The sequence below is a fragment of the Agrobacterium sp. SORGH_AS 787 genome (genome assembly GCF_030819035.1).
GTDB lineage: Bacteria > Pseudomonadota > Alphaproteobacteria > Rhizobiales > Rhizobiaceae > Agrobacterium > Agrobacterium larrymoorei_B.
In genome coordinates this window covers 1-114409 of sequence record NZ_JAUTBG010000002.1, presented here as the reverse complement: position 1 = coordinate 114409, position 114409 = coordinate 1, and the positions used below count along the sequence as shown (strand labels likewise).

General features: G+C 58.6%; 106 protein-coding genes and 2 pseudogenes (1 of these 108 cut by a window edge). 49 read left to right on the top strand and 59 right to left on the bottom strand.

Going from position 1 to position 114409, the window contains the following annotated elements:
• From QE435_RS09930 to QE435_RS09915, 4 genes are all read right to left on the bottom strand, one after another.
• Positions 1-763, bottom strand: the beginning of a protein-coding gene (locus tag QE435_RS09930) for a methyl-accepting chemotaxis protein (protein WP_349041243.1). The gene continues 1208 nt to the left of window position 1, outside the view; only the first 763 of its 1971 coding nucleotides appear in the window; it begins with the start codon at positions 761-763; the stop codon falls past the left edge of the window.
• Between the two features lie 336 nt (positions 764-1099).
• The gene (gene guaD, locus QE435_RS09925; protein WP_349041242.1) at positions 1100-2404 is read right to left on the bottom strand and encodes a guanine deaminase; all 1305 of its coding nucleotides are present in this window, start codon (positions 2402-2404) and stop codon (positions 1100-1102) included.
• Positions 2401-3648 carry a urate hydroxylase PuuD gene (gene puuD / locus QE435_RS09920; RefSeq protein ID WP_306933849.1) on the bottom strand — a complete coding sequence of 416 codons (1248 nt, stop codon included), beginning with the start codon at positions 3646-3648 and terminating at the stop codon, positions 2401-2403. Before puuD ends, guaD begins: the two co-directional genes overlap by 4 nt.
• A 112-nt stretch (positions 3649-3760) precedes the next feature.
• Positions 3761-4654 carry a LysR substrate-binding domain-containing protein gene (locus QE435_RS09915; RefSeq protein ID WP_349041241.1) on the bottom strand — a complete coding sequence of 298 codons (894 nt, stop codon included), beginning with the start codon at positions 4652-4654 and terminating at the stop codon, positions 3761-3763.
• 104 nt (positions 4655-4758) lie between these two features.
• Here QE435_RS09915 and QE435_RS09910 point away from each other — a divergent pair, with 104 nt between their 5' ends.
• Positions 4759-4950 (top strand): hypothetical protein, encoded by a 192-nt coding sequence (locus QE435_RS09910; protein WP_349041240.1) that lies wholly within the window; start codon positions 4759-4761, stop codon positions 4948-4950.
• 163 nt (positions 4951-5113) lie between these two features.
• Here the strand turns inward: QE435_RS09910 and QE435_RS09905 are convergent, their stop codons facing one another.
• Genes QE435_RS09905 through QE435_RS09880 form a run of 6 tightly spaced genes read right to left on the bottom strand, consistent with a single transcriptional unit; the run spans position 5114 to position 11224 of the window.
• Complete coding sequence (locus QE435_RS09905) at positions 5114-5407, bottom strand: addiction module antidote protein (RefSeq protein ID WP_309771515.1); 294 nt, start codon at positions 5405-5407, stop codon at positions 5114-5116.
• A gap of 3 nt (positions 5408-5410) precedes the next feature.
• Positions 5411-5698: a type II toxin-antitoxin system RelE/ParE family toxin gene (locus tag QE435_RS09900; protein ID WP_349041239.1), complete on the bottom strand. Its 288-nt coding sequence runs from the start codon at positions 5696-5698 to the stop codon at positions 5411-5413.
• A gap of 41 nt (positions 5699-5739) precedes the next feature.
• Positions 5740-6564: a xanthine dehydrogenase accessory protein XdhC gene (xdhC, locus tag QE435_RS09895; RefSeq protein WP_349041238.1), complete on the bottom strand. Its 825-nt coding sequence runs from the start codon at positions 6562-6564 to the stop codon at positions 5740-5742.
• A gap of 10 nt (positions 6565-6574) precedes the next feature.
• Positions 6575-8914: a xanthine dehydrogenase molybdopterin binding subunit gene (gene xdhB, locus QE435_RS09890; RefSeq protein ID WP_349041237.1), complete on the bottom strand. Its 2340-nt coding sequence runs from the start codon at positions 8912-8914 to the stop codon at positions 6575-6577.
• 3 nt (positions 8915-8917) lie between these two features.
• Entirely contained in the window at positions 8918-10387 is a 1470-nt protein-coding gene (gene xdhA, locus QE435_RS09885; protein WP_349041236.1) for a xanthine dehydrogenase small subunit, read from the bottom strand.
• A gap of 60 nt (positions 10388-10447) precedes the next feature.
• Complete coding sequence (locus QE435_RS09880; RefSeq protein ID WP_349041235.1) at positions 10448-11224, bottom strand: 3-hydroxybutyrate dehydrogenase; 777 nt, start codon at positions 11222-11224, stop codon at positions 10448-10450.
• 156 nt (positions 11225-11380) lie between these two features.
• Between QE435_RS09880 and glpK the strand changes: the two genes are divergently transcribed.
• The 4 genes from glpK (at position 11381) to sbmA (ending at position 16590) form a co-directional block, all read left to right on the top strand.
• Entirely contained in the window at positions 11381-12874 is a 1494-nt protein-coding gene (gene glpK, locus QE435_RS09875; RefSeq protein WP_349041234.1) for a glycerol kinase GlpK, read from the top strand.
• 387 nt (positions 12875-13261) lie between these two features.
• Entirely contained in the window at positions 13262-14323 is a 1062-nt protein-coding gene (locus tag QE435_RS09870) for an LLM class flavin-dependent oxidoreductase (RefSeq protein WP_349041233.1), read from the top strand.
• A gap of 55 nt (positions 14324-14378) precedes the next feature.
• Positions 14379-15131: a type I methionyl aminopeptidase gene (gene map / locus QE435_RS09865; RefSeq protein ID WP_306933835.1), complete on the top strand. Its 753-nt coding sequence runs from the start codon at positions 14379-14381 to the stop codon at positions 15129-15131.
• A gap of 184 nt (positions 15132-15315) precedes the next feature.
• Positions 15316-16590 carry a peptide antibiotic transporter SbmA gene (gene sbmA, locus QE435_RS09860; protein WP_349041232.1) on the top strand — a complete coding sequence of 425 codons (1275 nt, stop codon included), beginning with the start codon at positions 15316-15318 and terminating at the stop codon, positions 16588-16590.
• Positions 16591-16711: 121 nt separating this feature from the next.
• Here sbmA and QE435_RS09855 read toward each other — a convergent pair whose 3' ends face one another.
• Positions 16712-17704, bottom strand: a complete 993-nt coding sequence (locus tag QE435_RS09855; RefSeq protein WP_349041231.1) for a polysaccharide deacetylase family protein — start codon at positions 17702-17704, stop codon at positions 16712-16714.
• 140 nt (positions 17705-17844) lie between these two features.
• Between QE435_RS09855 and QE435_RS09850 the strand changes: the two genes are divergently transcribed.
• From QE435_RS09850 to QE435_RS09835, 4 genes are all read left to right on the top strand, one after another.
• Positions 17845-18429 carry an NnrU family protein gene (locus QE435_RS09850; protein ID WP_349041230.1) on the top strand — a complete coding sequence of 195 codons (585 nt, stop codon included), beginning with the start codon at positions 17845-17847 and terminating at the stop codon, positions 18427-18429.
• Positions 18430-18586: 157 nt separating this feature from the next.
• Entirely contained in the window at positions 18587-19258 is a 672-nt protein-coding gene (locus tag QE435_RS09845; RefSeq protein ID WP_306933828.1) for a tetratricopeptide repeat protein, read from the top strand.
• Between the two features lie 128 nt (positions 19259-19386).
• The gene (gene der, locus QE435_RS09840; protein WP_309771506.1) at positions 19387-20811 is read left to right on the top strand and encodes a ribosome biogenesis GTPase Der; all 1425 of its coding nucleotides are present in this window, start codon (positions 19387-19389) and stop codon (positions 20809-20811) included.
• A 176-nt stretch (positions 20812-20987) separates the two neighbouring features.
• Positions 20988-21596: a DUF2026 family protein gene (locus tag QE435_RS09835; protein WP_349041229.1), complete on the top strand. Its 609-nt coding sequence runs from the start codon at positions 20988-20990 to the stop codon at positions 21594-21596.
• Positions 21597-21864: 268 nt separating this feature from the next.
• On the opposite strand, the gene QE435_RS09830 is transcribed toward QE435_RS09835, so the two are convergent.
• Both QE435_RS09830 and QE435_RS09825 read right to left on the bottom strand, forming a co-directional pair.
• Positions 21865-22914 carry a bifunctional monoglucosyl/glucuronosyl diacylglycerol synthase gene (locus QE435_RS09830; RefSeq protein ID WP_349041228.1) on the bottom strand — a complete coding sequence of 350 codons (1050 nt, stop codon included), beginning with the start codon at positions 22912-22914 and terminating at the stop codon, positions 21865-21867.
• A gap of 234 nt (positions 22915-23148) precedes the next feature.
• Positions 23149-24066, bottom strand: coding sequence for a sugar kinase (locus QE435_RS09825; protein WP_349041227.1), 918 nt, complete (start codon positions 24064-24066; stop codon positions 23149-23151).
• Between the two features lie 180 nt (positions 24067-24246).
• Here QE435_RS09825 and QE435_RS09820 point away from each other — a divergent pair, with 180 nt between their 5' ends.
• A complete protein-coding gene (locus QE435_RS09820; protein WP_349042833.1) occupies positions 24247-25908 on the top strand; it encodes an alpha-glucosidase family protein in 1662 nt (553 codons plus the stop codon).
• A 24-nt stretch (positions 25909-25932) separates the two neighbouring features.
• On the opposite strand, the gene QE435_RS09815 is transcribed toward QE435_RS09820, so the two are convergent.
• The 3 genes from QE435_RS09815 to QE435_RS09805 all read right to left on the bottom strand — a co-directional run bounded on the left by QE435_RS09815 (position 25933) and on the right by QE435_RS09805 (position 30006).
• On the bottom strand, positions 25933-26886 hold the full coding sequence (locus tag QE435_RS09815) for an HD-GYP domain-containing protein (RefSeq protein ID WP_349041226.1): 954 nt from the start codon (positions 26884-26886) through the stop codon (positions 25933-25935).
• A 140-nt stretch (positions 26887-27026) separates the two neighbouring features.
• Positions 27027-28736 carry an adenine deaminase gene (ade, locus tag QE435_RS09810; RefSeq protein WP_349041225.1) on the bottom strand — a complete coding sequence of 570 codons (1710 nt, stop codon included), beginning with the start codon at positions 28734-28736 and terminating at the stop codon, positions 27027-27029.
• Positions 28737-28899: 163 nt separating this feature from the next.
• Positions 28900-30006 (bottom strand): ABC transporter substrate-binding protein, encoded by a 1107-nt coding sequence (locus QE435_RS09805; RefSeq protein WP_306933815.1) that lies wholly within the window; start codon positions 30004-30006, stop codon positions 28900-28902.
• A 306-nt stretch (positions 30007-30312) separates the two neighbouring features.
• On the opposite strand from QE435_RS09805, the gene QE435_RS09800 reads away from it, so the two are divergent.
• Entirely contained in the window at positions 30313-31482 is a 1170-nt protein-coding gene (locus QE435_RS09800) for a DUF3095 domain-containing protein (RefSeq protein WP_349042832.1), read from the top strand.
• A 151-nt stretch (positions 31483-31633) separates the two neighbouring features.
• Here QE435_RS09800 and QE435_RS09795 read toward each other — a convergent pair whose 3' ends face one another.
• The 4 genes from QE435_RS09795 to QE435_RS09780 all read right to left on the bottom strand — a co-directional run bounded on the left by QE435_RS09795 (position 31634) and on the right by QE435_RS09780 (position 35508).
• Positions 31634-31951 carry a metalloregulator ArsR/SmtB family transcription factor gene (locus QE435_RS09795; protein ID WP_116492093.1) on the bottom strand — a complete coding sequence of 106 codons (318 nt, stop codon included), beginning with the start codon at positions 31949-31951 and terminating at the stop codon, positions 31634-31636.
• 608 nt (positions 31952-32559) lie between these two features.
• Entirely contained in the window at positions 32560-33606 is a 1047-nt protein-coding gene (gene choV, locus QE435_RS09790) for a choline ABC transporter ATP-binding protein (protein ID WP_349041224.1), read from the bottom strand.
• Complete coding sequence (gene choW / locus QE435_RS09785) at positions 33603-34490, bottom strand: choline ABC transporter permease subunit (protein ID WP_349042831.1); 888 nt, start codon at positions 34488-34490, stop codon at positions 33603-33605. Before choW ends, choV begins: the two co-directional genes overlap by 4 nt.
• A gap of 58 nt (positions 34491-34548) precedes the next feature.
• A complete protein-coding gene (locus QE435_RS09780) occupies positions 34549-35508 on the bottom strand; it encodes a choline ABC transporter substrate-binding protein (protein ID WP_349041223.1) in 960 nt (319 codons plus the stop codon).
• A gap of 313 nt (positions 35509-35821) precedes the next feature.
• Between QE435_RS09780 and QE435_RS09775 the strand changes: the two genes are divergently transcribed.
• From QE435_RS09775 to QE435_RS09755, 5 genes are all read left to right on the top strand, one after another.
• Complete coding sequence (locus QE435_RS09775) at positions 35822-36403, top strand: thymidine kinase (protein ID WP_349041222.1); 582 nt, start codon at positions 35822-35824, stop codon at positions 36401-36403.
• Between the two features lie 110 nt (positions 36404-36513).
• Positions 36514-36963 carry a pseudoazurin gene (locus QE435_RS09770; RefSeq protein ID WP_349041221.1) on the top strand — a complete coding sequence of 150 codons (450 nt, stop codon included), beginning with the start codon at positions 36514-36516 and terminating at the stop codon, positions 36961-36963.
• A 200-nt stretch (positions 36964-37163) separates the two neighbouring features.
• Complete coding sequence (locus QE435_RS09765) at positions 37164-37928, top strand: hypothetical protein (RefSeq protein WP_349041220.1); 765 nt, start codon at positions 37164-37166, stop codon at positions 37926-37928.
• On the top strand, positions 37918-38187 hold the full coding sequence (locus QE435_RS09760) for a hypothetical protein (RefSeq protein WP_349041219.1): 270 nt from the start codon (positions 37918-37920) through the stop codon (positions 38185-38187). Before QE435_RS09765 ends, QE435_RS09760 begins: the two co-directional genes overlap by 11 nt.
• Before the next feature lie 106 nt (positions 38188-38293).
• The gene (locus tag QE435_RS09755) at positions 38294-39505 is read left to right on the top strand and encodes a DUF2333 family protein (RefSeq protein ID WP_306933799.1); all 1212 of its coding nucleotides are present in this window, start codon (positions 38294-38296) and stop codon (positions 39503-39505) included.
• Between the two features lie 251 nt (positions 39506-39756).
• On the opposite strand, the gene QE435_RS09750 is transcribed toward QE435_RS09755, so the two are convergent.
• Both QE435_RS09750 and QE435_RS09745 read right to left on the bottom strand, forming a co-directional pair.
• Entirely contained in the window at positions 39757-40473 is a 717-nt protein-coding gene (locus QE435_RS09750; RefSeq protein ID WP_306933798.1) for a LuxR family transcriptional regulator, read from the bottom strand.
• 230 nt (positions 40474-40703) lie between these two features.
• Positions 40704-41225, bottom strand: coding sequence for a TIGR00645 family protein (locus QE435_RS09745; RefSeq protein ID WP_349041218.1), 522 nt, complete (start codon positions 41223-41225; stop codon positions 40704-40706).
• 363 nt (positions 41226-41588) lie between these two features.
• Here QE435_RS09745 and QE435_RS09740 point away from each other — a divergent pair, with 363 nt between their 5' ends.
• A complete protein-coding gene (locus tag QE435_RS09740) occupies positions 41589-43820 on the top strand; it encodes a TonB-dependent hemoglobin/transferrin/lactoferrin family receptor (protein ID WP_349041217.1) in 2232 nt (743 codons plus the stop codon).
• A gap of 50 nt (positions 43821-43870) precedes the next feature.
• Here the strand turns inward: QE435_RS09740 and QE435_RS09735 are convergent, their stop codons facing one another.
• Positions 43871-44794, bottom strand: a complete 924-nt coding sequence (locus tag QE435_RS09735) for an extensin family protein (protein WP_349041216.1) — start codon at positions 44792-44794, stop codon at positions 43871-43873.
• A 296-nt stretch (positions 44795-45090) separates the two neighbouring features.
• On the opposite strand from QE435_RS09735, the gene QE435_RS09730 reads away from it, so the two are divergent.
• The 7 genes from QE435_RS09730 to queF all read left to right on the top strand — a co-directional run bounded on the left by QE435_RS09730 (position 45091) and on the right by queF (position 51528).
• Positions 45091-47280, top strand: coding sequence for an anthranilate synthase (locus tag QE435_RS09730; RefSeq protein ID WP_349041215.1), 2190 nt, complete (start codon positions 45091-45093; stop codon positions 47278-47280).
• A gap of 76 nt (positions 47281-47356) precedes the next feature.
• Positions 47357-48076, top strand: coding sequence for a TIGR02117 family protein (locus tag QE435_RS09725; RefSeq protein WP_349041214.1), 720 nt, complete (start codon positions 47357-47359; stop codon positions 48074-48076).
• A 255-nt stretch (positions 48077-48331) separates the two neighbouring features.
• Complete coding sequence (locus QE435_RS09720) at positions 48332-49000, top strand: LysE family translocator (RefSeq protein WP_349041213.1); 669 nt, start codon at positions 48332-48334, stop codon at positions 48998-49000.
• A gap of 105 nt (positions 49001-49105) precedes the next feature.
• Positions 49106-49549, top strand: coding sequence for a pyridoxamine 5'-phosphate oxidase family protein (locus QE435_RS09715; RefSeq protein WP_349041212.1), 444 nt, complete (start codon positions 49106-49108; stop codon positions 49547-49549).
• 71 nt (positions 49550-49620) lie between these two features.
• Complete coding sequence (locus QE435_RS09710; RefSeq protein ID WP_349041211.1) at positions 49621-50016, top strand: glyoxalase superfamily protein; 396 nt, start codon at positions 49621-49623, stop codon at positions 50014-50016.
• A gap of 126 nt (positions 50017-50142) precedes the next feature.
• On the top strand, positions 50143-51045 hold the full coding sequence (locus QE435_RS09705) for a cation diffusion facilitator family transporter (protein ID WP_349041210.1): 903 nt from the start codon (positions 50143-50145) through the stop codon (positions 51043-51045).
• Between the two features lie 18 nt (positions 51046-51063).
• On the top strand, positions 51064-51528 hold the full coding sequence (queF, locus tag QE435_RS09700; RefSeq protein WP_062426350.1) for a preQ(1) synthase: 465 nt from the start codon (positions 51064-51066) through the stop codon (positions 51526-51528).
• Between the two features lie 155 nt (positions 51529-51683).
• On the opposite strand, the gene QE435_RS09695 is transcribed toward queF, so the two are convergent.
• Together QE435_RS09695 and QE435_RS09690 are read right to left on the bottom strand one after the other, a co-directional pair.
• Positions 51684-52475, bottom strand: a complete 792-nt coding sequence (locus QE435_RS09695) for a DUF2076 domain-containing protein (protein ID WP_349041209.1) — start codon at positions 52473-52475, stop codon at positions 51684-51686.
• Positions 52476-52576: 101 nt separating this feature from the next.
• Positions 52577-53167 (bottom strand): HupE/UreJ family protein, encoded by a 591-nt coding sequence (locus QE435_RS09690; protein ID WP_349041208.1) that lies wholly within the window; start codon positions 53165-53167, stop codon positions 52577-52579.
• Positions 53168-53401: 234 nt separating this feature from the next.
• Between QE435_RS09690 and QE435_RS09685 the strand changes: the two genes are divergently transcribed.
• From QE435_RS09685 to leuA, 3 genes are all read left to right on the top strand, one after another.
• Positions 53402-53983 (top strand): ATP-dependent Clp protease proteolytic subunit, encoded by a 582-nt coding sequence (locus QE435_RS09685; protein WP_306933775.1) that lies wholly within the window; start codon positions 53402-53404, stop codon positions 53981-53983.
• Positions 53984-54289: 306 nt separating this feature from the next.
• Positions 54290-55480 carry a benzoate/H(+) symporter BenE family transporter gene (locus tag QE435_RS09680; RefSeq protein WP_349041207.1) on the top strand — a complete coding sequence of 397 codons (1191 nt, stop codon included), beginning with the start codon at positions 54290-54292 and terminating at the stop codon, positions 55478-55480.
• Positions 55481-56038: 558 nt separating this feature from the next.
• On the top strand, positions 56039-57748 hold the full coding sequence (gene leuA / locus QE435_RS09675; protein ID WP_309771479.1) for a 2-isopropylmalate synthase: 1710 nt from the start codon (positions 56039-56041) through the stop codon (positions 57746-57748).
• A 41-nt stretch (positions 57749-57789) separates the two neighbouring features.
• Here the strand turns inward: leuA and QE435_RS09670 are convergent, their stop codons facing one another.
• Positions 57790-58755, bottom strand: a complete 966-nt coding sequence (locus QE435_RS09670; protein ID WP_349042830.1) for a metallophosphoesterase — start codon at positions 58753-58755, stop codon at positions 57790-57792.
• Between the two features lie 208 nt (positions 58756-58963).
• Here QE435_RS09670 and QE435_RS09665 point away from each other — a divergent pair, with 208 nt between their 5' ends.
• Entirely contained in the window at positions 58964-59362 is a 399-nt protein-coding gene (locus tag QE435_RS09665; protein ID WP_349041206.1) for an NUDIX domain-containing protein, read from the top strand.
• On the opposite strand, the gene QE435_RS09660 is transcribed toward QE435_RS09665, so the two are convergent.
• A complete protein-coding gene (locus QE435_RS09660; protein ID WP_349041205.1) occupies positions 59353-60357 on the bottom strand; it encodes a glutathione S-transferase family protein in 1005 nt (334 codons plus the stop codon). The two genes, QE435_RS09665 and QE435_RS09660, sit on opposite strands and share 10 nt — an antisense overlap.
• 290 nt (positions 60358-60647) lie before the next feature.
• Between QE435_RS09660 and QE435_RS09655 the strand changes: the two genes are divergently transcribed.
• Entirely contained in the window at positions 60648-61214 is a 567-nt protein-coding gene (locus QE435_RS09655) for an N-acetyltransferase (protein WP_349041204.1), read from the top strand.
• A gap of 91 nt (positions 61215-61305) precedes the next feature.
• Positions 61306-62619, top strand: a complete 1314-nt coding sequence (locus QE435_RS09650; protein ID WP_349041203.1) for an MFS transporter — start codon at positions 61306-61308, stop codon at positions 62617-62619.
• 44 nt (positions 62620-62663) lie between these two features.
• On the opposite strand, the gene QE435_RS09645 is transcribed toward QE435_RS09650, so the two are convergent.
• Genes QE435_RS09645 through QE435_RS09625 form a run of 5 tightly spaced genes read right to left on the bottom strand, consistent with a single transcriptional unit; the run spans position 62664 to position 69954 of the window.
• Positions 62664-63086: a GNAT family N-acetyltransferase gene (locus tag QE435_RS09645; protein WP_349041202.1), complete on the bottom strand. Its 423-nt coding sequence runs from the start codon at positions 63084-63086 to the stop codon at positions 62664-62666.
• A gap of 1 nt (position 63087) precedes the next feature.
• The gene (locus tag QE435_RS09640; protein ID WP_349041201.1) at positions 63088-65169 is read right to left on the bottom strand and encodes a hypothetical protein; all 2082 of its coding nucleotides are present in this window, start codon (positions 65167-65169) and stop codon (positions 63088-63090) included.
• A gap of 3 nt (positions 65170-65172) precedes the next feature.
• A complete protein-coding gene (locus QE435_RS09635; RefSeq protein ID WP_349041200.1) occupies positions 65173-67980 on the bottom strand; it encodes a DUF4159 domain-containing protein in 2808 nt (935 codons plus the stop codon).
• Positions 67977-68897, bottom strand: a complete 921-nt coding sequence (locus tag QE435_RS09630) for a DUF58 domain-containing protein (protein WP_306933755.1) — start codon at positions 68895-68897, stop codon at positions 67977-67979. Before QE435_RS09630 ends, QE435_RS09635 begins: the two co-directional genes overlap by 4 nt.
• 46 nt (positions 68898-68943) lie before the next feature.
• On the bottom strand, positions 68944-69954 hold the full coding sequence (locus QE435_RS09625) for a MoxR family ATPase (protein ID WP_349041199.1): 1011 nt from the start codon (positions 69952-69954) through the stop codon (positions 68944-68946).
• A gap of 281 nt (positions 69955-70235) precedes the next feature.
• Between QE435_RS09625 and QE435_RS09620 the strand changes: the two genes are divergently transcribed.
• The 3 genes and pseudogenes from QE435_RS09620 (at position 70236) to QE435_RS09610 (ending at position 72763) form a co-directional block, all read left to right on the top strand.
• Entirely contained in the window at positions 70236-70859 is a 624-nt protein-coding gene (locus QE435_RS09620) for a DUF1285 domain-containing protein (protein WP_349041198.1), read from the top strand.
• Positions 70856-71504: pseudogene (locus QE435_RS09615) on the top strand (CoA pyrophosphatase). Before QE435_RS09620 ends, QE435_RS09615 begins: the two are co-directional and overlap by 4 nt.
• On the top strand, positions 71501-72763 hold the full coding sequence (locus tag QE435_RS09610) for a CCA tRNA nucleotidyltransferase (RefSeq protein WP_349041197.1): 1263 nt from the start codon (positions 71501-71503) through the stop codon (positions 72761-72763). Before QE435_RS09615 ends, QE435_RS09610 begins: the two are co-directional and overlap by 4 nt.
• A 150-nt stretch (positions 72764-72913) precedes the next feature.
• Here QE435_RS09610 and QE435_RS09605 read toward each other — a convergent pair whose 3' ends face one another.
• From QE435_RS09605 to hemF, 3 genes are all read right to left on the bottom strand, one after another.
• Positions 72914-73102: a DUF1059 domain-containing protein gene (locus QE435_RS09605; RefSeq protein WP_306933746.1), complete on the bottom strand. Its 189-nt coding sequence runs from the start codon at positions 73100-73102 to the stop codon at positions 72914-72916.
• Positions 73103-73241: 139 nt separating this feature from the next.
• The gene (locus tag QE435_RS09600) at positions 73242-73508 is read right to left on the bottom strand and encodes a hypothetical protein (RefSeq protein ID WP_349041196.1); all 267 of its coding nucleotides are present in this window, start codon (positions 73506-73508) and stop codon (positions 73242-73244) included.
• A gap of 131 nt (positions 73509-73639) precedes the next feature.
• Positions 73640-74551 carry an oxygen-dependent coproporphyrinogen oxidase gene (gene hemF / locus QE435_RS09595; protein WP_349041195.1) on the bottom strand — a complete coding sequence of 304 codons (912 nt, stop codon included), beginning with the start codon at positions 74549-74551 and terminating at the stop codon, positions 73640-73642.
• A gap of 123 nt (positions 74552-74674) precedes the next feature.
• On the opposite strand from hemF, the gene QE435_RS09590 reads away from it, so the two are divergent.
• Positions 74675-74950: a hypothetical protein gene (locus QE435_RS09590; RefSeq protein ID WP_306933740.1), complete on the top strand. Its 276-nt coding sequence runs from the start codon at positions 74675-74677 to the stop codon at positions 74948-74950.
• A 172-nt stretch (positions 74951-75122) separates the two neighbouring features.
• Here the strand turns inward: QE435_RS09590 and QE435_RS09585 are convergent, their stop codons facing one another.
• Both QE435_RS09585 and QE435_RS09580 read right to left on the bottom strand, forming a co-directional pair.
• Positions 75123-76775, bottom strand: coding sequence for a Na/Pi cotransporter family protein (locus tag QE435_RS09585; RefSeq protein ID WP_349041194.1), 1653 nt, complete (start codon positions 76773-76775; stop codon positions 75123-75125).
• Positions 76776-76964: 189 nt separating this feature from the next.
• Positions 76965-77426, bottom strand: coding sequence for a tRNA (cytidine(34)-2'-O)-methyltransferase (locus tag QE435_RS09580; RefSeq protein ID WP_349041193.1), 462 nt, complete (start codon positions 77424-77426; stop codon positions 76965-76967).
• 414 nt (positions 77427-77840) lie between these two features.
• Here QE435_RS09580 and QE435_RS09575 point away from each other — a divergent pair, with 414 nt between their 5' ends.
• Together QE435_RS09575 and QE435_RS09570 are read left to right on the top strand one after the other, a co-directional pair.
• Positions 77841-79697 (top strand): ABC transporter ATP-binding protein, encoded by a 1857-nt coding sequence (locus QE435_RS09575; RefSeq protein ID WP_306933734.1) that lies wholly within the window; start codon positions 77841-77843, stop codon positions 79695-79697.
• A gap of 434 nt (positions 79698-80131) precedes the next feature.
• Positions 80132-82012, top strand: a complete 1881-nt coding sequence (locus tag QE435_RS09570) for an ABC transporter ATP-binding protein (RefSeq protein ID WP_349041192.1) — start codon at positions 80132-80134, stop codon at positions 82010-82012.
• A 41-nt stretch (positions 82013-82053) separates the two neighbouring features.
• Here the strand turns inward: QE435_RS09570 and QE435_RS09565 are convergent, their stop codons facing one another.
• Positions 82054-82989 (bottom strand): endonuclease/exonuclease/phosphatase family protein, encoded by a 936-nt coding sequence (locus tag QE435_RS09565; RefSeq protein WP_349041191.1) that lies wholly within the window; start codon positions 82987-82989, stop codon positions 82054-82056.
• A gap of 312 nt (positions 82990-83301) precedes the next feature.
• Between QE435_RS09565 and petA the strand changes: the two genes are divergently transcribed.
• From petA to QE435_RS09540, 5 genes are all read left to right on the top strand, one after another.
• Positions 83302-83880: a ubiquinol-cytochrome c reductase iron-sulfur subunit gene (gene petA / locus QE435_RS09560; protein WP_306933726.1), complete on the top strand. Its 579-nt coding sequence runs from the start codon at positions 83302-83304 to the stop codon at positions 83878-83880.
• Between the two features lie 13 nt (positions 83881-83893).
• Positions 83894-85177, top strand: a complete 1284-nt coding sequence (locus tag QE435_RS09555) for a cytochrome b N-terminal domain-containing protein (RefSeq protein ID WP_349041190.1) — start codon at positions 83894-83896, stop codon at positions 85175-85177.
• Between the two features lie 21 nt (positions 85178-85198).
• Positions 85199-86107, top strand: a complete 909-nt coding sequence (locus QE435_RS09550) for a cytochrome c1 (RefSeq protein WP_349042829.1) — start codon at positions 85199-85201, stop codon at positions 86105-86107.
• 74 nt (positions 86108-86181) lie between these two features.
• Positions 86182-86574: a GFA family protein gene (locus tag QE435_RS09545; RefSeq protein WP_349041189.1), complete on the top strand. Its 393-nt coding sequence runs from the start codon at positions 86182-86184 to the stop codon at positions 86572-86574.
• Between the two features lie 85 nt (positions 86575-86659).
• Complete coding sequence (locus tag QE435_RS09540; protein ID WP_349041188.1) at positions 86660-87202, top strand: adenine phosphoribosyltransferase; 543 nt, start codon at positions 86660-86662, stop codon at positions 87200-87202.
• A gap of 86 nt (positions 87203-87288) precedes the next feature.
• On the opposite strand, the gene QE435_RS09535 is transcribed toward QE435_RS09540, so the two are convergent.
• The 9 genes from QE435_RS09535 to QE435_RS09495 all read right to left on the bottom strand — a co-directional run bounded on the left by QE435_RS09535 (position 87289) and on the right by QE435_RS09495 (position 96050).
• Positions 87289-87756 (bottom strand): MaoC family dehydratase, encoded by a 468-nt coding sequence (locus QE435_RS09535; RefSeq protein WP_349041187.1) that lies wholly within the window; start codon positions 87754-87756, stop codon positions 87289-87291.
• Positions 87756-88208, bottom strand: a complete 453-nt coding sequence (locus QE435_RS09530; protein ID WP_349041186.1) for a MaoC family dehydratase — start codon at positions 88206-88208, stop codon at positions 87756-87758. Before QE435_RS09530 ends, QE435_RS09535 begins: the two co-directional genes overlap by 1 nt.
• 351 nt (positions 88209-88559) lie before the next feature.
• Positions 88560-89663: a redox-regulated ATPase YchF gene (ychF, locus tag QE435_RS09525; protein ID WP_349041185.1), complete on the bottom strand. Its 1104-nt coding sequence runs from the start codon at positions 89661-89663 to the stop codon at positions 88560-88562.
• A 112-nt stretch (positions 89664-89775) separates the two neighbouring features.
• Complete coding sequence (locus QE435_RS09520; protein WP_349041184.1) at positions 89776-90402, bottom strand: exopolysaccharide biosynthesis protein; 627 nt, start codon at positions 90400-90402, stop codon at positions 89776-89778.
• A 124-nt stretch (positions 90403-90526) separates the two neighbouring features.
• Positions 90527-91081 carry a YcxB family protein gene (locus QE435_RS09515; protein WP_349041183.1) on the bottom strand — a complete coding sequence of 185 codons (555 nt, stop codon included), beginning with the start codon at positions 91079-91081 and terminating at the stop codon, positions 90527-90529.
• 35 nt (positions 91082-91116) lie between these two features.
• Positions 91117-91833, bottom strand: a complete 717-nt coding sequence (gene pth / locus QE435_RS09510) for an aminoacyl-tRNA hydrolase (protein WP_349041182.1) — start codon at positions 91831-91833, stop codon at positions 91117-91119.
• An 86-nt stretch (positions 91834-91919) separates the two neighbouring features.
• Positions 91920-92648 (bottom strand): transporter substrate-binding domain-containing protein, encoded by a 729-nt coding sequence (locus tag QE435_RS09505; RefSeq protein ID WP_349041181.1) that lies wholly within the window; start codon positions 92646-92648, stop codon positions 91920-91922.
• A gap of 21 nt (positions 92649-92669) precedes the next feature.
• Positions 92670-95066 (bottom strand): EAL domain-containing protein, encoded by a 2397-nt coding sequence (locus QE435_RS09500; protein ID WP_349041180.1) that lies wholly within the window; start codon positions 95064-95066, stop codon positions 92670-92672.
• Between the two features lie 354 nt (positions 95067-95420).
• Positions 95421-96050, bottom strand: coding sequence for a 50S ribosomal protein L25/general stress protein Ctc (locus QE435_RS09495; protein WP_349041179.1), 630 nt, complete (start codon positions 96048-96050; stop codon positions 95421-95423).
• A gap of 282 nt (positions 96051-96332) precedes the next feature.
• On the opposite strand from QE435_RS09495, the gene QE435_RS09490 reads away from it, so the two are divergent.
• The 4 genes from QE435_RS09490 to QE435_RS09475 all read left to right on the top strand — a co-directional run bounded on the left by QE435_RS09490 (position 96333) and on the right by QE435_RS09475 (position 101559).
• Positions 96333-97292: a helix-turn-helix domain-containing protein gene (locus tag QE435_RS09490; protein ID WP_306933704.1), complete on the top strand. Its 960-nt coding sequence runs from the start codon at positions 96333-96335 to the stop codon at positions 97290-97292.
• Positions 97293-97452: 160 nt separating this feature from the next.
• On the top strand, positions 97453-98970 hold the full coding sequence (locus QE435_RS09485) for an aldehyde dehydrogenase family protein (protein WP_349041178.1): 1518 nt from the start codon (positions 97453-97455) through the stop codon (positions 98968-98970).
• A 206-nt stretch (positions 98971-99176) separates the two neighbouring features.
• Entirely contained in the window at positions 99177-100691 is a 1515-nt protein-coding gene (locus QE435_RS09480) for a glycosyltransferase family 39 protein (RefSeq protein ID WP_349041177.1), read from the top strand.
• Complete coding sequence (locus QE435_RS09475) at positions 100681-101559, top strand: phosphatase PAP2 family protein (protein ID WP_349041176.1); 879 nt, start codon at positions 100681-100683, stop codon at positions 101557-101559. Before QE435_RS09480 ends, QE435_RS09475 begins: the two co-directional genes overlap by 11 nt.
• 7 nt (positions 101560-101566) lie before the next feature.
• Here the strand turns inward: QE435_RS09475 and QE435_RS09470 are convergent, their stop codons facing one another.
• The 8 genes and pseudogenes from QE435_RS09470 to lgt all read right to left on the bottom strand — a co-directional run bounded on the left by QE435_RS09470 (position 101567) and on the right by lgt (position 108318).
• A complete protein-coding gene (locus QE435_RS09470) occupies positions 101567-101875 on the bottom strand; it encodes a type II toxin-antitoxin system RelE/ParE family toxin (RefSeq protein ID WP_349041175.1) in 309 nt (102 codons plus the stop codon).
• Positions 101876-102154: a type II toxin-antitoxin system ParD family antitoxin gene (locus QE435_RS09465; RefSeq protein WP_306933696.1), complete on the bottom strand. Its 279-nt coding sequence runs from the start codon at positions 102152-102154 to the stop codon at positions 101876-101878. It lies immediately after the preceding gene.
• A 99-nt stretch (positions 102155-102253) separates the two neighbouring features.
• Positions 102254-103186, bottom strand: coding sequence for a ribose-phosphate pyrophosphokinase (locus tag QE435_RS09460; protein ID WP_306933695.1), 933 nt, complete (start codon positions 103184-103186; stop codon positions 102254-102256).
• Positions 103187-103455: 269 nt separating this feature from the next.
• A complete protein-coding gene (locus QE435_RS09455) occupies positions 103456-104163 on the bottom strand; it encodes a hypothetical protein (RefSeq protein WP_349041174.1) in 708 nt (235 codons plus the stop codon).
• Between the two features lie 83 nt (positions 104164-104246).
• Positions 104247-105399 (bottom strand): annotated as a pseudogene (locus QE435_RS09450) (Xaa-Pro peptidase family protein).
• 1 nt (position 105400) lies between these two features.
• A complete protein-coding gene (pgeF, locus tag QE435_RS09445) occupies positions 105401-106195 on the bottom strand; it encodes a peptidoglycan editing factor PgeF (protein WP_349041173.1) in 795 nt (264 codons plus the stop codon).
• 195 nt (positions 106196-106390) lie between these two features.
• Positions 106391-107491: a class I SAM-dependent methyltransferase gene (locus tag QE435_RS09440; RefSeq protein ID WP_349041172.1), complete on the bottom strand. Its 1101-nt coding sequence runs from the start codon at positions 107489-107491 to the stop codon at positions 106391-106393.
• A 5-nt stretch (positions 107492-107496) separates the two neighbouring features.
• Positions 107497-108318 carry a prolipoprotein diacylglyceryl transferase gene (lgt, locus tag QE435_RS09435; RefSeq protein WP_349042828.1) on the bottom strand — a complete coding sequence of 274 codons (822 nt, stop codon included), beginning with the start codon at positions 108316-108318 and terminating at the stop codon, positions 107497-107499.
• 298 nt (positions 108319-108616) lie between these two features.
• Here lgt and QE435_RS09430 point away from each other — a divergent pair, with 298 nt between their 5' ends.
• The 4 genes from QE435_RS09430 (at position 108617) to QE435_RS09415 (ending at position 111023) form a co-directional block, all read left to right on the top strand.
• Positions 108617-108880 carry an accessory factor UbiK family protein gene (locus QE435_RS09430; RefSeq protein WP_062426406.1) on the top strand — a complete coding sequence of 88 codons (264 nt, stop codon included), beginning with the start codon at positions 108617-108619 and terminating at the stop codon, positions 108878-108880.
• 461 nt (positions 108881-109341) lie between these two features.
• A complete protein-coding gene (locus tag QE435_RS09425) occupies positions 109342-109842 on the top strand; it encodes a YbjN domain-containing protein (RefSeq protein WP_306933683.1) in 501 nt (166 codons plus the stop codon).
• 5 nt (positions 109843-109847) lie between these two features.
• Positions 109848-110666, top strand: coding sequence for a pyrroline-5-carboxylate reductase (proC, locus tag QE435_RS09420; protein ID WP_349041171.1), 819 nt, complete (start codon positions 109848-109850; stop codon positions 110664-110666).
• Between the two features lie 15 nt (positions 110667-110681).
• Positions 110682-111023, top strand: a complete 342-nt coding sequence (locus tag QE435_RS09415; RefSeq protein ID WP_349041170.1) for a tRNA-binding protein — start codon at positions 110682-110684, stop codon at positions 111021-111023.
• Between the two features lie 33 nt (positions 111024-111056).
• On the opposite strand, the gene QE435_RS09410 is transcribed toward QE435_RS09415, so the two are convergent.
• The 4 genes from QE435_RS09410 to QE435_RS09395 all read right to left on the bottom strand — a co-directional run.
• Positions 111057-112436, bottom strand: coding sequence for an ATP-binding protein (locus tag QE435_RS09410; protein ID WP_349041169.1), 1380 nt, complete (start codon positions 112434-112436; stop codon positions 111057-111059).
• Between the two features lie 50 nt (positions 112437-112486).
• A complete protein-coding gene (locus QE435_RS09405; RefSeq protein WP_306933674.1) occupies positions 112487-113197 on the bottom strand; it encodes a response regulator transcription factor in 711 nt (236 codons plus the stop codon).
• Between the two features lie 2 nt (positions 113198-113199).
• On the bottom strand, positions 113200-113697 hold the full coding sequence (locus QE435_RS09400) for a MarR family transcriptional regulator (protein WP_309771437.1): 498 nt from the start codon (positions 113695-113697) through the stop codon (positions 113200-113202).
• 214 nt (positions 113698-113911) lie between these two features.
• On the bottom strand, positions 113912-114409 hold a 498-nt coding region (locus tag QE435_RS09395; protein WP_349041168.1), incomplete at its 5' end, for a DUF1236 domain-containing protein.

Here is a 114409-nt window from a genome sequence, read left to right as displayed (position 1 = left end):
CAGAGACGGCTTTCGCCATTTGACCGACTTCGTCGCGGCGATCCTGGCCCTCCACGGCAGCCTGCGTTTCGCCATCAGCCAGCGAAATCATGCGCTCGCGCAGGTTGGCAATCGGTGCGGTAATGCCTTTGGCGGCGACGACGAGCGATGCGATGATGCCGATGGCGAAAGCCAGTCCGGAAAGGGTGAGAGACCAGAAAATGGTGGCGTCCGTCTGAGCACTGAGAGCGTCGCTCTTGGTCGCGACCTCATTCATTTCCGAATCCAGAAACTTCGTGGCGTCTGCCGAAAGAGGGACGAGCAACCCATCCGCCTTGCTCAATTGGGCCTGCGCCAGATCGTTCTTCCCATCTTCGCCAAGCCTGACGGCTTCATCTGTGAAGGCGAGCATCTCTCTTGCGCGATCGCTGAAGGAATTCAGCGCAGCCCGCTCCGAGGGCAGATTATCGCTGGCAAGCTGAAGCCATTTGAAGAGCCGCGCCTTGTTTTCCCCATAGAGATCAAGGGCGGTTTGCAGACGTGGATCGGGAGCGTCATAAACCATGGTTTGATAAGCCGCATAAGCAACTGCGCTGAGGTTACGGTTTGCGCGCGCCATTGCGATTGCTCCGGCATTATCGTTCTTCACGAATTCGGAGTAAGACGCATCTGCGCTATTGTAACTCCAGGCCATGAACACGGTCGCGCTCAGTCCGACAGCACAAAGAGGCAGGACAAGAGCCAGTATTTTGGTGCGAATGCTGGCATTCTTCAGAAATGACATAGATATTCCGTTTCGGTCAAAAATGCCTTTACAACGCAGGGGCAGCACTTTTGGAACCGGAAACCGGTGCCACTGCAGGGATTTAGGCGGAGCGACTTTACACATGACAAAGGGCACATGCCGTCATGGCAACCATTACTTGTCTGCCGTTAGGTAAGACTATTATAGTTTAAATATAATTAAGTATTGTAACACTTGAGTAATATTGTTTTCAAAATATAAGTAATATTGAATATTGATTGCTCAAGGATGGAGTCAAAGGTTCCCAGCAGCGTGGGCGCTCGCGCTTCGCAGAAGCACGGACCTGAAGCGCATTTGGAGGATTGCAATCCGGTTTCAGGCAGTCTTCGCTGCTGAACCCGCCACATAGGTTTCTACAACGGTCCTGTCGTCACCCATCGTCAGCATCAGGAACAGTTCTTCCGTCAACGATGTGACCACTTCCATCTTCAGCGCCATGGCGGGTGTGGATGAGGCGTTGAGGACGGTGATGTCTGCATCGGTTCCGGCATCGAGCGTGCCGATTCGATCCACCATGGACAAGGCTTCGGCGTTGCCGCGCGTCATCAGATACCAGCTCTCCAGCGGGTTCAGCCGCTCTCCGAGCAATTGCTGGATCTTGTAGGCCTCATCCATCGTGCGCAGCATGGAGTAGCTGGAGCCGCCGCCGATATCGGTCGCAACTGCAATGCGCACCGGCTTCTCACGCCGTTGCAGCTTCTTCATCGGGAAAAGACCGGAGCCGATAAAGAGGTTGGAGGTCGGGCAGTGGACGGCGACTGCACCCGTCTCCGACAGCACGTCTGCCTCTCGATCGGACAGATGAATGGCATGGCCGAGTAGCGTCTTCTTTCCCATCAGACCGTAACGCACATAAATGTCCGTATAGTCGATCGCTTCAGGGTATAGCTCGCACGTATACTTGATCTCGTCGAGATTTTCCGAGAGATGCGTTTGGATGAAGAGATCTGGAAACTCCTGCGCGAGTGCCTGCGCGGCTTCCATCTGCTTCGGTGTCGACGTGATGGCAAAGCGGGGCGTGATGGCCACGTGGTTGCGGCCCTTGCCATGCCAGTCGGCGATGACCTGACGCGTCTCGTCATAGCCGAGCTCCGGCGTGTCCAGGAGCCCTTGCGGTGCATTGCGGTCCATCATCACCTTGCCGCCGACCATCAGCATGTTGCGCTTCAAGGCTTCGGCAAAGAAGGCATCGGCGGAGGTCTTGTGGACCGAGCAATAGGCGACTGCGGTGGTGGTGCCGTGGCGGATCAGCTCATCGTAGAAATGCGTGGCGATGCGCTGAGCATGGGCGCTTTCGACGAAGCGGCATTCTTCCGGGAACGTATAGGTGTTCAGCCATTCCAACAGGTTGGCGGCATAGGAGCCGATAACCTGCATCTGCGGAAAATGCAGGTGCATGTCGATGAGGCCCGGCACGAGGAGGTGAGGGCGGTGATCCTTTTCCGCGACATCTTCCGGTGCTTGGGCGCGAATATCAGCATATTCACCGACCGCTGCGATCTTCCCATTCGAGACCAGCAATCCACCATCTTCGATATAGAGATAGCTCGCGGTATCGTCGATGGAGAGGGGTGCGCGCTTGAAGCTCAAGAGGCGTCCGCGCAGCAGCAGCATTGTCATTCCGTCTTTCCTTCGGAAACGGCGCTTTCATACCAGGCGGTCAGCACCTTGCGTTCCTGTGGCGTAATCGCCGTGATGTTGCCGGGCGGCATCGCATGAGAGCGGCCTGCCTGTAAATAGATTTCCCGCGCATGGGCCGCGATTTGTGCATCGGTCTCAAGCTTCACCGCTTTCGGCGTGAAGGGAACGCCCTCCCAAACAGGCTCGGCGGCATGGCACATGGAACAGCGGCCCTGCACCACGTCACGAGCGCTGGCGAAATGCGCGTCTGTCAGAAAGATCTGCTGGGCAGGCGATAGCTTTGCAGCAGCGGCTTCTTGCTCGCCCGTCAGCACTTTCGGCACAGTTGAGAGCCACATGATGACGATGAAGATGATGGCCGTGACGAGCCACGTCCATGTGGGTTTACCCTTGCGGGCATGGGTGGTGTTGAACCAGTGGCGGATGGTGACGCCCATGAGGAAGACGAGCGCTGCGATGACCCAGTTGAACTTGGTGGCAAATGCCAATGGGTAATGGTTCGACAGCATGAAGAAGATGACGGGCAGCGTCAGATAGTTGTTGTGAAGCGAGCGCTGCTTGGCGATGCGGCCATATTTCGGGTCTGGGGTGCGACCGGCGATCAGGTCGGCCACGACGATCTTCTGGTTGGGGATGATGATGAAGAAGACGTTGGCCGACATGATGGTGGCGGTAAAAGCACCAAGATGCAGGAAGGCGGCGCGGCCGGTAAAGACCTGCGTATAGCCCCAGGCCATGGCGACCAGCGCCACGTAGAGCACGACCATCAGGCCCCAGGTATTGTTGCCAAGCGGAGATTTGCAGAGGAAATCGTAAAACAGCCAGCCGACGGCAAGCGAAGCGAGTGACAGGCCGATTGCCTGCAACTGCGTTAGCTCCAGCACCGAATGATCGATGAGGAAGAGGTCGGCACCGCCATAATAGACGATACAGAGCATGGCAAAGCCGGACAGCCAGGTGGCGTAGCTTTCCCATTTGAACCAAGTGAGATGTTCCGGCATCTGCGCGGGCGCGACCAGATATTTCTGGATGTGATAGAAGCCGCCACCATGGACCTGCCACTCCTCGCCATAGGCGCCGGGTGGCATGTTCGGGCGTTTGACCAGCCCGAGATCGAGCGCGATGAAGTAGAAGGAAGAGCCGATCCAGGCAATGGCGGTGATCACGTGCAGCCAGCGGACGGCAAAGGCCATCCATTCCCACGCAATGGCGTATTCGTACATTCTATTCCCCTGTCTTTGTATCGCACAATGCGAAAAATCGCTGTGCGATGGAAGAGGCAATGCGGTGTTTTACGCAGGAATGTCGCGCCGTTTAGGCAAGTCGTCCCGTTCTTCAAACGGCGTCTGCGAATTCCGACAGGATCCAATCCCTGAAGATCTTGATCTTCGGCACATTGCGACGGCTTTCCGGATAGACCAGCCAGTAATCATGCCCGTCATTGCACACGAGGTCGAAGGGCTGAATCAGTCGTCCCGCGGCGATGTCCTCAGTAAAATGGGCGGGGTTGACGATGGCGACGCCATGCCCTGCCATGGCGGATGCGGCTTCGAGATACTGAAAGCCAAAGCTGCTGCCGGTGCGGCTATCGAGGTTTGTTTCCGGCACGCCGGCTTCGCGGAACCAATGCTTCCACCACCGGTCCTGTGGGCTGATGATGGTGAGCTTCAACAGATCGGCGGGTTCTTTCAGGCCGCCGATCTTTTCAGCCAAGAGCGGGCTGAGCAGAGGGGCAAAATCCAGGCGCATGATGCGGTGGCCGATGAGGCCCGGCCACTCTCCCTTGCCCCAGCGAATGCCTAGGTCGATGTTTTCGCGCAGGAGATCGACGATCTCGTTGCTGAGCGCGAGGTGAACGGCTGTCTTTGGATTGGCCTCCTGAAAACTGCCGAGCCGCCGCGCGAGCCATTGCTGAGCAAAGGTCGGCGTGGCGGAGATGGTCAGCACGTCGGAGACGCTTTTACGAGTATCGGCAACGGCTGTTTCCAGCATGGTCAGAGCTTCGGAGGTCTGCCGCGCCAGCTTCTCCGCCGCCGAAGTGAGCGTGACTTGCCGCGGGCGGCGCACGAAGAGCGTGGCGCCAACATAGTCCTCCAAGAGCTTGATCTGGTAGCTCACGGCTGTCTGCGTCATGCCAAGCTCGTCGCCCGCCTTGGTGAAGCTCAAATGCCGCGCCGCGCTTTCGAACACGCGCAGCGCGTTTAATGGGACGTTTCTCGACATCTTCATGGATAAGCTCTCTTCATCTATACCCTCTGACGTTTCATTGGCTATCAGCCATAAAATCAAGCAAATTCTCCTCACAGCATCAAAACATCTGAGGAGACACAGCAATGGGTGCCATGGCGTTAAACGCCTGGCTGCGCATATTCGCGTGGCTATGGAACACAGATTGGTTCGGCGAAGGATATAAGCCGTCGGACACGCTTCACGACGAAGAGTTGAGCGACCATCTGAAGCGGGATCTCGGCTTCATCGAGGGGGCGGAACCGGATTGGGCCGGAGACCGTGCAGCAAAGCGATGAATTGCGTGAAGCACTTCGGACGTCACCAAGGCCGCTATGATGATCATCCAAAGCGTGTCGCGACTTTTCAGATTCGCTCAGACGCTTTAGGCCCTCGCTTATCGCATGTCGTTATCGCAAAACCGCTCAACACTTTTCATTGGGCCATGCGTTAGCTCGATGCTCACGCAGCCTCTTCGTTGGAGGTCACGGAGAGGCGCAGGCCAAGCGCCTTCATCACACCTATGAGGGTGGAAAGTTTGGGGTCGCCCTTCTCGCTCAGCGACTTATAGAGGGCTTCGCGGGTAATCCCCGCTTCTTTGGCGATCTGGCTCATTCCCTTGGCTCTGGCGATATTGCCTAGAGCGACCGCGATGATTTTTGGATCGCCATCTTCAAACGAGGCCTCAAGGTAAGCAATGATCGCTTCGTCGCTATTCAGATAATCAACGGGATCCCAAGCACTGATTTCCGTCATATCTCAAAGGTCCTTAGCCATGATCAAGGCGCGTTCGATATCCCGCCGTTGAGAGCCCTTATCGCCGCCGCTAAGAAGAAGAACAATCTCATTCCCCTTTCGCGTGAAGTAGACCCGATAACCAGGGCCGTAGTCGATACGCAATTCACCGATACCATCGAAGAACTTCACGTCACCCAATAGACCAAGAGAAAGGCGATCGATCCGCACCTGGATCCGTGCTTGTGCTCTCTCGTCCCTTAGAGATGTGAACCAGCCCGAAAACGTATCTGTTTTAAGGATTTTGATCATAATGCTGGAAGACTAGGGTGTCAAGAATTGTAATCTTTAGATTACAATTCTGTTTTTGATGTGGTTCTGAAAGCTGAATATCGCTGGATCGCCTCCAGCACTTCGGACGTCACCAAGGCCGCTATGATCGCGGGGCGCTTGTCTTTGACCAGCGTTCCGCCGATGGGCAGCACCAGATTGTCAAGCGCGCCGACATGCCCCTCGCGGGCGAACCAGCTGGCGAAGGTGGCGCGCTTCGTCTTCGATCCGATCATGCCGACATAGGCGAGGTCGTCTCTTGCTAACGCTTCCTTGGCGATCAGGAAATCCAGCGCGTGATCATGGGTGACGATGATTGCCGCGCCGCCTGCGGGGATGTCCTTGACCATCGCTTCCGGCATGGCTGTCAGATGCGTCGAGACGTTGCCGGGAAGACCCGTCAACTCTTCGCGGCGGGTCTCGATAACCGAGATGGACATTGGCAGAAGCGACAGGCTGTTTGCCAGCGCCTTGCCGACATGGCCAGCGCCGAAGATGAAGACGGCGGGTTGCTGATCCTCCGCGTCTCGCAAGCGTTTGGTCAGCGCATCCGCGACCGCGTCAGTCACCCTGGTAAAGCGCAACAATGTGCGCCCACCGCAGCATTGGCCGATTTCCGGGCCGAGCGGAATGTCCAGAACGTCGATCTCCGTCTTGCCGTCCAGCATGGCGCGGGCATGATCGATCGCCATATATTCGAACTGTCCGCCGCCGATCGTCTCCCAGATGTGGGTGGGCGATACGAGCATGAAGGTGCCCGCCTCGCGTGGGGACGAGCCCTTGACCGCTTCGATCTCCACGAGGATGGCGGGTGCCTCAACCAGGAAGGCGGTCAGTGTTTGGCTCACGCCTCTCGCCTCACACCTTCTTCAACCGCTCCACCGCCATCAGCACGCGCTCCGGTGTTGCCGGGGCGTCGAGACGTGGGCAGACCTTGTAATCGGCAACCGAAGCAACGGCCATGGAGAGCGCTTCCAGCACCGAATTGGCGAGCATGAATGGTGGTTCGCCGACGGCCTTGGAGCGGCCGATGGTGGGCTCGGCGTTTTCGGACCATTCCGCCAGCTTGACGTTGAAGATCTTCGGACGGTCGGAGGCGAGCGGGATCTTGTAGGTGGAGGGCGCGTGGGTGCGCAGCCGTCCTTTGCCATCCCACCAGAGCTCTTCCGTCGTCAGCCAGCCCATGCCCTGGACGAATCCGCCTTCGATCTGGCCGATATCGATGGCCGGGTTCAGGGACTTGCCGACATCGTGGAGAATATCGGTGCGCTCCATCATATATTCGCCAGTCAGCGTATCGATGGTGACTTCGGAACAGGATGCGCCATAGGCATAGTAATAGAAGGGCGTACCGCGTCCGGCGGCGCGGTCCCAATGGATTTTTGGCGTCTTGTAGAATCCGGCGGCAGAGAGCTGCACGCGGGCGAAATAGGCCTGACGGACAAGATCATTGAAGGCGATTTCTTCTGCGCCGATGCGAATGCGGTTTGGCAGGAAGGCGATATCCTGTTCCGTGACATTCCACTTCTCAGCGGCGAATTTGATCAGCCGTTCCTTGATCTGGCGGGCCGCATCGAGAGCTGCCATGCCGTTGAGATCTGTGCCGGAGGAGGCGGCAGTCGCCGAAGTATTCGGCACCTTGCCCGTCGTGGTGGCGGTGATCTTCACCCGGCTGATATCCACCTGGAACGTATCGGCAATGACCTGCGCGACCTTGGTGTAAAGGCCCTGGCCCATTTCCGTGCCGCCATGGTTCAGGTGGATGGAGCCGTCATTATAGACATGCACCAGCGCACCCGCCTGGTTGAAGGCGGTCATGGTGAAGGAGATGCCGAATTTCACCGGCGTCAGAGCGATGCCCTTGCGAAGGATCGGGCTGGCGCGATTGAACGCGACGATCGCCTCACGGCGGGTGCGGTAGTCGCTGGAGGTCTCCAGTTCCTCCACCACGCGGGCGATGATGTTGTCTTCCACTTCCTGATGATAGGGCGTGGTGGTGCGGCCGGAGCCGGTCTCGCCATAGAAGTTCAGCTTGCGGATATCGAGCGGGTCCTTGCCGACCGCATAGGCGATTTCCTCGATGAAGCGCTCAGCGCCCAGCATGCCCTGCGGGCCGCCGAAGCCACGGAAGGCGGTGTTGGACACCGTGTGGGTTTTGAGCGGCTTGGAGGCAAGCTTGACGTGCGGGTAGAAATAGCTCGAATCCGCATGAAACAGCGCTCGGTCCGTGACGGGGCCGGAGAGGTCGGAGGAGAAGCCGCAACGGGCGGCGTAGGTCGCATCGACTGCGTGAATGCGACCCTCCTCATCGAAGCCCAGTTCGTAATCGACGCGGAAATCGTGACGCTTGCCGGTGGCGACCATATCTTCGTCGCGGTCCGGGCGGATTTTCACGGCACGCTTCAGCTTCTTGGCTGCGATGGCGCAAAGTGCTGCAAACTGATTGCCCTGCGTTTCCTTGCCGCCGAAGCCGCCGCCCATGCGGCGCACCTGTACGGTAACGGCATTGGAAGGCACCTGCAAAATGTGGCTGACGATGTGCTGAATTTCGCTGGGATGCTGCGTGGAACTCCACACCGTCACTTCGTCATCCTCGCCGGGCACTGCCATGGCGATATGGCCTTCGAGATAGAAGTGTTCCTGTCCACCGATCCGCATCGTGCCGGTCAGGCGACGCGGCGCGACATCCATCTCGACTTCCGCATCACCTCGTTGCAACACCATGCCGGGGGTGACGAGCGGTTCGCCATTTTCGAGCGAGGCGTCGATATCGGTAAAGTGCGGCAGATCCTTGTAGGTGATCTTCGCCTTGCGCGCCGCATGGCGGGCGATCTCGCGGGTCTCGGCAAAGACGGCGAAGATCGGCTGGCCGTGGAATTGCACCAGTGTTTCCGCAAGCAAGGGCTCGTCATGGCGCCCACCGGAGGAGACATCGTTTTCGCCCGGCACGTCCTTGCCGGTCATCACCCAGACGACGCCGGGGGTGGCTTCGACCTCGGAGAGGTCCATGGACAGGATCTCGGCGTGCGCGCGGTCCGAGAGACCGAGCGCGCCATGGATCAGTCCTGCCGGTTCTGGAATGTCGTCAATATATTCGGCACTTCCGGTGACATGCTTATGGGCCGAATCATGGCGAAGCGATCCGTGCATCTTGCCATCGACGTCGTTCTTGGCGCGTTCGAATGTGGTGGTGTCCATGTGTCAGACCTCCTCAAGCGCGAAGCGCTTGATTTCCTGCGGCGTGCCCGATGTCTCCAGGAAGAAACGGGTCAGCAGGTTCTTTGCCGTTAGTTGCCGATACTGTGCGGTGGCGCGCCAGTCGGTCAGCGGCTGGAAATCCGCGTCGATCGTGTCACGCGCGGCATCGATGGTGTCTTGCGTCCAGGGCTTGCCCTTGAGTGCCTCTTCCAGAGCTTTCGCCCGCTTCGGCGTGCCGGCCATGCCGCCAAAGGCGATGCGGATATCCTGCACCGTGCCATCCTCGCCAAGGGTCAGATGATAGGCGGCACAGAGTGCCGAGATATCCTCGTCACGCCGCTTGGAAATCTTGTAGATGGCGAAATGGCTGTCGGTCGCGGGGAGCGGTACGTCGATCTTCTCGACGAATTCGCCGGGAAGCCGGTCCTGCTTGCCATATTCGATGAAGAAGGTTTCGAGCGGGATCGAGCGACTGCCGGAGGTGGAGCGCAGCGTGAGCGTCGCACCGAGCGCGATGAGCGGCGGCGGCGTATCGCCGATCGGCGAGCCATTGGCGATGTTGCCGCCAATCGTTCCCATGTTGCGCACCTGCTGGCCGCCGAGGCGATCGATCAGCCGTCCGAAAGCCGGGATGTGATCTGCAAGTGTGTTGAAGGCCTGCGCATAGGTCACGCCAGCGCCGATCGACATCGTACCGTCGGCAATGGAGATCGATTGCAGTTCGCTGAGGTGATTGATGAAGATGACGGTCTTGAGCTCGCGCATCTGCTTGGTGACCCAGAGGCCCACATCGGTCGAACCGGCCACGATGGTTGCCTTCGGTTCTGCGGCATAGGCAGTCGCAAGCTCGGTGAGGTTGCCCGGAATGATGGTGCGATGGCCGTCCTTGGTGACGGTGATCGTGTCATTCTGCTGAATGCCCCAGAGGTGCGACATGATGGTGGCGCGGTCGCTTTCGATCGGGTCGAAAAGCGTGCTCGGCCGGGCAGCGGTCACGCTTTCGGCGGCCTTGACGATGGGCTCATAGCCGGTGCACCGACAGAGATTGCCTTGCAGCGCCTTTTCGATGTCTGCGCGGGAGGGCTTGTCGCTGGACAGCCAGAGGCCGTAAAGCGACATGACGAAGCCCGGCGTGCAGAAGCCGCATTGCGACCCATGGAAATCGACCATGGCCTGCTGAACCGGGTGAAGCGTGCCATCCTTGCTGGCCAGATGCTCGACCGTGACGATATGGGTGCCATGCAGCGAGCCGAGGAAACGGATGCAGGCATTGACGCTTTCGTAACGCAACGATCCTTCAAGAAGGCGGCCAACCAGCACGGTGCAGGCGCCGCAATCGCCTTCGGCGCAGCCTTCCTTTGTCCCTGTCAGTCGTTTGCGCAGCCTTAGATAATCGAGCAGTGTTTCCGTCGGCGCGAAGTCCGACAGAGTGATCGTCTCATTATTCAGGATGAAGCTGATTGCGTCTTTCATGCACTGCCTTCGTCTTTGTTCAGGTTTCGGGTTCGGCCCGAATGAATTGTGGTGTTCGATCTACTGCGCGGTCCAGCCGCCGTCGATGGAAATATGCGTGCCGGTGATCTGCTTGGCCGCATCGCTCGCCAGAAACAGCGCCGTTGCCGCCACATCTTCTGCGGCCACGAACTCCTTGGTAGCCTGCAGGCGCAAGAGCACGTCGTTCTTCACCGCCTCTTCGCTGATGCCGCGTGACTTCGCCGTATCCGGTATCTGTTTTTCCACCAGCGAGGTCAGCACATAGCCTGGGCAGATGGCATTCACGGTGATGCCGGTTTCGGCCAGTTCCAGGGCCGCGGATTTCGTCAGGCCCATGATACCATGTTTTGCTGCCACATAGGCAGATTTGAATGGAGAGGCGACAAGTCCGTGGGCCGACGCGATGTTGATGATGCGGCCCTTGCCGGCTGTCTTCATCAGCGGGATGGCGGCGCGCATGGTGTGAAAGGCGCTTGTCAGGTTGATGGCGATGATGCGGTCCCACTCTTCCGGCGGAAATTCGTCCACCGGTGCCACATGTTGCACGCCTGCGTTGTTGACCAGCACATCCACCGAGCCGAGCTTGTCATGCGTGGTCTTGACGAGGTCGAAAATCTCCTCCGGCTTCGTCATGTCGGCAGGGTGATAAAGCACGCGCGTGCCGCTCTCAGCCTCCATCAAAAGCCTGTTGCTTTCGATGTCGCCGGGATCGCCAAAGCCGTTCAGCATGACGTTGCAGCCATTATTGGCAAAGGCTTGCGCGATGCCCAAGCCAATTCCGCTGGTCGAGCCGGTGACGATGACTGTCCTTAGCATGCGTTCCCCTTTTTTCGACGTCGATGCAAGACTTTACAGCACGTTATGCTCAAACCGGGGGAACTGGCAATTGGATTCGAAACGGACGCCGCTTGTGGCTTGACTTTGTCTGTTGAGCATATTGTGGTGCGCGCGATTGATTTCAGGGAGGAATGAATGGGCGGCTACGTTATCGCCATCGATCAGGGCACCACGTCCACGCGCGCGATCATCTTCGACGGGTCGATGAAGGTGGTTGGAACGGGGCAGAAGGAATTTCGCCAGATCTTCCCGAATTCCGGATGGGTGGAGCACGATCCCGAGGAAATCTGGGAAACGGTCGTCTGGTCCATCAAGCACGCTCTGGAGAAGGCCAAACTCAAGGGTTCCGACATTGCCGCCATCGGCATCACCAACCAGCGCGAAACGACGCTGCTATGGGATCGCCAAACCGGAAAGCCGCTGCACAATGCCATCGTCTGGCAGGACCGACGCACCACCAGGCTTTGCGACAAGCTGAAGAAGGCCGGGCACGAGAAGATCTTTGCCAAGCGCACCGGTCTGCTGCTCGATCCTTATTTCTCCGGCACCAAGCTTTCCTGGCTGCTCTCCAATGTGAAGGGTGCACGCAAGCGCGCGGAGAAGGGCGAGCTTTGCTTCGGCACGGTCGATACCTTTCTCATCTGGCGGCTGACCGGCGGCAAGTCCTTCGTGACCGATGCCACCAATGCCGCACGCACCCTGATGTTCAACATCGAGAAGAATGTCTGGGACAAGGAACTGCTCGACATTCTCGACGTGCCGAAATCCGTGCTGCCGGAGGTGCTCGATTGCGCAGCGGATTTCGGTATTGCCGATGGGGACCTTTTCGGCGCGGAAATACCGATCCTCGGTGTCGCCGGAGACCAGCACGCTGCCGTCATCGGCCAGGCCTGCTTCTCCCCCGGCATGCTGAAATCAACCTATGGCACGGGCTGCTTTGCGCTTTTGAACACAGGCGAGGACATCGTTCGCTCCAAGAACCGGCTGCTGACGACGATTGCCTATCGTCTGGATGGCAAGTCCTATTACGCGCTGGAAGGCTCGATCTTCGTTGCTGGCGCTGCGGTTCAGTGGCTGCGCGACGGGCTGAAGATGATCGGGTCCGCACCGGAAACCGGAGCGCTGGCTGACAAGGCAGACGATGCACAAGAGGTCTATCTCGTGCCGGCCTTCGTCGGTCTCGGCGCACCCTGGTGGGATGCCGAAGCACGCGGCGCGATGTTTGGCCTGACGCGTGGCACTGGCCCTGCGGAATTTGCCCGCGCGGCACTGGAGGCCGTCTGCTACCAGACCGGTGATTTGCTGGATGCCATGCACAAGGACTGGAAGAACGACGATTGCGATATCGTCCTTCGCGTCGACGGCGGCATGGTCGCCTCCGACTGGACGATGCAGCGGCTCTCAGACCTGATCGATGCGCCTGTCGACCGTCCGGTGATCCTCGAAACCACCGCACTCGGTGCCGCATGGCTTGCAGGCAGCCGGGCAGGGGTGTGGCCGGACATGAAGGCCTTTGCCGAAACCTGGGCCCGCGACCGCCGCTTCGAGCCGAAGATGGATGGCGAGGTTCGGGCGCGGAAGTTGAAGGGCTGGAAGAATGCGGTGCGCCGCACGCTCAGCAACGTTTGAACGCACGACGCACCTGATTTCCTGGCCGCATGACACCAACTCAAGCGTATTGGACCAACAGGTAGAACAGCCCTGTAATCAAGGGTAAAAACCTCTCAGGTGTCATCCTCGCCCTTGAGGCGAGGATCCATAAGCCATTGACGCTATTGGACAACGTGGATCCTCGGCTCAAGGCCGAGGATGACGGTAAGGAGAGGTTCAACTTCATCGCAACGTCGTGCGGAAGGTGCATCCCTACCTGAGATGACAGATCACACGGACGATGATCCGTGCGTCGTGTACCAAGCCACCTATCGAGAAATTCGAAGCGTCCGGTTCAGATTTTGAATTTGCGCCGGTGCCTTTCGCTCTCTATCTCAGAAGTTCAATTGAGCGAGGAGCGTGCGCATGGAACTTGGCCTTTACACCTTTGCCGATGTCAATCCGAACCCGGCTGATGGTCGTGGCCCGGAAGGTGCGCGTCGCCTGAAGAACCTTTTGGAAGAGATCGAGCTTGCCGATCAGGTTGGGCTCGATGTCTTCGGGCTGGGTGAGCATCATCGTCCTGATTATGTCGTCTCGTCGCCCTCCACCGTGCTTGCCGCTGCGGCGGTCAAAACGAAGACCATCCGACTTTCCAGCGCCGTTTCTGTGCTGAGCTCCGATGATCCGATCCGCGTCTTCCAGCAATTCGCTACCGTCGATCTGCTGTCCAATGGCCGGGCGGAAATCATGGCAGGGCGCGGCTCCTTCATCGAGTCCTATCCGCTCTTTGGTTACAATCTCGAGGACTATGACGATCTCTTTGCCGAGAAGCTCGATCTGCTTCTGGCGGTGAGAGACCGGGAAATCGTCACCTGGTCGGGCGAAAAACGTGCGCCGATCAATGGGCGCGGTGTCTATCCGCGTCCGTTGCAGGAGGCGCTGCCCGTGTGGATCGCGGTTGGCGGCACGCCACAATCGGTGGCGCGGGCCGGTGCCATGGGTCTGCCTGTGGCGCTTGCCATCATTGGCGGCGAGTACCGCCGCTTCGCGCCGCTCTTCGATCTCTACCGGGAAGCCGCGCGCCGTGCGGGCCAGCCGGTCGAAAAACAGAAGACCAGCATCAACGTCCACGGCTTCATCGCCGACACCACCGACAAGGCGGCGGACCAATTCTACGGGCCGCAGGCGGAGGTCATGAACCGCATTGGCCGCGAGCGCGGCTGGGGTCCGACCAGCCGGGCGCATTACGATATGGCGCGAAGCGCCGAGGGCAATCTTTTCCTCGGCGAACCGGAAGTGGTGGCGGAAAAGATCATCAAGGCGCATGGCGTTTTCAAGAATGATCGCTTCCTGTTGCAGATGGCGATCGGTCTGATGCCGCATGAGCAGATCATGCGCGGGATCGAGCTTTACGGCACGAAAGTCGCCCCCATCGTCAGAAAAGAATTGACTGGCAGTGCCGATAGGGCGAAAGCCACGGCATGATCGGGCGCTTTTGGGCGCCCTTTGCCGAAGACATTGCGCAGGATATGGACGCAGAATGGTTATCTCGACGGAAGAAGAGCTCGAAAAGCTGAAGGATGTTGGCCGGATTTGCGCCCTTGCGATGCAGACCATGGCCGATGCTCTTGAGCCAGGGATCACCACCGCCGAACTCGACGCCATCGGTCGCAATATTCTGGAAGGCAATGGCGCGCAGTCGGCGCCCGAGTTCTGCTATCAGTTTCCGGGTGCCACTTGCATCAGCGTCAACGAAGAAGTGGCCCACGGCATTCCGGGACCGCGTATCATCAAGGCGGGTGATCTCGTCAATATCGATGTGTCGGCGGTGAAGGATGGCTTCTTCGGCGACACCGGCTCTTCTTACGCCGTGCCGCCGGTGAAGAAGGAGATCGAGCGCCTCTGCCGCGACGGCAAGCGCGCCATGTGGACCGGGTTGCAGCAGGTGAAGGCTGGCAGGCCGCTCGCCGATATCGGCAATTCCATCGGCGCTTTTGCCAAGAAGAACCGTTACACGCTGATCACCAATCTCGCCAGCCACGGCATTGGCCGTTCGCTGCACGAGGAGCCGAAAGAACTCGCCACTTGGCCGGACAAGGATGAGACCCGCATCATGACCGATGGCCTGGTCTTCACCGTCGAGCCGTTTCTTTCCACGGGTGCTTATTGGGCCGAAGATGGTGACGACGATCCGTGGACGCTCTTCAGTGATCCCAGCGCGCCCACCGTACAGTTCGAACACACCGTGGTTGCCACCAAGAACGGACCGCTGATCCTGACGCTTGCCGAGTAAGGCGGTCGCTCTTGCACGGTTGCGCTGTAATGCGGCTGTAATGTTGAAGCCGCATTCGCCGGTTTTGGCTTACATCTTCGTAACTTAGCGTTTGCTGCATTGCGTCGGCGAAGTGTCTGGCCTAATTTCTCCCCAAATCTGCTTCGCCAATAATGGCTGATCTCAAGCTCGCGAGAGTTCGAACGTGTTTCATTCCTTCTTTCCCAAACCCAAGTCGTTTTTTACCTCTGCCATTGTTTGGTCCTTGCTCATGATAGGCCTCTGGTATGCGGGCGGTCGAAACTGGGGTGCGGCACTCGGCATGCCTCCAGCAACACCAGGAGAGGCACCGATCACGGGGGTCTCGATTTTCTGGTCTCCGCCATTCCTTTGGTTTTACATCTATTACACCGCCGCCGTGCTTGTGTTTGCGGGCTTCTGGTTCATTTACAGCCCGCATCGTTGGCAGATGTGGTCGGTTCTCGGCTCCGCCCTCATCGTCTTTGCGACCTATTTTTCCGTGCAGGTCAGCGTGGCGATGAATGCGTGGTACGGCCCGTATTACGACCTGATCCAGCAAGCACTCGCCAAGACGGCGCCAGTGACGGCCGAACAGCTTTATCTCGGCCTTGTGGGCGTTTCAGGCATTCTGTTTTTTGCAATCACCGTCGGCGTGCTCAATCTCTTCTTCGTCAGCCACTACATCTTCCGTTGGCGCACGGCGATGAATGATTTCTACATGGCGAACTGGGACAGGCTCCGCCACATCGAAGGCGCCTCGCAGCGTGTTCAGGAAGACACGATGCGGTTTTCCTCGACCGTCGAAGGGTTGGGTGTCGGTTTCGTCAGGGCCATCATGACCCTGATCGCGTTCCTCCCCGTCCTCTTCACCTTCTCCGAAACCATCAACGAGTTGCCGATTATCGGTTACGTCCCTCATGCTCTGGTGTGGGCGGCGATCTTGTGGTCGCTTTTTGGAACGGGCTTTCTTGCACTGGTGGGTATCAAGCTACCCGGCCTCGAATTCCGCAATCAGCGCGTGGAAGCGGCTTATCGTAAAGAGCTGGTTTATGGTGAAGACCACGCAGATCGTGCTCAGCCGCCGACAGTGCAGGAGCTGTTTTCGAATGTCCGGAAGAACTATTTCCGGCTCTATTTTCACTATATGTATTTCAACGTTGCCCGCATTTTCTATCTGCAGGCTGACAACATCTACAGCTTGATCGTTCTCATTCCATCAATCGCAGCAGGCAAGGTGACACTTGGCGTGTTCACGCAGATCGGCAACGTCTTCGATCAGGTGCGCGGATCGTTCCAGTATCTCATCAATTCCTGGACGACGATCGTCGAGTTGATGTCGATCTATAAACGTCTGAAAGCCTTTGAGGCTGCCATTTACGATAAGCCGCTGCCGGAAATCGATCAGCGCTATTTGAAGCGTGAGGCAGAAGAGGGTGAGTTGGCGGCGGACAAGCCGTAAGCGTCGATACTATCAAAGCTCGCCGTCATCGCCGCTCAAGAGCGGAATGGCGGTGAGCGTTTAAAGCCGTTGGTGGAAACATGCGACCTTGATGCTGTCGCTGTAGAGGCAATAGCCGTCCTTACCCTTCGGACTTTTGCTTCCGCCGCGCGTCTATGATCGGCATGGCCTCTTCATAGCTGACGCAAGCAACATCGTCCTTCTTGCAGACTTCGCGCAGCAAGCGCTCATAGGCGTTCCAATAGGCGCCGCCATTCATCTTGACGAAATGGAAGCCGAGCTGGAGGGGAATGCGTTCGCCTTCATATTGCTTGTCGAAGGCGGCGCGGAAGGCCTTGTAGGCGCGTTCTTCGAATTCTGCTGACTTGGCGGGCGTTTCGATTGCCATGGAATGTCGGACGAAGAGGTTGTAATCCATGGCAATGATCGGCCGGTCGCCCGGTCCTTCGGGGATCAGCGGCAGGCCGAAATGCTCAATGCCGTCCTTGCGGACCGGCCAGGCCGGTCCTTTCGTGATGCTGGTCGCGTCGAAGACGAAGCCGTGTTTTTTCTGCGCGGTGGTCAGTGCATCGCTCTGCGACAGGTATGGCGCGCGAAAGCCGTTGATCCCGCGCACGAAATCATGCCAGCCCTGCGGCTCCTCGTCCTTCTTGCCGATGGCCGCCCAGGCATTTTCCAGCGCGCTGGTGAAACTGGTGAATTCCGCGTCCCATTGATCCGCCGTCCAGTTGCCACCATCGAAGTGGCCGCAGGTGTGGTTGGCGATTTCGTGGCCTTCCTGGTGGGCGTCCCAGATGTGGTGCAGACGCGTCGCGACTTCTTCCACCGACTGGCCGAAGCCGACATTGGAGCGGCCGAGCTTCTGGCCGGGACCCTGATAGCTCTTGGCACTGGTCTTCCGATCCATCACCAGCGTGCAGGCGAGGAAGTAGGTGAAATGGGCGCCGACCTCCTTGGCGGTCGCGCGGCTTCTCGCCCAAAGCGCATTGTCGCCCGCGCCATCGAAGGACACCAAAACGAGTTGCTTCGGCTTTGCCGCACCCTCGGCAGCCTGCGCATAGGCTTGCGGCACGCAGGCAAGAGACAGGGTGATGACGGCAAGCGAACGCAACATGAGGGAACCACGCGGAATTTTTAAAAGCGGCCCTTTTGCTCTCGGATTAAGGCGAAGCTTTGATTTGACTGGCTTTTCCTGTGGTTTAGCCATAACTCATTGTCAAAAGATTATCTTCCCTTCCGCGCAAGGACGTCTCCATGCTTCTGCTCGTCGTCTCCCTCATCCTGTTCTTCGCCACCCATTCTCTCAGGCTTGTTGCGCCGGGGCTTCGTGCGCGCCTGATCGATAGTCTCGGTGAAAAGCCCTTCAAGGGCGTCTATTCGCTGGTCAGCATTCTTACCATCGTCTTCATTGCCTATGCTTTCAACGAGGCGCGGCAGGTGACGGGCATGCTCTACTATCCGCCTGTCTGGATGGCCCACATCGCCGTCACGCTGATGCTGTTTGCGGTGATCTGTCTTGTGGCAAGTGCCCTGCCGGCCGGGCACATCGTAACGAAGACCAAGCATCCGCTGATACTGTCGGTGAAGATCTGGGCCTTCTCGCATCTGCTCGCCAATGGAGAGACCTCCTCCGTCATCCTCTTTGCCTCCTTCCTTGCCTGGGGTGTGGTGATGCGGATCTTCCTCAAGCGCCGCGCCCGCGCCGGCGAAAATCTCGTTCGTCCGTTTGTTTCGGCGCGCTACGATGTGATCGCCGTTCTCCTCGGCATCGTGCTGTGGGTTGCTTTCATCTGGAAGCTGCACGAATGGTTGATCGGCGTCCAACCGATTGCGATGTAGGAAACTGACGTTTCCCCCTTACATCTCAAGGAAAATAGGCTAGAAGGCCCACCAATAAATGTGGTGGGCTTTTTTCGGTCTGCCGCAACAGGGTTGCCTTGGCATGTCCGCAGACCGATCGGCTTTTCGCCTTCCGGTGCGGGTAACGGAGAATTCGATGGCGCACGAGAATGACAGCTTCATCCGCGAAGTGAACGAGCAGATCCGCTCCGAGAAGTTGAGCAACTTCTGGGGTCGTTACGGCGCGATCGTGATTGGTGCTGCGGTTCTGATCGTTCTGGCTTCCGCTGGTGCTGGTATCTACGAATACTGGAGCAATAGCCGTGCCTCTGCCTCCGGTGACCAGTTCGCCAGCGCCTTGAAGCTTGCCTCCGAAGGCAAGAATGATGAAGCGCTCAAAGCTCTGACCGATCTCGAAAGTGCTGGCCACGGCTCGTATCCGATCCTCGCCAAGTTTCGCGCCGCAACGCTGCTCGCGCAGAAGGGCGACGCCGCTGCCGCCATCGCTGCCTTCACCGCCATCGGTAACGACACCAGCGCTCCACAAATTTTCCGTGACATGGCGAAGGTGCGTGCGGCTTTTCTTCTGGTCGACAACGGCACGTACGAGCAGGTCTCGGCACAGGCGGAAGCGCTTTCGGCCGACGGTCAGCCGCTGCGCAACTCCGCGCGTGAGGCGCTTGGTCTTGCCGCGTACAAGGCCGGCAATTTCGCCCAGGCAAAGCAGTGGTTCGAACTCATCACCGGTGATTCTCAGGCGCCGCGCAATGTGGCGAACCGCGCGCAGATCATGCTCGATAATATTGCCGCATCCGGCAAGGCAGCGTAAATTCTCATTTCCTGCAGCGCATGGCTTGTCCGAGGGATGGCCGAGAGCTGTAAAGGTTTTCTGTTGAAGGCGTCGGACCGGAGCCCATTGGGTTTCCGGTCCGACGCTATAGAAGTTAGGGCACTATCATGACCTTCACCGTCGCCATCGTCGGACGTCCGAATGTCGGCAAATCCACGCTGTTCAACCGTCTGGTTGGCAAGAAGCTGGCGCTCGTGGACGACACGCCGGGTGTTACCCGCGACCGTCGTCCGGGTGACGCGAAACTCGTGGACCTGCGTTTCACCATCATCGACACCGCCGGTCTCGAGCAGTCCGCGCCGGAGACGCTGCAGGGGCGCATGTGGGCGCAGACGGAAGAGGCGATTGAGGAAGCCGATCTGACGCTCTTCGTCGTCGACGCCAAATATGGTCTCACACCCGCCGACGAGACGCTGGGCGAAATGCTGCGCCGTCGTGGCAAGCCTGTGGTGCTCGTTGCCAATAAATCCGAAGCGCGTGGCTCGGATGGCGGCTTCTACGATGCCTATACGCTGGGTCTTGGCGAGCCATGCCCGATTTCCGCCGAGCACGGGCAGGGCATGATCGATCTGCGCGATGCCATCGTTGCCGCCATTGGTGAAGATGTCGCCTTTCCGCCGGAAGACGGTTTCGAAGAGGCCGAAACCGACGTCGTCCTTTCCAGCGAAGAGGAAGAGGACGAAGATTACGAGCCCGCCTATGACGACACCAAGCCGCTGCGCGTGGCGATCATCGGTCGTCCGAATGCCGGGAAGTCCACGCTGATCAACCGCTTTCTCGGTGAAGACCGTCTTCTGACCGGCCCGGAAGCGGGCATTACCCGTGACAGTATCTCGGTCGAATGGGACTGGCGTGGCCGCACCATCAAGATGTTCGACACGGCTGGCATGCGTCGCAAGGCGAAGGTCACCGAGAAGCTGGAAAAGCTCTCAGTGGCGGACTCGCTGCGGTCCATCCGCTTTGCCGAGACCGTCGTCATCGTCTTCGATTCCACCATTCCTTTCGAGAAGCAGGATCTGCAGCTCGTCGATCTGGTCATTCGCGAAGGCCGTGCAGCGGTGCTGGCCTTCAACAAGTGGGATCTGGTCGAGGATGCACAGGCGTTTCTCGCCGATTTGCGTGAAAAGACCGAGCGGCTTCTGCCACAGGCACGCGGCATTCGCGCCGTTCCGATCTCCGGCCAGACCGGCTACGGCCTCGACCGGCTGATGCAGAATATCATCGACACCGATAAGGTCTGGAACCGTCGCATCTCCACTGCCAAGCTCAATCGCTGGCTGGATATGCAGGTCACCCAGCATCCGCCACCGGCCGTATCGGGCCGTCGCCTGCGCCTGAAATACATGACGCAGGTGAAGGCACGACCACCGGCCTTCATGATTTCCTGCACGCGGCCTGAGGCTATTCCAGAATCCTATACGCGCTATCTGGTCAACGGTCTGCGCAAGGATTTCGATATGCCGGGCGTGCCGATCCGGGTGCATTATCGCGGGTCGGACAATCCGTTCGAGCACAAGGCGAAGAAGCGGTAGTCAGGGGGGTTCCTCGCTGAGGGCCGCCTCAAGCACTCCGTCATCCTCGGGCTTGACCCGAGGATCTACACGCATCCGGAACCAATGGATCCTCGGGTCAAGCCGAGGATGACGGCGGAGGGAAGGCTAGCGCATCCTCCTCAATCTGCCCCTGCACTTACTTCAGGTCAAACATCATGCTGATCAAGCAGAGCGATTATCATCGCATCTATCGCGTCATCAACAGTCTACTTCTCAACGAGAATGCCGATCCGGCGACGGCGTCGATGTATTTCAGCACGTTTGGCGCCTTCATTCTGGAGCACCACTACAAGGTGAAGGCGAAGCCGAAGGGTGGGCTTGCGGCCTATAATCTTGGCGGCACGATGCTGCTCTTCGCCGATCATCGCGAGGACGGCCATGTGACGGGCGCTGGCGAGAACTTTCATTGCTGGGTGGAAGCGGATGGCTGGGCGATCGATTTCATGGCGCCTGCTTTTCCGCAAGCGGCACATGGTCTCTCGGTTCCGGCGAAGATGTTCCAGAAGCCCTTGTCGTCCATGGCTTCCTCCATCAACGAGCTGTCGCAGTCGGGCGATTTCTTCTTCAAGCATGAGGCAGATGCGATGGCGCAGCGCTTCGCCGATTGGCGCAAGCATGGGATGATCGGCGATCTGGCCTCTATCGCCGCGGGCTGGTTTCGCAAGTCTCCCAAGCAGATGCAGAGCGAAATTTCCGTCAGCGACAGCAATGGCAAGAGCCGGACGATCCCGCTTGCGGGAAACGCGCTGAACGGCGCTTGGTGATCTAAAGCATGGTCCACGCAAAAGTGGTCAGCAGTTTTGCGATAACGGCATGCGATCAAACAAAGATCTAAAGCATAAGGGCCGAATCTCAAGATCGCGACACGCTTTACAGAGAATAGGACGGCCTGCGTAACCTCGCGGCAGCCGCCTGACGTCAATCAGCAGCCCGACCCCGTTCTAAAGATAACGGCAGTCGCGTCCTGACGCCTTCTGACAGCAATGCGCCCGTGCGTCCACTGAAAATGCAGGCCGCTTGCGCGTAATCCCCTCACATTGCATGCGCCGCACAGAAGCCGGGAAGGCCGCTTGTGGCGGCGGCCGTCACGTTATCCAGAAACTGACGGGATGCCTTTTCCCAGGAATAGTTGCGGGAGACGGCAAGGGCTGCCTCCGGGGAACAATCGAGCGCGGCAAGGCAGGCCTTGCGGAGATCCACGTTCAGGGCACCCGCCTTCGGATGGCCGCCGATAATATCGAGCGGACCGGTGACCGGAAAGGCTGCGACTGGGACGCCGCTGGAGAGTGCTTCGAGAATGGTGTTGCCGAAGGTGTCGGTCTTGGACGGGAAGACGAAGACATCCGCCTGCGCGTAGGCTTTCGCCAGATCCTCGCCGGTCTTCACGCCGGTGAAGAGCACGTCGGGATATTTCTGCTGAAGCTCGGCGCGTGCCGGTCCATCTCCCACGACAACCTTGGAGCCCGGCAGATCGAGATCGAGAAAGTCCGGCAGGTTCTTTTCGACCGAAACGCGGCCGATGGTCATGAAGATCGGACGGGGGAGGCCGAAGGGGCGCTCTTCCTTTTGTCTTGGGCGGAAGAGCTTGGCGTCGATGCCGCGGCTCCAGCGTTTGAGGTTTTTTACGCCTTTGGATTGAAGCTCCGTCTCAAGGCTTGGCGTTGCCACCATGCAGGCGCTGCCGCCATTGTGGAACCAGCGCACGAAGGCGTAGAGCCAGCTTTTCGGGATGGGGAAGCGGGCCGCCACATATTCGGGAAAACGGGTGTGGTAGCTGGTGGAGAAGCGCATGCCGTGCTTGATGCACCAGCGGCGCGCCATGAAGCCGAGCGGACCTTCGGTGGCAATATGGACGTAGGACGGCTGGCCCTTTTCGATTTCCTTTGACACCCGCCGATAGCTTGCGACCGAAAGGCGAATTTCCGGATAGGTGGGGCAGGGCACGGAATGGAAGTTCTGCGGCGTTACCATACAGACGTCCACGCCCATACGCTCCAGTTCGGCATTGGTGTTCTCGATGGAGCGTACGACGCCGTTGACCTGTGGATGCCAGGCATCCGTGACGATGGTAATTCTGGTCATGCTGTGCCGACCCTCGCGCTTGCGACTCCCGGTGATCCACCGGCCTTCGCGTGTATGCGACAGGCGTGTTACAGCATCATGTCACAGCCTATCCAAGAATTGCTGCTGGTCACCTGCAAATGGCGATTTCTGCGCTTCCGGTGCTCACGTACGCTAGTACGCTGCGCTCCGGTTCTCGAAATAACCATTTTCGTCAGACCAACGACAATTCTTGAATAGGCTGTCGGCGGCGTTTTACGTCCTGGGCAGCAGATCCGGGCTGATGAGAGCGCCGTGGTGGCCGATGACGGTGGCGGCAGCCTTGGCGGCAAAGGTGGCCGCTTCCTGTGGCGTGCTGCCGGTGACGAAGCGGGAGAGGAAGGCGCCGTTGAAGCTGTCTCCGGCGCTCGTCGTATCCACCACCTTTACGGCTTGCTCTGCGGGCGCATGGCTGCGCTCACCGCCGAAATCGAGTGTCGCGCCTTTCGCGCCATCTTTCACAACGATATTGGCAACGCCGAGCGCACGGTAGCGGGCAATGGTCGCCTCTACATCGGTGTCGCCAAAGTTACCGGCCTCGTCATCGAAGCTTGGCATGACGAGCGTGGCAGCGCGCGCACCATTGGTGATGGTTTCCAGCATGATGTCGCGGTTGGCCCACAGGCGCGGGCGGATATTGGGATCGAACACGACCTGTTTTCCAGCTGCCTTGGCGCGGCGCAGTTCGGACAGGAAGGTCTCGACCGCGATTGGGTTGGCGAGAATGGCAAGGGTAATGCCGGAGAAATAGACGATGTCGGCAGCCTCGATGGTCTCACGCAAATGATCGGCGTCTGCCGCTAGCTGGCGTGCGGCAGCGGTGCTGCGCCAATAGCTGAAGGTGCGCTCGCCGTCTTTCAGATTGATGAGGTAAAGGCCCGGCGTGCCGCCCTGGATACGGGAGATCTGCTGCGTGCCGATGCCAGCGCTCTCGATGAAGGATAGCATTTCCTGCGAGAGCGGATCGTCGCCAAGGGCAGTGAAATAATCGACGGACCAGTCCTGCGGCAGGCAGGCGCGTGCATACCAGGCGGTGTTCAGCGTGTCTCCGGCAAAGCCCTTGCGCAGCAGGCCGTCGCCCGCTTGCGAAAGCTCCACCATGCACTCGCCGATCGAAAGAAACCGTCCACTCACTGCACTCTCCTCCTGTCGTCTGACGCTTCGCCATTACGACGCCACGGCCCGGCTTGCAAGGGCGGCGAAAGCCGATTGAAGGGGCTATCTCATAATCAACCGGCATTCACCGTTTACGGATCAATCGGGGCTTTATATGGTTGGACAGCTTCACTTCGGAGATCCTTCATGCCGCAAGCCATGTCTACCACCGGACACAAAGTTCATGACGCAGACTGGTGGAGGGGAGCGGTCATATACCAGGTCTATCCACGCTCCTTTCAGGACACGACGGGTGATGGTTTCGGCGACCTTGCGGGCATCACGAAGCATCTACCCTATATCGACGCACTCGGTGTCGATGGCATCTGGCTATCGCCCTTTTTCACCTCGCCGATGGCGGATATGGGCTATGATGTTTCCGATTACTGCAATGTGGATCCGATGTTCGGGACGCTTGCGGATTTCGATGCGCTGATTGCCGAGGCGCATAAGCTCGGACTGAAGGTCATTATCGATCAGGTCATCTCGCATACGTCCGATCAGCATCCTTGGTTCAAGGAAAGCCGGACCAGCCGGACCAATGCGAAGGCGGACTGGTATGTCTGGGCAAATCCGAAACCGGATGGCACGGCGCCGACCAACTGGCTCTCGGTTTTCGGTGGACCGGCCTGGGAATGGGATGGCGTGCGCAAGCAATATTACATGCACAACTTCCTCGGCTCGCAACCGGACCTCAATTTTCATAATCCGGATGTGCAGGACGCGCTTCTGGACACCGTCAGATTCTGGCTCGAGAGGGGCGTGGACGGCTTCCGTCTGGATACGGTCAACTATTACTTCCACGACAAGCTGCTGCGGGACAACCCACCGCACGAACCGGATAGCGATGAGGCCGGTCTCGATGCGCCGGACGTCAATCCTTATGGCATGCAAAGTCATCTTTATGACAAGACACAGATCGAAAACCTCGCCTTTCTCAAGCGCTTCCGCGCTTTGCTGAATGAGTATGAAGGCCGCATGACGGTGGGCGAGGTGGGAGATGGCGCCCGCTCGCTGAAGACCGTTGCCGCCTATACGGCGGATAACGACAAGCTCAACATGTGCTACACGTTCGACCTGTTGGGGCCGGATTTCACCGCCAGCCATATTCGCGGCGCAGTCGACGGTTTTCAAAAGGCGGTCACCGATGGCTGGGTCTGCTGGGCCTTTTCCAATCACGACGTCATCCGTCATCTGAGCCGCTTTGCCGAAAATGTGGACGAGCAGACCCGTGTGGCAAAGCTTGCGATCGGCGTGCTGGCGTCACTGCGCGGTTCCATTTGCCTGTATCAGGGCGAAGAGCTGGCGCTGACGGAAGCCGATCTTGCCTTCGAGGATTTGCGCGACCCATACGGCATCCGCTTCTGGCCGGCGTTCAAGGGTCGCGACGGGTGCCGCACGCCGATGGTGTGGGAAACGGGCAAGCCGCATGCCGGTTTCACCACTGCCGAAAAGCCGTGGCTGCCGGTTCCTTACGCACATGCCATGCTGGCGGCGGATGGGCAGGAGCGGAAGCCGGATTCGGTTCTCAATCACTATAAGGCGATGCTGGCCTTCCGCCGCAGCCATGCGGCGCTTCGTGACGGCGACATGGCGTTTCTCGAGACCAATCAGGATCTGCTCGTCTTTACGCGGGAGAAGAATGGTGAAAGCCTGCTCTTTGTTTTCAACCTGACGCGTCAGCCAGCCGATTTCCGCCTGCCGCCGGAGCTTCGTGCGGTCGAGCATCTGGCATTGCCCGGATTCGATCCCGCGTTCGATATCGATACGGTGAAGCTGGAACCGCTGGACGCATTCTGCGCACGGATCGAACGATCGTAATCGCTCAGATCATTGACATAGGTCTTAGAGAAGGCCCTTCGTCATTTCGGTGTCGAGGCTGAGAATGAAGCGGCGCAGCAGTGTTCTGTCGAACTGTTCTTCGCGATCCATCATCCAGGAGAGAGCGTGTTGTGCCGACCAGCCCTTCTTGTAGGATCGGGCGGATGTCAGTGCATCGAACACATCGCAAATCGTGCTCATGCGAACCTCTGGACTTATCCGCGTGCCGGAGAGGCCCTGCGGATAGCCTTTGCCATCGATACGCTCATGGTGGGAGCGGCAGATTTCGAGCACGAGTTCAGGCATGTCCGACTGCTTTTTCAGGATCTCGTAACCAAGCTCGGGATGCTGCTCGATCTGCACGCGCTCATCCGCGTTTAACGGCCCCTGCTTGTGCAGAATCTGTTTCGGGATGGCGAGCTTGCCGACATCGTGCAACAGTCCTGCGACACAGAGGAGCTGGACGATTGACTCGTCCATTTCCATCGAGCGAGCGAAGTGCACCATCAGCGCCGCGACGGAGAGCGAGTGGACGAAGGTGGCGGTATCCTGCGAGCGCAGGCGCGATATGCCGATGAAGAGCGAAGGATTTTCGTCCATCGTCCTGCCAATATCGTCCGACAGCGGAGCGAATGCCGCGACACTGACATCCTGACCGTCAAAAACTCCCTGGATCAGCCCCTTGGCTTCCTCAGACTGGTGATTGATCGCCTGGGCAATTCGCAGCTTTTCCTGCCTTGTGGCATTTCGCAACGTTTTCTGCTCGGATACGATGGTGTCGCTTGCTCCGCGCGGCTTGCCAAGCGCGGTGTTGATGAACACACCGCTGACATTGCCATTGACGATCGCGGCCAGTTGTTCGGCAGTTTTCAGCAGAAAGCGGCGGCCCATTGCAGGATCGTCGCGCCACGGGCCTTCGATTGCCTCGACAAACATCCCGATCTTAAGCTGTTTCTTGTCGATTCGCTTTATAACCAAGGGCAGCTCCGCTTGTGACGATCACTACAGAAGAGCAGGACCTAGTCTAATAAAGGTAATACAGTATCACGATTGCGTAAAGTCGAAGTAGAGGCGCACTATATCTGCGTTGGTTGCTTTTTTAGCGGCCTCTAACGACACTATTTTGCATCGCCACCAATAAGCTGAAAAAGATCGACATCCACCAGGCCTTTATCGGAAATCTTCAAATGTGGAATGACGGGCAGCGGTAAAAACGCAACCTGCAGAAAGGGCTCTTCCAGCGTGGTCCCGAGCGCATAGGCCGCTTGGCGCAGGGTGTGCAACGTGTCGCGTACGGTCTCATAGGGCTCCAGGCTCATGAGGCCGGCAACGGGCAGCGCGATCTCGCCGGTGATCTTGCCGTTTTCCGCCACCACGAAGCCGCCCTTGATCTCGCCGAGGCGATTGGCGGCGAGCGCCATGTCATCCTCGCTCACACCCACCACACAGATGTTGTGGCTGTCATGTCCGACGGTGGAAGCGATGGCGCCCTTCTTCAAGCCGAAGCCCTGGACGAAGCCATTGGCGTGATTGCCATTCTTGCCGTGCCGCTCGATCACCGCCACCTTGATGATGTCGTTGTCGAGATCGACCGTCGTCTGGTTACCGTCGCTTGGCAGTTTGAAGCGGCGATGCTCGGTGATGATCTTGCCCGGCAGGACGCCGAGAACGGATGTCTTGCCTTCCGTCACCGGCACGCCGAAATGAGCGGCAAGCACCGGCCTTGCCTTGACGCTGTCGAGACCGACGGGAGCGACCGGTTTGCGGGTGGAAAAAAGCTCTGGCGTCACGCGCCTGCCGGCGGAGAAGACCATATTGGCCTTGCAGTTCTGCAGCGTGTCGATCACCACCAGATCGGCGCGCCAGCCGGGCGCGACGAGGCCGCGATCTCGCAAGCCAAAGGCTTTCGCTGCCGAAATCGATGCGGCGCGGTAGATTGCCAGCGGCTGTACGCCATTGGCGATGGCAGTGCGGATCATATAGTCAAGATGACCCTGTTCGGCGATGTCGAGCGGATTGCGGTCATCGGTGCAGAGCGCCAGATAGGGCGACAGGCGTTCGGTGATGATCGGCATCAGCGCGTGCAGGTCTTTCGATACAGATCCTTCACGGACCAGAATATGCATGCCCTTGCGAATCTTTTCGAGCGCCTCCTTGGCGCTGGTGCACTCATGCTCCGTGCGGATGCCAGAAGACAGATAGCCGTTAAGCCCCATGCCGGAGAGAAGCGGCGCGTGGCCGTCGATATGCTGGCCTTGAAACGCTTCGAGTTTCGCCATGCAGATCGGGTCTTTGTGGATCACGCCGGGAAAGTTCATGAACTCGGCAAGCCCGATGACCTTTGGATGATCGCGGAAGGGCAGGAGCTTTTCAATCGGCAGATCGGCGCCAGCGGTTTCCAGATGGGTGGCGGGCACGCAGGAAGAGAGCTGCACGCGGATATCCATGATCGTCTCGATCGAGGAATCGAGGAAGAACCGGATGCCCTCCGTGCCGAGAACATTGGCGATTTCATGCGGATCGCAAATCGCGGTGGTGACGCCATAGGGCAGGACGCAGCGGTCGAACTCATGCGGCGTGACGAGCGACGATTCAATGTGAAGATGGGTGTCGATAAAGCCCGGTACGACGATCTTGCCGGAGATGTCGATCTCCTCGACGCCGTGATAGGTCTCGCAGGTGCCAACGATCGTATCGTCACAGATCGCAATGTCGGAAACGACCAGTTCACCCGTGACAAGATCGAAGAAACGCCCGCCCTTCAGAACGATATCCGCTTTCTCCCGTCCCGTTCCCTGGTCGATCTTGCGTTCGAGTTTCGATACCACGCGTCACCTCATGTCGATTCTGTGTCTTTGGATAATTAAGCCTGGAAAGAGCGTTCCATGCAAAAAGAAAACCGGGCGCGTTGCGCGCACCCGGTCCGATCAGTTTGTGTTTCGGTTATGGTCACCATCCTCGCGCTCGGTCAGCGGAAGAGGGCGTCGATCCTTACTCTGCCGAAACGATCTTGCCACCCTGCCACTTGTAGAGCGAGAAGGCCTGCGAGGTCAGGTCGCCCGTTTCGCCGTAGGTCAGTTTGCCGATGGCGGTCGGGATCGGCTCCCCACCCTTGAGGGCCGTAGCGACCGCTTCGGAATCCTCTGCAGAGCCCGCCTTTTCAATGCCGGCTTTGAGCACTTCCACGGCGGCGTAAGCGTTCAGAGTGAAGGCTTCAGCCGGGATGTTAGCAGCCTTCAACGCTTCGGCGGCGGCCTTGGAGTCTGCGCTCTTCGTTGCGTCAGCAGCATTGGTGAAGATGGTGCCATCTGCCGCGGTGCCGCCGATATTGGCGAATTCGGAGTTGGAAAGGCCGTCACCGGCAATGACGGTCGCCTTCGCGCCGATGTCATGCAACTGGCGGACCAGAAGACCGGCTTCCGGGTGGTAACCGCCGAAATAGACGACATCCACGCCTTGAGACTTCAGACGCGCAGTGAGCGCGCTCAAATCCTTCTCGCCGGGCGTCAGCGCGTCATACAGGACTTCCGTCACGCCGCCGGCATTCAAGGTCTTTTTGAAGGCATCCGCGAGACCCTTACCGTAAGCGCCCTTGTCGTGAATGATGGCGATCTGACGATCCTTCAACTGAGCCAGAACGAACTTGGCAGCGACCTCGGCCTGCTGGTCGTCACGACCGCAGGTGCGGAAGATGTTTGTGAGGCCGCGGTTGGTCAAGTCCGGTGCCGTTGCCGTTGGCGTGACCATGACGACGCCGTTTTCAGCAAAAACGTCGGAGGCCGGAATGGCAACGCCCGAGGTAACCGGGCCGACGACGAACTTGATGCCATCTGCAACCAGCTGGTTGGCGGCGGAAACGCCCTGCTTGGGTTCGCCGGCGTCATCGGCGAGTTTCAGCACGACCTTCTCGCCGAGAATGCCGCCGTTCTTGTTGATGACGTCGACGGCAGTCTGCGCGCCATTCTTCACCTGATCGCCGTAAGCGGCAACTGGACCGGTGAGAGGTGCGATAAGACCGATGACGATCTCGGCATGCGCTGCAGGTGCAAAGGCCACGGAGGCGAGAAGCGCCAGGCCGGTCAAAATCTTGGTTTTCATTCAATTTCTCCTTGGGTTGGGCGTATCGCCCGATTCGACCCGGCGTCGGCAACGCACTCGCAGAAATGAGGCGCCGTTCGTCGGGCAAAGGAGTGCCGTTTCACATTTGAATTCCGTACCCCAGTCTTCCGTTGTGACAAGGCGATGGCCATTTAGCAAGCCGCGTTTGATCTGGAACCGGTCCGTCAACGTAAAAGCATTTGTAAAAGCTATGTGATTGCCGTCCCTGGGTGGACGCATTGTTTGCTATGCGACAGAGAGCGATCGAGACTGGCTTTTTCATCAGGCGGGGAGGATATTATGACGATGCGATCGTCCGATGAAGAATTTCTGTCCTACCTGCCTGTCTTCCGGCATTTCGAAGATGTCGCTGAGCCGGAGCTCTATCGTCCTCTTCCCGATGGCTGGGCGCTGGCGCTTGCCGACATTGTCGACTCCACCGATGCCATCGCGCAAGGCCGATACAAGGCGGTCAATATGGCAGGTGCCGGCGTCATCTCAGGCATCCTCAATGCCTTGGACCGCCATGATCTGCCTTTTGTCTTCGGCGGCGATGGTGCGGCTGTCGCCGTGCCGCCGCAGGCAATCGAGGCATCGCGTACCGCACTTTCGAAAGTCCGGCGGTGGGTGAGCGAGGATCTAGATCTCACGCTGCGTGCGGCACTGGTGCCGGTGACGGAGATCAGGGCGCATGGGCTGGATGTCCGCGTCGCACGCTTTCAGGCGAGCGACGACGTGTCCTATGCGATGTTCTCCGGTGGCGGCAACAATTGGGCCGACATGCAGATGAAGGGCGGGCACTATCTCATCGACGAGGCGGAAGCGGGCGACAGGCCCGATCTTTCCGGCCTGTCCTGCCGATGGAATCCCATAGAAGCGCGATATGGCTCGGTGGTATCGATCATCGCCACCCCACGTGCGGGTGGAGACATGGCAGCCTTTCGCCGGCTCGTTGCCGATATCGTCACACTTGCGAATGAAGATGGTCGCGAAGGCCATCCCGTGCCCGTTGAGGGACCGGCGCTCGGCTTCATCCGTGAGGGGCTGGTGATGGAGGCCAAAGCACTCTCTGGCTTCGGCGATCGTGTCTCCCAGTTTCGCAAAGGCTGCTGGGTGGCTTTCCAGACCGTTCTGATCACGGTGCTCTACTGGTTGCGAAAGCCGGTCGGTCGCTTCGATCCTGTTCAATACAAGACAACCGTCGCAAGCAACACGGACTTTCGCAAGTTCGACGACGGGCTGAAGATGACGATCGATGTGGATGCGGACCGGCTTTCCCGGATCAAGGCACGGCTGGAAGGTGCGGAGCGTGACGGCGTCTGCTTTTACGGTTTGCATGAGCAGGATGCGGCTCTCATGACCTGCGTCGTTCCATCGCCGCTGTCACGTGATCATATGCATTTTGTCGATGGGGCTGCTGGCGGCTATGCGCGCGCGGCGCAGATGCTCAAAGAGCGTTCGGCGTCATCAGTCTGAACGTTGGATGTGGTGCTTGGCATTCGAGTGAGCGCTAAATACACGCTCTAAAGCGGGTCTAAATCTTTCAAACCCGCTCTTCACGCTTCCGTTTTATCGCATGTCGTTATCGCAAAGCCGCTGCACAGTTTTGCGCGGACAATGCTTTAGATCACGCGGCGGACTTGCTGTCGCTCTGTGCGCAATAGATTTCTTCAAGCGACGCCAGGATCTTCTTCACCGAGTCCGAGGTGCTGGAGTAGTAGATCGTCTGTGCATCGCGGCGCGTCTTGACGAGGCGCTGTGCACGAAGCTTGGAAAGATGCTGAGACAAGGCCGACTGGCTGAGGCCAACCTGTGTTGCCAGAACGCCGACCGGAACTTCACCTTCGACCAAGCTGCAAAGAATCATCAGCCTTTTGGGATTAGCCATGGCCGACAGAAGCCCTGCTGCAACATTAGCTTGGTCTGATAAGGTCTGCGTCGTCATTTCCAGTCTCCTAAATTCGAAGCCGCCCCTGGCTTTCTTGTCCGGCAACGAATTGCCCCATGCGTCAAGTTTTACCAACATGGTCGCGAGACTGTATATACCTAAATCTAAGGTAAAGGTCACGCTTTATTAGATGTGTCGTAATTTAGCGTCTATTTATCCGACTGTGTCATTTTTGAGTATTATTTTCTGCTAAAAATGGCAAGTAATGCAAAATAAGAAATGATTATAGTCAAATTTGGTTGAAAATAATCTTTTTTTATTCTTGGTAATTCTGACTATCGCAGTCATATTTTTACCCTGAAACTCGGTGGGTGCCAAATCTAGTAATCTGGATGCTCCGAATCGAGGGAAAAGTAAGCAGTGCTTGCCCCGTTGAATATGCGCACCTTTGGATATTGTGGTATTGAGATGACGCCATTCTTCGTAATGGCCCATTCGTCTAGCGAATCAGTGGTATCAGCCAATTCCTCGGCTGGTTGTTTTCCAGCCGAGGTGATCCTCGAAGCGCCTGGCGATCGTTCAGATCGCTCCTTTCGCGGTCAGTTCTCTGTTTTACCGCCTGTCGCTATCGTAGAACGGTTGCGCATTTTTGTACGGACCTTGCTTTAGACGTTGCGATGACGCGTCAGTCCCCGGACAATGTCTTCCGAGGTGATGGTGCCAACGACCGCGCCCTGTTCGACGACACCGATCGTGCCGGGCTGTCTTGCCATGGCGTCCAAGATGTCGATCAGCGGCAGGGAAGGGCGGGCCGTGGCCACAACCGGGTTATTGCCGTGATCGGCTGTCACGCCGCGGCGCATGACATCGGCGGCTGTCAGCATGGAAATCGGATTCATGTTCTGAACGAAATCCGCAACATACTGGGTGGCAGGGTTACGCACGATCTCCTGCGGCGTGCCACACTGGATGATGCGTCCACCTTCCATCATGGCGATGCGATTGCCGATGCGGAAGGCCTCGTCCAGGTCGTGGCTGACGAACAGGATCGTTTTCTTCAGCCTGCTTTGAAATTCCAGCAACTCCTCTTGAAGTCGGCTGCGGATGAGCGGGTCGAGTGCGGAAAACGGCTCGTCCATCAAGAGGATCGGTGCGCCGGTGGCAAAAGCGCGGGCAAGACCCACGCGCTGCTGCATGCCGCCGGAAAGTTCGCCCACCTTGCGGTTGGCCCAGTCGGAGAGATTGACGAGCTCGAGCTGTTCGGCAACGCGCTTCTTGCGCTCGGCCTCCGGCACTCCCGAGAGCTCCAGCCCGAAGCCGACATTATCGGCAACATTGCGCCATGGCAAAAGGCCGAATTGCTGGAATACCATGGAGACGGTGCGGGAGCGCAGATCCCGCAGCGCCTTGGATGACGCCCGATAGGGATCGACGTAGCCCGTATCGGTCTTGACGCTGACATTGCCGCGCACCACCGGGGCGAGACGATTGACGGCGCGTAACAGCGTCGATTTCCCCGAGCCCGACAGCCCCATGAGGACGAGGATTTCGCCTTCCTTGACCGAGAGCGAAGCATTGGCCACACCAAGCACAAGGCCGGTCTCTTTGTTGATTTCGCTGCGGGTTCGCCCCGCATCGATCATGGGTAGGGCCAGATCAGGATGATCGCCAAAGACGATATCGACGTTTCCGAAGATGATTGCGTCACTCATACCTCATCCTCCGAGCCTGGCAGGCGAAAGAGCCGATCAAGGATGATCGCCACGATGACGATGCAAAGACCCGCTTCGAAGCCCATAGCGATGTTGACCGTATTCAGCGCGCGAACCACCGGCACGCCGAGACCGTTTGCGCCGACGAGTGCGGAGATCACCACCATCGAGAGCGACAGCATGATGGTCTGCGTCAGGCCCGCCATGATCTGCGGCATGGCAAAAGGCAGTTCCACCTTGCGCAGCACCTGCGAGGGCGTGGCGCCGAAAGCGACGGCGGCTTCCACCAGCGCCGGTGGCGTGGAAATGATGCCAAGTCGCGTCAGACGGATGGGGGAGGGGACGGCGAAGATGACCGTGGCGATCAGCCCCGGCACCATTCCAAGCCCAAACAGGACGAGCGCCGGAATCAGATAAACGAAGGTGGGGATCGTCTGCATCAGGTCCAGAACCGGGCGCATGAAACTATAGACCCATCTGCGTCGCGCCGCGAGGATGCCGAGCGGGATGCCAATCAGCATACAGACGGTGCTTGCGGCAATGACGAGCGCCAGCGTTTCGGTGGTCGCTTTCCAATAGCCGAGATTGATGATGAGAAGCAGGCCGAGGGCGGTGAAGAGCGGCATTCCGATGGAGCGGCGCATCCAGGCGGAAAGTGCGGTCAGAAGCGCCACGATGACGAGAGGGTGGGGCGCCTGCAGCAAGTAGAGGATGGCGTCGATGACGCTTCCGAAAATAAAGGCTAACCAATCGAAAAAGAAAGAAAGATTTGTGGTCAGCCAGTCAATTGCCTCTTTGGCATAACGACCGACCGGTAAACGATTTTGGGGTGCACTGAGCCATTCCACGGTAAGATTTTGCCTTTCGTGAACGGGTTCATCTATTCGGCTTCCGACGCGTTAAGCAGTCGGAAGCCGGGCGTAACAGGCGGGTAAACGGCCCTTACAGGCCGATATTTTTCTTGGCTGCGGCCAGCGCGTCGCCGCTGCCGTCCTTGGTCTTAACCCCTGCAAGCCATGGCTCGATGGCGCTCGGGTTTGCCTTCAGCCATGCGGTGGCTGCGGCTTCGCCTTCCATACCGTCGTTCAAGATCTTGCCCATGATCTCGTTTTCCATTGGAAGCGAGAATTGCAGGTTCTTGAGGAAGGTGCCGATATTCGGGCATTCATCCAGATAACCCTTGCGGACATTGGTGTAGATCGTTGCGCCGCCCAGGTTCGGACCGAAGACGTCATCGCCGCCCGTCAGATAGGTCAGCTTGAAATTGGAGTTCATCGGGTGCGGTTCCCAGCCGAGGAACACGATGGGCTCACCGGACTTGTCGGCGCGAGCCACCTGCGCCAGCATGCCCTGCTCGGAGGATTCCACCACCTGGAAATCCTTCAAGCCGAAGGTGTCCTTCTCGACCATGCCGAGAATCAGGCGGTTGCCGTCATTGCCGGGCTCGATGCCGTAAATCTTGCCGCCGAGTTCGCTGCTATGAGCGGCGATGTCCTTGAAGTCCTTGATGCCGAGTTCGGCACCCTTGGCATTGGTGGCAAGCGTGTACTTTGCACCGGTCAGGTTTTCGCGCACCGTCTCGACCGACTTGTCCTCGCGGTAAGGCTTGATATCGCCTTCCATGGTCGGCATCCAATTGCCGAGGAAGACGTCGATGTCCTTGTTCTTCAGCGATGTGTAGGTCACCGGAACGGAGAGAATCTTCACGTCGGTGTCGTAGCCGAGGCTTTTCAGAATGACGGAGGCCGTGGCAGTCGTCGCGGTGATATCGGTCCAGCCGACGTCGGAGAAGCGAACCGTTCCGCAGCTTGCCGGTTCGGCAGCATGCGCGCTGGTGGAAAAGACGGCGATTGCGGAAACTGCCGCGGCAAGAGCCAGACAGCGACGTTGATGTGCAAGCATTGCGTAATCCCTTTTTTTTGTTCCCTGACCATTATCAATATCCGCCAATCACAATCAACTCATGCGCATTTGCGTGGGCGACGGTGTTGTTTGCGACATTGCACGCTCTCGACTGCGACGAACAGAGCGACATGCGTCCTTTTGGATGCAGGGGCTCTGTCTCTTGAAGTTTAGGCATCGTGCTTTTCCGAAAATCAAATCCGATTTTCGGGCCAATGCTGTGGAGCGAAAGCTGTGACTTTTGTTCGGGGCACCCTTCCTTCTCCCGCCCCTGCGAGGCAAAAGACCCTGAAAAACCTGTTTGGAGGGCATGATGGCCAAGCTCTATTTCAACTACTCCGCAATGAATGCCGGAAAATCCACCATGCTCTTGCAGGCGTCCTACAATTATCAGGAGCGCGGCATGCGCACGCTGATCTTCACTGCCGCCTTCGACAATCGGGCAGGGGTTGGCAAAGTGGCCTCGCGCATCGGCCTGTCGTCGGATGCGATGATCTTCGAAGACAGCACGGATATCTTTGCCGAGGTGGCCCGATTGCATGGCGAGAAGCCGGTCGCCTGTGTTTTCATCGACGAGGCGAATTTTCTCTCCGACCATCATGTCTGGCAACTCGCCACGATCGCCGACAAACTGAACATTCCGGTGATGACCTATGGTCTGCGGACAGATTTTCAGGGCAAGCTTTTTCCCGCCTCAAAGGAGCTTCTCGCCATTGCCGACGAGCTTCGGGAGATCCGCACCATCTGCCATTGCGGCCGCAAGGCAACCATGGTGGCGCGCTTCGATGAAAGTGGCAAGGTGGTGAAGGAAGGCGCGCAGATCGATGTCGGTGGCAATGAGAAATATGTTTCCTTCTGCCGCCGCCACTGGGTTGAGGCCGTTGAATGCGCGTAAGCGCGACACGCTGCTCCGTTTGATTTTGGTCAAAGAAGACGTGCGCTTGGGGGAGTAGGAGCTGTGGCAGGCAGACCGCATCGGGCGGTTCCACTTCAGGAGTAAGAGCAATGCACAGTCACGTTCTTCGTCTTCTCACCGCCGCCGCCATTGCCGGCTTCTTCACTTTTCCGGCGACTGCCGCCGAAATCGAGATCAAGATGCTGAACAAGGGCGCGGATGGCCAGACCATGGTGTTCGAGCCCGCTGCCGTGAAAGCAGGCGTGGGCGACGTCATCAGCTTCGTTCCGGTCGACAAAGGCCATGATGCGGCTTCGATCAAGGAACTGGTGCCGGAGGGTTTCGCGGAAGCCAAGGGCAAGATGAACGAGACGCTGAAGGTGACGGTCGACAGGCAGGGCGCTTATGTCTTCAAGTGCACGCCGCATTTCGGCATGGGCATGGTGGCGCTGGTGGTCGTTGGCGATCAGCCTGCCAACCTCGATGCGGTAAAGGCTGGGAAAATGCCGAAGAAGGCACGCGAACGGCTGGATGCGGAACTGGCAAAGCTCAATCTATAGGTCTGTTTTCCTTTATGCTCTCGCATTGAGACGAGGCCGCTCGTGGATATATGAAACCTGTGGCCTTATGCATGTCGCGATCTTTCAGATTCGCTCCTACGCCTTCGGTTCTTGTTTTATCGTGTGTCGTTATCGCAAAACCGCTGCACAGTTTTGCGCGACATGCTTTATTGCCCAAGCGATTCGGGAGAGAGCCTGCCATGGCGAAGACGCCGTCACTTGAGAGCGAGATTGAAAAGGCCAAGGCCGCGATCGGTGACACACGCGCAGCCGAGGCCAGCCTGCTCCAACAGATCTCGACCCTCTTTGGCGCAGATGACGCGGATGCCAGCCATGATAAGGAGCGCCAGGCACTCGACGCCGTTATGGTGCGCTATGACGAGGTCGAAAAGGCTCTTGCCAATCTTACGCTCTATCTCTCGGGCGACATAGAAAAGTGCTTCGAGCGTTTTGACGCCGCCAGCGAGCGGACACGCTATGAGAATTTCGTCGCTTTCTTCTCGCGCAATAAGGCCATGAAGCGTCAGGCCGAACGGGTGAAGACGTTTGCGATTGCCGAAACATTGAAGCGGCTGCTATTTCTTTCGGATGATGTGGCGGTACTTTTGTCGGACGAGAAAACTGCCGCTTCGAAGCTTCACGAGACATGCGAAGCGCCGCTGCTTGCGATCATGGAAAGGCGGCGCACATCGTCAGCCGAGATAGAGGCGGGGCGTCAGCGGCTAAAGGAGATCAACGCGTCGCTTGCAACCGTCCAGTGGAAGCTTGGCAGCGTCACCGACGACAAGCGCCGCGCTTCACTGGAAGCCGAGCGGGAAGGCCTGTCACTGGAGTTGGAAGAGCAAGAAAAATCCTATCAGCTCTTGAGAGCCCGCCACCAACGGCTGGAGGAGCAGATTCTGTTGCAGGAATCGCTGTCTCAAAGCGCCACCCAGCGATTGTCGGCGTCATGCCATGCTCTATAACATGCTGTCGCTTGCGATGGAGCGGGCCATTCAACTCTACGGCGCCGTGACCATGACGCTCGATGGGCTGATGCGGGACATCACAGAAAATGATGCTTCGCTACGTCCCCATCTTCTCGATCTGATCAAGATCCACGCGCATAATGCCATCACCCTCGATGATATCGACAAGCGGAAGCAACCTGTCACCGAAGCCTTCGCTCGCCGCTACAGGATAGAACGGTCTCGCGTTGTGGCGATTGAAGGACGTGGACGGTAAAAAGATACCTGTGCTGCGTTGTATCCATGCCGCGCGCACCTATTTGAGAACGGAGCTTTACTCACAATTGGAGTTGGCCGTTTGGTGACAATCGAGAGAGGTAGAGATGCTTGATTCCGTTTCGGCGTTCTTCAGACGTGTTTTCAGCGCGCTTGGAAGAGGTCTGTCGGTTCTTGGCGCGGCGCTGATCTGGCCGTTCCGCGCCAGGCAAGGATCTGCCGGCGCGCGGACATGGATGATACAGGCGCCGCTTGCTGTCGGTCTCGTGCTTATCTTCGGTCTCTACGGCTACTTTATCTGGCAAACGCAGGTCTGGACGAATTTCAATCCGGATTACGTTGAAGATTACAAGCTGTCGACCCGCACCGTCGGTGCCGGCCAGGAGCTGCCTGCCACGCCAGCAACCTTGCCGCAGGCGCAAACGGACGCGCAAGCGCAGGGGCAGTCCACCACCGAGGGAACTGCAACCGCGCCGGCCCCCGTTGCCGCAGCCCCGGTTGCCCGCAGTTGCCAGCCGTCCGCGACCGTAGACGTCGCGGCAGGGCTGATCGATTTCAACGTCGATCAGAATGCCTGGATCTCCTCGATGCTGCTCTACAAGCTCGGCCTCTTCGGCATCGACTGGGACAGCACGCCTTTTCTGGACAACAAGGCCTCGTTCCAGCGCGGCGTGAACCAGGCTGTTCGCCGTACCGCGGTCGAACTTGTCGATACGCTCGGTCGCGTGCGCGGAACGTCCGGCATCAATAACGACCTGCAAAACGCCCGCGGCAATCTGCAATATGACGAGTATTCTTGGTATTTCGGTCTCAGCCCCTTCGGCCCCAAAACGCCGACACCGAGCTATTACCGCTCAGCAGCGGAAAGTTTGCGCAAGTTCAATGTCAGCCTTGCTCAATGCACCTCTGTTTTCGATACGCGGGCTGACAACCTCATCCAGTTCATAGACCGCATCGCCAACGATATCGGCGGCACGTCCGCAATCCTTCGCGAGCGTTCCGAGAATTACAACGGCGGCTGGTTCGACACGCGCGCCGACGACCGCTTCTGGTTCGCTTATGGCCAGCTCTACGGCTATTACGGCATTCTCTCCGCCGCTGGCGCAGATTTCCAGCAGGTTATCCGCGAGCGTAACGTGACCAGCCTGTGGAACGACACGTTGGCCCAGACGCGGGCTGCACTTCGAATCCAGCCCTTTATCATCTCCAATGGCGATGAAAGCGGATGGATCATGCCATCGCATCTGGCGACCATGGGCTTCTATGTGCTGAGAGTTCGCTCCAATCTCGTCGAGCTGCGCTCAGTGCTGGATCGCTGAAGCATGGTCCAAGCAAAACTACGCAGCGGTTTTGCGATGCCGACATGCGACAAGCTTAAAGCGCAAGGAGCGAATCTGAAGGATTGTGACGCGCTTTAAACACGCTATCGTGGGGCGCTCCGCGGGTGATCGCGGAGCGCTTGAGACGTCTCGTAGCTCTATTCGGCGGTTTTGCGGTTGCGGAACGCCATCGCGCAAAGACGTGTAGCGTCATAAGCGAACCGCGAGATCGCCGACGCTTGCGGCGATGATTAGTTAATCACCTTCAGGCGGATGGCCTTGGCAACGAGCTGGGTTCGGTTGACGCAATCCAGCTTTTTGATCGCATTGTTGAGGTAAGCATTAATCGTGTGGTCGGACAGCGAAAGGATTTGTCCAATCTCGGAAGACGTCTTTCCGTGGGATGTCCAGCGAATGACTTCGATCTCGCGCTTCGTCAGCGTTTTGGGCGCCACCAGTTCCGCCTTGCGGATACGATCATAAACGTCGAAGGCATGAATGGCGACGATGCCGATTTCATTCAGCACGGTCTGATTGGGCTTTGAGCAATCTCCTTCGAAGCGCAGAACGTAGCGCCGGCCATTCAGGCCATTGATGGGGGCGATGACACCGCTGACGATGCCGTACTTCTCCATCAACTTCTTGATCGCCGCGCTGTAGGGCGGCACGGGGATATCGTCTTCGAAGCACCAATATTGCGGCAATGAAGAGTTGGCGATTTTCGCCAGGATAGGACAATCATTCAGCTTGTGATGTTGATCGACGCTGCGAATGAAGCCGACAGGTATTGTCGTCTCTAAAAGCACCGGCTGCAGCGTATCGTCACCTTGCGTCGGCACCTTCATCAAAGTGGTGTGGATGAAGCCGAATGTCTTCGCGAGGCGGGACACGGTCTGCAGCCACTCAGGACGGTTCTGCGAAGCCGCTATCTCCTGACTAAATACCGACTGCCGTTCCAGTGTCGTCATATTGATTACATTCGATAAGGTTTATATGTTAACATCAAGAAATAGACGAAAGGCAACAAATTTCCACCCATAATTTCCAATAGTCCCGACTTTGGTTAGCATGGCGTTTTTTAATAGTTTCAATTCTTCCGTAGGCTGAACGCATTCGCAACCTGCTGACAGGAGCGAGCTCCCTATTTTGGCTCGCTTATTTCCCGCGTCCGCATCGGTCAGTGCCTTCAGACGGACGATCAGATGTCGAGATCGGTTTTGACGGCCTTCGGCTTGTTCATCAGCTTTTCCAGAAAGCCCAGCATGACGGCGGAAACAACGAAGGCGAGATGGATGACGGTGAACCACATCAGTTTGCTGTCGGCATATTGGTTGGCGTTCAGGAATATTTGTAACAAATGGATCGAGGAAATCGCGACGATTGAGGAGGCGACCTTGATCTTGAGGCTGCCTGCATCCAGCTTTCCGAGGAAGGAGACCTGATCGTCAGCTTCATCGAAGCGGCTGACGAAGTTTTCATAGCCGGAGATCATCACCATGACGATCAGGCTTGCGACGAGTGCGGCGTCGATCAAGGCCAGCATGGCAAGGATCATTTCTGCGTCGGTGTAGACGAAAACGTTTTGCGCGATCTTGAGAAACTTCAGGATGAAGGAAAAGGCATAGACGCCAAGCGCTGCCACCAGGCCGAAATAAAAGACAACCAGAAGCCAGCGGCTCGAAAGAATGATTCGTTCGATAATGAGTTCAAGTGATTTCATGTTGGCGGGGCGCCCTTGGCTCGCGTTGGGGTAAAATGCGTGTAGGTGAATCGGTGATTTAAGCGGAAGAAACTGATCTTCAAGGCCCCAGCACCCTACACATTCTGTTTATCATGGGCTGCTTCCCCGCGGCATAAACCTGATGTCACAGGGCGCTTGGCGTAACAATTTTGCAACAAATCGCAGATCACAAAATGATGACTATTGTAATCATATTTATTATGTTGACTCACATAATCATGTTTTCTAATTCTCCCCTGCGGCTCAGCCGTCACATTTCAGCACATATCCGTCGAGCTGGCCTTGAGGCTGTCGCGCGTACCATTGCGCGCGCCTCTTGCTGCTCGGCATCAGGGGGTCATCATGCTTATCCGCGGTTCTCAATCCGCCTTGTTCGTCTGCACGGCGCTCGCGCTCGTGCTCAATAGCGTCAGCGCAGAGGCGCAGACCGCTTCCTCGCAGGACGGACAACAGCCCACGGTGCTGAAACGAATTACCATCAAGGGTGCGCGGGCGAAGCCCGGTAACACCGCCTCGTCGGATACGCCTCTCGCGAGCGAGACGACTGCAGAAGCCATTCGCAAAAAGGATATTGGTAACCTCAGTGATCTCGGCAACACGACTGAACCGGGCGTCGATTACGTCGATCCCAAGCCGGGCAAAATCGGCGGATTGTTTATTCGCGGCCTGGGTGGCGCGCGCGTCGTGACCATGGTTGACAACATACCCATCCCGTTCTTTGAGAACTTTGCCCGTGCAGGTCAGGCAACATCGACCATGAGCAGCGGAGCCTCCAGTTTCGATTTCTCTGCGCTGTCTGCAGTCGATGTTCTGCGTGGCTCCGACTCCAGCCGCGTAGGCTCCGGCGCTTTGGCAGGTGCACTCGTGCTACGAACGCTGGAGCCTGAAGACTTGATCGGTGAAGGGCGCGATTGGGGTGGGGTCGCTAAAACCACCTATGACAGCGAGGACAGGAGTATTGGCGGCGCACTGGCGGCCGCGCGAAAAGTCGAGAATACATCCGTTTTGTTCCAGGGCTCCTACAAGCGTGGGCATGAGACAGACAACAAGGGTAGTGCTGACATATTCGGTACGAGCCGGACCAAACCGAATCCCGGCGATTACGACCAGAATAATCTGATGTTTAAGCTTCGTCAGGACCTCGAGGGCGGACACCGGATCGGAGTGACGGCGGAACGCTACCAGTTAAACAGCGACACCGAACTGAAAACGTTGTACGGAACCTATCTGCCTGGCGCTTATTCCGGTTATGACGACACGCTTCGTGAACGGCTTTCTCTCGATTACGAGTATGAGGCGCCATCAGTAGATGCAATGATCGACACTGCGCGGCTGACGGCATATTGGCAGGCTCTGTCGAAAGAGTCCGGTTCCGGTGGCTTACAGCTAAACGCTCAGCCCATCGCACGCGAAGACTTCATGCGCGACAGTAGTTTCGGGCTCGTCGGTGGACTGACATCGAGCTTCGATACGGGTAATCTCGACCACACCGTTCGTATCGGGGGGGATGCCTCTACCTTCGATTTCAAGGAGTGGTTCACCTCTGTCACGGGCTCTTCCGCCGCTGCATCCTCTGCCGATATTCCGCATGTCGATGGACATCGCCTGGGTCTTTACGCCGAAGACGAAATATCTTTCGGTGCGAGCGGCTTTCGCCTGACACCCGGAATCCGTTTCGATTATTTCGATTACGATCCGTCGGGCGACATCGCGACGCACTCCTCCTACGCCACTCTCGGACTACCCCAGGACCGCAATGGCTCGCGGTTTTCACCGAAACTGATGGCGAGTTATGATCTTACGCCGGAGGTTCAGGTCTTCGCGCAGTGGTCTACCGCCTACCGCGCTCCCACGGTGAACGAACTCTATCTCAGCTTCCCCAATATAGCCCGCGGCTATGCCGTTGTGGGTAATCCCTATCTTGAGCCGGAAACCAGCAACGGTTTCGAAATCGGCGCGAAATATCAGAGTGGCGATACCACCGGCGGCGTGACTGCATTCCATAACCAATATCGGAACTTCATTGAGCAGTATCAAACAACCACGGCGCTTTTCCCGGGTGCCGGTGGCAGCCCGAATGGAACGTTATTCACCTATCGTAACCGGGCGCACGTGGAGATATCCGGTGTGGAGGCGAAGGTTCGACAGGAATTTTCCAGCGGCTTCTTCGCTCATGCCTCTCTTGCTTACGCTTATGGAAAAGATACCGATAATAACGAGTTGATCCGCACGGTTGCACCATTCAAGTCTATCGTCGGCATCGGTTACGCCAACGATTTCTGGGGAACTGAGCTGACCGGAATATTCGCTTCCGGAATGCGCGATGACCATAAACCAGCAACCTTCGACGCGCCCGGCTATGGCATAGCTAACCTTACGGCATGGTGGGAGCCGACGCAGACCAAAGGTCTCCGCATTCAGGCAGGTGTCTATAATATATTTGACCGGAAGTACTGGAACGCGGTCGGTGTTCGCGACGTCAATCCGACCTCCGTCTCAAGTAGCAACCAACCCGTCGATTTTTATTCCGAGCCGGGCCGCAGCTTCAAAATTTCTCTGACACAGAAATTCTGATTGGTCTGATTTATCTACGAAAGGCGAGGGAGTTCCTCGCCTTTCGCACTTCACCGGCAATACAAGTACCCACCCTTCCGCTCCAGCACATCCAGATGCAGGTGGTCCTGATGGGTGGCATCGCTTCCGGGTGAAAGCACGGTGCGGAAAAAGAGGCAGGCGGCGGTGGTGATGGAGCGTTGGAAGGCGCCTTCCATGGTGCCGTCCTCGCCGCGCGGTTTCATCACGAGGGGCTCGCCCTTGTTGAAGGTCATGGTGGCGATGTCCACCGCATTGCCCTTGGCGTGCTCGGACATCTTGCCGGTCGCCGCACTGTTGCGGTTGCGGCAAATATAGGTGGATGCATTGCCGAATGCCGTGACCTGCCGGTCGGGCATGGCGATCTTCGCGGTCGGGATGACCACATTCTTTGTCCAGCGTGAAAGCGCAAGCGCTGCCTCGCAGCGCATCGTTCCCTTCGGCTCCAGTTTGATGCCGGGCAGAACCGCGGAGACCTCCAAGGGGGAGGCAATGCCGCAGCCCTCTTCCTCGCCCTTGATCGGCTCGATCTCTTGAAACTCGGCGCCAAGCTCCTTCAGTTGCGACAGGCAGGCTTTGAGTTCTTCCCGGTCTTCTTCCTTCACCGGTTCTGGGGCAGGCTCTTCGGCCTTTCTCTCTTCACCAGGCTTTTCCTCGACTGCTTTTCCATCGGCATCTGGCTTTGTCTCCGGCGGTGTCTTCTCGCCCGGCTTGTTGCCATCGGCTGGTGACGGGGCTTGGGGGCTTGGCGTCTCCGGTTTGTCCTGCGGCTTTGGGACTGTGTTTTCTGCTGGCGGAGAGACCTGCTCGGGCGCCTTCTCGGTTTTATCCGGCGAGGTCGGCTGTTCAGGCGTTTCCTGTTGCGGCTTTGCTTCCGGAACGGGAACCTGTTTTGTCGGTTCCGCTGCGGCAATCAGCAGCGATGCCGCAGCCAGAATGAAGAAACGATGAAGCATGTCGATCTGTCGCCCCCTGTTGCGCAGATGGTTGCGCGAAAGCGACAACGCGCCAATGGGCGTTCCGGTTCAGAAGCCGCCCGCAAATCCGCTTGCCAAGCGGGCCTATTGCCGCTAACAATTTCGCCCATGAACACAACGTCGAAGAACATTGCGATCTGGTGGTGGGGCAGCTAAGGCGGCCTTGACCAGTCATGTTCACACGACACGTCCAAGCCGCCCGAAATTTCAGGCGGCTTTTTTGTTATTCTGCCGCCGGTCATCATCGGGTCTAAAACACGGGAATTGCAGGTAAAATGGTTACAATCACTCAGGATGACGGTTCGGAAATCTACGAGACGAAGGGCGGCATCAAGGTCTCACGCAAGCGTCGCGCAGCCGATTACGCCAGCGCAATCGACAGCTATGTCGATGGTCTCGACTCCCGTCGCGGCGCGGTCTTCTCGTCCAATTATGAGTATCCCGGTCGCTATACCCGTTGGGACACGGCCATTATCGATCCACCACTTGGCATTTCCTCCTTCGGTCGCAAGATGTGGATCGAAGCCTATAATGGCCGCGGTGAAGTGCTGCTGTCCTTCATTGCCGACAAGCTGAAAGCAACCCCGGATCTGACGCTCGGCGCATTGACCGCCCGCCGTCTCGATCTGACGGTCAACGAACCGGACCGTGTCTTCACCGAAGAAGAGCGTTCCAAAATTCCGACCGTCTTCACCCCGCTTCGTGCCATTGTCGATCTGTTCTACTCCAATGCGGATTCGGCCATCGGCCTTTTCGGTGCCTTCGGCTACGATCTGGCTTTTCAGTTCGACGCGATCAAGCTGTCGCTGCAACGCCCGGAAGACCAGCGTGACATGGTGCTCTTCCTGCCGGATGAAATTCTGGTGGTGGATCACTATTCCGCCAAGGCCTGGATCGACCGCTACGACTTCGAGAAGGCTGGGCTGACGACCGAGGGCAAGTCTGAGGAGACCACGCCCGAGCCGTTCAAGACCACCGATACGATCCCGCCGCGCGGCGATCATCACCCCGGTGAGTATTCCGAACTGGTGATCAAGGCGAAGGAAAGCTTCCGCCGTGGTGATCTCTTCGAAGTGGTGCCGGGCCAAAAGTTCATGGAGCGCTGCGACAGCAATCCATCGGCGATTTCCCGTCGCCTCAAGGCGATCAACCCGTCGCCCTATTCCTTCTTCATCAATCTTGGCCATCAGGAATATCTGGTCGGCGCATCGCCGGAAATGTTCGTGCGCGTCTCCGGTCGCCGCATCGAGACCTGCCCGATTTCGGGCACCATCAAGCGCGGTGACGATCCGATCGCCGATAGCGAGCAGATCCTCAAGCTGTTGAATTCCAAGAAGGATGAGTCCGAACTGACCATGTGCTCGGACGTGGACCGCAACGACAAGAGCCGTGTCTGCGAGCCGGGCTCCGTCAAGGTCATTGGCCGCCGCCAGATCGAGATGTATTCCCGTCTGATCCACACGGTGGACCATATCGAGGGGCGCCTGCGCGACGATATGGACGCCTTCGACGGCTTCCTGTCCCACGCCTGGGCTGTGACGGTGACCGGTGCGCCAAAGCTCTGGGCGATGCGCTTCATCGAAAACCATGAAAAGAGCCCACGCGCATGGTATGGTGGCGCCATCGGCATGGTAGGCTTCAATGGCGACATGAATACCGGCCTGACGCTGCGCACCATCCGCATCAAGGATGGCATTGCGGAAGTGCGGGCAGGGGCAACACTGCTCAACGATTCCATTCCACAGGAAGAAGAAGCGGAAACCGAACTGAAGGCATCGGCCATGATTGCAGCCATTCGCGATGCAAAAGCCCAGAATTCGACCGTCGGCAAGCGCGATGCGGCCAAGGTCGGAACGGGCGTCAAGATCTTGCTGGTCGATCACGAAGACAGTTTCGTGCATACGCTGGCGAATTACTTCCGCCAGACGGGTGCGACGGTCTCGACCGTTCGCACACCGGTGCCAGCGGAAATCTTCGATCGCTTCCAGCCGGATCTCGTGGTTCTCTCACCCGGACCGGGCAACCCCGGCGATTTCGATTGCAAGGCGACGATCAAGGCTGCGCGTGCACGCGAGTTGCCGATCTTCGGCGTCTGCCTCGGGCTCCAGGCGCTGGCCGAAGCCTATGGCGGCGAGCTTCGTCAACTGGCGATCCCGATGCATGGCAAGCCCTCGCGCATCCGCGTTCTGGAGCCGGGTCTCGTCTTTTCCGGTCTGGGCCGCGAAGTCACCGTCGGTCGTTACCACTCGATCTTTGCCGATCCGGCCACGCTTCACCGCGATTTCATGATCACGGCCGAAAGCGAAGACGGCACGATCATGGGCATCGAGCACATGAAGGAGCCGGTGGCCGCAGTGCAGTTCCACCCGGAATCGATCATGACGCTTGGTGGCGATGCCGGCATGCGGATGATCGAGAATGTGGTGACGCATCTGGTGCGCAAGGCGAGAACCAAGGCGGCCTGACACTCATCCATGGCGGCGCCTTGGTTCCTGGCGGGGACTTTGGGCGCCGCCATTTCTCCTGATCGCGTGAGCGTTGGTGAACATCCTCAAATATATATTTATTGTGTTTGCTCTCGCCGTTACGGGCCTCGCGCTTGGGGTTGCCGTGCCAAGGCACCCAGCCCACTCTGACATCGCTTCACCTGCGGACGCATCCCGTCGCATCCTGGTGCTCAGCAATCCGATCCACACCGATATCGCCGTGCCGGTTGATGCGGACTTACTGACACGATTTGCCTTTCTGCGCGACGGCAGCCTGGAGCTCAATCACCCCGGTCTTCGCTATATCGTCTTCGGTTGGGGCGGCCGGGCGTTCTACACGCAGACACCGACATGGGCCGATCTTAAACCCATGCCTGTGTTGAAGAGTTTCACCGTCGATCGGTCGGTGATGCATGTGGCGCTTGCCGGCAATATTCCGCTGTTCGATCCGAGCGTCATGGCGGTCGATCTGTCCGCCGCTGGATATGCGAAAATGCTCGATTTTATTGTTGCGAGCTTTTCGCGTCCGGAGGGTAGGGAGGTCCCGCTCATCGGCCAGTCTTATGGCAGGGACGATGCGTTTTTCGAGGCGGAAGGCGCTTTTAACGTGCTGGTGGGCTGTAACATCTGGACGGCTGCAGCACTTCGGCAGGCGGGGATCGGCACAGGGTGGTGGACGCCTTTGCCCTGGCTTTTAACGAGGTCTTTGCGCTTGCATGATGATGCGGGCGTTTTTTCCAGAGGCTTCTCTCGGTCGGGAGATAGCGATGAGTGATAGTCGAGCCGGTTAGCACCGTTGCTGCCCCCCTCTGTCCTGCCGGACATCTCCCCCTCAAAGGGGGGAGATCGACCAAAAGCGAACTCCCAACTTCATACTCAAGCGCTCAGAAGGGCAAAAACTTCGCCGCGATTTGATCTCCCCCCTTGAGGGGGAGATGTCCGGCACGACAGAGGGGGGTGAGCGACATTCTCAAACATCCAACGCTTCGCCCCACCCCGAATTGACACAACCCCACCACTGGGGTGACATATGCTCTCAAATCTTCGCGCGCAGAAAGCCAAGTCCATGCTCGACCTCCACCAACTTCTGATCGTCTACGCTGCCTATATCATCGCGACGGCAAGCCCTGGGCCGAGCAACATGACGATCATGGGCGTCGCCATGAGCCAAGGCCGGGCACCGGCTGTCGTGCTCGCTCTCGGAGTCATGACCGGCTCTCTCACCTGGGCTGCCATTGCGGCCACTGGCCTTTCTGCCGTGCTGGCTTCCTTTGCCAATGCACTGTTCGTCATCAAGATCGCGGGTGGGATCTATTTGCTGTATTTGGCGTACAAGTCTGCACGCTCCGCTTTCATCAACGCGCCGCAAGCGGGGATTAACGCCGATGCGGGCGGTAAAGCGGATTATGGAAAGCTCTACCGCCGTGGCCTTTTGTTGCATCTCACCAACCCAAAGGCGGTTCTCGGATGGCTGGCCGTCATGTCTCTTGGCCTGAAACCCGGTGCTGGCCCGGCTACGCTCGCCGCAATCGTCGGAGGCTGTGCATTGCTCGGTCTGGTGGTCTTCTGCGGCTATGCCTTGCTGTTCTCCACTGCTCCTGCCATCCGGATTTATCAGAAGGCCAAGCGCTCCATCGAGACGGCGCTCGCGCTCTTTTTCGGCTTTGCGGGTATCAAACTGCTATTGAGCAAAGTTTAGTGAAGTCGATTGAACGAAATCGTATTTGGAAAGCATTTCCAGCTTGTCTGAAGAGGGCGTCCTGTCATGGATGGAACGCGGCAACATTTGAAGATCAACGATGCCATGAGGACCGATATCGCAAATTCGGTCTTGTGCTGGCTGGCAACCGTCGATGCAGAGGGTACGCCCAATGTTACGCCCAAGGAAATCTTCTCCTCTTACGGGGATGATCGGATTATCGTCGCGGATATTGCGTCCAGCAACACGGTTCGAAATATCCGCTCCCATCCCGCGGTATGCGTTAGTTTCATTGATGTCTTTCGCCAGCGCGGCTTCAAGGTGAAGGGACAGGCCTTCATCATCGCCTCCGATCATCCCGATTATCCTGTCGTCGGCGCCGAGGTCCTGAAAATGGCGGGTGAGGATTTTCCCATCCGCAACCTGATCTCTATTCAGGTCGAAAAAGTGTCTCGCATCCTGGCTCCCAGTTATCGGCTGTTTCCTGACCGAACGGAGCAAGATCGGATGGCAAGCGCCTATCAGATCTACGGGGTCTCGCCGAAATGATCCTGTCCAAGTGACGCGGTGTCGGCAGAGAGCCTGATGCACTCTTCAGTTTCTCAAAAAGTGAATTCTAGATGCCGAACAATATCAATACACCATCCTTCGGCAGAGCCTGCCCGATCCTTCGTATATTCGATGAAGCCAAGGCCCGCGAGTTCTATGTCGACTTCCTCGGCTTCTCAGTGGATTGGGAGCATCGCTTCGGTGAGAACTTTCCGCTCTACATGCAAATCTCGCGTGCAGGCCTCGTCCTTCATCTGAGCGGACATCATGGCGATGCGACGCCTGGCTCGACTGTCTTTGTCGAAACCGTCGGCGTGCAGGCCTATCAGCGGGAACTGGCAGCGAAGGACTACACCTATATGAAGCCGGGCGTCGAGACGCTGCCTTGGGGCAAGCAGATGGAGGTGACCGATCCATTTGGCAACCGCATTCGCTTCTGCGAGCGGCAAGAGGCGAAAAGCGCTTGACCCTCCGGCAAGATTAAATCATAGAACGGGTCAACAGCGAACCGCCCGCACGACCCCTCGTGCGGGCGGTTCGTGCGTTTTAAGGTCCATTTCTGCAATTCGTTTGCATCTGCACGGGGTTTCGTCATGAATGCTGAAGGTAACGCTCTCGTCCGAAAGCTGGCTTTCTGGGGCATCCCGTTTTCGTTTCTCGTCCTCGGACTGAAACTGTCGGCATGGTGGGTGACCGGCTCGGTTGCGCTGCTTTCCGACGGGTTGGAATCGACCGTCAATGTTGTGGCGGCCTTCATTGCTTATTTCGTCATCCGCTATGCGCAGAAGCCCGCCGACGACGACCACCAGTTCGGACACCACAAGGCAGAATATATCTCTGCCGTGGTCGAGGGCGTCCTGATCGTCGTCGCCGCTCTGTTGATCGTCAAGGAGGCCTGGGGCGGCTTGTTCGAGCCCCGCCTGCCGGAAGCACCGGTGCTGGGTCTGGCGATCAATGCCTTTGCCGGCGGGCTGAATGCCGTCTGGGCAACCCTTCTTATCCGGGTGGGGCGCAAGCACGCGTCACCTGCGCTCACGGCCGATGGTCATCACATCATGTCGGATGTCGTCACCTCGATCGGCGTTCTGATCGGCCTCGTTTTGGCAATTGTCTCGGGTTACGCGATCCTCGATCCGCTGCTCGCCATTCTGGTTGCCATCAATATTCTCATCCAGGGCTCCAAGGTCATTCTCCATTCTCTCGGCGGGTTGATGGACAAGGCGGTGGAGCCGGAGGAGGATGAGGCGATCAAGAAGGCCATTGCCGAGAATTCGGCAGGCGTTCTCAACGTGCATGACTTGAAGACGCGCCGGGCAGGGGCTGCAGCCTTCATCGATTTCCACGTGGTCGTTCCGGCCAGCATGTCGGTGGGTGCGGCGCATGAGATTTGCGACCGCCTTGAAGATGCCATAAGGGGCGTGATACCCGGCGCCACACTTGCCATCCATGTGGAGCCTGAAAGCGAACAGGCGCATGGCGTCAGGGTCAATGTTTGAGAACCAGGAGTTTAAGCCATGTCAGTCACGGATGTATCCGGCCTGTCTCAGTTGGGCGCGCAGGTCGCAGCCCCTGAAAATCCAGAAAGTGCCGTTCTGGAGCGCGTGCCGAATGGCAATGCCGGAACCGATTATGTGGTGCGTTTCACCGCGCCGGAATTCACCTCGCTCTGCCCGATGACCGGACAGCCGGATTTCGCCCATATCGTCATCGATTACATTCCCGGTGATTTTCTGGTGGAATCGAAGTCGCTGAAGCTTTTCCTGCATTCCTTCCGCAACCACGGCGCTTTCCACGAGGATTGCTCGATCTATATCGCCAAGCGCCTTGTCGATCTGCTGGCACCCAAATGGCTACGCATCGGTGCCTATTGGTATCCGCGCGGTGGTATCCCGATCGATGTCTTCTGGCAGACCGGACCAGCGCCCGAAGGCGTCTGGCTGCCGGATCAAGGCGTGGCGACCTATCGGGGTCGCGGCTGACAGCCTATCCCAGAATCTCCGTTGGTTGTCTGCAAATGACAATTTCTGCGCTTGCGGTGCGCACGTCCTTAAGTGCGTGAGCACCGGTTCTCGAAATCACCATTTTCAGCAGACCCACGAAAACTCTTGAACGGACCGTGAAGTCTCGCGAAGGCTCAGACGAAAGAGCTATCGTCGCCTGAGTCGAAGTCCATGTCGTTGCTGCTATCGTCATAGCCCGTATCGTTGTCATCGGGCGTATAATCGGCCTGCTGCACGTCGTTGCCATTGTCGGCGTTGGCCTGCTGCGGGTCGTCGCCGTAATAGTTGTTAATGACGGTTTCCTCCACCGGCGCATTGCCAAGCGGGTTGCCGCCGGAGAAGGGCGAACCCCAACCGGATGACGCCATGTGGTTGGAGAAGATGCCGCTCAGCGAATTGGCAAGCAGCATGCCGCCGGCAACGCCGGCTGCGGTTCCGAGCGCACCCTGAAGGAAGCCGCCGCCACCGCCGGAGCGTCCGAAGCCGGAGGCCTGCTGACTCCATGGACCGCTCGGCTGCTGTACATCTGGACTTCTGCCCCACGGTCCAGCCGTCTGGCCGGACATGTCGTTGCGATAGACCGACTGCGGCTGTGGTGGCTGGGGTGTGGGGGCAGGAGCGGGCGCCTGCGGCTGGCTGGTGCCGAAAATGGAGCTGAGAAAGCCGCCCTGGGTTCCGCGCTGCTGGTCGCCAGCGCCGGTTTCAAGCTGGTGAATCCGCTCTTCGAGCTGCTTGATGTGGGCGGCGGCTGCCTCCAAGCCCTTCTCCTGCACGATGACAGCCTGTGCAAGATAATAGGGTGCGTGCGGCTGGTCGCGAACCGACTGATCGATCAGCGCTTCAGCTTCCGGGTCACGCGGGGTGGACGATGCGGTCCTGATCCTGTCGAACAGGCCCTTGAGCAGTTGGGTTTCTTCTGGTGACATCTCTTGCCTCCTTGGCACGTCGAGAAACGCATACCAAGGAGGTAGAGTTCAAATCGGGTTTTTCAAAGCCCCGATTTCTTACATTTCTGTAATCCGATACCTCATCCGCCGAAGGCGAGGGAGAGACCGGCAAGCGCCGTCAGGGCGCCAGCAATCCGCGCGGCAATAGAGCCGAAGCGCGAGACGCCAAGGCCGAGCGCCACACCGGAGAGATGCAGAAGGGCTGTGGCGATCATGAAGCCGATACCGAACTGTAGCGCTCCCGCGGCTCCAAGCTCGCCACCATGGGCGTGACCGTGGAAGAGGGCAAAGACGCCGACAATGGCGGCTGCCGCAACAGTCGGCAGCCTGGCAGCGACCGCGACCAGAAGGCCAAGGCCGATGACGGAAGCGAGGATCGCAGGTTCGACGAAGGGCAGGTGAACACCATAGACGGCCATGAAGAAGCCGACTGCCATGGTGCCGACAAAGGCCGCCGGGACGGCCCACAATGCGTTTCTACGACCTTCGGCGGTGGCGATCTGCGATGCCCAGAGACCAACTGCCACCATGGCAAGGATATGGTCGGCACCAAAGAGCGGGTGCGAGACGCCTGCCATGAAGGAGCCGTGCTCTTCCGGGTTGAGATGGGCGAAAGCGGGCAGGGCGGTGGCGCCAAGGCTGGCACCGGCAAGAATAAGTCTTTTGAACATCGTTCCCTCTTCGAATGTCTGGTCCGGTGCCTGTCGTCCTTGGGATGACGACCGCACCGTTCGACGACAACGATATGTCAATTGGGAAGAGCCTGTCCATGCGGCATTTACCGGTGGCCCCTAGATCGACCGCTTTTATTAAGCAGTTCCGCGCCTTGTCTTTTTCGCTCATTGTTTTACGACACAAATCACACTATGTCCGATAGGCAATGAATTATGTTGGAGACCGTCCGTATGAACGAAGAAGAAGACGACAAGAGCAAGGAACTGCCGATCGGTAAGGAAACGGAAGCGAATCTTTTCAAGTCGCGTTCGATCTTCATTTATGGCGGTATTACCCAGGAACTGGCGCAGAAAGTCTGCACGCAGCTTGTCGCCCTTGCTGCTGCCAGTGACGACGACATCCGCGTCTACGTCAATTCGCCAGGCGGCCACGTCGAGTCCGGCGACAGCATCCACGACATGATCAAGTTCATCAAGCCGAAGGTCTATATTATCGGCACGGGCTGGGTCGCATCTGCTGGCGCACTGATCTACGTCTCGGTGCCAAAGGAACGTCGTCTTTGCCTGCCCAACACCCGCTTCCTGCTGCACCAACCCTCCGGTGGCACGCGCGGCATGGCGTCCGATATCGAAATCCAGGCGCGTGAAATCATCAAGATGAACCAGCGCCTGATCAAGATCTTCTCCAAGGCCACCGGCCAGACGGAAGAAAAGATCGCAAAGGACATCGATCGCGATTACTGGCTCGGCGCAGACGATGCCGTGGCCTACGGTCTCGTCGGCAAGATAGTCGAGCACCAGTCGGAAGTCTGACAGTCTATCCGATAATCGCCGTTGGTGGACTGCAAATGGCAATTTCTGCGCTTCCGGTGCTCACGTACCTTAAGTACGCTGTGCTCCAGTTCTCGAAATCACCATTTTCGTCTCACCAACGACAATTCTTGAACAGACTGTGAGACGTTTCGATCTGAATTCAAAGCCCTTGCCGGTGAAAGCTGGCACGGGCTTTTCTTTGCAGCCTGGCGAGGGTGTCGGGCGGTACTTGGAATGGCTGCATTGGCCTTGCACGACTCTCCGTTTTTTGGTCAGCCTTTACCTCGATCATTCTTCGGGTAGACCATGTTCAAAGATTTCTCCCTTCAGGCCCTTTTCATGGGCTGCCTCACGGCTTTCGTCGGCTTTGCCAGTTCCTTTGCCGTGGTGCTGCAAGGGTTGAAGGCGGTCGGCGCGACGGACTTCGAGGCGGCGTCGGGCTTGATGGCGCTGTCGGTTTCGATGGGGCTTTGCGCCATCGTGCTGTCGGTGACGACCCGATTGCCCGTCAGTATCGCATGGTCCACGCCCGGAGCAGCACTGCTGGCGACGACGGGCGTGATCGAGGGCGGGTTTCCGGCTGCTGTGGGCGCCTTTATCATCTGCGCGTCCTTCATCATCATCGCCGGGCTGTTCCGCCCGCTCGGCCGTGCAGTGGCGTCCATTCCAGCGTCGCTTGCCAATGCCATGCTCTCCGGCGTCATCATCGGGCTCTGCTTTGCGCCGATCAAAGCCATCGGGTTCAATCCGGCGCTCGGCTTGCCGATCATCCTGGCCTGGATCGTCGTCGGGGCCTTCAAGCGGCTTTTCGCCGTGCCAGCAGCGCTTGCCGCTTTCGTTCTGGTGATGATCTTTGGCGTTGAGATTCCCTCTGGAGCGTTTGACGCGCTGGCGCAATCTCTGGCACCGCCGATGGAATGGGTGACACCGACGTTCAGCCTGCATGCGGTCGTTTCTATCGCTTTGCCGCTCTTCATCGTTACCATGGCCTCGCAGAACATTCCCGGCATCGCAGTACTGAAGGTCAACCATTACGATCCGCAGCCTGGGCCGCTTTTTGCAACGACCGGCTTCTTCTCGCTTCTCTCCGCGCCCTTTGGTGGCCATGCGGTCAATCTCGCTGCCATCACCGCCGCCATGTGCGCGGGTGAGGATGCCCATCCCGATCCAAAGCGCCGCTACTGGGCGGCGATCATCGGTGGCGTGGGTTACATCATCTTTGGCCTGCTTGCCGGTGTCGTGACGGCCTTCGTCGCATTGGCGCCGCCCATTCTCATTCAAGCGGTGGCGGGTCTGGCACTCGTCGGTGCCTTTTCGGGCTCAGCGGTTGCGGCCTTCAAGGAGCCGGAAACCCGGGAGGCGGCGGCGATCACATTCCTCGTTACGGCATCCGGGCTTTCCTTCGGGGGAATTTCCGGCGCATTCTGGGGACTGCTCGGCGGAGGGCTGATGCTGGCGCTGCAGCGGGCGGTCTTTGCTATGCGGAAGGCTTCATGAAAACGATGAGTGTTAAAGAGCTGGACCGACGGTTTGATGACGGGGAGGATGTGAGCGACTATGTTGACTGATCGCAAGCGAAGCGTCCCGGTGTGGAGGTCGAGCATGTTGAGGTCGATTTGCCAAAATGGCTTTTGAAAAAAATCGACGCAGAGGCAGTAAGGCTAGGCACTACACGCCAATCCCTTCTGGCGCAGTGGATTTCCGAAAAAGTCGAAGACGATCAGGCCGCAAAATAGATCGATTGTCGTGTCGAAGATTACTTGTCAGATCAAAAACCGCTGTTTATAGAAAAACCATGACCAGTTGCACCAAGACCTTTTCCGGCATGAGCGCGCAGATTTCTGCGAAGGCTTCGCCGTGCGGTGCACTCTCGCTTCTTAGCCTCGACCTTACACGCGGTTGCCGGGTCCAGTGAGGAGCGCCCGGCGGCCGAAAGCCCGCTGGTGCCAATGCTCCTCAACTCGAAATCTCATTTCATTCTGGATTTAGGCCCGACCAAGGGCGCAGCATCCGATAGCGGCTTATGAAGCGCTTGGATGCTCAAGGAGCAAGACGATGGACGCGAAGACAAACAACATTTCCAAGGGTATGCCGGAAGCAGGCGTGAAATATCGCCCCTATCCCACTATCAACATTCCAGACCGCACATGGCCGGGCAAGACGATCGACAAGGCGCCGATCTGGTGTTCGGTGGATCTGCGTGACGGCAACCAGTCGCTGATCAACCCGATGGGTCACGATCGCAAGGCGCGCATGTTCAAGCTGCTGTTGGATATGGGCTTCAAGGAAATCGAAATCGGTTTTCCTTCCGCCTCGCAAACGGATTTCGACTTTGCCCGCTGGTGCGTGGAAGAGGGGAGTGTGCCGGATGACGTATCGCTGCAGGTGCTGGTGCAATGCCGCCCGGAACTGATCACCCGCACCTTCGAGGCGTTGGAGGGGGCTAAGAACCCAATCATCCATTTCTACAACTCCACCAGCGAATTGCAGCGCCGCGTGGTCTTCGGCAAGGATGTGCACGGCATCAAGCAGATCGCCGTCGATGCGGCGAAGATGATCACCGACATGGCGGCAAAGGCCGGCGGCGGTTATCGCTTCGAATATTCGCCGGAGAGCTTTACCGGCACGGAGCTGGAAGTGGCGCTGGACATCTGCAACGCCGTCATCGACGTGGTGAAGCCAACCGCAGACAACAAGCTGATCCTCAATCTGCCCTCCACCGTGGAAATGGCGACGCCCAACATCTATGCCGACCAGATCGAATGGATGTGCCGCAATATCGACAACCGCGAAAACGTCATCATCTCGCTGCATCCGCATAATGACCGCGGCACGGGCATCGCTGCGACCGAACTCGGCCTGATGGCGGGTGCGGACCGTGTCGAAGGCACGCTGTTTGGCAATGGCGAACGCACCGGCAATGTGGATGTGGTGACGCTGGCGCTGAACATGTATACCCAGGGCGTGGACCCGGAACTGGATTGCACCGATATCGAGCGCATCAAGGCCGTCTATGAATATTCAAACGAAATGGCGATCCCCGAGCGTCATCCTTACGTCGGTGAACTGGTTTACACTGCCTTCTCCGGCTCGCATCAGGATGCGATCAACAAGGGCATGAAGGCCATCAAGGTTGCCAATCACCCGGTCTGGGAAGTACCCTATCTGCCGATCGACCCGAAGGATGTCGGCCGTTCTTACGAAGCGATCATTCGTATCAACTCGCAGTCCGGCAAGGGCGGCATCGCCTACATTCTGCAGGAAGATTACGGGCTGAACCTGCCGCGCAATCTGCAGGTGGAGTTCCGCGAGGACATTCAGCGCATTACCGATGAGGAAGGCGTGGAACTGCCTGCCAAGCGAATCTATGAGCGCTTCATGGAGCGCTACGTGACGCAGTCCAATGCCCGTTTGAAATTCGTCGATCACCACACCTATCCGGCTGGCGATTTCAAGGGCGTGCGCGTCGTTGCGGCCGAGATCATGGACAAGGGCGAGGTAAAGCGGATCGAGGGTAAGGGTACCGGTCCGATCGACGGCTTCATCAATGCGCTGTCGACCTATCTCGGCATTGAGCTCTCGGTAAACGACTATTCCGAGCACTCGCTCCAACATGGGTCCAACGCGTCGGCCATCGCCTATGTCGAAATGGAGCACCCGGGCGGCAAGCTCTTCGGCGCGGGTATCAACACCAACATTGTTGCGGCTTCGTTGGAAGCGATTGTTTCGGCGGCCAACCGCGTGCTGGAAGAGCGGGCGAAGTAACAGACTTCGTCTGAATGCAGGATAGGGAAGACCGGAGGAATCTACTCCTCCGGTGCCTGTTCCACCGGATTGCTGAAGCCGAGGGGGCGGCCGTTGTGGTAGAAGACTCGGATGTCCTCGAGCTCTATCCCGGTTGCCTTTTCGTTGAGGCTGAAGCGCTCGCAGGTCACGTCCCAGGTTCCGGGTCCGCCTGAAATGTTGAAGAGATTGTAGCCGGCGCGGGGTTTTTCGCCGCCCGGTCCCTGGCTTGCCGAGGCGATACCGACGACAGGGATATGATCCTGGCCGCGATGGGTGTTCAGCCAGTAGACGGTATTGAGGTGCGTGTGGCCGTGGAGCACGAGTTCGGCGCCTCCGGTGCCGAGTGCCGCGGCAAAGCGGCGGATGCCGATCATGCGTTTATGGGTGGCGGCAGCACCCCGCACGGGCGGGTGGTGGATCATCACCACGCGGAACAGGCCTTGCTCTCCGGCCTTCTTCAAGAGATCCGCAGTCGCACGCGCCTGGCGGCGACCGAAGTAGCCGGTGGCGGAAAAGGGCGGGGTGGCGATCGAAGTTGAGCAACCGATCAGCGCCACGGGGCCGCGCACGCGCATATAAGGGAAAATCTTGCGGTCTTCGTTCCAGTCTTCCGCATCGCCATCGCCGCGCACGTAAGGGTACCAGGCCGCCATGGCTTTGTCATGCGCGCCCGGCACATAGGCGTCGTGGTTGCCGGGGACGACGGAGACTTTCAGCGGATCGCCTACTTCTTCCAGCCAATCGGCGGCGGCGCGGATTTCGATGCCGGTTGCCAGATTGACGAGGTCGCCGGTGATTGCAATGTGATCCGGCGCCTTGGTTTCCATGTCGTCCACCAACCGCTCCAGCGTATCGGTGAAAAGATGCTTGCGGCGATTAAGCCGCCAGTTCACAAAGCCGGTGATCCGCTTTGACGCCAATTCGCGAAAGGTGAGCTTTGGCAATGGGCCGAGGTGAACGTCGGAAATATGGGCGAGCTTGAACATGGGGTCAGACATATCGTATCCGTATGAAGGCGTCCAATGCGAAACCTCGGCATTTCAAAGGGATAAGCGCCTCAATCGGGCAAAAGCCGATCAATTGACGGAGAGTTGAACTTTGGGTGAGAACCGCAAGCTGAGTGAAGGGTTCCGGCAGCTCTTTCGGAATATCGCCAAAAGGGTTGTTCACGGGTTCTTTTTCCTGCGGCGGGGCATGACGCTTGGTGTGAGGGCGGCCTGTTTCGACGATCAGGGCCGCATCTTCCTCGTGCGCCATACCTATGTCCCCGGCTGGCATATGCCGGGCGGCGGTGTGGAGCGACAGGAAACCGGCTTGCAGGCGCTGCACAAGGAAATCCGCGAAGAGGGCAATCTCGTCGCTACCTCTGTGCCGCAGCTCATCCATATCTATTTCAACAACCGCACCAGCGATCGCGACCATGTGCTGTTCTATCGTCTTGACGTCAGACAGGTGGCATTGAAGGTGCCGGATCGCGAGATTGCCGAGAGCGGGTTTTTCCCTCTCGATGCGCTGCCCGAAGGGACGACACCTGCCACGCGCCGTCGTCTTGCGGACCTCACTGGAAACGCTCTGCCTGACGATTACTGGTAGCCTCCCGCCAGGCGAGCGCGATCATGGGCCTTTTCCAGTTCCAATTCCGGTCCGACCGGAACGATGCCGGTGGGGTTGATCGTCTTGTGGCTGCGGTAATAATGCTCTTTGATGTGGCGCATATCGACCGTCTCAGGTACGCCCGGCGTCTGGAACAGATCCCGCAAATAGCCGGTAAGGTTCGGATAATCGTGAATACGGCGGATGTTGCATTTGAAGTGGCCGACATAGACCGGATCGAACCGCACGAGCGTGGTGAAGAGCCGCCAGTCGGCCTCGGTCTGCTCAGGCCCTAGCAGAAAGCGCTGGTTCGAAAGCCGCTCTTCGAGAATGTCGAGCGTCTCGAATACCTTGACGGCACTTTCCTGATAGGCTTCCTGCGTGGTGGCGAAGCCTGCCTTGTAGACGCCATTGTTGACGGTGTCGTAGATCAGGTCGTTGAGCGTGTCGATTTCACCGCGCAGTGGCTTTGGGTAGAAATCGAGCTCCGATCCGGTAAGCGCGTCGAAGGCGCTGTTGAACATGCGGATGATTTCCGCCGACTCATTGGAGACGATGGTGTTCTGCTGCTTGTCCCATAGAACAGGTACCGTGACGCGGCCGGAATAATGCGGATCGGCCTTGGTGTAGACCTGCCAGAGGGCAGACGATCCGAAGAGATGATCCTCCGTTGCGCCTGGCGTGCGTTCGTCCTCAGGCTTGAACTCCCATCCGTTTTCCAGCATCAGCGGGTCGACGACGGAGACTGAAATATAGTCATCGAGCTTCTTCAGCTTGCGGACGATCAGGGTGCGGTGCGCCCAGGGGCAAGCAAGCGAGACGTAGAGGTGATATCGATCCTTTTCAGCCTTGAAGCCGCCCTTACCGGACGGGCCGGGCTCGCCGTCGGCGGTGATCCAGTTACGGAACTGCGAAGCGCTGCGTTTGAAATGCCCCTTGGTTTCCTTGGTATCGTACCACACATCCTGCCAAACGCCGTCGACCAGCCTGCCCATCTTCATCTCCTTAATTTTACATCGCCCATCCTATGGTGGGGGAACGGTAAAGCGAACCCTCGCATCGATGAACAATGCGTTCTTCCTTCGTGAATGCCGCGGCGCGGACTTTTGTTCTGGACCCCTAAAGAATTTCCTGATATCTGCGATTTTCATATTCTTGAGGAAATTCTCCCCTATGACCGAACCACGGACGCTCCGACGACGCTGACGCTCTTCTTGCCCTGTCAGGCAATGTCAGGCGCACCGTCACATATCGTCATGTCCGTATTCAACGTTCCGGTCTTTCCATGTCCAAGCACGAACTGGTCTATCTCACCGAGGACGCGTCCCACGACGCCGTTATCGAACTCATCAATGCAGAAGCTTTCGGCCCAGGCCGGCACACGCGCGCTGCCGCGCGTATCCGCGAGCAGGGACCGCATGACCGCTCGCTCTCCTTCATTTGCGCCGATGATGGCGAGACCATCGCATCGGTACGGATGACGCCGGTGCGGGCGGGCGAGGTGAACGGCCATATGCTCGGGCCTCTCGCGGTCCGGCCATCGCATAAGAACAGGGGCATCGGGCGTGAACTGGTGCGGATCGCCATTGCGGCTGCCAAGCGCAAGGGCTCTGAGGCTGTCATCCTGATTGGCGATCCGCCCTATTACATGCCGCTCGGTTTCGAGAAGGTCGCCTATGGCGCGCTCGATTTTCCAGGTCCTGTCGACATGAACCGGGTGCTCGTCGTGCCCTTGGTGGATGATGTTCATGCTCGGTTGAAAGGCACGATTTGCTGGCGCGAGGACCAAGCGAGAGCGGAGGAGGAGCAAGAGGAGGTTGTGTTTAATCTGCCTCTTCGCGCCGCAGGTTGATAGAATGCCCTCTCGGGTGCCTTGACAGTCACAGTCTCGGGAACTTAGCACTTTACCCCAAGGAACGACTCTGGTCGCAAAGGGGGCGATGATGACGTCAATCACGATGAATGATGCGCTGGATCGCGCAGGCGCCGGTGCTTATCAGCGCCGGCTCATGGGTGTTTTCGGTCTGGTCTGGGCGGCGGATGCGATGCAGGTTCTGGCGGTGGGCTTCACCGCCGCGTCGATTGCCGCGACGTTCGGCTTGACAGTGCCGCAAGCGTTGCAGACCGGGACTGCCTTTTTCCTTGGCATGTTGCTCGGTGCCATCGGCTTCGGGCGCATGGCGGACCGTTATGGCCGCCGCCGGGTCTTGATCGTCACGGTCGCCTGCGATGCCGTCTTCGGTATCCTGTCGATCTTCGCACCGGACTTCACCATTCTTCTGGTTCTTCGTTTCCTGACGGGTGCTGCCGTCGGCGGCACGCTGCCTGTCGATTATGCGATGATGGCGGAATTTCTGCCCGCAAAGAACCGTGGACGCTGGCTTGTTCTGCTGGAAGGCTTCTGGGCCGTCGGAACGCTGGTCGTGGCGATTGCCGCCTGGATTGCCAGCCTGTCGGGTGTCGAAGATGCATGGCGTTATATCTTTGCCGTCACCGCGTTCCCGGCTCTGATCGGCATCGGCCTGCGTTTCCTCGTGCCGGAATCACCGCTTTATCTGTTGAAGACGGGCCGTTCGGAAGAGGCAAAGGTCGTTGTCAATTCCATACTGAAGACCAATGGCCGGGCAGCGCTGGATGAGCGAACCGGCATTGCGCAGTCTGAAGCGTCGAAAGGCCAAGGTCTGTTTTCGCCGGCACTGCGCCAACGCAGCATCATGATCCTTGCTATCTGGTTTCTGGTCTCCGTTTCCTATTATGGCGTGTTCACCTGGATGCCGGCGCGGCTTGCGGGAGATGGCTTCGGTTTCGTGCGTGGCTATGGCTTCCTGGTTCTGGTCGCACTCGCCCAGATCCCCGGCTATGCGCTGGCAGCCTATGGTGTGGAAAAATGGGGTCGCAAGCCGACTCTGATTGGCTTCTGCCTGCTCTCGGCACTTGGATGCCTGCTCTTCACGCTCGCGACGACCGGTACGATCATCGCCGCCTCCCTGCTGCTGATGAGCTTTGCGCTGCTCGGCACCTGGGGCGCGCTTTATGCTTATACGCCGGAGCTTTATCCGACGGAATCGCGCGCCACCGGCATGGGTGCAGCCGGTGCCATGGCACGGCTCGGCGGATTGCTGGCGCCATCCGTGCTGGGCTATGCCATTGCACAGGGATTCGGATTTGCGGTCGGGATCTTCGCAGGCCTGCTGGTGTTGGCAGCAATTGCCGCGACGATGATCAATGCGGAAACACGGCAGGTCAGCCTGTCTTGAATCGATCTCATCGACAAGGCTGGGTGGATTGACCTGCTCAGGCTTCAGACCAGCGATTTCTTTAAATAGGTCATGGAGTAATCCGGGCCGAACTCCGCGATCTGTCCGAATATTTCGTAGCCGCACCTTTGGTAGAGTGTGAGCGCGTCAGCGCTCATCGTATCGATATGGGCGCCAGTGCAGCCGCGCTTGCGGGCTTCGTCTTCTGCCATTTGAAGAAGCTTCGGGCCGAGACCTTGTCCGCGTAAAGCTTCGGGAATGAAGAGGAGGGCGGTGTAGAGCCAGCCGCGGGCGGTGTGACCGGCAAGGCCGCCGATCACTCGGCCGTTTTCATCCTTCAAAGCGATGACAAGGTCTTTCCAATCGGCGGGGCCGAAGCGATGGAGATTATAGTCTTTCAAGCCTGCGAGAATGGCGGCTTTGGCGCTGTCGTCTGCGCCGTCGCTGAGTTCGATCTGACACTGCATGTTACCTGCCTTCACGCCACCACAGAGCAGAGAAGGCCAGCAGCAGCGCGGCGAGACCGGCGAAGCCTGCGAAGAGCGGCAGGGTGTTGACGCCCTTCAGCACGGTTTCATCCGTCATGCGGATCAGCATGCGGTCGTTATCTGCAACGCGGACTTCGCCACGAACGGGGAGAATATCCGGCAGGACCACACGATTGGCGTCATCGACCACGCGGTGAACGCTGCCACGTGTCGCTTCAGCCAAAGGCTTCAGCGTATCGGTGGTGGAGATCATTGCCTTGAATTCCGGCGCATCGACTGCGCCGACATGGACCAGAGTGGTGAAGTCGCCATTGGAGACTTCGTAGAGACCCGTCTCGTTCATACGGCGTTCGATCTTGTAGAGACCGGGTTCCGTTTGGGTGAAGCTCATCGTCTCGGTTTTGCCCGAGGGGAATTTGACGGTCGCCTCGCCGGGATTGTCGCCGATGGTCTGGCGGGTGATCTCGAGCATGCGGCCATTGGCGCGCGCCGTCAGCGCCTCTTCCTCAAGCTCCGGCTCCTTCATCAGCCAGTGGGCGATGCGGCGATAGAGCGCCACATGCGGGCCGCCGCCTTCAAAGCCGCGTGCCCAGAGCCAGCCCTGGTCGGAAAGCAGCATGGCAACGCGGCCTTCGCCCTGGCGGTTCAGCACCAAAAGCGGATCCTGACCGGCGCCGAGCATGACGGTCTGGCCCTGGGGCTGTTCCACGCCGACCGTGCGGAACCAGCGGCCCCAATGCGGCGGTTCGTCGCCGGAGCCTTCCAGGCCGCGTGTGACCGGGTGTTTCTTCCCGGCCTCGGAAAGGCGGGGGAAGAAAGCGCCCTGATTGACCTGACCGGTCGGCTGGGCCGGCAGAACCGATTCCAGCGGCGTCATTGCAATCGAATCCTGCCCGGCATGTTCAGGGCCTGCGGCAATCAGCAGCGCGCCACCCTTTTGAACATATTGAGCGATGTAATCGTAATAGAGGATCGGCAGCACGCCGCGATGCTGGTAGCGGTCGAAGATGATCAGATCGAAATCGTTGATCTTCTCGACGAAGAGTTCGCGTGTCGGGAAAGCGATCAGCGACAACTCGTTGATTGGCGTGCCGTCCTGCTTTTCCGGCGGACGCAGAATGGTGAAATGCACGAGATCGACGGAGGTGTCGGACTTCAACAGGTTGCGCCATGCGCGCTCGCCCGCATGCGGCTCGCCGGAAACAAGAAGCACGCGCAGGTTCTGGCGGATGCCTTCGATGACATGGACGGCGCGATTGTTGGCGGTGGTGACTTCGCCCGGCAGCTCCGCGACGGAGAACTCCATCACATTGTTGCCGCCGCGGGGAACCTTGAAGTTGAAGGGAATGGGACGCCCCGGAACGGCTTGCAGATTGCCGATCTCCTCGCCATTCATCTTGATAGTAACATTGGCCGTGCCGCTTTGGGTGCGGCCTTCGTCGAAGACCCGCAATGTGAGCTGCTGCTCCTCATTGACGATGCCGAAGCGCGGGGCGCGCACGACTTCGATGCGGCGGTCGAACTCGTCGGCGCGACCGGTGATCAGGCCATGGATCGGAGCCTTGAAGCCGAGCGTCTGTTCGACATCTGGCGTCGCGTTTGGGATGTCGTGGATCTGGCCGTCGCTGAGGAAGATCGCACCACCGATGCGCGAGGGCGAGACATCCGAGACGGAGGCCGAAAGCGCAGCGAAGAGGTTCGTGGCGGGCGAGTCGCTGTTCTCGTCATTGCGAACTTCCACAATCCGCGGCTCGATGCGGGGGAAGCGGGCAAGGCGCTCCTTGAGACTGGCCAGTGCCTGATCGGTCTGCGCGGTGCGCTGCTGCACGTCCTGGCTCTGCGAACGGTCGACGATGACCGGCACGATGGTGGAGAGCGGCTCGCGCTCCTCATTGGTCAGCAGCGGATTGGCAATGGCAAGGAGAAGTGCTGCAAGCGCCAGCCCACGCAGCCACGCGCCGCGCACGCCGCGCAGCAGACCTGCGATTGCCAGAACGAGCGCGGCTGCGGCCAGAATGGCGATGACGGTCCAGGGAAGGAAGGGGGCGAAGGAGAGCGTCATGCGTTACTGCCCCAATCTCTGGAGAATGTCGGGCACATGCACCTGATCGGCCTTATAGTTTCCGGTCAGCATATACATCATGATGTTGACGCCGGCGCGGTAGGCATATTCGCGCTGCATCTCGTCGGCTGGCACGGTCGGTAGCACCGGCGCACCATTGTCATCTACCGCCCAGGCACCGGCAAAGTCGTTGCCGGTGATGATGATCGGGGAAACGCCATCGCCCGAGGACGAAATGCCGGAGGTGGTTTTCGCCGCATCCTGGCGCGATTCGACCCAAAGCGGACTGCCGGTGTAGCGACCGGGGAAATTCTTCAGCAGATAGAAGGAGCGCGTGAGCACGTGATCCTGCGGCACGGGCTCCAGCGGTGGAATATCGACATTGGCAAGGATTTCCTGAAGCCGCTGGCCGTTGGCGCTGGTGCCGCTGTTCAGCGACGAGAACTGGTCACGCGTATCGAAGAGCACCGTGCCTCCGGCGCGCATATAGGCATCGATGCGGGAAATGGCCGCCGTCGACGGCATGGGTGCTGTGGCGGAGATCGGCCAATAGATGATCGGATAGAAGGAGAGTTCATCCTTGGAGATATCGAGCCCGACCGGCGCGCCCGGTTCGAGCGTCGTGCGCCAGGTCATGAATTCGGTCAATCCCTGCAAACCCTGCTGCGAAACCCGGTCCACATCGTCCTCGCCGGTTCTCACATAGGCAAGATGGGTGGTGTCGAGGCGGTTGAGGATTTCTTCATCGCCCGGCTTGGCGTCGTTGGCGTGCACCGGATTTGGCGCCAACAGGGCGAAGGCGGCGAAGGCTGCAATCAGGATTGCGGCTGCGGAGGAGCGGGCGCGCGGCATCCTGGAAAATGCGCCGTTCATGAAGAGGATGATCAGGCTATCGGCAAAGAGCATGAGAAGGGCCGCGATGAAGAGGGCAGGGCGCAGCGACGTCGCCGCTTCCCCGACGAGACCTTCAGTTGCTATGGCGGTCCCGGCAAGCGAGGTATCGAGAGGGCGAAGCGTCGCTCCAGGTGGCAGCAGGTTCAAGGCGACGAAGCCGGTTTCCGTGCCGTAGAGGCCGGGCGGGTTGTCGAAGCTGGCGCGCGGTGCCTGGCCGGGACGCGCCTCCAGCGGGCGGGCGGAGCCAACATCCGGCGACAGCGAGCCGGTAGCGGTCAAAACGCGATAGGGCGGCAGGGCTGCAGCGGGCGCGTTCGCAGATGCTGACGAGCCGCCAACCTGCGACTGCTGAACGATCCGGCGCAGCATCTCGACGAAGTGGCCGGAGATCGGCAGATCCGACCAGCTTGCTTCGGCACTGACATGGAAGAGCACGATGCGACCGGCATCCACCGTGCGTGTCGTTACCAGCGGGGTGCCATCGGCAAGGCTTGCCCAGGTGCGTTCGGCAAGATCGGGCGTCGGTTCGGCCAAAACCTGACGCTTGATGTGGACGCCCTCTGCACGCGGCATGCCGGCAAAGGGGCCGAAATTGGGGAAGTCGGCGAGCGGCTGCGGCTCGGCCCAGGACAAGGCTCCGCCGAGCGCACGTTCGCCCTGACGCAAGGTCACCGGCACCAGAGGATCTTCAGCGGGTGCGGCGGCAAGGCGCGGACCGGCAAAGCGGATCAGTGTGCCGCCCCGCGAGAGCCAGCGTTCCAGCGGCGCGTAGGTTTCCTGCGGCAAGCGGCCGATATCGGCCATGACGATGACCGACGGGTTGGTCTGCAGCAGTTCCGGAATGGCGAGAGCCAAATCGGGCTGCTGCTGTGGCACCAGATCGACATAGGGCTGAAGGGCGCGGCTGATGTAATAGAGCGGCTGGAGCAGCGGCTGGAAATCATTGCCGGTTTCGCCGGCGAGAAGCGCCACGCGGCGGCGGCGGAAGCCGTCATCCAGCAGGTGAACCGCACCTGCCGTGGACAGCCGGTCTATGGAGAGACGGGCGAAATCGTTGCGCAGTTCGAACGGCGCATTGAGCTTGGCGGTGGTTTCGGCAGCACCCGGGGCGAAGCTTGCGCTGTCGCTTGCGAGAATGCGGCCCTGGGCATCCTGCGCATTGATGGTGTAGTTGGCCGGTCCGTTGGTGTTCAAGCGCGACAGCGAAACATTCATGGTGTCGGCACCGTTTTCCGCGCCGGTAATGGCGGCAACCTGGTGGCCATCGCCTTCAATGACGCGGAACTCGGAGGCCTGAAGGCTGGCAAGGCTGCTCAGGGCCGCGCGGTCTTCCGGCGTAGCGACGCCATCGGTGATATAGGCGAGGGTGCCGGGAGCGGTGCCGTTCATCGCCTCGATGACGGATTCGGCAGCGCGCACGCGGTCCGGCACCAGCGGTTGTGGCTTGGCGGCCGCGAGTTTTTCCAGTGCGGCGGCCGTCGTACCGGGTTCGGCATCATGCTCGCGATCTGCGGTAAAGGTCAGAGACACAGGGCGCTCGGCGCGTTCCGCATCGCCGATCAAGGCTTCTGCGGTTCGGACGCGGCGCTCCCAATCCGGAGCGGAGGCCCAGCCATTGTCGACGATCAGCACCAGCGGGCCGCTTCCGGCCAGCGTATTGTTGCGCGGATTGATGACCGGATCGGCAAGCGCCAGAATGACGGCGGCGGCGAGCAGCATGCGGAGTAGCGTCAGCCACCAGGGGCTTTTCGATGGCGTTTCCTCGCGCTTCAGAACCGTTGCGAGAATCCGCAGCGGCGGAAAGACTTCCGCCTTCGGGCGCGGTGGTGTGAGGCGCAAGAGCCACCAGATGGCGGGAAGCGCCAGAAGGCCAAAGAGAATGTAGGGGCTGGTGAAGACGAAGGGGAGCGCGCTCATGGGCGATCTCCGTTTCGCCCGCCGGCGGGAGAGCCGGAGAGATACATGTGCATGGCGACCAGCGCTTCGGAGGCCAGATGATCGGTGCGGTGGAAGATGAAGTTCCAGCCGAGCCTGCGCAGCGAGGAGGAGAGTGCTTCGCGGCGGGCGAAATAGGCGCGGGTGTAATCTTCGCGAATGGTTTCGGCCCGCCCGGACGTCAGCTTTTCGCCGGTTTCGGGATCGGAAAATTCCGTGCGCCCGCTATAGGGGAAGACCTCTTCCGCCGGATCGGCAATTTCCACCACGTGACCGCCAAGACCACGGCGCGCCAGCGGCGAGAGCCGCTCCATGATGGTTGTCGCATCATCGAGGAAGTCGCCGATCAGCACGATGTCGCTGGCACCGCGGATCATGCTGGTATCGGGCAGGCCGGTCGTGGCGGGCGCATGCATGATGGCATTTGCCAGCCGCTCGGCGGCGTTGCGGGCAGAGACCGGCTCCATGATGCCGGGGCAGCCAATACGCTCACCGGAGCGGGCGAGAATCTCCGCCAGCGCCAGCATCAGGACCAGCGCACGGCTTTCCTTGGAGACGGTTCCGAGCGTCGACTTATACATCATGGAGGGCGAGAGATCGGCCCAGAGCCAGATGGTGTGGGCGGCTTCCCATTCGCGATCGCGCACATAGGTATGATCGTCGCGGGCGGAGCGCCGCCAGTCGATGCGCGACAGGCTTTCGCCATCGGCATAGGGGCGGAACTGCCAGAAGTTCTCGCCGATGCCGCGCTTGCGGCGGCCGTGCCAGCCGGCTGTCACGGTGTTGGCGATGCGCCTGGCTTCCACCATGCAATCCGGCACCAGAGCGGCGCGCTGGCGCGCGCGGGCCAGCACGTCGCTGCCCGATGTCTGCTCTACGATCTGGCCGATGGATGCCACATGCGCTCCTGTGTTTTTTTAAGACCGTTTTTGCTTGGGCAACGGCTTAGCTCTTGGCCTGTTCTACGAGCCCGGCAATCACATCGCGCACCGACATGCCCTCGGCGCGGGCTGCAAAGGTCAGCGCCATGCGGTGTTCCAGCACGGGTTCCGCCAGCGCATAGATGTCATCGAGCGAGGGCGCGAGACGGCCTTCGTAAAGCGCACGCGCACGCGCCGTCAGCATCAGAGATTGTCCAGCACGCGGGCCTGGACCCCATGCGACGTTCTTGTCTGTCAGCTTGTTGCCGTGGCCTGGGCGAGCGGAACGGACGAGCGAAAGGATCGCGTCCACCACCTTGTCGCTGACCGGCATCTGGCGGATCAAACCCTGGATTTCGATCAACCGCTCGGCCTCGATCATGCGGCGTGCTTCTGCCGATGCCGTCCCCGTGGTGTCGAGCAGGATTTGGCGTTCGGCGGCAAGTTCCGGATAATCCACATCCACCTGCAACAGGAAGCGGTCAAGCTGGGCTTCCGGCAGGGGATAGGTGCCTTCCTGCTCCAGCGGGTTCTGGGTTGCCAGAACGTGGAAGGGTTTGGGCAGATCGTAGCGCTGACCTGCCACCGTGATGTGATATTCCTGCATGGACTGCAGAAGGGCGGACTGGGTGCGCGGGCTGGCGCGGTTGATTTCATCCGCCATCAGCAACTGGCCGAAGATCGGGCCCTTGATGAAGCGGAAGGAGCGCCGGCCGCTTTCATCCTGGTCCATGACCTCAGAGCCGAGAATATCCGAGGGCATCAGGTCCGGGGTGAACTGGATGCGGTTTGCATCGAGCCCCAGCACCGTGCCAAGCGTGGTGACCAGTTTGGTTTTCGCCAGACCCGGCACGCCGACCAGAAGCGCGTGGCCGCCCGAGAGAATGGCGAAAAGCGTGTTCTGCACCACTTTTTCCTGACCGAAGATGACCTTGGAGACTTCGCCGCGAATGGCGGCAATATCGGCCAGCGCCTTTTCGGCAGCAGCGACGATCGCCTTTTCGTCGAGGGGTTCGGTGGTGTTCATCACGCCCATATGGCTCTCCTCAAAACCCCGCCGCAGCGGTGCCTAGAATCTGTCTGGTTCATTTTAAACCAGACAGATTCTCGATTTTTTGTTGCCGTTTGTCTCTTCGGGATAACCGGTTTCCACTTATCCCTGACAAACTCTGACCTTCAACCTTCCTATTGGAATACAGGAGGGATTTGGCGCTGCCTATAGCTTATTGCCACGCTAACCGCTGACAAGCATCCTTTAAATGACTATCTCGTTACCCATGTTCCTTTATTGCATAATTGGCAAAGCAGGGCTCGAATATGGCAGATGACAGGATTAATGCGGCAACGGATGCGGCAGGGCTTGCGGCATTGATTTCCCGCGCCAGCGAGCAGACGGGTGACAAGCCCCGCGGACCCGCTCCCGTGGAGAAATGGAACCCGCCTTTCTGTGGCGATCTCGACATGGAAATCCGCGCCGACGGCACATGGTTCTATATGGGCACACCGATCGGTAGAGCCCCGCTTGTGCGTTTGTTTTCAACGGTTTTGCGCAAGGACGAGGATGGCAAGACCTATCTTGTGACCCCTGTGGAAAGGGTTGGTATTCGGGTCGCCGACGCACCTTTCATCGCCGTCGAAATGAGTGTCAGCGAAAAGGACGGGTGGCCGCTTCTGACCTTCCGAACAAATGTTGGTGATGTGGTGGAAGCCGGGCTCGAGCACCCCCTTCGCTTCACCACTGGCGGCGAGAATGACGAGCTAAAACCGTATCTCCTTGTCCGCGGCAGGTTGGAGGCGCTGGTGTCTCGGGCGGTGATGTATGATCTGGTGGAACTCGGCGAGGTGATCGAGATTGATGGCAGCGCCATGTTCTCCGTGCGCTCCGGCGGCGCGGTGTTTCCGATCATGCCTGCCGACCAGCTGGAAGCGCTGGCCCAATGAGAACTGACATGCTGGCATTTTCCGCTGCCGACTTTCGGCGGCGGGTTCTTGGAAGATGGCGCGGGCGTTGCCGAGCGCGAGGATCGCGCGTCGCAAGACATTGGCGATCATATCCTCAATCCGAGTGTACGACTTTCCGGCGATGGTATTCGGCTGAAGGATGCAGCGGTGCTGGTTCCGGTCATCGATGATGGCGACGAAGCGCGGGTGATATTTACCCAGCGGACCAAGACGTTGCGCAATCATTCCGGCCAGATTTCCTTTCCCGGTGGCGGGATCGATGCGCAGGATCGCTCGCCGGAAGAGGCGGCGTTGCGCGAGACGGAAGAGGAAATCGGCATGTCGCACCGGTTCATCGAGACGGTTGGACGCATGCCGGATTATATTTCCGGCACGGGGTTTCGCATCAAGCCGGTTTTGGCCGTGGTCAGGCGTGGTTTCACGCTGACGCCGAACCCGGCGGAGGTGGATGAGGTGTTCGAAGTGCCGCTATCCTTCCTGATGAACCCTGCCAACCATAGCCGGGGCAGCCGGATGTTTCAGGGGAGAGAGCGGTTTTTCTACGAAATGCCCTATGGCGAACGTTACATTTGGGGCATTACGGCGGGCATTGTGCGCAGCATTTACGAGAGGTTTTATTCATGAGCGGCATTGCCGGGCAGAGCTGGTTTTCCAAACCCGGCCTTCAGCGAATTTTTTCGCTTTTGAACGCCGATGGCGGCGAGGTGCGCGTGGTGGGTGGTGCTGTGCGCAACGCGCTGATGGGAATGCCGGTCGGCGATATCGACATGGCGACGACTTTGCCGCCGCAGGATGTGGTGGAGAGGGCGAAGGATGCCGGTATCAAGGCGGTGCCGACAGGGATCGACCATGGTACGGTAACGCTGGTCGTCGATGGCGAGGGTTATGAAGTGACGACGCTTCGTCGCGATGTCACGACCGATGGACGCCACGCCGAGGTCGCTTTCGGTACGGACTGGAAAGAAGACGCCGAACGCCGTGACCTGACGATCAATGCGCTTTATGCCGATGCCTCCGGCGAGGTCATCGACCTGATCGGTGGACTTGCCGATATTGAAACGAAGACCGTTCGCTTCATCGGCGATGCGGCAACGCGAATTGCCGAAGATCATCTGCGCATCCTGCGCTTCTTCCGCTTCTTTGCCTATTATGGTTCCGGTCGCCCGGATGCGGATGGCCTGCGTGCAAGTGCGCGCGCCAAGGACAAGCTCTCGACGCTGTCTGCCGAACGGGTCTGGAGCGAAATGAAAAAGCTGCTTTCCGCCGACGACCCGTCGCGGGCGCTGCTCTGGATGCGACAGGCGGGTGTCTTGGCGCAAATCCTGCCGGAAACGGAAAAATGGGGTATCGACGCGATCCACGGTCTGGTCGCGGCCGAGCAGGCGCTGGGCTGGAAGCCGGACCCGATGCGGCGGCTTGCGTCCATCATTCCACCGGATGCAGAGCGGGTTGCCGCCCTTGCGAGCCGGTTGCGCATGTCCAAGAACGAGGCGGCGCGTCTCGATCAGTGGGCGAAGGCCCCGGCAATAGATCCGGCTCTCGCGGAGACCGCGCTTGATCGTCTTCTTTATCGGCAGGGCGTCGAGGGGATAAAGATGCGGCTGAGACTCTCCCTTGCCTCGGCGCGGGCGGATGTGTCGGCCGGAGACGCGTCGATGCAGAAGATCGCACGGTTCTCCACGCTTCTGGCGCGGGCCGAGAAGTTCAACAAGCCTGCTTTTCCCTTGAGCGGCGCGGATGTGCTGGCAGCCGGTCTTCCCGCCGGTCCGCAGGTGGGCGAGGTTCTGGGTGAGTTGGAGGCGGCCTGGGTAGAGGGGAATTTCGCACTTGATCGCGAGGCACTGCTTTCGCGTCTTACGAGCAAACTGCAGCAGAGCTCATAATATATATCACCCCGGATCACGTCCGGGGTGACGATCCAAAGCGTTTCGCGATCTTTCAGATGCGCTCCTACGCTTAAGCTTTTGATTTGACCGTATGTCGTTATCGCAAAACCGCTGCGCAGTTTTGCCCGACATGCTTCATGTTAAAGCTCAGGCTTCGACGTTGTTTTCGTCCCGAATACGGGCCTTGATGTTCTCGACCATGTTTTCGCGAATGACGGTTTCGCCATGGGCCTGGCGCATATGCTCGACGCTGCGGCGCACGACCTCGGCGTCTTCATCGGCGCGTGTGTGCCACGCGCAACCGGGCACCAATGTTCCACATTCGAAAAGTCTCATAACAGCCTCCCTATATGGATTGCTGGCTCAGGCTGCGTTCGCAGCCAGCCATTCCGTTCGAACGGGCGCGGGAGGGTTATGTTCCGTATTAAATCGCGCCTCGCGTTCGGCGAGGCGCGTCACGACCGATGTGGCGGCTTCAACCCTGTTCGGGCAGCGCCCAGCAGGCGAAGACGGATGAAGAGGCCGCCGCCGGGCCAGTCTGTTCCTCCGCCTGGTCATCATTGGCGGCATTTTCATTGGCTAGCTTGCGCTTCACCTGCTCGACATAGAACGACAGCGGCAGTTCGCGATCTCCCGTCTCGCGCATCTCGGCTGCCAGCCGGTCGATCAGTTCTGAGGTGGGGATGATGCGTGGCTGTTTGCCGTTAACCGTAGAAATGGGCATGCTGTTCGAAGTAATCATGACGATAGCTCCTCCAGTCCATCTAGGACTCAAAGAATATCACTGCCCTGAATTTGCGGTAGGGCCAATTTTTCAAAAATCGGCCCTTTACGCGAAAGACCATCAAAATCTTCGTGATCGTTCGAATCTTTTTAAGGCCAGCGCACCACGGGCGGAAGAGACGACAGGATCGACTCCACATTGCCACCGGTCTTGAGGCCGAAAATCGTACCGCGATCGTGTAGCAGATTGAATTCCACATAGCGGCCACGGCGAATCAGCTGCTCGTCGCGATCTTCTTCCGTCCATGGCTGATTGAAATTGCCGCGCACGATCTTCGGGTAGGCGAGGTTGAAGGCGCGCCCGACATCCTGAACGAAGGCGAAGTTGGCGTTCCAGCCGCCCTTCTCTTCATCCGGATACAGCCAGTCGAAGAAGATGCCGCCAATGCCACGCGGCTCGTTGCGATGCTTGAGGAAGAAATACTCGTCGCACCATTGCTTGTAGCGCGGATAATCCGCGACCGCGTGCCGGTTGCAGGTGATCTCGAAGACGCGGTGAAAGAGTTGCGTATCCTGATCGTCCTGCGTGCGGCGACGGTTCAAGACGGGTGTGAGGTCGGCGCCGCCGCCGAACCAGTGGCTCGTCGTCACCACCATCCGTGTGTTCATATGCACCGCCGGCACATTGGGATTGACCGGATGGGCAATCAGCGAAATACCGGAGGCCCAAAAGCGTGGATCCTCGTCGGCGCCCGGTATCTGCTTGCGGAACTCCTCGGAGAATTCGCCATGGACGGTGGAGGTATGGACGCCGACTTTTTCGAACACCCGGCCTTCCATCATCGACATGATGCCGCCGCCGCCTTCGCCATCATCGCGCAGCCACTTCTTCTGTACGAAACGTCCCGGTGGCTGATCGGAGAGCGGTCCCTGAAGCTCATCCTCGATCGTCTCGAAGGAGGCAACGATGGTATCGCGCAGGCTCTCGAACCAGGCTTTGGCGATCGCCTTCTTGTCCTCGATGTCGTCCGGCAGGCCCTTTGGCAAAACGGGGCGTTCCATATCCGGTCTCCTTCATGCGATTCGACTATTGCCTCACGATGTATCAGCGGTTCGGCCCGGTTACAATTTCGACTCGCCAAGCGGACGGTGGCGCACTATCTTTTGAAGACAAGAGGTATTGGCATGACGAAATTTACCGGACCGCCACCGCTCGAAGGCTTGAAACGCAGGATTGCTGCCCACCGCCGCGACCGCGATGGAGGTGTCTCCAAAAACCAGAAAAGCGGCATGTTCGTGCGCCAGACCTTTTGCATGACGCGGGCCGAAGCACGCGCCAAGGCAAAGGAATGGTTCGACGAATATCCGAAGGCCGCTTACTGGACCGAAGTGGAAAGCTGGCGGCAGCTGGAAGGCGACCAGATTGAGTTCACCATGCGGCGTTTGCCCTCGGCGGACTGAGCGGCGGGCGTTGGGACGCTCCACACTCACTGCCGCCATCCTCGGGCTTGAGCCGAGGATCCACAACCTCCTGAAATCTTTAGATAAAGATGGATTCTTGGGGCGAGCCCGAGGATGACGGAGATGGGTGGCGCGGATGGCAGAGCCCGTCAAGAACCTCGCCGCTAAGCTCCTACGCCCGCGTCTCGGCTGTACGCAGGCGGCTCTCACCCAGAATGCCGCTTTCATCCAGAATGGGATGCGCGACCGAGACGATATGGGCGTTGATACGCTTCAGGTCTCGGAGCATGTCAAGATGCAGCGAGCTGGTCTGCAGGCTCTCCATCAAGCCGTCGCGCAGACGTTCGAGGTGGCGGCCCGACGAGCGCTTTTCGAGGCGGCGGATATCGATTTTGATTTCCATCAGTCGCCGGGCAAGCGATAGGTCGCCGGTGACGAAGATGCTTTGGGCGGCGCGCAGGTTCTCGATGGTCATGTCGAAGAGCGTCTTCAACTCGTCATAGCCTTCGTCGGAGAATTTGAAGCCGTTCAGGATCTTCTTGCGGATCTGTTCGCACAGACCCTTCTCGATGATGTCGCCCATATGTTCGAGATTGATGGCGTAGTCGATGACCGTGATCGAACGGCGCGCATCGTTTTCATCCAATCCCTTGCGGCCAAGCTGCGAGAGGTAGATCTTCACCTCCTGCTGTAGCTGGTCCACCTTCTTTTCCAATGTGGCGATTTCGGCGAGGGGTGCCAGATCATTGTGCTTGAAAGCGTTTTCGGCGCGGATCAGCATGCGCTCGATCGTGTCGCCGATGACCAGAACCTCACGCGTGGCATTGGCCAGGGCGACAACCGGCGTGTCGAGCGCATCCTTGTCGAGAAAGCGCGGGCCGTCATCGCTTTGCACATCGCTCGGCACAACCTTTGCCATCAGATCGGAGACGAAACCCGAGAGCGGCCATGCAACGATCGTCAGCAGGATGTTGAAGATCAGATGCGCATCCACCGGCAGCATGCTTTCCGACAGCGGCAACTGTTGCAGCGCCAGCGCGCCATAGGAGGCGAGCGGCATGGCGATGGCGCAGCCGATGGCGCGGATGACCAGATTGCCGAGCGTGATGCGCCGTGCGGCGGCTGGGCCGCTCATCGTCGCGATGACCGGCGGGATTGCGCCACCAAGATTGGCGCCGAGAACGAGAACGATGATGAGCCCCGTGGACAGAATGCCAGCGGACGCGAGCGACAGGATCAGCACGACCATGGCAAGGCTGGAAGAGGAGAAGAAGGCCATACCAGCCGATAGAAGCAGCGCGACAGGCCAGGCGTCATCCAGCAGGCCGATGAAGGCTCCGAGTGCAGGGGAGGCGCGCATGGGCTCGGTGGCGTTGCTCAAGAGATGCAGCGAGAGCAGCATCAGCCCGACGCCGACCAGAGCGGTGCCGCCGCCCTGGCGGGCGTTAGAGCTGCCCTTGCGCAGCACGATGCCGGACAGGATGAGAAGCGGCGACAGCCACGCGACACCGGTTGCGAAAATCCAGGCGGTGACGGCGGTGCCGACATTGGCGCCGAGGAGAACGATCTGCGCCATGCGTGGGCGGATCAGATCACGCTCGGCGAAGGAGGCGACAGTCAACGCCGTGGCGGTGGAACTCTGCAGCGCAATGGTTGCGAAAAAGCCGGAGACGAAGGAGCGGGGGCCGTTGCGGGTGCTGGTGGCGAGGATGGTTCTGAGCTTGACGCCAAAGGCACGCGTGACGCCATCCTTAACCTGCGTCAGACCGAACAGAAGCAGCGCAACCGCTCCAAGCAGATTGACGATAACGATGGTGGATTCCATGAGCGGCCACTCCTTTACGTCTTTCGGTCATTATCAAAGAATAGCCTTGCGCGAGGTTCTCCTCTGCATGCGTTCATGCGGAGCAAGAAGACATCGGGCGGGAAATCTTTCGTTGGCTAACAAATATAGGGGCGAAAAGTTCTGCGGTACAGAACTTTCTGAAACAATCTTTTCAGAATGCCCAAAAATTTATGGCCAAAATGTTTGACGAAGAACTTCGCCGGTGATCATGGCGGCGGACATCGCCACATTGATGGAGCGCTGGCCCTCCACCATGGGAATGAGAACGCGTTCATCCGCCTTGTCATGCACGTGATCTGGCACGCCTGCGCTTTCGCGACCGAAGAGCAGGATATCGTCAGGGCGATACGCGATCTTCGTGTAGGGCAGGGCGGCCTTGGTCGAGGCCAGCACCAGGCGCCGTCCGGTGGTGGCACGCCACGCTTCGAACCGGTCCCAGTTGACATGGCGAGTGAGTGCAGCCGCGGCAATGTAGTCCATGCCGGCGCGCTTCAGGTTGCGATCGGAAATATCGAAGCCCGCCGGTTCGATGATGTCGACACCGACGCCGAGACAGGCCGCAAGCCGCAGGATCGTGCCGGTATTGCCTGGAATATCCGGCTGATAAAGGGCGATCCTGATGTTCGACATGATGGCTTTCCTCTTCTCGATGAGGTTCAGGCGGTTAGCACGGCCAACCTTTGGTGAACAGTCGCGGGGTATTCTCCTGTCACTTCAACGCCACAACCTGATGCTTGCGCGACACAATCTTGGATTTGCGGTCGTTTACCTCTAGTCAATGCTTATATTTTGAGCTACAAGGCGTCATCTTCAACACCAGCCATAGGAGGTTCAGATGCATCAGTACAATCGATATCACCTCCCGGCCTTTGTGGTGCCGCTTCAGGCCTAGGTGTGTCCCTGCGGGTCTCCCGCATTTTTCCGATTTAAAATTTCGTCATGTGGCTGTTACGGCCACGTTCCATGTGTTTTCCCGTTGTGGCGGTGGCGCTTTACGTCCATTGCGCGTGCTCTCTCGGGGTATTCTATTCGGAGCTTAGCCTCATGTTTGGCTGGTTTGAAAAACGACTCGATCCATTTCCTTCGTCTACGCCGTCGACACCACCAAAGACGCTGATCGCCTTCATTTGGCATTACGTGAAGCCGGCATGGCCATGGCTTCTTCTGCTTGGCCTGATGTCCATGGGCATCGCGATTGCCGAAGCGATGCTCTACAAATTTCTCGGAAGCATCGTCGATTGGCTCTCCACCGCAAACCGCGAGACCTTTTTTGCGGATGAGGGATGGCATCTCGTCGGCATGGGTGCGCTCGTACTGATCGCGTTGCCATTGATGGGCGCGATCCACACGATGACCATGCACCAGACGCTGGCTGGCAATTTTGGCATGATCGCGCGCTGGCGGATGCATCGCTATCTGCTGCGCCACTCCATGACCTTCTTCGCCAACGAGTTCGCGGGCCGCGTTTCGACCAAGGTCATGCAGACGGCGCTCGCGATCCGCGAAGTGGCGTTGAAGATCATTGACGTTTTCGTCTACGCGATCAGCTTCGTCATTTCGATGCTGTTCATGGTGGCGGCTGCCGACTGGCGGCTGGTGATCCCGTTGCTCGTATGGCTCGGTATCTACCTGTGCATCCTGACCTATTTCGTGCCGAAACTCGGCCGGTTGGCGCAGGAGCAGGCGGATGCGCGCTCGATGATGACGGGCCGTATCGTCGACAGCTACACCAATATCTCGACGATCAAGCTGTTCTCGCATGCGGGACGCGAGGAGATCTATGCGCGCGAAGGCATGAATGTGTTTCTCGGAACCGTTCACCGCCAGATGCGCAAGATTTCCGGCTTCAACATACTGATCGATATCAACAATGCGGTCGTCATGTTCTCGACCGCCGGTCTCGGTCTGTATTTCTGGATGCAGGGCTCGGTCACGGCCGGTTCGGTCGCGATTGCCATCAGCCTTGCCATGCGCGTCAATGGCATGTCGCAATGGATCATGTGGGAAGTCACCGCGCTGTTTGAGAACATCGGTACCGTCTATGACGGCATGTCGATGATGACCAAGCCGCACGATATCGTCGATGCTGCAAACGCGCCGACGCTGACCGCGCATAAGGGAGCAATCCGGTTCGATGACATTCGTTTCCATTATGGAAAGAACAAGGGTGTCATCGATGGGCTGACGCTGGATATCAAGGCGGGTGAGAAGGTCGGTCTCGTTGGGCGCTCCGGTGCCGGCAAGACGACGCTGATGAACCTTCTGTTGCGCTTCTACGATCTGGAGGGCGGCAGGATCACTATCGACGGGCAGGACATATCGGAGGTGTCGCAGGATAGTCTTCGCAGCCTGATCGGCGTGGTGACGCAGGACACCTCGCTTCTGCACCGCTCCATTCGCGACAACATCGCCTATGGTCATCCGGGTGCAAGCGATGAGGAGATCATCGCTGCGGCCAAACGCGCCAATGCCTGGGACTTCATCGAAACGCTGGTGGACATGCATGGCCGCCAGGGACTCGATGCGCAGGTTGGCGAACGCGGCGTCAAGCTCTCCGGTGGTCAGCGTCAGCGTATCGCGATTGCGCGTGTCTTCCTCAAGAATGCGCCGATCCTCATTCTCGATGAGGCAACCTCGGCGCTGGACTCAGAAGTCGAACAGGCCATCCAGGAGAACCTGTTCGCGCTGATGGAGGGCAAGACGGTGATTGCGATTGCGCACCGGCTCTCGACTCTGACCGAGATGGATCGTCTGATCATTCTCGACAAGGGCAAGATCGTCGAGGCTGGAACGCATTCCGAACTCGTGGCTCATGGTGGCATCTATGCCGATCTATGGCAGCGCCAGTCCGGCGGCTTCATTGCCGATGAGGAGCCGGAGATGCAAGAAGCAGGCGAATAGGAGCCTGTATAAATCGAGGCTCGTGTCGTCAGCATATCTGAATGTAAGGCCCGCGCATTGTTATGCGCGGGCCTGATTTTTTCGTCTAATTTTCATGCATCATGCGCCTGTTCAGCATGAGAATGAAACTGCATTTCCAGTCACCGCTTACCAGCCGGTGCAGCAATCGGTCGCCCGCGCGCTCGGTCGGCGGCTTGCCATTGCCTTCTCGAGAAGGGCTCGACGGCAGTGGCGCTTGCACAGGACAATTGGACCGAGTTGTAACGCCATTGCGCGACGATCGATCGTGAAGGCGGGAACATCTCCCGCGTTTTTTCATTAGAGAGTCGTCCGTCCTTTGGGCCCCGTAACGCATTGATGTTTTCGGGCCGCATTACCGAAATATAATCTGCCCTCTTCTTTGCCCGTTCCAAGAATCCGCCTATACAATCAATATGATCATCACTCGTGTTTTCCACTATTTCGAAAGCTGGATCGAGCCCTTCGCCTGCAAGGACGATCTGAGGCCGCCGGAAAGCACATTTCGTTTCATCTGGTACTATCTCCGGCAGGCCAAAGCGCCGTTCTTCGCCATGCTGGTGCTCGGTGGATTGACGGCGGCGATCGAAGCGGCGCTCTTCTGGTTCGTCGGGCGGCTGGTCGATATCCTCTCAACCGTGAAGCCGGGCGATGGCTGGTCTGGCCTGCTGGCAAGCCACGGCTATGAACTGATTGGCATGCTGTTCCTGATCGCTGTGGTGCGCTTCGTCGTCACCATGCTAACGGCACTGGTCGACCAGCAGATCATAACGCCTGGCTTTTACAATCTCGTGCGCTGGCAGTCCTACATGCATGTGGCGCGGCAATCGCTGAGCTTTTTCCAGAACGATTTTTCCGGCCGTATCGTCACCAAGGTCTGGTCTGGCGGGCAGGCGGCGGGCGATCTCGTCACCTCGCTGATGGAAAGCGTCTGGTTCGTTGGTATCTATTCCGTATCGATGCTTTTCCTGATCGGTGGGCTGGACTGGCGGCTCGGGCTGGTGGTCGTGCTCTGGGTCGGCATCTTTTCCATGCTGGCGCGCTACTTCGTGCCGCGCATTCGTTTCCATTCGAGAGAGACCGCCGAAGCCGCCTCCATGCTGAACGGGCGCATGGTGGATGCCTACAGCAATATCCAGACACTGCGCCTCTTTGGCCGGGATGATGCCAATGACCGCTATATGCGTCAGGGCTTCGACACCTTCCAGCGCACCACCATGACCTTCACCCGCTTCATCACCGGCGTGAGGGCGTCGATGGCGCTGCTATCCGGTATTATGATCACGTCGATGGCCGCACTTTGCATCGATCTCTGGCTTTCGGGCAGGATCAGCTCAGGTGCCGTTGCCTTCACACTTGCGCTGGTGCTGCGGCTCAACTTCCTGCTCGGGCGGCTGATGACGCAGTTCAACGGCATCATGCGCAATTTCGGCACGGTGCAGAATGCTGCCGAACTGATCTCGCAGCCCATCGGCCTGGTCGATGCGGCGGACGCAAAGCCGCTCAAGGTGACGACGCCGAGCATTCAGTTCGATGATGTCAGCTTCCACTACGGGCGGGGCAAAGGTGTCATCGATCACCTCAACCTCACCATCGCGCCGGGCGAGAAGGTCGGCATCGTTGGCCGTTCCGGTGCCGGCAAGTCGACCCTCGTCAATCTGCTTTTGCGTTTCTATGATGTTGAGCAGGGGCGCATCCTGATCGACGGACAGGATATTGCGCATGTAACGCAAGAGTCGTTGCGCGCCCATATCGGCATGGTGACGCAGGACACCTCACTTCTGCACCGCTCTATTCGCGACAACATCATGTTCGGCCGGACGGAGGCTAGCGAAGAGGAGTTGCTTGAAGCCGCGCGGCGGGCGCAGGCGGATGAGTTCATCGCCCGCCTGGAAGATCAGCGCGGTCGAAAGGGCTTCGATGCCCATGTCGGTGAGCGTGGCGAGAAGCTTTCCGGCGGTCAGCGCCAGCGCATCGCGATTGCCCGCGTGATGCTCAAGGACGCTCCCATTCTTATTCTGGATGAGGCGACATCAGCGCTCGACTCCGAAGTGGAAGCAGCAATCCAAAGCAATCTTGACGAACTGATGAGGGGCAAGACGGTGATGGCGATCGCGCATCGACTGTCCACGATCGCCGCGCTCGACAGGCTGGTGGTCATGGATGCCGGGCGGATCGTCGAGCAGGGGACGCATAGTGAACTGGTGGCGAGCGGCGGGCTTTATGCCGAGCTCTGGGCGCGCCAGTCCGGCGGCTTCCTGGATGCGGAAGACGTTGAGGCGCTTCCACTCGGCTGAGCGAAAGGCGTGGCAAGCCACTGTTTTCGTTGTTGCAGGACTTATTCCGCAGCGATCATGAAATCCGCAATCAGGCCATAATGGTTCGAGCCCAAATTGTTGGGCAGGCGCTGGACGCTGATAAGGGTCGCGGGCTTGCGGGCGAACACATGGTCGATGGCGATGCCGAACCGCCCGGCTTTGATCGGCCATGTTGCGGGTTCCCAGCTGACTTTTTTCAACTGCGCGTTCTCCATGAAGCGGCGCATATCGGGAACCACGCTAGCGGAGTTGAAATCTCCCGCCAGAATGACAGGACCCTTCAGGTTTATCAGTTCACGCGACAGGCCTGACAGTTCCTCAGCGTGGTACTCGTCGAAATAGGGCTTTGTCAGATGAACCTGCGCGAGATTGAGCGTGACGCCATCCAGGTCTATCTGAGCGAAACCTGCGCGCTCTTGACTGACAAAGCTCAGCGTGCCGATCCTGGCGTCGCGCAAGGGTCGCTTGGACAGCATCAAGAGATCGCAGGACGGTGTGCCGACACCGCAGCCGAGGCGGTAGGGATAGGTCTGTTGTAGACGCGCAAGCACGCTGCGAACAGCGCCAGCCTCCATGATGTAAACGGCGTCTGCCTCAGACGCCAGGACGGCATCGGCGATTGATTCGGCGCTCTTCCGATTCTCCCGCAGCACGTTGAACGACATCAGTCGGAAGGGTTTGGCCCCGGCCAGATACTGCCCGTCGGTTGCGAAATCATATTGCATGGAGACGGCATGCGCGCAGAGTACGAGCGACCATGCAAGAAGCGCGATGAAGAGGCGCGAGCGGAGGAGACAGAAACAAATGATGCAGGCGATGGCCGCCACTACCGCAATGTGCAGCTGGAAGCTGTTGACAAAGGCCAGAAGCCAAAAATCTTTTATATATCTGAAGCTTATCGAAAAAAGAGCCGCGATGATCGCCATCGAGGCGATGCAGCTGAGCCGTGCCTTCACGCGTAAATTCCCGTCTTCTCGCGCTCCCGGATGTCGCTTACCACGGGCCATGCTCTCACACAATGTTGCACGATGGCCAGCCGGGGAGGGGGAAACGGATGAAAAAGATACCTCTCGAGGCGAAATTACGGCAGCTTTGTGTGCTTTCCTCTTGCCAAAGTCGGGCATATTTTGCGATCACAGATATCAAGCGCGATTTTGTCTTCGCGCAAGCATGACCAAGACACTGGGGATGGAGTTTGTCTTGGATCAAATCGGAGCGGGAGGACTCATGCGATTTTCAACGAAATTAGCGCAGAGGATGGTGTAGCGGTGAGCGAGCACGTAAATGACCATGACACGTCGGGTGAACCCACGCGTCGCGATTTTCTTTACCTTGTGACGGGGATGGCGGGTGCTGTTGGTGCTGCCGCTGTTGCATGGCCTTTCATCGATCAGATGCGCCCCGATGCATCCACGCTCGCACTTGCTTCCATCGAAGTTAACGTTGCCAGTGTCGAGCCCGGCATGTCGCTGACCGTCAAATGGCGCGGAAAGCCGATCTTCATTCGCAACCGCACCGAGAAGGAAATTCAGGAGGCCAATGCCGTCGAACTGGCTCAGCTGAAGGACCCGGTTGCCCGCAACGCCAACCTTGCGCCCGACGCACAAGCCACCGACATCGATCGCTCCGCCGGTCAGGGCAAGGAAAACTGGATCGTCATGATCGGCTCCTGTACCCATCTCGGCTGCGTTCCGCTCGGTCAGGCGGGCGATTTCGGCGGATGGTTCTGTCCCTGCCATGGCTCGCACTACGATACGGCGGGCCGCATTCGCAAAGGTCCGGCGCCGGAGAACCTGCATATTCCGACCTTCGCATTCACATCCGATAGCGTGATCAGAATCGGATAAGGGGACAGATGAAATGAGTGGTCATTCCAGTTACCAGCCATCGACCGGTATCGAGAGATGGGTCGATTCCCGCCTTCCGCTGCCGCGTATGATCTATGACAGCTTCGTGGCCTATCCGGTTCCGCGCAATCTGAACTACGCTTACACCTTCGGCGCCATGCTCTCCGTCATGCTCATCGTCCAGATCCTGACGGGCGTGGTGCTTGCCATGCATTATGCCGCTGAAACGACGGTTGCCTTCACCTCCGTCGAGAAGATCATGCGCGACGTCAACCATGGCTGGCTGCTGCGCTACATGCATGCCAATGGCGCGTCCTTCTTCTTCATCGCGGTCTATCTGCATATCGCCCGCGGTCTCTATTATGGTTCTTACAAGGCTCCGCGTGAAATCCTCTGGATTCTCGGCTGTGTCATCTTCCTTCTGATGATGGCGACCGGCTTCATGGGGTATGTTCTGCCCTGGGGCCAGATGTCCTTCTGGGGTGCGACCGTTATCACCGGCTTCTTCACCGCTTTCCCGCTGGTGGGTGAGTGGATCCAGCAGTTCCTGCTCGGCGGCTTCGCTGTTGATCAGCCGACGCTGAACCGCTTCTTTGCGCTGCACTACCTGCTGCCCTTCATGATTGCCGGTGTCGTGATCCTGCATATCTGGGCGCTGCATGTGACGGGCCAGACCAACCCGACGGGCGTCGAAGTCAAGAGCAAGACGGACACGGTTCCGTTCACCCCTTATGCGACGTTGAAGGATGCGCTTGGTGTTTCGGTATTCCTGATCGCCTATGCCTGGTTCGTCTTCTACATGCCGAACTTCCTCGGCCATCCCGACAACTACATCATGGCGGACTCGCTGAAGACCCCGGCTCACATCGTGCCGGAATGGTACTTCCTGCCGTTCTACGCCATGCTGCGTGCCATCACCTTCAATGTCGGCCCGATCGATTCCAAGCTCGGCGGCGTTCTGGTGATGTTCGGTGCGATCGTCGTGCTGTTCTTCCTGCCGTGGCTCGATACGTCCAAAGTTCGCTCCGCGGTCTATCGTCCCTGGTACAAGCTGTTCTTCTGGATTTTCGTTGCCAATGCCATCATGCTCGGCTGGCTCGGCTCTCGTCCGGCGGAAGGCCTTTACGTGACGATGTCGCAGCTGGGCACGCTCTACTACTTCGGCTTCTTCCTCGCCATCATGCCTCTTCTTGGCCTGTTCGAAACGCCACGGCGGATCCCGAATTCGATCACCGAGGCCGTTCTCGAAAAGAACGCCAAGGCGACAACAGACGCGCCTGCCGGCGTGAAGATCTGAGTGCGGGAGAGAGTGATGACAATGAAGAAGCTTGTAACCGGCATCGCGCTCATGGCCGTCCTCGGCGGGTTTACCACCGCCTCGGCAGAAGAAGGCCACGATGATCTGGCGTCCAAGACCACCCATGCGATTGCAGGCGGGCACTTCCCCATCCTGAAGCCGCATGAGGAAAAGTGGTCCTTCGCCGGTCCCTTTGGCAAATATGACAAGGGTCAGCTGCAACGCGGCCTGAAGATCTACAAGGAAGTCTGTTCCGCCTGTCATTCGATGAACCTGGTTGCCTTCCGCACGCTGGAAGGCCTGGGCTACTCGGAAGACCAGGTGAAAGCTTTCGCTGCGGAATACGAAGTGCAGGACGGTCCGAATGCCGATGGTGAGATGTTCACCCGCAAGGCTGTGCCATCCGACCACTTCCCGTCGCCTTACCCGAACAAGGAAGCAGCTGCTGCCTCCAACGGCGGCGCTGCCCCTCCGGACATGTCACTGCTCGCCAAGGCGCGCGGTGTGGAACGCGGTTTCCCGCAGTTCATCATCGACATGATCCCGATAATCGGCGGTTATCAGGAAGGCGGTCCGGATTACATCCACGCGCTGCTGACTGGGTATCAGGAGCCGCCAGCCGGTATCAAGAACCCGGATGGTTCGGATTACAAGGTCCCGGAAGGCACGCACTTCAATCCCTATTTCGGCAGCGCTACATCGTTGAAAATGGCTCCGCCCATCAGCAACGATCAGGTGACCTATGATGACGGCACGCCGCAGACGCTGGAGCAATATTCCAGAGACATCTCGGCATTCCTGATGTGGGCCGCAGAGCCGCATCTGGAAGCGCGCAAGCGCACCGGCTTCATGGTGATGATATTCCTGTTCATCTTCACGGCACTGATCTACCTCACGAAGAAGTCGGTTTATTCGCGGAAAGAGCACTGATAGCTTTCGCATAATCTGCGTAAGAGCCCCGCGGTCACCCGCGGGGCTTTTTCGTGACGTGTAGGAGCGGCTCGATGACGAAAATCCGGACCGGAGGCTGTTTGTGTGGCTCTGTCCGCTTTGAAACCAAGGCCGTGCCGCGCAATGCTCACACGTGCTCCTGCGAGATCTGCCAGCGGCACTCAGGTGCGACCAGCCTTACCTTCGTGGAGTTCAACGCGGATGATGTTCTCTGGACAGGCCGCGGCGGTGCACCATCGACCTATCGTTCCTCCGATTATTCCAGCCGCGCCTTCTGCGCCGCTTGCGGTAGCACGCTTGGCGCAATCGACGATGACCCGGTCGTTGCGCTTGTCTGGGCAAGTTTTGACGATCGTGAGGATGAGGCGTTACGGCCTCACGCCCATTCTTTCGAAGATGTCTGCCCGGTATGGGCCAAAATGCCGGGCATGACGACCGGCGAGTAAGGGCCGTGCCTTTTTCGTTTGTTCGCCGACATCAACTTGATAAGGTGCGGCAACCTTCCAATCTGTCACATCAACTGGACAAATCATGACTGCTACTGCCTCGGAACTTGCTGCCGCCATTCGCTCCATCAACGATTATCCGAAGCCCGGCATCATCTTTCGCGACATCACCACGCTCCTTGGCAATCCACGCGCCTTCCGCCGCGCGGTGGATGAACTCGTCAATCCCTATGCAGGCACCAAGGTCGACAAGATCGCTGGCATCGAGGCGCGCGGCTTCATTCTGGGCGGCGCCATGGCGCATCAGCTTTCCACCGGCTTCGTGCCGATCCGCAAGAAGGGCAAGCTGCCGCACACCACTGTACGCGTGGCTTACAGCCTCGAATATGGCGTCGACGAGATTGAGATGCATGTCGATGCCGTGCAGCCGGGCGAGAAAGTCATTCTGGTGGATGACTTGATTGCAACAGGCGGAACGGCTGAAGGCGCGGTGAAGCTCTTGCGGCAAATGGGCGCCGAGATCGTCTCGGCCTGCTTCGTCATCGATCTGCCTGATCTTGGCGGTCGCAAGAAGCTGGAAGACCTTGGCGTCGAGGTGCGGACGCTCGTGGAGTTCTCCGGGCACTGATCTTTGGGGATTGGGCGGGATATTGCCGTCATTGTCGAAAAGTCTGTCGCGCAAGAGCTGCCGCTTTGCGCGACGCGGTCTGACGTCTACTCAAACTCCAAGACCTTGCTTTCAAACGTCACCACGAGTTCACCACGCTGGTTGACGCCTTCGTTCAGTGTCGTGTTCATCAGCAGGCCGGGGCGCGAGGCCAGCGGGCGAGCGTTGAGGAGCGTGGTGAAATAGGTGACGTCGTCTCCGGCATAGACCGGATGCAGCCACCTGAGTTCAGAAAGCCCGGGGGAGGGACCGAGCTTTGGTGGCTCGATGCCTTCGCTTGTCAATCGTTTCACTTCCTTCGTCCAGTAATTCAGGAAGCACTTCATCCACGATGCGCTTGTCTGCCAGCCGGATGCACAGAGACCTTCGAAGACGGAGTTCCTGGCGCCTTCTTCACTCAGGTGAAACGGCTGCGGATCGAATTTTTCGGCATAGCGGATGATCGATTCCGCCGAGAAGTGGATGGTCCCCAGTTCAAGTCTTTGGCCGGCAGGGTAGAGCTCGATGAACGTCATTACGTCGCCTCCGCCGATGTTGCCACCATGGCGTTCAATTCAACGATGCAGACCGTCTCGCCGTGCTGATTTTGCAATTCATGACGCAGCTTGACGACGCCTCGGTCCGGTCGGGATTTCGACACGCGACGATCCATGACCTTGGATGTACCGCTCAGCGTGTCGCCTGCTAAAACGGGCTTCTTCCATTCGACGAAGTCGACGCCCAGTCCCACCTGTGGATCAGACTTGCTGATATAGCTGTCCACCGTCATGCGCATCAGCATGCCGCAGGTGTGCCAGCCGGATGCGGCAAGACCACCCAGGATGCTGGCCTTGCCAGCTTCTTCTGAGAGATGCATGGGCTGTGGATCGAATTCCCGGGCGAATTCGATGATTTCTTCCGCCGTCACCGTCTTGGGTCCAAGTGGAAAGCTGCGCCCGGGCGCAAAATCTTCGAAACTATATTTCACGAGCTTACTCCTCCGTCCCGTGATGCTCTGAGCCTGTTTGGACAGTCGGACGGGTTGATCGGTCGATGCTTTTCGCGTCCTCTGCGCCGAGCCTCCAAATGGACTCTCACGTAAGCTAACGCAAATATTCCCTTTACGTAAAGGTCAGAACGGTCACGGGTTGATGAAAATGGGGGATGAGTTGCCCTCAGCAACGGGCAACAGCAACGCCTCTAAGACTAGAATGCGACTAGACGTTTGAACGCTCCCTGTCGGCTAAAGTCCAAGGCTATCTTAGGATTAGGGACGGCAACGCAGCTTCGTCGCCGTCCATGCGCCGCAGGCGTTAGCCCCCTGCAGCCTTGTCTTCGATCAGGTATTGAAGCGGAAGTGGATGACGTCGCCGTCCTGGACGACATATTCCTTGCCTTCATCGCGGCCCTTGCCAGCTTCCTTGGCGCCGACTTCGCCCTTGTAGGCGACGTAATCGTCATAGCCGATGGTGAAGGCGCGGATGAAGCCGCGTTCGAAATCGGTATGGATGACGCCGGCTGCCTGCGGGGCCTTGGTGCCGCGGACGATGGTCCAGGCGCGGCATTCCTTCGGGCCCACGGTGAAGTAGGTGATGAGGTCGAGGAGGTGGTAACCGGCGCGGATCAGACGGTCGAGGCCGGCCTCTTCAAGACCAAGCGCCGAGAGAAACTCCTTGGATTCCTCTTCCGGCAACTGTGCGACTTCGGATTCGATCGCGGCGGAAATGATGACGCATTCGGCACCTTGCGCCTTTGCCATTTCGGCAACGGCTTTGGTGTGTTCGTTGCCATCGACAGCATCGGCTTCCGCCACGTTGCAGACGTAAAGGACCGGGTGTGAGGTCAGAAGGTTCAGGCCCTTGAGGACTTCGATCTCATCGGCTGCCAGCGTCTTCAACAGAAGGCGCGCGGGCTTGCCTTCGTTGAGAAGCTTGATCACCGCTTCCATGACCGGCAGCTGTGCGAGCGAATCCTTGTCTTTCGAGGTGGCGCGCTTGCGCGTCTGCTCAACGCGGCGCTCCAGGCTTTCCAGATCGGCGAGCATCAGCTCGGTTTCGATGGTCTCGGCATCGCCGACCGGATTGATGCGGCCTTCGACGTGGGTGATGTCGTCATCTTCAAAGCAGCGCAGCACGTGAACGACGGCATCCACTTCGCGGATGTTGGCCAGGAACTTGTTGCCGAGGCCTTCGCCCTTCGATGCGCCGCGGACAAGACCGGCGATATCGACGAATGAGATACGCGTCGGGATGATTTCCTTCGAGCCGGCAATGTCGGCCAAAACGCGCATGCGTGCATCCGGCACGGCGACTTCACCGGTGTTCGGCTCGATGGTGCAGAAAGGATAGTTTGCCGCCTGTGCCGCTGCCGTTTTCGTTAGCGCGTTGAAGAGGGTAGACTTGCCGACATTCGGCAGGCCGACGATACCGCATTTGAAGCCCATGGCTTAAACCTGTCTTTAACTTTTGAATTTCTGATTGCCAGCCTTTTGCGGAAACGCCGGAGCAAGGTCAAGCCTTGTTGCAGCAAAGGGCGAGAAATCCGCCCTTTCGCGGTTAGACTGTAGGCGGACTGAGCCCAAACCAGGCGGATATCAGTGCCCAGCCACCATAGACGATGCCGACGGAGAAGAGCACCGAGACGACGGCCAGAACCAGTCCGCCGAGAAGCGCCAGGTCATCGCGTTGCGCCAGCGCCAAGGCGATGATCAGCACTGTAATGCCGGGTAGCGTGTTGCCGAACGGGATTGGAAGCGCAATGATCACTGACATCAGGAAAATCACGATCCCGATAAAGGCCGGTCCGGCGAAGCGCGCCAACACGTGCCCGCGCGGTTTCAGCAGCGCTTCCAGTTTCTCCAGTCGCGGTGCGGCCTTGTCTGCCGTCAATTCTATGATCGATCGAGAGACGGAAAGCCGGCCGAGAATAGCGGGAAGGACCAACCTACGTGCCCGGAACATCATCTGCAGCGAGAGGATCGCGAGTGCCGTTCCGAAGATCATGCCAGCCGGAATGCCAGGCGTCGGAATGATCGCGGGAATGGCGAAGACCAACAGGACGAAGGCAATCGCCTTGTCGCCAAGCCGGTCCAGCAGGCAATCGAGCGTGACGCGGTCGGGAAGGTCATGCGGCAGATGCTTGAGTGCCGCCGCCATGCTTTGATGCGGCGCTTCCTTATCCATGGAGCGCCTTGTTCGAGAAGGTGAAAGTGAAACCGATGATATTGGTCATGGAACAGAGATGGTGTTGCTTGGGGCCGTTTCAAGTTGCCGCTCGCATGTGTCCGCTGGAATGGACTTGGTTGTTTCAGAACGGCATGAGCTTGATGAAGGGGATGCTTGTTCTCGTCAGTTGCGCCCTGAGACTATCTTGCAATGCTGGCGTAAAAGCCCGCTTGGGCAAAGGGATGTACCAGTTCGGCTGGATGAAGAGGGTGAAGATGTGCAAATCTTCCGTCCAGCACTCGAACTTCGTCCAATCATAGCGCTGAAAGGCGTCTTCAGTGCGAACAATCAGCGCATTTTCATCCCAGGCGGTCGTGAGTTCCGACTTCAAGAAGGGCGAGCGCATAACGCTCTTTCGCACTCGATTGAGGCTGTATACCCTGTAGAAATATAGAAGGAAGAGCACGAACGGGAAAGCGAGCAGATTCGCCTGAAGATAATCAGAGAGGCTTGCTGTGTCCGAACTGGCGATCCGATAGTTGGTGGCCGCCAGAAACAAGGCGAGGCCAGCGGCAAGGATAATATACGACGTCCTGTTCTTGCGCTGGAAATGTTCGTAGCCGTTGGCAAACTCGTCCGGGCTCAAAAGATAACGGACTGTGCTCCCCTCTGTTGACGGCGCTTCCGTCTGAACCATCTCCAACTCCCTGAGCCTGACATCCGCCTCGGCGATTAGTCCTTCTTGCCGAACATCTTCTTCAGCATCTCGGCCATAGGGCCGGTCTCCGGCAGCTTCTTGGGCTGGGCGTGGTTTCGCGCCTGATGGATGTGTGATTGTGCTGCTGGCTTTGCTGCCTTGGCGGGCTTTTCAACGTCGGTCTTTGTGCCGGTGGCAAGTGCCAGCTTGTTCATAAGCTGGGAGTCTTCGCCCTTCACCAGCATGGCGGCATTGTCCGCGATCGCGTCGAGCAGCGGATCAAGCCATGTCTTGTCGGCCTTAGCAAAATCGCCAAGCACATGACCATGCACGCGGTCCTTATCTCCCGGGTGGCCGATGCCGAGGCGCAGGCGGCGATATTCCTTGCCGCAATGGGCGTCGAGGGATTTCAGCCCATTATGGCCGCCATGTCCGCCACCGGTCTTGATGCGGGCGCGTCCGGCGGGCAGATCCAGTTCATCGTGAATGGCGATGATGTCGCCGGGCGTCAGTTTGTAGAAGCGCATCGCTTCGCCGACAGATTCACCCGACAGGTTCATGAAGGTGAGCGGTTTCATAAGCAGGATTTTCTCACCTGCGATCTCTCCTTCGGAGATTTCCGCCTTGAATTTTCTCGACCACGGCGTGAAGGAGGGCAGGCGTTGCAGGGCATCGACGGCCATGAAGCCGATATTGTGGCGGTTGCCGGCATATTGATTGCCTGGGTTGCCGAGGCCAGCAATGATGATCATGGACGAAATTCCGTTTCACTCAAATCGATACACTTCACCAACGCGAAACGGGGCAGGTGTCAACTTCTTTGTGAAGACCAAATCGTTTAGTCGCTGATGACCAGACCGTATTTCTCGTAAATGCGCCTCTGGGTGCCATCGGCAATCAGATCGTCCAGCACCTTCTGCATTTTCTCGATCAAACTGTCCGGCACGCTTTTGTTGCAGGCAAGACCAAGCCTCTGCCGACTGAAGGTGATAACCTCTTCGAAGTCTTTCTGGGCAAGGTTTTTCAGCGCGCTTTCCGACATAGGCATCAGGTCGATGCGGCCTGCGGCAAGCTTTGACAGCGTGTTGTTAAAGTCGGCGCTGATGTCGATGCGCGGAAAGTTCATCGAGCGGAGCAAGGCTTCGGTATAGTCGTTACGCTGCGTTCCGACCGTGTATTGTTTGGCGTCCTCCAGAGTCTTGATGTTCATGACATGGCCCTGACGCGCGACCAGAACATTGCGATCCGTGTGGATGGGAGAAACCCACTTGAAGCGCGGCTCGCGCTCGGGGGTGCGGGCGGCCGCGAAGACGCAATGCATGGGTGCCGTTTCTGCCAATGTGATGGCGCGCGCCCAAGGCATCACTGCTGCTTCATACTGCGTATCGGTGCGCTCCAGTATGATCTTCAACTGATCCCAATAGACGCCGCTTGGATGCCCATCGGCATCGCGAAGATTGTAGGGTGGATAATATTCGCTCGATAAAAAAAGCTTCTCGGCGCTGGCTGAGGTTGCGCTCAGCAAGCAAACCGACAGGCCGATCCATACAAGAATTGCTCGTAACACTGCTTCCCCTCCCGCAGCCTATTACTGCACAGCTTGTGGTCTCTCTCCGTTCTCAGACGGTGCCGTATAGACCTCGATCAGCGATTGGATCGCGCGTGGTCTGGAAAACAAATAGCCCTGGCCGCAATCAACTCCCATTTCTTGTAGCATTGTCTTCTGCTCTTCGGTCTCTATGCCTTCGGCAATGACGAGGCAGTTCATCTTGTGGGAGATCGCGCTGATACCCTCGACCAACATGCGGCTTCTCTTGCTGATATCGGGCGCATCATTGCTGATGGAGCGCGTGAAAGACTGGTCGATCTTGACGATATCGACGGGGAAGCGATTGAGGTAGCTCAGCGAAGAATGGCCTGTGCCGAAATCATCAAGCGCAATCCGGCATCCAAGCAGGCTGATTGCATTCAACACGGCGCGCACCTGCGGATCGTCATGCATCATCACCGCTTCGGTGATCTCCACGACGAGGCGCTGCGGAACGATACGGTAACGGTGCAGCAGGCCAGCGATCCGGGTAGGAAGCCCCGCCTCAAATTGCTGGGCAGAGAAGTTGACGGCAACATAGGCGTCTTCGAGACCGGGAACGTTCAAGATTTCCGCAAGATTTTGGATGGAATGCTCAAGAACGCGATTGCCGAGACGCTTTATGGTGCCATTCTCTTCGGCAACGCGGATGATCGGGCCGGGCGGGAGTAATCCCTTGCGCGGATGGTTCAGCCGCATCAGGGCTTCGAAGCCGCAGGTGGTGCCCGTCCGCATGTTGAGGATAGGCTGGAAGTGCGCCTCCAACCAGTTTTCGTCAATTGCCTGCTCGATGTCCTGCTCGATCTCGGCCCGCTGACGCGCCTCGTTCATGATCGTGGCGTCGAAAATCTGCGCGCCATTCTTTCCGGCGCGCTTCTTGGTGTACATGGCAAGATCGGAATGCTGCAACAATTCAGACGCGCTGCCTGCATGTTCCGGATAGATGGCAAGACCGATGCTGGCGCTGAGACGAATGCTTTGGCGATCGACCATGAAGGGGTCATTGAACATCGCGCTGATCTTGTCGCAAAGGTTCAGGGAGCGCTCTTCAGCGTCCGATCCCGCAAGCAGTAGCGCAAACTCGTCTCCGCCAAGCCGCGAGGCCGCGTCCTGCGGATTGAGAACGTCTCTCAGCCGGGCAACGAATTGTTTGAGAACCGCATCGCCCGCCGCGTGGCCGAAATTGTCGTTGATGCCCTTGAAGCGGTCGAGATCGATGAACAGGCAGGCGAGCTTCGACTGCGCCGCATCGGCATCGAGAATCTTCTGGTCCAGCATGGCTTCGAAGCCCTGCCGGTTCAAAAGTCCGGTGAGATGGTCGGAAATGGCCTGAAGGCCGTTGCGCTGTTCGGATTGGCGAAGTTCGGTCACATCCGTCATCACGCTCAGCACATCTGCGCTGGTATCCTCGATGCCGGTCTGCAGCGTCTTTTCGGCAATCAGCACATCCATCGAACGCCCACAGGCGCAGATGAAGCGGACGGTGCATTCCGCCGCGTAGGATTCATCGAGATGGTCAGACGGACGGCTCTGATGCCGCTTCCGGAAACTCTCCCGATCGTCCGGATGGAGAAACGCTTCAAAAAAGCAGCCAAGGGCATTCTCGCGGCTATAGCCTGTCGCCTTGACCCAGTAATCACTGACCGCTGCGACCCGATTTTCCGGGTCGAGCGAAAACAGCATGGCGGGCGTGCGGTTATAGATCTCGGTCGTGCGCCGATGCGCGCGCTTGATCTCGTATTCCTCCCGTTCGAGTTGCGTCTGCATCTCATTGAAGCTCTCTGCCAGCCTTCCCATCTCGTCGCGGGAGCGCCAGTCGACATGGTGGCGAGAGCCCAGTCTGCGGGTCGCCTCGATGGCCGCCGTCAGCCGCAGAAGCGGGCGCATGATCATCATACGGTTGCCGACGATGGCCGCGCCGAATACCGTCAGGATCGCCAGAATGAAGATCGATAGAAAGGAGAGCTCTATCCCGTCCAGTGACGAGAACAAGCCGACATTATGGAAGAAGATCTTGATCGTTCCGACTTTGGTCTCGCCGTCGAGGTTCTTGTAGAAGATGTCCCGGCTGAGAGAAGACATGTCGTCGCCGCGGGTGCCATTCGATGTCTGGGTAACGTCAAGCTGTCCGAAGCTGTCCGTGACCCGGACCATGTAGATCGCCGGGTCGGTGATGAGCGTGCCGGTAATCTGATTGATGCTCTCGTCATCGAGATCCCAGAGGGGACGCCCAAGAGCCTGGGCATTGGCGACAATGAGAATTTCGAGCCGGTCTGCCTGGCTGGAACTCGCGGCATTATAGGCAAGGATCAGCAAAATCGTAAAAAGCGGTGCGACGATGACCAGCAATGCGCCGGATATGATCGCCAGAAATCGCCTCTCTACCGAATGGGTCATCTGCCCTCTCTTGATCCTCACAAACTCCTGTTCATCCGGTAAAGGTCTGAGCGCCGCGACAGCCTTTTCCAGTTGCGGTTGTAGAGTCAAAGCTTTGAGTTATCGTTTCGGAGAATGCTTAATCATTTCTTGACTACAGCATCGTGCTTTCCGAAGATCGGAACCGACTTTTGGAAAGCGCTATGGGTCGCTTCCAAGGGGCAAAGCGCGCTTGATGCGTCTGAAAAGGATGCACGGCGCTCTCGTCGCGCGCCGCAAAAGCCGCTGCGCTGCTCGTTCTCGAGAGAGTTCGTGCCAAATAAAAAAGCCCCGCATCTTTCGATACGGGGCTTCTTCAAGAAAAACGAACAGGTCTTATTCGGACTTGTTTGCGTCGTCTGCTTCTTCAGCAGCGGATGCTTCGTCTTCAACAACGTCCACAACCGGCGGAACGATCGTTGCAACGGTGAAGTCGCGATCGGTGATCGTCGGGGTAACGCTCTTCGGCAGCTTGATCTGCGAGATGTGAACGCTGTCGCCGATCTTCAGACCTTCGAGGTCAACCGTGATCGCGTCCGGAATCTGGTCCGCAGGAACGGTGGCTTCGATCGTGTGGCGAACGATGTTCAGAACGCCGCCGGTCTTGATCTCGGACTTCTCTTCATTGACGAAGTGAACCGGAATTTCGACAGTGACGCTCGAGTTGGCCGAAACGCGCAGGAAGTCCACGTGCATCGTGAAGTCACGAACCGGGTCCAGCTGGTAGTCCTTCGGCAGAACCTTGTACTTCTGGCCGTTAACGTCGATCGTTGCGATCGTCGTCATGAAGCCGCCGCCGTGGATGCGCTTGGTGATTTCGTTGGTCGAAATCGCGATAGAAATCGGGGCCTGCTTGTCACCATAGATGACAGCGGGAATCAAACCGTTGCGGCGAAGTTCACGAGAGGACCCCTTACCAACTCGTTCGCGCGCCTCGGCCTTGAGCTCATAAGTTTCTTTGCTCATGGCATTTCCTTTTCGAGGTTATATGGAGAGTTCAAACCGGCTTGGCCGGACGAGAACTGGGGCGGCGCAAGCGCCAACCCGACCGTGTTGCCTCCAAGGGTGTCTACACGGATGCGCGCGCTATAGTATAAAGTGTCCGCAAACGCAAGGCCGTGCGGGCTTTCCGTTCGATCACGGGCAATCCGCCTAATCGTAATGAGCCTGCGGCGTTGCATACGACTATTTTATGGTTGAAAGCATCGCGCAACCGGCGCACCATATCAGAAGCTTTGGGAGGAGCCTATGTCGAACGACGCCGCACACGCCAATCATGTCTATGAAAGCGCCAATCATTCCTCGGCTGCCGCAAGTTCCCCGATCGTCGCCTCCTGGCGCCGCTGCATGATGATGCATCATCTGGCGCCGGAGGAAAACCGCAAGCCGATCTTTCTGTCGGAGGCGGAATTCCGAAGGGCACGCGACGAGGCATCCGATCTTCTGGCGGAAAGCGCGGATGAAATCGACCGCATCTTTTCAACCGTTGGCAGGGCCGGTTGCTGCCTGCTGTTGACCGATGCCAAAGGCGTGGCTTTGGAACGGCGCGGTGCTGCGGGTGACGATGAAGATTTTCGCAAGGCCGGGCTGTGGTCCGGCGCGCTGTGGAGCGAGGCGAGTGTCGGCACCAATGGTATCGGCACGGCACTTGCCGATGAGCGCCCAGCGGTGGTCTACCGCGACCAGCATTTCTTCAGCTCCAACATCAATCTCTCCTGCACGACGGCGCCGATCCGCGATCACAGGGGCCAGGTGACGGGGGCGCTCGACATTTCAACCTGCCGGGAGGACATCAACGAGCTGACCTTCTCCATGGTGACGCAGACCGTTCGCGATGCCGCACAGCGTATCGAGGGCAACCTGTTCCGCCGTGCCTTTCCAGGCGCGCGCATCCTGATCGTGCCGTCTGCGCAATCCACGATGCTGTCGCTGCTGGCTGTCGATCAGGACGATATTATTCTTGGTGCGACCCGCGCGGCTAGACTTGCACTGCGTCTTGACGATGCGCGCATTGCGCAAGGCATCCCCGCATCGGATGCGCTCAAGGAAGAGCGCCATGACAAGGGGAGTGACCTGATGGAGGCTGAGCGCGCGGCTCTGAGACGGGTTCTGGCGCGAACCAATGGCAATGTGACACAGGCGTCCGAATTGCTGGGGATCAGCCGCGCAACGCTTCACCGCAAGATGAAGAAGCTGTCCGTCCACTGAGCGTGAGGTGGTCGTTCCGATTGGCGTGGCCGTTGTCGCAGATGTGAAACACTGTGCAGTGCGGAACGGCCCGATGCCTCTTTGATTTACCCGAGTATCGGCACAACCTCTCTCCACGCGATCAAACATGGATCGTTGTTCATCAGGGAGGATGAAAGACATGAACATCCAGGTTCAGCATAAAGCGGGTGAAACTCCGTTCAAACTGAAATACGGCAACTATGTCGGCGGCAAGTGGGTGGAGCCGAAGTCCGGCCGCTACATGGACAATATCTCCCCCGTTACCGGGCAGAAGATTTGCGAAGTGCCGCGATCCGATGCCAACGATATCGAGGCTGCACTGGATGCGGCGCATAAGGCGCGCGCAGCCTGGGGCCGAACCAGCGTCACCGAGCGCTCCAATATTCTTTTGAAGATCGCTCAGCGGATCGAGGATAATCTCGATCTCATCGCTCGGGCGGAAACCTGGGATAACGGCAAGCCGCTTCGCGAAACCACCAATGCCGATATTCCGCTGACCATCGATCACTTCCGTTATTTCGCAGGCTGCATTCGCGCGCAGGAAGGCTCCATCGGGCAAATCGACAACGACACCGTCGCCTATCATTTCCATGAGCCGCTTGGTGTCGTTGGCCAGATCATTCCCTGGAACTTCCCTATTCTGATGGCAGCGTGGAAGCTTGCGCCGGCACTTGCCGCCGGCAACTGCGTGGTTCTGAAGCCGGCCGAACAGACGCCCGCTTCGATCCTGCTCGTCATGGAACTGATCGAAGATCTTCTGCCGCCGGGCGTCATTAATATCGTCAACGGTCTCGGCACCGAAGCCGGTAAGCCACTGGCGCAGAGCAACCGTATCGCCAAGATCGCCTTCACCGGCTCGACCTCGGTCGGCAAGGAAATCATGCGCTATGCGGCGGACAACATCACCAACATCACGCTGGAGCTCGGCGGCAAGTCGCCAAACGTCTTCTTTGCCGATGTGATGAATGAGGATGATGCCTTCCTCGACAAGGCGCTCGAAGGCTTTGCCATGTTCGCGCTGAACCAAGGCGAGGTCTGCACGTGCCCGTCCCGCGCGCTGGTGCATGAATCGATCTATGACCGCTTCATGGAAAAGGCGCTGAAGCGGGTGCAGGCGATCAGCCAGGACGATCCGCTGAATGCTTCCACCATGATCGGTGCGCAGGCGTCGCAGGAACAGTTCGACAAGATCATGAGCTACCTTGAGATCGGCAAGAAGGAAGGCGCCAAGGTGCTGACCGGCGGCGACAAGAAATCTCTCTCCGGCAATCTGAAGGACGGCTTCTACATCCAGCCGACGGTCTTCGAAGGCAACAACAAGATGCGGGTTTTTCAGGAGGAAATCTTCGGCCCTGTGGTTTCCGTCACAACCTTCAAGACGGTGGAAGAAGCGATCGAAATCGCCAATGACACGGTTTATGGCCTGGGTGCGGGTGTCTGGAGCCGCGATACGAACCTCGCTTACCGCGCAGGTCGCGGCATCGAAGCCGGTCGCGTGTGGACGAACTGCTACCACGCTTATCCGGCAGGCGCCGCTTTCGGTGGTTACAAGCAGTCGGGCATCGGTCGCGAGACGCACAAGATGATGCTCGATCATTACCAGCAGACCAAGAACCTGCTGGTCTCCTACAGCCCGAACAAACTCGGCTTCTTCTGATGCCGGTTGAGAGCGACACTACCGTCTTTGCGCTGGTGTCGTAATTCGGAATGCGCGCTGACTTGTTTGTGTAGAAGCCTTCCGAATTGACGTAATGGTGTCATTAATCAGGCGCATATCGTCGTCGTTCTTTTTGAGCGGATCGATATGCGCCTTTTCTTTTTCCATTTCTTACAAGTGATTTTCACGTCCAGTCGGTGTCAGGCATGAGCGGGATCGCCGGACAGTTTCAACGTGCCGCGGACACCCACCCAATGGAGACGGATAGCGCCCGATGGTGGTCGATTGCGCTTGCCTCTATCCTCGGCGTAACCTTGTTCCGCATCGTCTGTCTTGCGTTCAACCATACCGATCTCTTTGTCGATGAAGCGCAATATTGGCTCTGGAGCCGGGAGATGGCGTTCGGCGCCTATTCCAAGCCGCCGCTGATCGGCTGGGTCATTCGCCTGACCACGTGGATGACGGGCGGTGAGGGGACTTTCGACATTCGTTTGGCGGCGCCCATCATGCATGCGATGACGGCGGCTGCGATGTTCTATCTGGGGCGGATGATCTATGATGCGCGGATAGGAGCGCTGGCGGCGATCATCTACATCACGCTGCCCGGCGTCTCGCTTTCCAGCCTGTTGATTTCCACCGATACGCCGATGCTGTTTTTCATCGTCGTGTCGCTGATCCTGTGGCGCGAGCTTGCGGCGGTGCGCGATGACGGCGGACCACTCGGCTTGATGCTGGCGGCAGGGCTTGGCTTTGCGGTCGGGCTGGGCTTTCTGTCGAAATACGCCATGGCCTTTCTGTTTCCCTTCGTGCCGCTGGCGGCATTGCTGGATAGGAACTGGTGGGTCCGTTGGTCGCATGCGTTCCTGGCGGGTCTCGTTGCCACGGCTGTGGTTGCGCCCAATCTGTGGTGGAACTATACGCATGATTTCGCCACCGCCCGTCACACGGTATCCATTGCGCATTGGAATGCGGCGGGGCTGAACTTCGGCTCGGCTCTCGGCTTTTTCGGTGCGCAGGCCGGGGTCGTCGGGCCCTTCGTTTTCATCGCCATGCTGATGGCCTTGCGGGACATGAGAACGCCGACGGTCCGCGCTCTCTGCGCGCTCAGCATTCCGCTTCTCCTGTTGATGACGGTACAGGCGTTGGTCTCGCGTGCCTTCGCCAATTGGGCGGTCGGCGCCTATGCAGCAGGCCTCCTGCTTGCGACGCCATGGCTTGCGGAACGGCCGCACTGGCTGCGGGCGTCGCTTATTCTCAATACCGTTGTCGCCATTATCCTGCCGCTGCTCACCATCTTCGGTACGGAGTTGCGTCTTCCCAATGGCGAGCTGGCGTTGAAGCGCTATCTTGGCCGGTCCGCTCTGGTATCGACAGCAATTGCGGATGCGAGAAGGCTGGACGCTCACGTCCTGGTCGCCTCCGACCGGTCCTTCCTGGCGGAAATGTTCTATCAGTTGAGAGACGATCATCATATTGCGCCGCGCGCGTGGAACGAGGGTGCCGAGCCTCCATCCAGTCACTATGCGCTGCTCTATTCGCTGCTGCCGGGGGAGGCGACCAACGCGCTTCTTCTATCGCGTGCCGACTCGCTCCCTGCCTGCATCAAGGATGAGCCGGCGGAAGCCCAATGGGTGGCGGCCGCCGGTTTCATGGAACGCGCCACCGTCGGCCTCTGGAAAATTCCCGCCTCCTGTCTTGAGGGGGCGAACCATGGACCATGATATCGTCCATATGCGGCTCACCATCTGGCTGACGATCGCAACGCTTTGCGCCGTGATCGTTTTTGCGGCTTTCCCCTTCCTGGACCTGAGAATTTCCACCCTGTTCTTCAGCGGGCAGGCAGGAGACTGGGTGGGCCGCAGCCCGAACTTCATGTTCTGGAGAGATGTGCTGCGCCACGGCGGTGAGGCCTTCGCCGTCGTGACATTCCTCATCTTCCTGGGCAACGTCCTGATCGGAACCACACAACAGACCGGCTGGCGCGTCTGGGCCTTTATCTGGGGCAACACGCTGGCCTGCGCCGGGCTGCTGGTCAATGGCATTTTGAAAACCTGGCTCGGTCGCGCGCGGCCAGATGGCGTTCTCGAATTCGGTGGCACCCAGACATTTACGCCAGCGTTTCAGCTCAGCAATCAGTGCTTCAAGAACTGTTCCTTTTCATCCGGCGAGGCGGCCCTGATTGCCAGCGTCGTATTACCGGTCTGCGTTTTGCTCTGGCCGCAACTCACGCGTAGGGGAAAGATAGTCTGCGCCGTGGTCGCTGCCTTCCTGATTATCGCAACGGCTGCCATGCGCATGGCCGCGGGTCGGCATTTCCTCAGCGATACGACGATGTCGATCCTCTTTGCCGCCCTGACGACGCTTGTTCTTTATCGTCTTCTCGCAATTGGAGAGCATCGGCACGTGCTGGGCCTCCGGCCCGTTGTTTCGGACGTGTCGGCCATTCTGGAGCATTCCCGAATCTACGGTGGGCGGTGGCTGGTTATGTTGATAAGGAGAGGTCTGAAGACGGCAGTTCTTCTACAGGCATGGGCGGCGAAGGAAAAGATGAGGCTGTCACAGCGACGTTCAGACGTGGCCCTCGACTAAGGCCGCTTCAACCTTCGTTGGATTCGCGAAATTCTTGTCCTTTGCCAAGAATACGGAGAACGATGACACGCTCATCTTCGACGATAAAGGCGATGCTGGCGTTCCGCTCAAAGCCAATAATCCGCAGTCCGTCACGGACGTCATCTCTGAGCGTGCCCCGCTCCGGAAATACGGACAGACCGCTCAAGAAGTTACCGATGCGATCAAGATATCTGTCAGCGACGACGGATGAGCCTGATACCTCAATGATATAGTCATAAATGCTGACGAGATCGTTTTGCGCCTCGGGGGTGAGGCGCACCATATAACGCTTCACTCAACCGCGACCTTTGCGCTGGGCGATGCGGGATCGGACGTTTGCCAAGCCTTCCTCGAGTGTAACCGTGCGTGTGGGATCTGCTTTGTGAGCATCGTACGCCTGAGCCGCCTCATCCCGTAGCCAACGGTCCACCGCCGCGTCTCGCGCGGCGAGCGTTCTCAAACCGTCGCGGATCACTTCGCTTTCGCTCGCATACTCACCAGATGCAACCTTGGCTTTGACCATTTCCGCCATGTCCAAGGGTAGGGTTATGCTGAGGGACTGGGTTGTGCGCATAGTCATCACCTTCATTATCGCGCACGGAGATTACAACAAGATAGGATTTAATCCTACTCGTTTCCAATGTCGCAGATAGAAGGCAGAGGAACAGCTAGATCAATCGAAGAGGCCCGAGACCGACTGTTCCATCGCCGTGCGGTTGATCGCTTCGCCGAGCAGGGTGGCGGTGGTGATCACGCGGATGTTGTGCGCGGACTGGACGCCGGTGGTCGGCTGGATGCTGTCGGTGATGACGAGTTCGCGCAGCTTGGAGGATGACACGCGAGCAACGGCGCCGCCGGAGAGAACGCCATGGGTGATGTAGGCGGTGACGCTGGTCGCGCCGTTCTTGAGCAGGGCTTCTGCGGCGTTGCAGAGCGTGCCGCCGGAATCGACAATGTCATCGATCAGGATACAGTCTTTACCGGACACGTCACCGATGACGTTCATGACCTCGGATTCGCCGGGACGATCGCGGCGCTTGTCGACGATGGCGAGAAGACAGTCGAGACGCTTGGCAAGCGAGCGGGCGCGCACCACGCCACCCACGTCTGGGGAAACAACCATGACGTTCTTGGTGTCGTAGTGTTCCTTCACGTCGCGGGCGAGGATCGGTGCGGCGAAGAGGTTGTCCGTCGGGATATCGAAGAAACCCTGGATCTGACCGGCGTGAAGATCGAGCGTCAGGACGCGATCGGCACCGGCTTCGGTAATGAGATTGGCAACGAGCTTGGCAGAGATCGGCGTTCTTGGACCGGCTTTACGGTCCTGGCGGGCGTAGCCGAAATAGGGGAGAACGGCAGTGATGCGCTTTGCCGAGGAACGACGCATGGCGTCGATCATGATCAGCAGTTCCATCAGGTGGTCATTGGCCGGGAAGGATGTGGACTGGACGACGAAAACATCCTCGCCGCGTACATTTTCACCGATTTCTACGAAGATTTCCTGGTCCGCAAACCGTTTTACTGTGGCATTTCCCAGGGGAACATTGAGATACTTGCAGATCGCTTCGGCCAGATGCCGGTTCGAATTGCCTGCGAAAACCTTCATGGGTGCCGCCTGTTTTCCATGCCATCGCTTGAGCCCGGGATTTTTAAGTCTGTTCCGCGGCCAGTGCGTCGTTCAACGGGAAGGAATACCCGGCCCAGAAGGGCGCCGGACATGCCGTTTTGCCATGGGCGCCTTAATAGCGCTGTTGCCTGTGAATGCAATAGCCGGAACCCCGTTACCCATGATTTTCGTGAAAACTTTGTGACTCGACTGTTTTCAACTGTCTCTTCAATCGATTGGATCGGCGCAAGTGCTTTCGACCGACTGACTTATCCACGCCCGTTCTGCCGCCATGCTTGGTAATCGTCCAGCGTCTTGGCTGCGATCTTCTGCATCACGCCATCGGTGACGGCCGACCACGGGTCGCCCCCGCGTGACGCCACGGCTTCCTGCCCCTGGAGGCGATGAAGCCGAGCGCCATTGGCATCGAGAATGTCCCAGACATAGACGACCGTGACCTTGCCGCCATCTTCAAAAGCCGAAAGATAGCCCTTCAGGATGTTCGTGGCGGAGGTATCGGCGGAAGGCAGGATCGTCAGCCCCTTGGCGCGGGCCTCCGCTCCAAGTTGTCTGGAGAGCGGCGTGACCGCCTGGACCGGCGCGCCGATAATCGGCAGGAAGCGGATACTGGCGGCACCCGACGAAGCAAGTGCTGCAGTCTGCTGCTGCGGCTGAGTGGCTCGCGGTTGCTGCGGCTGGCGGCTGACCGGCTGACCGTATTGAACGCCGCTGGTCATCGCCTGGGCTTGCGCCTGCAGCGTGTTCTGCGGCGCGTAGGCCGGTACTTGCGGTGCAACGCCGGAACCGGAACGATCAGCAGCTGCCGCCATCTGGTCGAGATCGCCCTGATTGACAGGGGTCGATGCCGTCTGGTTGTGCCCGACATTGACTTGCGGTGTGAGCGCATCACTGGTGTTGCATGCAGAAAGAGCCATCAAGAGCCCGGGAACTGCAAGGATCCCACCCAGCCTGCTCATGCCCTGTATCTCATCATCATCGGCTCCGTCTCCCCAGAATGGGCGCGATTAAAGTGCCGTTTGGGTTTCGAGTCAAACCGTCTTCAGGCGGTCAGCATGTCGAGGCTGTGGCGTGAGAGCGATTGCGGCGCACCTTCTGTCGTCACATAGGTCTGACCCAGCGTCATGGCGATGCCGGCATCGCTGTCCATGATGATCATGTGAACGAAGAGGGTCATGTTGGGCAGGATTTCCTGTGTGTTTCCCGGCGTAGAACATCTGGTGCTCCATCCAGGACGGCGAGAAGCGTGCGCCAAGCGAGTAGCCGCAGGCGTTGAGGCGGTGGCGAGTCAAGCCGCGCTCATCCATGATCTTGGCATGCACATCGAAGACGCCGCCGAAGGTGTTGCCGGGGCGAAGAACCTCTTCGATGGCGCGGATGTTTTCGGCGCAGGCATTGTAGAGTTCCTTATGGCGGAACTCCGGTTCGCCAATGACGACGGTGCGCATCATCGCCGCGTGATAATGGGCGCTGGCGCCAGCCCATTCGAGCGTGATCTGGTCCTTGGCATCCAGCTTGCGGCGGCCGGCCTTGTAGCGGCACAGAAGCGCATCGGGGCCGGAGCCGATGATGAATTCGTTGGCAGGGTAATCGCCGCCTCCGGAAAAGACCGCGCCCTGCATGGCAGCCAGAATGTCGGCCTCATCGGCACCCGGCTTGATGAGCGCGATGGCTGCATCGAGCGCATCATCGGCAAGCTCACCGGCACGCTTGGCATAGGCAATCTCGGCTGGGCTTTTCACCAGTCGAAGTGTGCTCACGAGATAGGAAGCATCGACGATCTGGCAGAAGCTTGCCAGTTGATTATCCAGCAGGCGCGCCACCCGTCCAGTCATGCCGTGGGTGTCGAACTCGATGCCGACGCGGCAACCGAGCAGGTCCATCTCGCTCATCAGGTTTTTGAGATCGAGCGTCGGATCGGCATTGAGGCGATCCACCCAAATGACGATGTTTTCGATATTGGAGGTGTGGCGGGCCTGGCGCAGGTCGGCGGAACGCGTCAACAGCGCAACCGAGCCATCGGCCTTAACGATCAGCGTCTGGAAGAAGCAATAGCCGAAGGTGTCGTAGCCGGTCAGCCAGTACATGCTTTCCTGGGCGAAAAGCAGCACGGCATCCAGCTTTTCCTCTGCCATCTTCTCGATCAGGCGGGCACGACGGGCCTCAAATTCGGCGGGTTCGAAGTGAAGAGCCATCTTACGTCTCCAAAATTGCTATTGCTGAGATCTGTCGACCATAATCCGGTTCGGACAGATGCGTGGTCCTGCGGAAGGAAAAGAATCTTTTGTCATCCGGATAGGTGCAGAGGTTGAGATTTTCGGCCTGAATGCCCGCTTTGGTCAGACGGTCCATCGTCAGTTGCTTCAGGTCGAAATAGGCGTGGCCTTCATTCTCCGAAGGCGCGAAGTATTGATCGTAGGTTGGATCCAGCTTTTTCAGATCTTCGACGCGCTCCGGTCCCACCTCGTAATTCTCCTGCGCGATGGAGGGGCCGAGTGCTGCGACGATGTTTTCTCGGCGTGCGCCAAGCGCGATCATGGCTTCGATGGTGTTCTCCAGAACGCCATGAACCGCACCCTTCCAGCCGGCATGGGCCGCGCCAACGATGCCAGCTTTGCGGTCGGCAAAAAGAATCGGTCCGCAGTCGGCACTCAACACGCCTATGACGATACCGGGCGTTGCCGTCACCATCGCGTCCGCTTGCGGTCTGCCCCCATAATAGGTCTCGTCGATCACGACGACATTGGGGGAGTGGATCTGGTGGACGGTTGCGAGCTTTTCGGCCGAAAGACCGAACCACTGCGCCACGCGGCGGCGATTTTCCACGACCGATTGGCGTTCGTCTTGCGAGCCGAGGCCGACATTCAAGCCGCGATAGATGCCTTTCGAAACGCCGCCTTCGCGGGTGAAGAAGCCATGGCGTATGCCGTTTTCGGACGCCGCCTCAAGCAATGTGCTCTGAACGGGAAGCGGCAGCGTGTCGTCCTGCATGGGGTGTTCAATCCTTTGCGGTGTCGCCGATTTTTTCAGTGATGATTCTGAGCGAGTGTTTCCGATGGGCGCATCTCAAAAAAGATGCCGTGCGGCAGATTTGTTCTGCTTCGAATTGGCCCGATGTTGGCCCAAGCGGACTGCCCGTGTCAATCTCCTCTCAGGCGTCCGTCAGGTGTCTACTCGTCAGCAGGCTCAATCCAGCGCGCGAAACGGCAGCAAATGAAGGGCAGGGCTGGAGATCGCAAGCACCTTGAAAAGCTCACCCATCTTACCAGCACCTTCGCCAGCGAGACGGTTGATGGCTTCGGCAATCGTCAGCATCTGATCGGGCGTCGCCGTTGCTGCCAAAGCCTGTCCGCGTTCCTTGAGGCCAAGGCCGTAGAGGAAATCGCCCTGGTGCAGAAGGCCGTTCACATGGATGCCGTTTGCAGTCGCGGTCTTAACGAGGCTTTCGAAATCCACATGGCTGGTCAGATCGGCCTCGCCGGGATGGGCGAGGACGGGATCATATTCATGCATTCTGAGCGCCTGCATGGTATCGCCATAGCCGGAGACCATGTGGCCGTAGTCGATGACGAGCGCGGTGCCGCTGTTGACTTTAAGCCTCTCGCAAAGTGCGGCCATGACCGCTTCACGGGCAGGAGAGTATTCGAAGATCGTGCCAAGCGCCTGTCGCTCAGACTGCGGGGGCAGGAGGTCCGGATCAAGACCAGCGACGCCTGCGGTGAAAATCAGTTCGTCATCCTCATCGAGGCTGACGACCCTTTCTCTGAAGCCTTGGTGCGTCTTGACGAACTGGCGGATAGGGATGGCATCGAAGAGTTCGTTGGCGGCAATCAGCAGGAAGCCTGGCGGCACGTCGTTGAAGCTCTCGTGCCAGCTGATCTTGCCCTCATGCGCGACAAGCGTCTTCTGCTGCGTCTCGGTCAGAAGCGGGCTCGTTTCGACGAGATGCACACTCATTGCGTCGTAAAGGGGGGCGGCAATGCGCTGAATCACCCTCAACATATCCGTCATCATCGTGCCGCGACCGGGTCCGATTTCCACCAGCCTGACATTGGCGGGCAGGCCGTGGCGCTGCCAGGCATGGACCATGAAGACGCCTAGCATCTCACCGAAGAGCTGGCTGACTTCCGGTGCCGTGACGAAATCGCCGGTGCGACCGAAGGGCTGGCGTGTCTTATAGTATCCATGCTCGGGATCTGCGAGGCAGAGCGAGAAGTAATCGGTGACGCTTAAGGGGCCGTTGAGGCGAATAAGAGACTTGATGCGACGTGCAAGGGGCGTTGGCATGTCACTTATCCGTTCTGGCGGGCGCGGGCGGCAAAGCGTGCCCGCAGGATTGCCCAGACGCCGAGCGCGAACATGGGCGCTGAGAGAACCATTCCCATGGTCAACCAGTTCCCCGCCAGATAGCCGATCTGTGCGTCGGGTTCGCGGAAGAATTCGACGAAGATGCGCGACAGGGCATATCCGGCAACGAAGGTGCCCGTCACCGTGCCGGGTGTTTTCAGCGCCTTGAAGACCCATACCAATACGGCGAGAACAATCAGCAGCACGATGCCTTCCAGCCCGGCTTCGTAAAGCTGGCTTGGATGGCGGGCGAAAGGTCCGCCGGTCGGGAAGACGACCGCCCATGGAACATCCGTCAGCCGGCCCCACAATTCGCCATTGATGAAGTTCGCGATGCGGCCGAAGAACAGGCCGACGGGTGCGACGGCCGCGATAATGTCGAACATGCTCCAGACGGGAATGGCGTTGCGACGGGCAAAGAGGATCATTGCGATCGTCGTACCCAGGAGGCCGCCATGGAAGGACATGCCGCCATTCCAGATCTCGAAGGCGCGCACCGGGTTCGCCATGACGGCAGGAAGATCGTAAAAGAGTACGTAACCGATGCGGCCACCCAGCACGATGCCCGCGGCTGCCCAGATGATGAAATCATCGAGATGGATCGGCGTCACGGGCGATTTGTCACCCGGCCACAGGCGATCCGTCATGCTGAGCTTGCGCGCGTAGTACCAGCCAAGAAGAATACCGACGACATAGGCGATACCATACCAATGGATCGAGATCGGGCCGATGGAAAAAGCGATCGGATCAATGTTGGGAAACGGCATGATCGAAAGCGGGGCAAGCGGTGAAAACAAGTCGCGGATTCCATTCTCTGTTGTTGTCGAAAACGCCGGTTTTCGTACGGCAGGCAGTATTAGCATGATCTTTCCCGCCGGGCGAAAATGGCGGGTGAAAAGGGAGCGGTCAAGGCGATTCTTTGGCGCTTTCACGGCTGTCACAAGTAAGGTTACTGCCCGTCATCATCCCGTTTTCGCTTGCAACGCGGCAAGGGAGTGCCTACCTGAAATGTCAGAACCGGATAGAGCAGCATGTCTCTCCGGATGAAGACGAGGACACCGCGCCATGAGCACAACCGGAACCAACCGCATTTTCGATGAATTCGCGAAGCTGATGACCGATGCCGCAGGTGCGGCGCAGGGTGTACGCAAGGAGGTAGAGCAGGCGTTCCACGCGCAGGCCGATCGCTGGCTAAACAGCCTCGATGTGGTGAAGCGAGAGGAGTTCGACGCGGTGCGCGAGATGGCCATCAAGGCGCGAGACGAGAATGACGCGCTGCGCGCCAGGATCGAAGCGCTTGAGGCAAAGCTTTCCGGAAACGCTTCCTGAGCCAAATCCGATCTTCGATTTGGACTTCTGTCAGACAGGCCGCGCTCTCAGAAAGGGCGCGGCCTTTTCATTTTACCCGCCGCGAGCCCCCAACCTGCGCGAGTGCGGATTCGTCTCCAAAGAGCAAGCAATTTCATCAGCATTTTTTTCCCCTCTGTGGACACATCCAAAAAACGCAATCGGCAGAGTCGGTTATGACTCTCAACTGATCTGACGCGCCAAGAGATATCCACGGTTCTCCCCGGAAAATGGAATGACAGGGGGTGGCGATGGGACTCGCTCGTTATAGACTGATTTTAAATGATGATTCGAAACGAACTCGGTAAGCTCCAGACAGGTTCACTGCGTTAATCTGGCAGCGTCGGGCAATCGTCCTAAACTGATGTACCGGCATTTGTGTGTGCGTTTTTGTGCTTTCGCGTGCGAAACAAAACATTCATCTCCGGCTGAAAAGGTGCCGTATGAGCCTAATAGAATTCGAAGTTGAACGTCTCTCCAACCCGGTCGATATGATCGAGTTCGTAGCGGCTGCCAACGATTGGTCTTTCGAGCGCTCGGGTGAGGACGAAATTGCCATGACGGTGGGAGGTCGTTGGGCCGATTATCACGTCTCGTTTTCCTGGATGGAACAGTTCGAAGCGCTGCATCTGGCCTGCGCCTTCGATATCCGCGTGCCCGATCATCGCGTCAATGAAGTGATCCGGCTGCTCTCGCATGTCAACGGCCAGACACTGATGGGGCATTTCGACCTTTGGCGTCAGGAGGATGTCATCATCTTCCGTCAGTCACTGCTTCTGGCTGGTGGTGCCGAGCCGACGAACCAGCAGGTCGAAGTTCTACTTTCCAGCGCGTTGGAAGCCTGCGAGCAATATTTCCAGGCCTTCCAGTTCGTCGTCTGGTCCGGGATGGAAGCCAAGGCCGCGATGGAGGCGGCTCTCTTCGAAACCGTGGGCGAGGCCTGATACGCATGCTTTCGCTTGGTTCTAACCCTATCGTACTCGTTGGTGCCGGCAATATGGGCGGCGCCATGCTTTCCGGCTGGCTGAAGAAGGGCGTTTCCGGTTCGTCGGTGATCGTCATCGATCCACGCCCTTCCGATGCCATGATGTCGACACTTGGCGAGGCGGGTGCACGCCACTGCGAGAGCGCACCGGATGGCGTAACGGCCAGCATTCTGTTTTTGGCGGTCAAACCGCAATTGATGGATGCCGTGCTGCCAGGTCTGAAAGGTCTTGTCGGGGAAAAGACAGTCATCGTTTCGATTGCTGCGGGCAAGACGCTGTCGTCTATCGAGAGCCATCTCGGTGAGGCGGCGACCGTGCGTGCCATGCCCAACACACCCGCCATGGTGGGGCGCGGCGTGACCGGTGCTTATGCCAATGAGCGCGTTTCGGCCGACCAGCGTCAGCTGGTAGAAGAGCTTCTGAAAGTCAGCGGTCCGGTAGAATGGGTTGCGACCGAAGGTGATATCGATGCCGTCACTGCCGTGTCCGGCAGTGGCCCCGCTTATGTTTTCTATCTCGTGGAATGCATGGCAGAGGCAGGTCGCAAAGCTGGCCTGCAGGCGGACCTTGCCATGCGTCTCGCGCGAGAAACCGTCGCGGGGGCTGGTGAACTTCTTTATCAGTCCCCCGACGACGCGTCGAAACTGCGCCAGAATGTGACGTCTCCGGGCGGCACGACGGCAGCCGCACTCTCCGTGCTAATGGCAGAGGATGGCATGCAGCCCTTGTTCGACAAGGCGATTGCCGCGGCAAAGACACGGGCAGAAGAACTGGCGAACTGATCGGAGATAGGGCAGATGAGCGCTGAGATCACCTATGCGGATTTCGAGAAGGTCGATATTCGTGTCGGCACCATCATCGAGACGGAGGCTTTTCCCGAAGCGCGCAAGCCCGCTTTTAAGCTGAAGATCGATTTCGGACCCGAAATCGGCATCAAGAAATCCTCGGCGCAGATTACCGTGCACTATACGCTGGACAATCTGGTCGGCCGGCAGGTGCTTGCTGTCGTCAACTTTCCGCCGCGCCAGATCGGGCCGTTCCGCTCGGAAGTTCTCACCCTCGGTTTTGCCGATGCCAATGGCGATATTGTCCTGGCCGCCGTCGAGCGCGCTGTGCCGAACGGCGAGAAGATGTGCTGATTACCGCCACACGTGAGCTTGTTTCCCGACCCGTCAGGCCGGGATTTTCACGATGACCCGTAGGCCACCCAACGGGCTGTCATCCAGCATGACGTCGCCGCCATGGCTTCTGGCAATATCGCGCACGATCGAAAGGCCAAGCCCGGTGCCGGAGGCGTTGAGGTTGCGCGCCTCATCCAGCCGGAAGAAGGGCTTGAAAACATCTTCGCGCGATTCCGGCGGAATGCCCGGACCATCATCATCGAAGACGAGGCTGATCGATCGCGGTGCGCGCCGTAACTCAATGGACAGCGTCTGCGCATAGCGCTGCGCGTTGGCGGCAAGGTTGCCGATGAGGCGCGAAAAGGCGTTAGGACGCGCGGTGAGCTGTGAGACGCCGTTCAGCTGGAAGGTCATCGTCTTGCCGACCATTTGGAAATCGCTCTGCAGTTTCTGCAGCAATGGCTCCAGTTCCAGTGTGCCAACATCCTCCTCCGCATCATCGCGAGCAAAGGCGAGATAGGCCTCCAGCATCGACTGCATGTCGTCGACATCCTTGTCCAGGCCATCAAGATCGGGGTTGTCGCCTGCCAGTGCGAGCTGAAGCTTGAAGCGGGTGAGGATGGTGCGCAGATCGTGGCTCACACCGTTGAGCATCGCGGTGCGCTGCTCCATCTGTCGCTCGATCCGCTCTCGCATGAGAATGAAGGCAAGACCGGCGCGCCGTACTTCATCGGCGCCCTTGGGCGAGTAGGCCGTAATCTTCTGGCCCCGACCGAAACTCTCGGCAGCCTTTGCGAGCGCCAGGATCGGACGAATCTGGCCGCGTAGGAAGAGGATAGAGATGCCGAGCAGAACGAGCGATGCGCCGACCATCCAGACGAGGAAGATGTGCGTGTTGGAGGCATAGGTCTGGTTGCGGCGCGTGAAGATGCGTAGCGTCTTGTCCTTCAACTGGATGCGGATTTCCACCAGCGAGCCGTTGCCGAATGCGTCGATCCAGAAGGGCCTGCCGATCTGCGCGGTGATCTGGTCGGCTAGAATGGAATCGAGGATGGAGAAGAAGGGTTGTGGTCTCGCTGGAGGAAGCTCCGTCTTTGGCTCGATATAGATGCTGAGGTCGAGCTTTTCCCGGGCGATATTGATGACGCGCTGATAGTCGTCCTCTTCCGGATCCGTCTCGATCAGTTCGATGATCGCGGCAATATCGCGCGTAACGGCAGCAGAGAGACGCTCCGTTACCAACTGCCAGTGTCTTTCCATGAAGACAGCTGCGACGACCGCCTGCAATAGAACCATGGGCAGGATGATGATCAGCAGCGAGCGGGTATAAAGCCCGGTCGGCAACCAGTGCCGCAGCCATCGCACGAAGAAGCGCCACCCTCGTGCCGGGGCGCTGTTGCGGGCGAAACTCATGAAGTCGAGGCTTGCCATTGATCACCTGTCCATCCGGCTCTTAACCGGACGTGCCAGAAAGGGGTGGTTCAATCCACGCTGAGACGGTAGCCGATGCCACGCACCGTTTGCAAATAGACCGGGTTGGCCGGATCGTCTTCGATCTTGCGCCGAAGGCGGTTGATCTGCACGTCGATGGTCCGCTCTCCGACATCCGCATCGGCATCCACCAACTCATGTCTTGGAATGGTGTCGCCGGCGCGCAGTGCAAAGAGCATCATGATGTCCAACTCGCGGTCGGTCAGCCGGATGATCTCCGCGCCGCGTCGAAGCTCCTTCTTGTGTAGGGAGAAGTTGAACGGCCCGAAAATGATCTGGTCGATTTTCGGCGTATCCGGCGAGGTGTTGCGTCTGAGAATATTGTTGATGCGCAGCACAAGTTCACGCGGGTCGAAGGGTTTGGCGAGATAGTCGTCGGCGCCAGCCTCGAGACCGGCAATCCTCGAATCCGCTTCCGAGCGTGCCGTGAGGAGAATAACCGGTACAGTCTTGTTTTCGTTGAGGGACTTTGTCAGTGACAGGCCGTTTTCGCCCGGCATCATCACGTCGAGGATCAGGAGATCGAACTGGATGCCCTGCATCTTTCGGCGTGCTTCGGCGGCGTCCGCCGCAGCGGTGATACGGTATCCCTTGTCGCTCAAGAAGCGCTGCAGAAGGTCGCGGATACGCGCGTCGTCATCGACGATGAGAAGATGGGGGGCGTCATCATCCGCCGGCTGTTTTGGTGTGGCTACGGCCATCGTCATTCCGCTCCCGTCGGTTCGGCGTCGCGCATTCTGGCGAGAAATTGAAGAACGCAGGTCCTGGCCTCCGTCGACATGCCATCCAGAGCGCGGGCAATGCGGCGCGATTGCGGATCGCTCAAGGCGAGGGCCAGTTCGCGGCCAGTCAGTGTTGGGTAAAGCCTGCGCTGGCGGCGGTCTTCGGGGCCTGCCATCTGGCGGATATAGCCATCATCGATGAGTTGTTTGAGCACGCGTGCAAGGCTCTGCTTGGTAATCTGTAGCGTGTCGAGAAGATCCGCGACCGTCATGCCGGGGTTGCGGCAGACAAAATAGACCACACGGTGGTGGGCGCGACCATAGCCGAGCTTCTCCAGAATGGCGTCCGGATCGGAAACGAAGTCCCGATAGGCGAAGAAGAAGGCCTCAATCGTGTCGAAGTCGATCTTTGCATCATCGACATGGGGCAGGGCCGGAGCCTGTTTGGCGGCAGCCTTTTTCAGCGATTGGGCAGGCACTGGTCTTCCTTCATATTATCGAATGTGGACCATCATTATCACGAGATTGGCCCAAATGGTGTCCAAGAGGGATGTCTCCCGATCATTTTCTGTTGCGTTCGATAATATGCCGCAGGTTGAACATCAATGCCAAAGCGGCCAACAGCAAACAAGCAAAAGAGCGCGGACTGGCCGCGCTCTTCGCTACTCATAAACGCTGGTACTCTACGCGACTTTACTCGTACACATACACAACGCGGCGCGTGCTTGGTTCGACCAGAACGCGGCGATCGTTGACGCGGACATAGCTGTACTCGTAGTCAGGAATGGTCACGAGTTCCGCGCTGGCAGGAACGGTGGTGCCGATGGCGACATCGCCCTCGACGCGCACGATCTTGCCGGGATGCTGATCGATGTAGGTGATGACCTGCTCCGGCGGGTCTACCTCACCAACGCGACCAAGGTTCGGGTCGCCAGGGTTCGGCTCTTCCTGCTGAATGCTGGCCGTCTTCTCGTAGGTGACGACTGGAACTTCGATGTCGGCGCGACGCTCGCGCAGAATGACCGGCGAACCTTCATACATGACGTTCAGATAATCGGCGTTGGCCCAACCGCGAACACCGTTAACTTCAATACGGCACCAGGCGCTGCCTTCCAGGCATCCGTCAAGAACCGCATTGCTTCCGCGCGTTGCAAGACCCACTTCCGGGTAATCTTCGCCCGGGCCGGAACG

What these genes read in the sequence shown, in the direction of transcription:
- guaD (WP_349041242.1), bottom strand. Translation starts at nt 2,404, where the DNA reads ATGACAATGCTGCTGCTGCGCGGACGCCTCTTGAGCTTCAAGCGCGCA.
- puuD (WP_306933849.1), bottom strand. Translation starts at nt 3,648, where the DNA reads ATGTACGAATACGCCATTGCGTGGGAATGGATGGCCTTTGCCGTCCGC.
- QE435_RS09915 (WP_349041241.1), bottom strand. Translation starts at nt 4,654, where the DNA reads ATGAAGATGTCGAGAAACGTCCCATTAAACGCGCTGCGCGTGTTCGAA.
- QE435_RS09910 (WP_349041240.1), top strand. Translation starts at nt 4,759, where the DNA reads ATGGGTGCCATGGCGTTAAACGCCTGGCTGCGCATATTCGCGTGGCTA.
- QE435_RS09905 (WP_309771515.1), bottom strand. Translation starts at nt 5,407, where the DNA reads ATGACGGAAATCAGTGCTTGGGATCCCGTTGATTATCTGAATAGCGAC.
- QE435_RS09900 (WP_349041239.1), bottom strand. Translation starts at nt 5,698, where the DNA reads ATGATCAAAATCCTTAAAACAGATACGTTTTCGGGCTGGTTCACATCT.
- xdhB (WP_349041237.1), bottom strand. Translation starts at nt 8,914, where the DNA reads ATGGACACCACCACATTCGAACGCGCCAAGAACGACGTCGATGGCAAG.
- xdhA (WP_349041236.1), bottom strand. Translation starts at nt 10,387, where the DNA reads ATGAAAGACGCAATCAGCTTCATCCTGAATAATGAGACGATCACTCTG.
- QE435_RS09880 (WP_349041235.1), bottom strand. Translation starts at nt 11,224, where the DNA reads ATGCTAAGGACAGTCATCGTCACCGGCTCGACCAGCGGAATTGGCTTG.
- glpK (WP_349041234.1), top strand. Translation starts at nt 11,381, where the DNA reads ATGGGCGGCTACGTTATCGCCATCGATCAGGGCACCACGTCCACGCGC.
- QE435_RS09870 (WP_349041233.1), top strand. Translation starts at nt 13,262, where the DNA reads ATGGAACTTGGCCTTTACACCTTTGCCGATGTCAATCCGAACCCGGCT.
- map (WP_306933835.1), top strand. Translation starts at nt 14,379, where the DNA reads ATGGTTATCTCGACGGAAGAAGAGCTCGAAAAGCTGAAGGATGTTGGC.
- QE435_RS09855 (WP_349041231.1), bottom strand. Translation starts at nt 17,704, where the DNA reads ATGTTGCGTTCGCTTGCCGTCATCACCCTGTCTCTTGCCTGCGTGCCG.
- QE435_RS09850 (WP_349041230.1), top strand. Translation starts at nt 17,845, where the DNA reads ATGCTTCTGCTCGTCGTCTCCCTCATCCTGTTCTTCGCCACCCATTCT.
- QE435_RS09845 (WP_306933828.1), top strand. Translation starts at nt 18,587, where the DNA reads ATGGCGCACGAGAATGACAGCTTCATCCGCGAAGTGAACGAGCAGATC.
- der (WP_309771506.1), top strand. Translation starts at nt 19,387, where the DNA reads ATGACCTTCACCGTCGCCATCGTCGGACGTCCGAATGTCGGCAAATCC.
- QE435_RS09835 (WP_349041229.1), top strand. Translation starts at nt 20,988, where the DNA reads ATGCTGATCAAGCAGAGCGATTATCATCGCATCTATCGCGTCATCAAC.
- QE435_RS09830 (WP_349041228.1), bottom strand. Translation starts at nt 22,914, where the DNA reads ATGACCAGAATTACCATCGTCACGGATGCCTGGCATCCACAGGTCAAC.
- QE435_RS09820 (WP_349042833.1), top strand. Translation starts at nt 24,247, where the DNA reads ATGTCTACCACCGGACACAAAGTTCATGACGCAGACTGGTGGAGGGGA.
- QE435_RS09805 (WP_306933815.1), bottom strand. Translation starts at nt 30,006, where the DNA reads ATGAAAACCAAGATTTTGACCGGCCTGGCGCTTCTCGCCTCCGTGGCC.
- QE435_RS09800 (WP_349042832.1), top strand. Translation starts at nt 30,313, where the DNA reads ATGCGATCGTCCGATGAAGAATTTCTGTCCTACCTGCCTGTCTTCCGG.
- QE435_RS09795 (WP_116492093.1), bottom strand. Translation starts at nt 31,951, where the DNA reads ATGACGACGCAGACCTTATCAGACCAAGCTAATGTTGCAGCAGGGCTT.
- choV (WP_349041224.1), bottom strand. Translation starts at nt 33,606, where the DNA reads ATGAGTGACGCAATCATCTTCGGAAACGTCGATATCGTCTTTGGCGAT.
- QE435_RS09780 (WP_349041223.1), bottom strand. Translation starts at nt 35,508, where the DNA reads ATGCTTGCACATCAACGTCGCTGTCTGGCTCTTGCCGCGGCAGTTTCC.
- QE435_RS09775 (WP_349041222.1), top strand. Translation starts at nt 35,822, where the DNA reads ATGGCCAAGCTCTATTTCAACTACTCCGCAATGAATGCCGGAAAATCC.
- QE435_RS09770 (WP_349041221.1), top strand. Translation starts at nt 36,514, where the DNA reads ATGCACAGTCACGTTCTTCGTCTTCTCACCGCCGCCGCCATTGCCGGC.
- QE435_RS09765 (WP_349041220.1), top strand. Translation starts at nt 37,164, where the DNA reads ATGGCGAAGACGCCGTCACTTGAGAGCGAGATTGAAAAGGCCAAGGCC.
- QE435_RS09760 (WP_349041219.1), top strand. Translation starts at nt 37,918, where the DNA reads ATGCTCTATAACATGCTGTCGCTTGCGATGGAGCGGGCCATTCAACTC.
- QE435_RS09755 (WP_306933799.1), top strand. Translation starts at nt 38,294, where the DNA reads ATGCTTGATTCCGTTTCGGCGTTCTTCAGACGTGTTTTCAGCGCGCTT.
- QE435_RS09750 (WP_306933798.1), bottom strand. Translation starts at nt 40,473, where the DNA reads ATGACGACACTGGAACGGCAGTCGGTATTTAGTCAGGAGATAGCGGCT.
- QE435_RS09745 (WP_349041218.1), bottom strand. Translation starts at nt 41,225, where the DNA reads ATGAAATCACTTGAACTCATTATCGAACGAATCATTCTTTCGAGCCGC.
- QE435_RS09740 (WP_349041217.1), top strand. Translation starts at nt 41,589, where the DNA reads ATGCTTATCCGCGGTTCTCAATCCGCCTTGTTCGTCTGCACGGCGCTC.
- QE435_RS09735 (WP_349041216.1), bottom strand. Translation starts at nt 44,794, where the DNA reads ATGCTTCATCGTTTCTTCATTCTGGCTGCGGCATCGCTGCTGATTGCC.
- QE435_RS09730 (WP_349041215.1), top strand. Translation starts at nt 45,091, where the DNA reads ATGGTTACAATCACTCAGGATGACGGTTCGGAAATCTACGAGACGAAG.
- QE435_RS09720 (WP_349041213.1), top strand. Translation starts at nt 48,332, where the DNA reads ATGCTCTCAAATCTTCGCGCGCAGAAAGCCAAGTCCATGCTCGACCTC.
- QE435_RS09715 (WP_349041212.1), top strand. Translation starts at nt 49,106, where the DNA reads ATGAGGACCGATATCGCAAATTCGGTCTTGTGCTGGCTGGCAACCGTC.
- QE435_RS09710 (WP_349041211.1), top strand. Translation starts at nt 49,621, where the DNA reads ATGCCGAACAATATCAATACACCATCCTTCGGCAGAGCCTGCCCGATC.
- QE435_RS09705 (WP_349041210.1), top strand. Translation starts at nt 50,143, where the DNA reads ATGAATGCTGAAGGTAACGCTCTCGTCCGAAAGCTGGCTTTCTGGGGC.
- queF (WP_062426350.1), top strand. Translation starts at nt 51,064, where the DNA reads ATGTCAGTCACGGATGTATCCGGCCTGTCTCAGTTGGGCGCGCAGGTC.
- QE435_RS09695 (WP_349041209.1), bottom strand. Translation starts at nt 52,475, where the DNA reads ATGTCACCAGAAGAAACCCAACTGCTCAAGGGCCTGTTCGACAGGATC.
- QE435_RS09690 (WP_349041208.1), bottom strand. Translation starts at nt 53,167, where the DNA reads ATGTTCAAAAGACTTATTCTTGCCGGTGCCAGCCTTGGCGCCACCGCC.
- QE435_RS09685 (WP_306933775.1), top strand. Translation starts at nt 53,402, where the DNA reads ATGAACGAAGAAGAAGACGACAAGAGCAAGGAACTGCCGATCGGTAAG.
- QE435_RS09680 (WP_349041207.1), top strand. Translation starts at nt 54,290, where the DNA reads ATGTTCAAAGATTTCTCCCTTCAGGCCCTTTTCATGGGCTGCCTCACG.
- leuA (WP_309771479.1), top strand. Translation starts at nt 56,039, where the DNA reads ATGGACGCGAAGACAAACAACATTTCCAAGGGTATGCCGGAAGCAGGC.
- QE435_RS09670 (WP_349042830.1), bottom strand. Translation starts at nt 58,755, where the DNA reads ATGTTCAAGCTCGCCCATATTTCCGACGTTCACCTCGGCCCATTGCCA.
- QE435_RS09665 (WP_349041206.1), top strand. Translation starts at nt 58,964, where the DNA reads ATGACGCTTGGTGTGAGGGCGGCCTGTTTCGACGATCAGGGCCGCATC.
- QE435_RS09660 (WP_349041205.1), bottom strand. Translation starts at nt 60,357, where the DNA reads ATGGGCAGGCTGGTCGACGGCGTTTGGCAGGATGTGTGGTACGATACC.
- QE435_RS09655 (WP_349041204.1), top strand. Translation starts at nt 60,648, where the DNA reads ATGTCCAAGCACGAACTGGTCTATCTCACCGAGGACGCGTCCCACGAC.
- QE435_RS09650 (WP_349041203.1), top strand. Translation starts at nt 61,306, where the DNA reads ATGACGTCAATCACGATGAATGATGCGCTGGATCGCGCAGGCGCCGGT.
- QE435_RS09645 (WP_349041202.1), bottom strand. Translation starts at nt 63,086, where the DNA reads ATGCAGTGTCAGATCGAACTCAGCGACGGCGCAGACGACAGCGCCAAA.
- QE435_RS09640 (WP_349041201.1), bottom strand. Translation starts at nt 65,169, where the DNA reads ATGACGCTCTCCTTCGCCCCCTTCCTTCCCTGGACCGTCATCGCCATT.
- QE435_RS09635 (WP_349041200.1), bottom strand. Translation starts at nt 67,980, where the DNA reads ATGAGCGCGCTCCCCTTCGTCTTCACCAGCCCCTACATTCTCTTTGGC.
- QE435_RS09625 (WP_349041199.1), bottom strand. Translation starts at nt 69,954, where the DNA reads ATGGGCGTGATGAACACCACCGAACCCCTCGACGAAAAGGCGATCGTC.
- QE435_RS09620 (WP_349041198.1), top strand. Translation starts at nt 70,236, where the DNA reads ATGGCAGATGACAGGATTAATGCGGCAACGGATGCGGCAGGGCTTGCG.
- QE435_RS09610 (WP_349041197.1), top strand. Translation starts at nt 71,501, where the DNA reads ATGAGCGGCATTGCCGGGCAGAGCTGGTTTTCCAAACCCGGCCTTCAG.
- QE435_RS09605 (WP_306933746.1), bottom strand. Translation starts at nt 73,102, where the DNA reads ATGAGACTTTTCGAATGTGGAACATTGGTGCCCGGTTGCGCGTGGCAC.
- QE435_RS09600 (WP_349041196.1), bottom strand. Translation starts at nt 73,508, where the DNA reads ATGATTACTTCGAACAGCATGCCCATTTCTACGGTTAACGGCAAACAG.
- hemF (WP_349041195.1), bottom strand. Translation starts at nt 74,551, where the DNA reads ATGGAACGCCCCGTTTTGCCAAAGGGCCTGCCGGACGACATCGAGGAC.
- QE435_RS09590 (WP_306933740.1), top strand. Translation starts at nt 74,675, where the DNA reads ATGACGAAATTTACCGGACCGCCACCGCTCGAAGGCTTGAAACGCAGG.
- QE435_RS09585 (WP_349041194.1), bottom strand. Translation starts at nt 76,775, where the DNA reads ATGGAATCCACCATCGTTATCGTCAATCTGCTTGGAGCGGTTGCGCTG.
- QE435_RS09580 (WP_349041193.1), bottom strand. Translation starts at nt 77,426, where the DNA reads ATGTCGAACATCAGGATCGCCCTTTATCAGCCGGATATTCCAGGCAAT.
- QE435_RS09575 (WP_306933734.1), top strand. Translation starts at nt 77,841, where the DNA reads ATGTTTGGCTGGTTTGAAAAACGACTCGATCCATTTCCTTCGTCTACG.
- QE435_RS09570 (WP_349041192.1), top strand. Translation starts at nt 80,132, where the DNA reads ATGATCATCACTCGTGTTTTCCACTATTTCGAAAGCTGGATCGAGCCC.
- QE435_RS09555 (WP_349041190.1), top strand. Translation starts at nt 83,894, where the DNA reads ATGAGTGGTCATTCCAGTTACCAGCCATCGACCGGTATCGAGAGATGG.
- QE435_RS09550 (WP_349042829.1), top strand. Translation starts at nt 85,199, where the DNA reads ATGAAGAAGCTTGTAACCGGCATCGCGCTCATGGCCGTCCTCGGCGGG.
- QE435_RS09545 (WP_349041189.1), top strand. Translation starts at nt 86,182, where the DNA reads ATGACGAAAATCCGGACCGGAGGCTGTTTGTGTGGCTCTGTCCGCTTT.
- QE435_RS09540 (WP_349041188.1), top strand. Translation starts at nt 86,660, where the DNA reads ATGACTGCTACTGCCTCGGAACTTGCTGCCGCCATTCGCTCCATCAAC.
- QE435_RS09535 (WP_349041187.1), bottom strand. Translation starts at nt 87,756, where the DNA reads ATGACGTTCATCGAGCTCTACCCTGCCGGCCAAAGACTTGAACTGGGG.
- ychF (WP_349041185.1), bottom strand. Translation starts at nt 89,663, where the DNA reads ATGGGCTTCAAATGCGGTATCGTCGGCCTGCCGAATGTCGGCAAGTCT.
- QE435_RS09520 (WP_349041184.1), bottom strand. Translation starts at nt 90,402, where the DNA reads ATGGATAAGGAAGCGCCGCATCAAAGCATGGCGGCGGCACTCAAGCAT.
- QE435_RS09515 (WP_349041183.1), bottom strand. Translation starts at nt 91,081, where the DNA reads ATGGTTCAGACGGAAGCGCCGTCAACAGAGGGGAGCACAGTCCGTTAT.
- pth (WP_349041182.1), bottom strand. Translation starts at nt 91,833, where the DNA reads ATGATCATCATTGCTGGCCTCGGCAACCCAGGCAATCAATATGCCGGC.
- QE435_RS09500 (WP_349041180.1), bottom strand. Translation starts at nt 95,066, where the DNA reads ATGACCCATTCGGTAGAGAGGCGATTTCTGGCGATCATATCCGGCGCA.
- QE435_RS09495 (WP_349041179.1), bottom strand. Translation starts at nt 96,050, where the DNA reads ATGAGCAAAGAAACTTATGAGCTCAAGGCCGAGGCGCGCGAACGAGTT.
- QE435_RS09490 (WP_306933704.1), top strand. Translation starts at nt 96,333, where the DNA reads ATGTCGAACGACGCCGCACACGCCAATCATGTCTATGAAAGCGCCAAT.
- QE435_RS09485 (WP_349041178.1), top strand. Translation starts at nt 97,453, where the DNA reads ATGAACATCCAGGTTCAGCATAAAGCGGGTGAAACTCCGTTCAAACTG.
- QE435_RS09480 (WP_349041177.1), top strand. Translation starts at nt 99,177, where the DNA reads ATGAGCGGGATCGCCGGACAGTTTCAACGTGCCGCGGACACCCACCCA.
- QE435_RS09475 (WP_349041176.1), top strand. Translation starts at nt 100,681, where the DNA reads ATGGACCATGATATCGTCCATATGCGGCTCACCATCTGGCTGACGATC.
- QE435_RS09465 (WP_306933696.1), bottom strand. Translation starts at nt 102,154, where the DNA reads ATGCGCACAACCCAGTCCCTCAGCATAACCCTACCCTTGGACATGGCG.
- QE435_RS09460 (WP_306933695.1), bottom strand. Translation starts at nt 103,186, where the DNA reads ATGAAGGTTTTCGCAGGCAATTCGAACCGGCATCTGGCCGAAGCGATC.
- QE435_RS09455 (WP_349041174.1), bottom strand. Translation starts at nt 104,163, where the DNA reads ATGAGCAGGCTGGGTGGGATCCTTGCAGTTCCCGGGCTCTTGATGGCT.
- pgeF (WP_349041173.1), bottom strand. Translation starts at nt 106,195, where the DNA reads ATGCAGGACGACACGCTGCCGCTTCCCGTTCAGAGCACATTGCTTGAG.
- QE435_RS09440 (WP_349041172.1), bottom strand. Translation starts at nt 107,491, where the DNA reads ATGCCAACGCCCCTTGCACGTCGCATCAAGTCTCTTATTCGCCTCAAC.
- lgt (WP_349042828.1), bottom strand. Translation starts at nt 108,318, where the DNA reads ATGCCGTTTCCCAACATTGATCCGATCGCTTTTTCCATCGGCCCGATC.
- QE435_RS09430 (WP_062426406.1), top strand. Translation starts at nt 108,617, where the DNA reads ATGAGCACAACCGGAACCAACCGCATTTTCGATGAATTCGCGAAGCTG.
- QE435_RS09425 (WP_306933683.1), top strand. Translation starts at nt 109,342, where the DNA reads ATGAGCCTAATAGAATTCGAAGTTGAACGTCTCTCCAACCCGGTCGAT.
- proC (WP_349041171.1), top strand. Translation starts at nt 109,848, where the DNA reads ATGCTTTCGCTTGGTTCTAACCCTATCGTACTCGTTGGTGCCGGCAAT.
- QE435_RS09415 (WP_349041170.1), top strand. Translation starts at nt 110,682, where the DNA reads ATGAGCGCTGAGATCACCTATGCGGATTTCGAGAAGGTCGATATTCGT.
- QE435_RS09410 (WP_349041169.1), bottom strand. Translation starts at nt 112,436, where the DNA reads ATGGCAAGCCTCGACTTCATGAGTTTCGCCCGCAACAGCGCCCCGGCA.
- QE435_RS09405 (WP_306933674.1), bottom strand. Translation starts at nt 113,197, where the DNA reads ATGGCCGTAGCCACACCAAAACAGCCGGCGGATGATGACGCCCCCCAT.